Below are 109,769 nucleotides of genomic sequence, written 5' to 3' on the forward strand. Positions count from 1 at the left end.
CGCTTTTTGGCTGTTGTTTGCTCGTAATCAGCAAACCCGAGCTGCTTGCCGCCCATCACCCCAGTCCCGGCCTTGGTATGCGCACCTATTCTCGCGTGGATGCCCTGCGTTTTCCAGAGTCTCCCTAGCAGTGGAATCGAAAAGTTATAAGATTGCTGAAATTAGTTTTTGATTGCCCTATATCAATGAATCATCCGTACCTTCCCAACCCCCTAGGCCGAGACGATAGCCGGCTAGTGGATCGGGAAGAGGGCCTAAACCTGCTGTTTGCCGCAGCCCAGGATGTGGCAAGGGAGGAGGGCAAGCTGGCTGATGGCATGTACGGCTCCCTGGAGCATTCACGCATCAGTTCGACCAGCTTCACGCTGATGAGTGCCAGCGGCCAGTTGATTGCGCGAGTTTCCCTGGCTAAGGCAAGGGAGGTGATCGGTATGCGGCGTCAGATTGCGCGGGATATGACCCGTAAGGCAAAGCTTGAGATCACGCCCTATGCCAACGACCAATCAAATGAACGTAATTTCCGCAATCTCCCCGAGGAAATCCGGGCGCTTGCCTGGGCGATCAGCAGTGGCCGTAGGTTTCCGGCTAAGGGCTACCACAGGCGCGACATCTGGATCGGCCTGCTGCTTTTGATCCCAGGCATCATCCCAGGGGTGCTGTATCTGGGCTGGATCGCGCAGAAGCGCAGGCGCTATGAAAAAAGCCTAAAAGAGCTGGTAACTCGCTGGCGCACCAACGGACGGCAGGACCCTGCTGCAAACCTATTCGCCCATTTCCACCTGGACTAAGCCAGGCGAAGGCCTAGCCAGCCTAAGCTGTAGAACCATACAGGCTGGCCCAAATGAGCAGCGAAACCACCACAGCAGCCCCCGGCCAAGATCCCCACGCCCTGACGCTGGAAAACGTGGAGCGCACGCTCGACGAGCTGCGGCCCTACCTAATGGCCGACGGCGGCAACGTGGAAGTGGTGGAAATCGACGGCCCGATCGTGAAAGTACGCCTGCAGGGCGCCTGCGGCAGCTGCCCCAGCAGCACCATGACCCTGAAGATGGGCATCGAGCGCAAGCTGCGCGAGGCAATTCCAGAGGTGTCAGAGGTGGTGCAGGTGTTGTAAGAAGCACCGCTGTTCGACGATTATTCGTCAAACGATGAGACGGAAGACACAAAGCCGATTAGGCTAGAAACAAGGTTGAAGCGAAGTGATGCCAAGATTCTTACTACCCCCCCCCCCAAAAAAAATTAAGCATAAATACGCAATTAGCTTATTTTATAATCTCTGTTTCAGCCATCGAGCCAATAGCGAGGAAGGAGCCACTGTTGCAATTGCCCTTGTTGTGGCACTGGCAGTTATCGCAGGCACAGCAGTTGTTGCGCAACGTTCCTTTGATGGTCTCCTAGGCTCTGTTTTCCAAGGCCGCGCGAAAGATGCACGATTAACAGCCGAGGCCGGAACGGCATTCATAATTAGCGAATGGAATCGGCCAGTAAACAGACGCTTATACACAGGCTTGTCCATGGGAAGCTGGCCAACAGCAAGAAATCGCTGCACCGCTCCTTCACCGGACTTTGACATTGCCAGCGCATCATATCCCACGGAGGCTGCTACTAGTTTCGCCAATGGGAACGAAGTGACCCTCCCAGGAGGGGGATCCTTTTCAAGACGATTCGTACTCATTAGCGCAACTTTCACGCCAGGCTCGACTGCCGGCAGAGGAACTCCGTTTACCGTTACGGGCAATCCTGTGGCTTCAACCGGCACCTCCCCGGCCATTTCGGAGACAAATGCACGCGGATTTTTAGAATTAGTTGTTGAAGGAAGGGTTTATGGGGCTGGCCAAAGTCCAGTTGCCACAAGCAGGATCACCAGAGAATTCATTGTTGAGCCAAAGTGCTGCAATAGATCTTTTGGAGGAGTTATTATCAACACTCCCGATCTTGGCAATGATTTTCGTTCATGCCCAGGGCAAAGCGATCTTCCGATTGGGGATCTGCCTATCGTCACAGGCATAGGAGGCGGAAGAGGGCTACTTGGCGGAGGAACTGGTGCATTATTGATTACAGACCAGACCGGAACAAAGCTGAATTCAATTACCTGCGTTCGCCCATCAACAAGTACCAGTACAACGTGCGACGCACGCACTAATGATCTCCGTACGTCGCAGGGGGATATTGATTATGAGATTAAACCTATATCGCTCCCCAACCCTTCCTCCATTTCGGATGCACGGGCTAGCTTTTGCGGAGCCACCTCCCCTTGCACCATTCTAAACGGCGCTGGATTAAATATTACCTCCGCAACAACGATTAATAGCAATGCTGCGAATACCACCAATTGTCATCGCGGATCGTACCCTCCAGGATCCGACGAGGCCTACCACTGCATCGTCACATCAATCGACCTCAATGGCAGCAGTCGCATTCTAACTATAGACACGACAGATAGCCCTGTATATCTTTATCTCCAACAGAACAATCAAAACATCACTCTACGCGGAAATGGAAATAATACAGGAAGTATAATTCACCTAAACAACGCATCAATAGCCCCCATCTCGCTCACGAATAGGCTCCAAATTAGGGGTATCCCAGTGCCCAGCAATAGTGCATGCACATCCTCCCAAGCATTTAGCCTCGGAGGCAACTCCGGCTCGGCCATGTTTGTCTGGGCGCCATGCGCAAACACAACCATGGGTGGCACGACAAACTTTAGCGGTATCCTATGGACCAATGAACTTACACTTGGCGGAAATAGCACACTCAAATTAGCCACACCTTCAAATCCTGGTACATGCGTGCCCGGATCATCCGCAGTTCCTTGTAGCGTCCTTGAAGATACAGGCAATTTAAATCCATCCTCCAAGCCAATAGACTGGGCTGCAAGGTCTATTAACTTTACTCGTTTCTTTTAGGGGCTTATGCTTTCTCTGCCCAATCATGCCTATTTTAAAGATTCTGAGTTCTCCAAGCCGGATCATCAGTCACTTGAATCACGGGGATTTTCTCTCGTCGAAGTCCTCGTCTCTATCGTCATCCTTGGAGTCTTGGGTGCCGGAGTTGCAACAATTCTGACTGGAGGGAATACGGCCCTGATTGGAACGAGAAGCACTAATCAGCTTGAAGAAGCAGTTGATCAAGACCTCGCAAGAATCAAAGACGTTGCGTTTAGGATGACATGCTGCTCTGGCTCTTGCACTACCGATTCCGGCAGAACATCACCATGCTCCACTGACCCCTCGACCAACACATATTATATTCCAGGAAAGCAAAACTATTATTTCCCAAGCTCTACTCTCGACACAGGCGAGACTGCTATCGCTGCATTTACAGCCAAATGCAAGAACGGGACACTGGTGACAGAGTTAGTTTCACTGATCGGGAATGCGAGCCTCCCCTCGGGAATCTCGCGTACATTTAATACCTCTCAAGCCGCAAGTCATCGCCTCACTGTTGCATACAGTGGAGCCACTGCCTCTCGTTCTTACACGCTTGTGCCAACCTTGGCTGCGTGGTGTCCATGATCATCAAGCGCAACTCATCCTGTTCTGGTTTCTCTCTGGCAGAGATCTTAATTACCGTAGCGATACTAGGAATCCTCTCTACTATTGCGGTGAATGTTTCAGTAAGCGAGGCGGATCGAGCAAAAGTCAATACAGCCCAAATTGCATTAGCCGGGTGGCTACAACTTGTACAGAGATCAGCGCTCCTTCAAAAATCTCTTCAAACAAACCAGGGTGGATGCACAGTAAACTTTACCAGTGCATTCGCCAATCAAGGCAATGGCACGCAGATTGCAAGTGTTTCTCCTGCCGCCTGTGCTCCCAACTCAAGTATTTTACTCGACATACCAAATCTTGGAAGCTCAAGTCTGTCGGCTTCCTTCACTGCTCAATCCATTATCTTTACGCCAAGGGGCACAATATCCTCCGACGCCGAGAGTCCGATCACCGAAATTAGATTCTTAATTAGTAGGTCTTCACTCCTCAGATGCATTCGCATCAGCGGATTGGTTGGTGTTATAGAAATTGGTAGCAGAGGTTCCGGCTCAACCTTGTCCGACGAGTGCACAGACTACACGCGCATCTAAGACCAATGAACCTAGCCCCTTCTCAACACCTCATTAAATTTGCCCTAGGACATTTCAAGAAAAATACAAATTCAGAGGGGCTTACCTTGGTTGAGTTGCTGGTTGCAGCATCTCTAATTCCGATTATAATTCTACTAGCCTCTCAAATATTTACTTCTCAGGTCAACAGCGAGCGGTCCCTTCTTGCTGCCCAATCAAGCGAAAACTTGCGCAGTAGACTCTCGTTTTTTATCGAGAGCGACATATCAGACGGCGAAGAAATTCTGGCGTCAAGCGACGTCAGATGCCCCGCGGTTACGGGCAAGATTTTTTCAATCAGATCCCCATTTCTGAGCTCAGGTCTTCTCCAGTATGCGTGCATTACTTATGCCCAGTCGGGCGGAAATCTCTTAAGAATTGGCCCCCCAATCCTCCGCAATGGATCTCTAAACTTTCAGGCCGCTTCGCTATCTCAACAAGTCGCCACTGGCGTAAATGTCACCGATGTGGCAATAAGTTCGTCCCGCGTCAGTATCAATTTTAACCTCACCATACCAGGCTTCCTGGGTAGGCCCTCTCGAACATTTGCACTCGCTTATGGCACGAAGAATTTTAGAGTTGGAACCTAAAAGCCGGATCATTGTTCAACCTTGATTATGGTGCCGACATTAAGATTTTCAATGGTTCTAACATCACCATCGAGCTACTCAAAATGGGGGCTCGCCAAGGCTTCATGTTTTTCTATATCTATGAGAAGGGTTCATCGCGCTCCGTCAGCGCCTCCTGCACTACAACACCGACCTAATCGGTGCCCGCGCCGGCCATCGACCTGGGACAGATCCGCTCAACGGTGGCACTGGTGACAGGGGCGAGGCTGGGCGGTGATCGACGACTTCTGCAAACACCTGGTGCCCCGCCACCCCGCCAGCTCAACTGCGTAGTGCTCTGAGGGCAGGATCCGGCGCCGCACCACCAGCTGCTGCAAGCTGCTGGCAGGCCTAATGGCTGAGCCGGATCAAAACGGCCTGATCCCGCCCCTTAGGCTGCCAGTCTTCCCTCTACCCGCCCCGTGCTCGACCAGCGCCTCCTGCGCGACAGCCCTGAGCTGATCACCACCCAGCTGGCCCGCCGGGGCATGGCGCTAGACCTCGCGCCGCTGCAGCAGATCGCTCGCCAGGAGAGGGATCTCGAGGAGCAGCGCAGCAACTTTCAAGCCGAGGGCAACCGCATCGGCAAGACCGTGGGGCAGTTGATTCAAGGCGGATCTGCCCCAAACAGCCCCGAAGTGCAGGCCCTGCGCGATCAGGGCAACGCCATCAAGCAGCAGGTGGCCGCCCTCGAGGAGCAGGAAAAAGCCCTCGAGCTGCAGCTGCGCGATGCCCTATCGGCCCTGCCCAACCTGCCCTCGCCCGAGGCGCCTGATGGTCGCAGCGAAGCCGACAACATCGAGATCAAGCGTTGGGGCAGCCCCCGGGTAGAAGACGGCCTGCAGGAGCACTGGCAGATCGGCGAGCGGCTCGGCCTGTTTGAAACCGAGCGCTCGGTGCGCATCGCCCAGAGCCGTTTCATCACCCTGATGGGCGCTGGCGCTCGCCTGGAGCGGTCCCTGATCAGCTTCATGCTCGATCTGCACACCGCCAAGGGCTACCAGGAGGTGATGCCGCCGATCCTGGTGAATTCCGCCAGCCTCACCGGCTCAGGCCAGCTGCCCAAATTCGCCGAGGAGAGCTTCCGCTGCGCCGACGACGACCTCTGGCTTACCCCCACCGCCGAGGTACCAATCACCTCCCTGCATCGCGACGAGGTGATTCCTGCCGAGCAGCTGCCGCTCAAATACGCCGCCTACACCCCCTGCTTCCGCCGCGAAGCCGGCAGCTACGGCCGCGACACCCGCGGCCTGATCCGCCTGCACCAGTTCAACAAGGTGGAGCTCTACTGGTTTTGCCATCCCGACCACTCCGCCGCCGCCCACCAACAAATCACCGCTGACGCGGAAGCCGTGCTGGAAGCCCTCGAGCTGCCCTACCGCAAGATCGAGCTCTGCACCGGTGACATGGGCTTCTCCGCCGCCCGCACCTACGACCTCGAAGTGTGGCTGCCAGGCGCCGGCTCCTACCGCGAGATCTCCAGCTGTTCGGTGTGCAACGACTTCCAGTCCCGCCGCTCCGCCATCCGCTTCAAAGATGGCAAAAACACCCGCCTGCTCCACACCCTCAACGGCAGCGGCCTCGCCATCGGCCGCACCATGGCCGCCCTGCTCGAAACCGGCCAGCAGGCCGATGGCTCCGTGCGCCTACCCGCAGCCCTAGTGCCCTACTTCGGGGGCGACACGATCGCAGCGGGGTGATGGATCAAGCCCAACACCTGAGCACCCAACTGGAAGGAATGGAGCGTCTGGTGGATGGCTACGGCCCAAGGGCACCGACCGGCACCACCACAACCCCATCGGTCCGGCGATAGCCGTACCCCTTGCCGCAGATCACGGCCAGAAACGCCGGTGCCCCCGAGCGTTGGCTGTCGATCTGCTCTGAGAAGCGCTTGAGGTTGGCGGCGGCCTGGTCAACCTGCCCCTCGCCGAGCTTGATCTCGATGGCGCCCCAGCGCCCATCGCGCAGCTGCACGATCGCATCCGCCTCCACCCCGTAGTCATCGCGGTAGTGCAATACCTCTCCTTCCAGGGGTTGGCTGAGCACGCGCAAATCGCGGATCACCAGTGATTCGAACAACTGCCCGAACCACTCAAAATCCTCGAGCAATCGCTCCGCAGCAGCCCCGCTGGCCGCCAGCGCCAGCGATGGGTCGACGAAATGACGCTTTGGGGCCTTGCGCAGCCGCGCCCTCGAACGCAGATGGGGAGCCCAGGCGGGCTGATCTTCGATCACCATCAGCTGCTCCAACGCCTGCAGGTAATCCGTCACGGTGCGCTCATCCAGGGCGCCATCGGCGCCACCGGCATCGGCGGCCAGTGTTGAAAGCCTGGCCTCAGTGGCGCAATGGCGTCCTAGAGCGCGCAACAGTGCCCCCACCCTGGCTGGATCGCGGCGGCGATCCACTCGGCTGATGTCAACCTGCCGCACCTGCTCGAGGTAGTCGCGGGCGGCCCGGCTCGCCGCTTTCAGGGGCCTGCCCTGCTGCGCCGGCCAGCCACCGCGGGCAATCAGCGCACCGAGATCCTGCACGCTCAGCCCTGGATCCGCCACGGCCTGCACCTCGCCAGCAAACAGCTGACGCAGCGACACGGCGCCGTTGGAAACTCCGGATTCGAACAAGCTCATTGGCCGCATGCGCAGGAACCCGAAACGGCCGGCGCCGGTGTGGCGGCTGGCATCTTCCGCCGGCACCGCTGAGCCGGTGAGCAGAAACTGGCCGGGCTGATCAGAGGCATCGACGGCCCTGCGCACCTGATTCCAGAGCTCGGGTGCCACCTGCCACTCATCCAGCAGTCGCGGCCTTGCTCCTTCCAGCACCAGCCTCGGCTCCACCGCCAGGGCCTGCCGCGCGGCCTGGTCGATGTCGAGCAGCACGCGGGAGGCGGATTGCTGCGAGGCCGTCATCGTCTTGCCGCAGGCCTTAGGCCCTTCGATCACCACAGCACCTGCGGATTCCAACAGCTCCCGCAGTTCACCATCCACGATCCGGGGGCTGTAGACAGGCACTCAGGCTCACTAATACGGTAAACACCGGCATCTTAATGCGTAAAATACGGAGCTTCGAATCCGGTTTTTGCAGGCATTGTGATGATGCTTTTGCCGACCAGCTGGCGTCAGTCGATGGAGCGCCCCTTGGGCAGGAGTGCCCGTGACCGGCACCTCATGCTCCAAACCCGCTTGCTGCAGCAGGGGTCGATCCCAGGGATGCGCGAATCGATCCTTGAAGGCATGGCCACCGCCCTAAGAAGCCCTTGTTGGTGATCTGAGCGGCGCCTACTCACGGCGCATCAACATTCAGCACCGGCTGATATACCAGGTACTCGATAACGAGCGCAGGGAATACTTATCGAGCCGACCAGGGCAGATAGGCATGCACGATTGACTGAAGATTCAGCTAATCGCACGTATCTAGGCCGCGTATCTAGGCACAGAGCCGGAGCCGCCTCACCTACTTCGGGAACAAAAACTGCACCTGGGCCCGGATCGTCACATCACCGAAAAGATCAGGCTTCACCACATTGGCGTAGGCCTGCAGCGACGCATTAATCGGTTGCTTGCCGATGCGAAACAAGCGGCCCACACCGCCTCCCACCGGCAGAATCCACTGGTCGCCACTGGTCGCACGCCAGTTGGCGGTGATGATCGGTGAGGTCACCAGATACCAGCCATGGGGCAGGTTGAAGTTAATGAAGGGCTGCAGCAGGAAAGCGCTCACCGAGCTGCGATCGCTATTGCCCGCAAACGACCAGATGTTGTTCACCAGCGCCCCAGCCACCCAGGGGCCCTTGCTGTACACCGCCACCGCCGCCGGCCCCGCAGACCACTTACCCCGGCCCAGGCTGCTATCGCTAGCCGTTGGTAATACAAGCGTGGGACCCAAACCAAAGGTCCAAGCGCCCCTGCCCTTGGGCACGAAGAAGAAGCTGGGGTTGAGATCGCCGATGCCATTTTGATTGCCCGTTGCCGTCGGCTGGCTCAGCACCGGCAGAATCGTGCGGGTCACCAAAGTGAGATCCGGGCTGAGCGAAAACGGCACCACTGGCTGAATATTCAGCAGGCTCTGGGTTTGGTCTTCATTGGGCCCAATTCCCGGGGTGAGGTTGTACTGAAACGGAACACTGACCAAATTCGAGATCGGGTTCTGGGCCTCAGTGGCCAGCGCCTCGGTTTGGGCTTCTTGCACTGCTTCTTGCACTGCTTCTTGGACTGCCTGCGGCTCTACTGCGGCGGACTCTGCTGCGGCGAGAAGTTGCAGCAAGGTGGCGCAGATCAGGGCACTCAAGAAGCGAGTCATATGGGTAAAAACAACTACTGCTGAGGCGGGATCTTAAGAATAGCGCTGCTGCTGCCACGGGCCGGATTCGGCGGGGAACACACGGCCGCAGCGACTGGACTTAGCCAAGACTTAGTTCAGCACCAAAGAGTGCATACCGCCCCCCTGGCCCCAAGCAAACCCAGCACAATGGACGCATAAATAGCGGGGCCTGGATGGGCGTTCTCACAGCACTAGCGATCCTGGCGGGGCTGATCGTGGTGCACGAGGCAGGGCATTTCTTTGCTGCGACCTTGCAGGGAATCCGCGTCAGTAGCTTTTCGATCGGCTTTGGGCCGGTGCTGATCGAGCGCCAGCGCCGCGGTGTGCAATTCGCCCTAAGGGCCATTCCCCTGGGCGGCTTCGTGGCCTTTCCCGATGACGATGAAGACAGCCCCATCCCCAAAAACGACCCCAACCTGCTGAGCAACCGGCCCCTAGCCCAGCGGGCCCTGGTGATCGCCGCCGGCGTGTTGGCCAACTTGGTGCTCGCCTATGCGGTGCTACTCGGCCAGGGCCTGGTGCTCGGCATACCCGCCGGTTTCAGCGCCAGCCCCGGCGTGCTGGTGAGTGGCGTGCAACCCGGCCTAGCCGCTGCAGCTGCCGGCCTCCAGCCGGGAGACCGCATATTGAGCCTCAATGGCAGCGATCTTGGCGGCGGCCAAAGCGCCGTTGCCGCCTTGGTGGAGCGCATCAAGGCCGCCCCCGAGCAAACCCTGCGCCTCGAAGCCGAGCGCAACGGCCAAACCCTGCCCCTAGATCTCACCCCCGCCGATCTCGGCGGCGTTGGCCGCATCGGCGCCCAGCTGCAACCCAATGGCACCGAGGCCTTCCGTCCCGCCCGCACGCCCCTGGAGCCCTTCCGCCAGGCCAACCACGACTTCGCCGCTCTCACCAGCCGCACCGTGGAAGGGTTCGTGACCCTCGCCACCCACTTCGGCGAGACCGCCGGCCAGGTGTCTGGCCCCGTAAAAATTGTGGAAATGGGGGCGTCGCTGGCCAAGCAGGGCGGCAGCAGCCTGTTCATCTTCACCGCCTTGATCTCGATCAACCTGGCGGTGCTCAATGCCCTGCCGCTACCCCTGCTCGATGGCGGTCAGTTCGTGTTTCTGCTGCTCGAGGGCCTGCGGGGTAAGCCCCTGCCCGAGCGCTTTCAGATGGCCTTCATGCAGTCGGGCTTTGTCTTCCTGGTGGGCTTGAGCGTGGTGCTGATCGTCAAGGACACCTCCCAGCTACCGGTCGTGCAGCAGCTGCTTGGGCGCTGAGCCTCACCGCCGCAAGGTAAGATCGAAAGCACTTATCCGATCGCAGTTCAGGCCGCATGGCGAAGAAGTCGATGATTGCGCGCGATGTCAAGCGCAAGAAGATGGTTGAGCGTTTTGCCGCCAAGCGCTCTGCCCTCAAGGCAGCCTTCGACGCCGCTGCAGGTCCCATGGAGCGTCTGGAAATCCACCGTAAAATCCAGCTGCTGCCCCGCAACAGCGCTCCCAACCGCGTGCGCAACCGCTGCTGGGCCACCGGCAAGCCCCGGGGCTACTACCGCGATTTCGGTCTGTGCCGCAACCAGCTGCGCGAGCGTGCCCACAAGGGTGAGCTGCCTGGAGTGGTCAAGTCTTCCTGGTAATCAGCCAAAGATTCCCAAGGCGCCTACGGGCGCTTTTTTTATGGCCAAGAAAGCCCATAAACACGATAAAAAGCGAAGGATGCCCCAGTAGTAACGGCCTAAATGCGAGAATGGTCCCTGACAACAACAGGACATAAGCGCACGTGCAAGGACAAACTCAGTCGATCTCCTTCGATGGTCGGGAGATCCGGCTGACCACCGGTCGTTTCGCCCCCCAGGCTGGGGGCTCGGTGATGGTTGAGTGTGGTGATACCTCGGTTTTGGTCACCGCCACCCGCTCCGGCGGTCGCCCAGGCATCGATTTTCTGCCCCTAACCTGCGATTACGAAGAGCGTCTCTACGCTGCTGGGCGCATCCCTGGCAGCTTTTTCCGTCGCGAAGGCCGTCCCTCTGAGCGGGCGATTCTCACCTGCCGCCTGATCGATCGGCCGATCCGGCCCCTATTCCCCAGCTGGATGCGCGACGACATCCAGATCGTGGCCACCTGCCTCTCCCTCGATGAGCGCGTGCCACCCGATGTGCTCGCCGTCACCGGCGCCTCGATGGCAACCCTGCTGGCCGGTATCCCCTTCTATGGCCCCATGGCCACCGTGCGGGTGGGTCTGCTCGGCGACGACTTCGTGCTCAACCCGAGCTTCCGTGAAATCGAGCGCAGCGAGCTTGATCTGGTGGTAGCTGGCACGCCCCAGGGCGTGGTGATGGTGGAAGCCGGTGCCAACCAGCTGCCCGAGCAAGACGTGATCGAAGCGATCGACTTCGGCTACGAAGCGGTGTGCGAACTGATCAAGGCCCAACAAAACCTGCTCAAGGAGCTCGGCATCGAGCAGGTGATCCCCGAACCCCAAGTCATCGACCCCACCCTGCCCAACTTCCTTGAAAAGGAATGTGGCGGTGGCATAGGTGAGGTGCTCAAGCAGTTCTCCCAAACCAAAACCGAACGCGACGAGAAGCTCGACGCCATCAAGGCCGAGGTGAGCGAGAAGATCGCCGCCCTAGCCGAAGACGACCCGATCCGCTCCGCTTCCAGCGGCAAGGCCCTGGGCAACAGCTACAAGGAGCTCACCAAAAAGCTTATGCGTGCCCAGATCCTCCAGGAGGGCAAGCGTGTCGATGGCCGCAACCTTGATGAAGTGCGGCCGATCAGCGCCGCCGCCGGCGTATTGCCCAAGCGGGTGCACGGCTCAGCATTGTTCCAGCGCGGGCTCACCCAGGTGCTCTCCTGCGCCACCCTCGGCACCCCGAGCGACTCCCAGGAAATGGACGACCTCAACCCGTCCACCGAGAAGCACTACCTCCACCACTACAACTTCCCCCCCTACTCCACCGGCGAAACCAAGCCGATGCGCTCCCCCGGCCGCCGCGAAATTGGCCACGGCGCCCTGGCTGAGCGGGCGATTGTGCCCGTGCTGCCCAACAAGGAGTCCTTCCCCTACGTGCTGCGCGTGGTGTCGGAGTGCCTCAGCTCCAACGGCTCCACCTCGATGGGTTCGGTGTGCGGCAGCACCCTCGCCCTGATGGATGCCGGCGTGCCCCTGAAGGCACCAGTGAGCGGCGCCGCCATGGGCCTGATCAAGGAGGGCGAGGAGGTGCGCATCCTCACCGACATCCAAGGCATCGAAGATTTCCTTGGCGACATGGACTTCAAGGTGGCCGGCACCGAAAAGGGCATCACCGCCCTGCAGATGGACATGAAGATCACGGGTCTAAATATGAAAACCGTGGCTGAAGCCGTTAACCAAGCCCGCCCTGCCAGGCTGCACATCCTCGAGAAGATGCTCGAGGCGATCGACAAGCCCCGCGACACCATGTCGCCCCACGCCCCACGGCTGCTCAGCTTCCGCATTGATCCGGAACTGATCGGCACCGTGATCGGCCCCGGCGGCCGCACGATCAAGGGCATCACCGAGCGCACCAACACCAAGATCGACATCGAAGATGGCGGCATCGTCACGATTGCCAGCCACGATGGCGCTGCCGCCGAAGAGGCCCAGCGCATCATCGAAGGCCTCACCCGTCGCATCAGCGAAGGTGAGGTATTCAGCGGTGCCGTGACCCGCGTCATCCCAATCGGTGCCTTCGTGGAGATCCTGCCTGGCAAGGAAGGGATGATTCACATCTCCCAACTCTCCGAAGCCCGAGTGGAGAAGGTGGAAGATGTGGTGAACGTGGGTGATCAGGTAACCGTGCGCGTACGCGAAATAGACAACCGCGGCCGCATCAACCTCACCCTGCGTGGCGTGCCCCAAAGCGAAGCTCCTGCACCGGAGTGATTGAAAGGGAGGGCTGCTAACTAGCCCTTTCTAAATTTGGTCTCGAGCACTTAGAGCCGGCCCTGCAAGGCCGGCTTTTTTGTTGGAAATCAACGCATGAATGAGCTCGCCTTAGCGCCAACTAAAAACTGAAGACCGGGGAGGGGCCAACTACATTTTTCGCAGCGGGCTAAGTCCTAGCTAAGTCCACCAGCAAAAAACGACCACTCCCTTCCAGCCATCACCCTCTGACCCTCAAACAGCAAAACCAGGATCAATCACAGCCATCGCCGCCGCCGCCTTTTCGCACAATTCGGCGTGGGCTCTGCCGTGGCTGGCGATCAGGCAACCGGCCTGGCGTACGTCACCGCTGTTGTAGGCCAGGGCGCGGCCGTCGGCATGGCTGAAGGCGCCACCGGCGGCGCGCAACACCGCCTCAGGCGCTGCCATATCCCAATCCTTCGGGGCGCTCTTGCCCGACAGGGAGATGTAGAGATCCGTCTCGCCGCGCAGGATCGTGGCAACCTTGCCGCCCACACTGCCGATCGCCTTGGTGTCGCCCAGGGCCAGGGCCGCCAGCAGCTGCTCGAGCCGCTGGTCGCGGTGGTTGCGGCTGGCTACCAGCACCAGCTCCCCCAGGGCGCGGCGGCCGCTGAAGCGCACGGGCGAGCGCACACCAGCGCGGCTTTCGCACCAGGCCTCTCCAGTTGCCCCGGTGAGGCTGGGCATCACGCCCAGCCACAGCTCCTCCAGCTCCGGCAGCAGCACCACCCCCAGCACCGGCTCGCCGCCGTGAACCAGGGCCAGATGCACCGCATATTCGCCCGTGCCCTGCAGGAAGTCTTTAGTGCCATCGAGGGGATCGAGGATCCACAGCCACTCCGCGGCCAGGGGCTCGCCTTCAGTGAGCTGCTCCTTGGCGGTTTCCTCGCTCAGCACGGTCCACGCGGCCGCGGGGAAGGCTGCGGCCAGGCCCTCCAGCAACCACTGGTTCACCGCAAGATCCGCCGCACTCACCGGGCCCTCGCCGCCCTCATCCACGCTCAACGCCGGCGGGAAGCCATAGGGGGGCTGCTCGCCCCGGCCATAGGCCAGCAAGATGTCTGCCGCGCCCCAGCTAAGCCGCCGCAGCTCCACAAGCAAGCCTTCGAGCGCAATGCCTGAGGGCAGGGGGAGGGCAGCCGGCATCATGGGTTGGCAGGGTTCAGCATTTTGCAGGAGCCCACCCCAAGCCGTGCAAGCCCCCGAACCCGCCCCCGGCGTGCTCTACCTGGTGGGCACCCCCATCGGCAACCTGGCCGACCTCTCACCCCGCGCCCGCCAGGTGCTCGCCGGCGTGCAGCGCATCGCCTGCGAAGACACCCGCCGCAGCGGCCTGCTGCTGCATCAGCTCGGGCTCCGCCATAAAGAGCAGGGGCCGCGGTTGGTGAGCTTCCACGCCCACAACCAAACCGCCCGCATCCCCGAACTGCTCGCGGCCCTCACCGCCGGCGAAGCCCTAGCCGTGATCAGTGACGCCGGGCTGCCGGGCATCTCCGATCCTGGCGAGGTGCTGGTGGCGGCCGCCCGCACAGCTGGGCACAACGTGATCTGCATTCCCGGCCCCAGCGCCGTCACCACCGCGCTGGTTAGCAGTGGCCTGCCGTGCGGCCGCTTCTGCTTTGAGGGCTTCCTGCCGCCCAAGACCAACCAGCGCCGTCAGCGACTGCAGGAATTGCAAGCTGAGCAGCGCACCATGGTGCTGTTTGAAGCCCCGCACCGGCTGCTCGATCTGCTCGACGATCTGCTGGCGGTGCTGGGTGATCGGCCCCTGCGCGTCGCCCGCGAACTCACCAAAAAGCACGAAGAGCAGGTGGGCCCCAGCGTGAGCGCAGCCATCGAACACTTCCGCCGCACGCCGCCCCAGGGGGAATGCACCCTGGTGTTGGCAGGCGCCCTGCCGCCAGAGCCCCTGGCCTGGGATAGCGCTGCCCTCAGCGCCGAGCTGCAGGAGCTGCAGCAGGCCGGCCACAGCAGCAACGCCGCCGCCAAGCTGCTGGCCGAGCGCACCGGCCACAGCAAGCGGGAGCTTTACGCCCTGCTGCACCAGGAGCCGCTGCAGCCCGAGTCCTGACCGGGCAGACTGCACCAAGAGCGTTCTCCTGTTGCCCTGATGGTCGTGCGCCTGCGCCTGCTTGCATCCAGCCTGCTGGGCGGTGGCTTGCTGCTAGCGATCCTCTGCCTGGGTGCTCAAAACCTCGACCAGCGCCCCAGCCTCAACCTGGGCTTTGCCCGCAGCACCCCTCTGCCAGCCGGTTTTCTGGTGGGCATTGCTCTAGTAATTGGCGTACTCAGTGGCGGCTGCAGCGCCGCCCTGCTCATCCCCCGCAACGAGCAACTGCCTGGGGATTAAGTGCCTGACGATTAACTGCCTGGCAAAGAGTAGAGGCTGCCCTCCATCACCACCCGGCTGATGCCTTGGGCGATCAGGTAGGGCGCCGTGCGCTCAAGAATACGAGTGTCTGGCACCTTGATCACCCGCTGGGTGCGGCCGCAGTGGCGCTTGGCCTGGCGGGGATTAGCAAACACCATCAGAGCCTGCCGCTCCTCTTCGCCATCGGCTAGCTGGCCAAGTTCGGGGAAGTCCTTGAGCGGCTTGGCTTGGAGCTCCACTGTTTTGTCAACCAGCATGTAAACGCTGGCTGGAAGGGGCGCATCTGCGAGCGGCTGGCATTGGGCCGGCTCGCCAACGTGATCCACCAGCAACAGCGGCACGGCCACAAACTGGTCGGCTAGGTCGTCGTCAGCGAAGTCGAGATCATTGGCGTCATCGCCAAAATCATCGGCATCATCGATCGCTAGCACCGCATGGTCTTCGTCGTCGCCGGCCGGCTCTGGCAGCTCAGGCTCTGGCTCTGGCAGCTCAAGCTCAGGGGGTTCAGGCTCTAGAGGTTCAGGCTCCAGGGGTTCAGGCTCTGATGGAGCTAGTTCTGGAGGTGCTTGTTCTGGAGCAGCTAGTTCTAAAGCAGGTTGTTCTTGTGAAACTTTGAGCTGCCGGATGCGTTGCTGCTTGAGCTGCTCGTATTCAGCTGGCTCCAGCCCAGCCTTGACCACGCGGCTCACCGTGTTGGTGCTGCAGCCATAGGCCTCTGCCAGCTCGGCGCTGACGTCACCAGCGCGGTAGCGAGCCACGATCTCGATCTTCTGGCTGTCAGTGAGCCGGGTGGCAGCCATGGGGCGAGAGTTGCGCAGCAGACCAGTGTAGGCCGAAAGAGCCAGCAGGTTTAGGGGGTTGGTGGCTTGACGTTCGGGCAGCTGGCACCGTTGAACCTCGAGGCGATGCGCGCTGAGCCCTCTTGATAGATCTTCTGGGCTTTTTGGGTATCACCCGCAGCCTGGGCGGCACTGAGCTTGCCGGCAAATATGCCGCAGGCATCATCCAAGCTCACAGCCTGGGCGCCCAAGGGAGCCGCAAGGGCCAGCAGGCCAGCAGCAGAAAACAGCAGGGCGAGCCGCATCTCAAAATTGATAACTATTGCCATTTTGGCGCCAAGGCCGCAGTTGTGTGGCCCCCACCTGCTGAGCGATCATGGCAACGGCTGCTCCCTTAGCTCAGCCGGATAGAGCAGCTGCCTTCTAAGCAGCCGGTCGATGGTTCGAATCCATCAGGGGGCGTTTCCAGAAACCACGTGGTGACAGGGGTTTAGGCCAGTCACCGCAGTGGTTTTCAGGACGGGGGCTGATCCGACTGGATCGGCGCAAACCCGCCTGAAACCGTCGAGGTCCGACTATTTTTTACCCAGTTTTTACCCAAGGCCCGTGGCTAGCCCGGCGTGGCTCAAGGACCTCTCCCGCAGCTTCAAGCGCAGCCGTGGTGGGCGGGGTGGCTGGTTTCTCCAGCTGCACCACGACCGCCTGCGGGTTCTGAGCGCCGAGTTGCCGCCCCGCCCTGATGAACCTGCTGCGTCGACTCCCAAGACCCGGGCCGTCACCCTGCAGACGAGTGCGGCTCCCGATAAGACCTCAGACGCGCTCACAGAAGCGATGGCCATCTACGAGGCGGTGCTCGCTGGCACCTGGCGCTGGCCAGACCCCGAGGACTGCCTCCCCGCAGGTGATGAGCGCCGGCTGCGCCCGGAGGAACTGAACAAGGCGATCCTGCGGCTTGAGAAAGGACTGCTTGGGGAAACGGTTGGGACCTCAACCTGGCAGCGCACCTACCTTCCTTATTACGGGAAGCTCCTCCAGCAGGCGGCCAACTGTCACTGGCTGATCGACCAGGAGCTGCTGGAAAGCACCCTGCGGCATTGGGCTCCCAACAGCCGCTCACGCCAGATGGCGTTCAACCGCTTTCGGCAGCTTTGGAAGGAAGCCGGCTGGCCCTGGCCGGAGGCCCTGGCGCCACTACGCGGCAATGGCAAGGCAGTAGCGCCCCCGGAAGGCGTGCGCGCCTTCAGTGACGAGGAGATCACCGATCTGCGCAACCGCATCCAGTCCAGTCGCCGCCTTGGGCCAGCCGACCTGGTGGCCTGGGACTGCCTGGTGGCCTTTGGGCTGCGCCCTGCAGAACTCAAAGGGCTGGTGCTGCTCAAGGGGCAAGGGCACCCCGTGGCCGTGGTCTCCCATGCCAAGCGCAACAGCAGGGGCAGCACGGGCCAACGCCGCGTGCCTGCTGTTCCCCCGGCTGGTTGGCCAGCCGATTGCCATCAGCTCGTCGAGCGCTTCCTGGCCCATGGCCTGCCGGACTGCGTGGTGCAGCACCGCTCGCCTGGCGAAGTGCTCAGCAAGCAGCTCAAGCGCCTACGGGAGCGGAAAGCCATTGCAAGCGAGCTGTCGCCGGAGCTGACCTCCTACGGGCTGCGCCATGCCTTTGCCCTGCGCCTCGGCCTCAACCTGGGGCTGCATGTGCGCGAGAGCGCCGCCTTGATGGGCCACTCACCCGCGGTGCACCTGCAGACCTATGGCCGCAGGCTGGAGATGCCGCGACTGGAAGCGCGGGTACGGGAACTGGTCAACCGACCCGCATCCTGATGCCGATCACTGATTCAAAAGATCTGGGGCACAGGTTCCCAAATGGGATACAAAAAACATCCTTGAGTTTGCAGGGCACCACTGCGGAACTTTCTGCGCATCACCTCAGAGCCTCTCTGACAGAAGCTCAGCGGGTTCCCGCATGGGACACCAGCAGAGCTAGCGCCAGCAGACAGGTTACCGAAAAGATCACCTCACAGGATTCGTTTAGGCAACCAAATCACAGGCTTAGCGATTAACCATTCATCCAACAGATAGGCCGTTCTGGCATCAATTGAGACCCGGAAGTTCGCCTACATTCCGACCCAGGCGAACCCAGTCGCTCCATGGCGTATTCACACTCCACCCGGGAAGCCTGCGAGGCCCTGCGCATCAGTGACAGAACCCTGTTGCGCCTGCGCAGAGAGGGGGTGCTGCGGGCGGGAGACCATTTCCGCGCAGCCGGCGCCGGAGTCAGCAGGCCTCCCTTGCTGTGGAACATTGAGGAAGTGGAGCGAACCCTCGCTCGCCGCAGTCGCCGGGTGCTCTGAGCCCTGAGCACCCAGGGTTCTCTCAGGACAGGCGCAGGATCTGGAGCGCGTCGTCCATGGAACGCACCACCCCGGCGCGGCCGCCGAGCTGTTGCACCAGCTGCAGGAACTTCTCCTGCTCCTCTCTCATTCGACCCTTGGTTGTTTTCACCTCGAGGGCGGTGAAGACCGCCAGCGTCTGGCCGAGGTGCTCAGGACCGATCACCACCTGGCTCAGGCCGATCAGATCGCTGCTGCCCTTGCACAGTCCGTAGGTGACCAGCCGGCCGCGTTCATCGCGGAGGGCACCGACGTTGTTGCGCCACAGCCGCACCGAGCCGCGGCCCAGCTCCAGGCGGATGCGCTGCTGCAGCTCCTGCTCACTCACGCCAGCAGCCCCCACTGGCCGCGGGTCTGACGGCTGGCGATCACATGCCGAGCCCAGCCCTTCGGGTTCTTCATGCCGCGCTGGGCGCCCAGGGCTTCCAGCTGCTCCGCCGTGCGGGCCTGGCTCTGCTCCCGCTTCCGCTGACGGCGCAGCTCCTGCTGGCTGAGCTCCGTCAGCTCGCCGGCCACCGTCACCAGCTGGCGCTTCTCCGGCCGGAACTGATGCCCGCATTCGGGGCAGAGGCTGATGGCACTGGCCATGGCGCAGAAGCACGCGGGGCAGGTCTTCACGGAGGGGGCTTTGCTCTGCTCGCGCCTGCGCACGCCGTCGAGGCTCCACTGCTGCTCATCGAGGTGGTGGCCCAGGCGCTCGATGTTGCCCACGTGATCGAGGATCACCGCCTCCTTGCCCGGCTGGGGCCGCAGGCAGCGGCCGATCATCTGCAGGTGCAGCGCCAGGCTCTGGGTGGGCCGCAGCAACAGGCAGCCCCCCACCGAGGGCGCATCAAAGCCCTCAGAAATCAGGCTGCAGCTGGTGAGCACCTGCAGCTCACCGCTGCCGAGCTGCTCCAGCAACCGCCGCCGCTGCAGGGAGTCCATCGAGCCATCGATCGAGGCCGCGGCCACGCCCCGTTCCGAGAAGGTTTCCGCCACGGCTTCCGCGTGGGCGATCGAGCAGCAGAAGGCGATGGCCGTGCGGCCGCTCAGGTGGCTGAGGTAGTGACTGACGGCATCGCCGAGGATGCGGCTGCCGCCCAGCTCGCCGGCGGCCTGCCGCAGATCGAAATCCCCCATCCGCTGGCGCAGGCCCTTTACCGAGAACCCCAGCGGTGGGGCAAACACCCGCGCCGGTGCCAGGTAGCCCTCGGCGCAGAGCCAGGCGGCACTGGGTCCGAGCACCAGGGCGGAATAGAACTCGCCGAGGCCGCGGCCATCGCCCCGCACCGGCGTGGCCGTGACGCCCAGCAGCAGTGCCCGGTCAAAGTGGCCGATCACCTTGGCCCAGGTGCCGGCATTGCTGTGGTGGGCCTCATCCACCACCAGCAGCTGGAACAGATCGGCCGGCAGCTGCGCCAGGCGCCGGGCCAGGGTCTGGACGCTGGCCACCTGCACCAGTGCGGCCAGGTTCATCGAGCGGCCGGCAGCGATCACCCCATGGCGCACCCCCATCGCCGCCAGGGAACGGCAGGCCTGATCGAGCAGTTCGGCTCGGTGCACCAGCACGGCGATGCGGTTGCCGCGGGCGGCCGCCTGCTCGGCGATGTGACTGAAGACCACCGTCTTGCCACCACCGGTGGGCAGTACAAAGACCACGGCGCGATGGCCAGCCATGAACGCTTGCCGCACCCGCTCGACGGCCTCCTGCTGGTAGGGGCGCAGGGTGAAAGACACGCCGGCACGGCAGCACCTTGCCAAAGTTTAGGGCTCCCGAAATAGCAGCTAGTCTTTCGGGCAAGCATTGTGCTGTCACCATGAAGCGCGTCCAGCTGCAGCTGCCGGAGGCCGTCGTCTCCTGGATTGATGACCACGCCGCGGGAATCGAGAGCCGTGCCTCCTTTGTGCGGCGCACCCTGGTGCAGCTGATGCGCCGAGAAGGCTGGCCGCTCCAATCGCCCCCATCGGCCCCAGCCGCGGCGAAGGACGAGCCCCGGCGCTGATGGCCACCGATGTGATGGCGGCCGCGGCGGGCCAGTGGCCGCGGCTGCTGATCGAGCTCGCCTCTCTGGCGCCGGAGCAGCTGGAGAACCGCCATCAGCCCTGCCCCGCCTGCGGCGGCACGGACCGCTACCGCTGGGACCGCGATGACGGCCCGGGCGGCTGGTTCTGCAACCAGTGCGGTGGCCGCGATCAGCGCGGTGGTGGCGGCAGCGGCATGGATCTGCTGCTGCGCCTCACCGGCTGGGACTTCGCCACCGCCGCCCGCCGCATCGAGGCCCACCTGGGCCTGCCGGCGGAGCCAGGCCAGCACCGGCCAGCCCCTTCCAGCCCCAGCCGGGTGGGCAATCCACGGCGGGGCCAACTGGAGAGCCCCAGTCATAGCCGCTCTGGCAGCAAGGCAGGCCGACCTGCCCGCATCCCAGGCACCCCACCGCCGGATGCCCCGCCGCCGGAGCTGGGTCGCGCCAGCGGCCAGTGGGGCTACACCGATGCGGCCGGAGCACAGCTGTTCTGGGTGCAGCGGCTGGATCTGCTGCAAGGCGGACGGCAGCGCAAGGTGTTCGTGCAGCGCACCTGGCTGGATGGGGGCTGGCACTTCCCCTCCCGCCGCGATCCATTTCGCTCTGACTGGCCGGCGCCCAGGCCGCTGTACCGGCTAGCGGAGCTGGAGCGCCACTTCTGGGCTCCGGTGCTGATCACCGAGGGGGAGAAGGCGGCCGATGCCGCCGTGGCGCTGTTTCCCGATCACGTGGTGGTGAGCTGGTGCGGTGGCAGCCAGGCCATCGCCAGCGTGGATTGGAGTCCCCTGGCTGGCCGTGCCGTCAGCCTCTGGCCCGATGCCGATGCCAGTGGCCGCGAGGCGATGGCGCGGCTCTCGGCCCTGCTGCTGGAGCTCGGCTGCCATGTGGCCGTGGTGCTGCCGCCCAGCTGCACGGAGGAGGACTGGGACCTGGTGGATGCGCCGGGTGCGTCGGGCTGGGATCTGGCCGATGCCACCTGGAGTGCTGCAGAAGCTCAGTCCTACCTGGAGGGCCACAGCCGCACGGTGCAACTGCCGGAGCAGGCGGCCGCCGCTGACTCGGACGGCGCCGACGCTCCAGCAGCGAACGGGCCAGAGGTAGATCGACCCCCTCCTGGCCTGCATGGTGCTGCTGACAGGCCTGGCGGCGCCGAGCCCTTCGTGTGCCTGGGCTACGACAGCGACGGCTACTTCTACCAACCGCGCTCCACCGGCCAGGTGGTGCGGCTGGGCTCTTCTGCCCATGGCGGCGTGAACCTCTGCCGCCTGGCGCCGCTGGCCTACTGGGAGACCCTCTACCCCAACAAGCGGGGGGTGAACTGGACGGCCGCGGCCTCCGACCTGTTCTGCCGCCAGGCCGCCATCGGCATGTTCGATCCCGACCTGCTGCGCGGCCGCGGCATCTGGTGGGACGAGGGCCGCTGCGTGCTGCACCTGGGCGACCGCCTGGTGGTGGACGGTGAGCCAAGGCCGCTCAGCGCCACCCTCAACAGCCGCTTCCACTACCAGCGCGGTGCCGCCCTGGTGGGCACCGCTGATGCCCAGCCGCTCAGCGACGAGGAGGCCCTGCTGGTGCTCACCCTGGCGGACCGCTTCCACTGGGAGGTGCCGGCCTCGGCGATGCTGCTGGCGGGCTGGGTGACGCTGGCCCCGATCTGCGGAGCCCTGCGCTGGCGGCCCCACCTGTGGCTGAGTGGCCCGGCCGGATCGGGCAAGTCGCACCTGTTTGAGCGCTTCTGCGGCGTGCTGCTGGCCGACATGGCCAGGGTTTTCGTCGGCAGCGTCACAGAAGCCGGCATCCGCCAGACCCTGCGCTCCGACGCCCTGCCGGTGCTGATCGATGAGGCGGAGAGCAACGAGCGGGAGGACCAGCAGCGCATCCAGGCGATCCTGGCGCTGGCGCGGGTGGCGAGCTCCGAATCGCGCGCGGCGATCGTCAAGGGCTCTCCTGCCGGCGAGGTGGCGCGCTACTCGGTGCGCTCGATGTTCCTGCTCTCCTCCATCGCCACCGGGCTCAAGCAGGGTGCGGACCGGCGCCGCTTTGCGCCGCTCAACCTGCGCAACCCCAGTGAGCTGCCCCAGCAGCAGCGGGAGGCGCATTGGCAGGCGCTGGACCGGGACCTCGAGCAGCTGATCACAGCCAACTTTGCGAACCGGTTGATCGCCCGCACCGTGGCGCTGATCCCGGTGATCCGCCGCACGATCACCGTCTGCTCCCAGGTGGCAGCCGCCCACTTCGATTCCCAGGCCCTGGGTGACCAGTACGGAACCCTGCTGGCCGGTGCCTGGTCGCTGCAGGCCTCGCGGGTGCCCAGCGCAGCGGAGGTGCAGAGCCTGATCGATGGCGCGGACTGGAGCAGCTACCGCGAGAGCACGGAGGTCCCGGATGAGCGCCGCTGCCTCAACCGGATCCTGCAGCACCAGCTGCGGGTGGAGAGCGAGGATCGCTCGGTGGTGACCCGCACCGTGCTGGAACTGGTGGAGTTGGTGTCCAGCGCCATGCCCTCACCGATGGAGCCGGTGCGGCCGGCCGATGCCGCCGACCTGCTCGCCCGCCATGGCCTGCGGGTGCGGGAGGGGGAGCTGCTGATCAGCAACAGCGCCGAGGCCATCGGCCGCATGCTGGCGGATACCGCCTGGGTGACCAATTGGGGTGCCATCCTCAGCCGCTTGCCTGGCGCCAGCCGCTCGCTGCTGGTGCACTTCCGCGGCCTGGGCAGCTCAAGGGCCGTGGCCCTGCCCCTGGCCATGCTCACCGGCCCCGGAGCGTTAGAAGGGGCCGTTTTCTAACGGGGCTGTTAGAGCGAAACCCCTTGCGGTGACTGGTTTCTAACGTTCTAACGCTCCTACAGGGGGTAGGGGCTCTCTCTCAATACCCCCCAGTGCACACCCCTGATCCAGGAGAGACCCCCTGTCTCCCCCTCTTTTCTTGTGTATCTATCTCTTTCTGTTAGAAGGTTAGAAAGAAGAGGAGAGCACCCCAGACCTGCTGCAGCGCAGCGGATCTGAGGTCTAACAGCAACTGTTAGAACGCTGTTAGAACCGCTCCGGCCTGTTAGACGGGCCAAGCCGGGCCAGCCGCAGCAGCTGACGGTCCTGGAGTGGGCAGGAAAGGCGGGATCACGCAGCGCGGCAGGCACGACGCATCGCCCGCGGGACCAACCCTTGCCAAGCTGTCTATGCTTTCGGGAATGCGAATGCTCTGCCTCTCATTCGCGTAAGTGCTGATCTTTCCTCTGCAGGTGTCGCTCGCGCGTGGTTGCCGGATGCCCTCCCACTGCTGATCCGGCCGCCCAGCCGCCTATGCAGGCTCCCCCGCCGGACCCCATCGACGCCCTGCGCTCGGCTGCCGCGGCCGAGGACGCCGATGGGCGGCCCCTGGGCGAGACGGTGGGTGTGGACCCCAGCCGGCCCGTGGGCAAGGGCAATCCACCGCGGCAGAAGCGACGGGCCATCCCGGCCCCCAGGCCCAGCCGGCTGGAGATCGAGCGACGCATCGCCGAGGCCCAGCTGTGGATCGCCCAGCGACTGCCGCTGGTGCAGATCCTCGAAAATGCTGGTGAGAAATGGGGGGTCCGCAACAGCCAGACGGTGAACCGCTACCTCAACCTCGCCCGCGAGCGGATGGTGGAGGAGCTGATCTCCGACCGCCGCCGCCACCAGGCCGAGCAGATCTTTGCGCTGAATGAATGCGCCCGCCGGGCCATGGATGCGGAGCAGTTTTCGGCTGCGGTGGGCGCCTTCCGGGTGATCGCTGAGATCGGCGGTTTGCTGCGCGCGCCGATCAAGCCGCCGGAGCCACGGTCATGACGGCGAGCACCACCGCCACTGCGATGCCAGCTCCGGTGCTCACGTCACCGGCCCCTGCTGAAGGCGGCCTGCTGCTGTGCGAGCTCGACCCCTGGGGTGACGCCGGCCTGCTGCACCTCCCGACGAGTACCGCAGCCGAGCCATCCGAACCCCAGAGCCTGCGCAGCTTCATCACTGAGGCCTACCCCCGCTACGGATACCACCGCTGGGCCGACGTGCTGATCGATCTGCTGCAGCAAGTGGCCGATGGCCAGCTGAGCCGGCTGATCGTCACCTGTCCTCCCCGCCTGGGGAAGAGCCTCCTGGTCTCCAAGCTGTTCCCGGCCTACTTCCTGCAGCGCTACCCGCAGCTCTTCGCGGCGATTGCGTCGTACTCGGCGGAGCTGGCCTATGCCCATTCTCGCGAGGCGCGCCACTTCTACCGGGTGACCGGACACCTGCTGGCCCGGGACTCGGCAGCTGTGGGCAACTGGCTCACCCGTCAGCGCGGTGGCTGCATCGCTGCTGGTGTGGATGGCCCCTTCACCGGCAAGGGCTACAGCCTGGGGATCATCGATGACCCCTACAAGGGTCCGGGGGATGCCGCATCCCCGGCGCTGCGGCAGAAGCTGATCGACTGGCTGCGCTCGGTCTGGCTCACCCGCGCCGAACCCGCTTCGGTGCTGGGTCCGGATGGGAGGGAGCAACCGAACCTCTCGGCCCAGGTGGTCGTGCTGACCCGCTGGGACCACCAGGATGTGATCGCATGGCTGCTGGAGCAGGAGCTGGGGGAGGCTCCGCAGCACTGGACCGTGCTGGATCTGCCGGCGATCGCTGAGGAGCCAGCCGAGCGGCCCCAGCTGCCGCCCACCTGCACCCTGATCCCCGACTGGCGCCAGCCGGGTGAGGCCCTGTGCCCAGAGCGGTTCCCCCTGCCGGAACTGCTCAAGATCCGTGCCCGCCTCGGTGCTTACTGGTGGGCGGCGCTCTATCAGCAGCGGCCCAGCCCGGCATCGGGCTCAATCTTCCTGAGGCAGTGGATTCGGCCGCCCTTCTCCCGTGAGGAAACGGGAGCGGCCACTGGCCGCCAGCGGCAGTACACGCTGCTGGCGCTTTCCTGTGACCTGAGCTTCAAGGGGGAGGCCGAGAGCGACTACTGCGGCTTCTGCCTGGCAGGCCTGCTGGCTCCACCGGCTCGCTCTGCCATCCCCCGATCGGGTGAACCTGACGGGCCGCCGCCACCGATTGCTCTGGAGATCGAAGTGCTCTGGGCCGCCCGGCACCGCTTTGGTCTGCCCGAGGTGATTCGCTTCCTGCTGGGCTGCCTGCAGGCCCTGGAGCAGCAGGGCCTCAGGCCCAACGCCGTGCTGATTGAGGACGCTGCCAATGGCCCGGCGGTGCTGCAGACGTTGCGGCGCCGCGTGCCGGGGATGCTGCCGATCACCGCCCGTGGCAGCAAGGAGACCCGGGCCCATGCTGTGGCTCCATTGGTGGAGGCGGGCCAGATCCGGTTCCACCACCGTGCTCAGCCGCTGGTGGAGGAAGCGATCCGCTTCCCCAAGGGCAGCAAGGACCTGGTAGATGCCTTCTGCCACGGAGCCCTGTGGCTGGAGGGCCGCTATTGGAAAGCCCATGGCATCCAGCCGTTGGTGACGCCGCTGTTGGTGAGCCGGTGAGCGAGCCGATGGTGACCGCGGTGCAGGACCATCCAGCTCCATCGGTGCTCGAGAGCCCAGCCGCAGAAGTGCTGGCACCAGTGGTGGTGCAGCTGGTGCTGCCGCTCACTGTGGTGATGGTGGGGACCGCCACTGGGGTGGAGCGGATGCTGCGGCAACGGCGTTACCGCCGGCCAGGGTGTTGCGCTCGGGCCCAGCAGTTGGAGATCAACTGGCAGGCACCTGCTCGTCATCCGCCTAGAGCGCAGATTCGCCAGCCCCCGAATTGCAGGCCCAGGCGTCAGCGACCCGTATGCCCCCACGCGGCTGCCGATGCTATGGCGCTGGAGCACATTGACCTGGCGGAGAAGATTGCCGGTAACTTCGCCAGGCGTACCGTTCATCCCAAAGAGGATCTGCTGCAGCTCGCAATGATCGGCCTGATCAAAGCGGCGCGGCGGTATGACCCATCACGTGGCCCTTTTCGGCCCTATGGGCGCACCTATGCCAATGGGGAGATCACTCACTTCCTGAGGGACAATGGCTTCATGCTCAAGGTTCCACCGACTTGGCGTGAGATCCATGTACGGGGGCAGCGGTTGCTCACTGCGGGGCTAGGCGTCGCGGAGATGCTGGCGCGGCTGGAGATCAGTCGTGAGCAGTGGAATCAGGTTGTTGAAGCTTGCTCAGTGAGGGTGGTTGCTTTTCCTATTGAGTGAACGCCCTAGATCAGAGGTGAGCAGAGATCTCGGAATTAGTAGGTAGTCAATTCTCCCGTCTTCTGCATCTGGATTCAGGGTTGCCTGACAAAGGAATCCAGGCAGTGAATCAAAAAAACTAGCTGTCTGGTGTGCTTTGTTGAAAGGGGACCAAAAATCTTTCCGCGATATGGACTGCCTTTAATGATGAACTCTCAAGCAGCCTTGCGCATTCACCAAGAAGATCATCTCCACTGACGTGAGTGCCGACTAGCGAAGAGAGCAGTGCGCGCGCCTCAGATATCATCAATGCAAGGCTCTCATAGGTTAGCGCGTGCGAGGCACCTGCCACTGCCGCACGAGTTGCAACTGAGTGAGGATGAATGCTAACCCTTACACATGAATAGCCTGGATACTCTTTGGCAAACCATTCGGCAGCAACTAGAAGCTGGCCATGTTGTTCTTTTGTGAATGCATTCTTTTCTTTCTTTCGACTCTTCGCCTCAATTACAAGCCCTGTATTGCTTGGTAGTAACCATAGAACATCTGGTCCAACCCCATTGTCGTCAAAGCGTTCAGATGGTATCCCGATGTATTTGGCTAGATCAGCAAGAGCTTGCTCGAACTGGTTGGAGGTGGCCTCAGGGGTTAAATATGACACTGTCTCTTCAAATGATTTTAAATGGCCAAGACGCATTTGGTAACCTTCAATCAGCTTACATATTGCCTGGTCCTGGCTAGAAGGTAGATTTAAGGGGCGATAAGGAGGCCTGGACAGAGGGCGCGTGAGATTAGGATTGGCTGCGTAGGCCTGCAGTTGATGTTTCTGTCCTAGTGCGCCATTGCCCCAATTAAAGGCTATCTTAGCAGATAGCTGTAACAGCCAGCCACGCGATTGACTATCTATTTCATAAGGACCTCCCAGGAATCGATCTAGTTTTGTCAAGGCTGTTTCATGCAATCCGCGTCTCAAGCATTCAAAAGCCTTGCGTTCTACAGCTGCTTGCCTCAGCCTAATCTCGTCAGGCTCCTCAGTCGTGACGGTGTCTGCAAGTTGCTCAGCATGATACTGAATCCAATCCCTATCTCTGTCTAGGCACTTGCCAGCTGTTTCAGTAAATTCATACTCATCTTGAACGTCATTGCTGATTGACAGTCCCATGTCAATCTGTGCTCGTGTTGCACTGGTCAAAAAGTCAAAATTAGATTTTCTTGCAATCCATGCTAGAAGATCTTTGCCAGTAAGTATAACTATACAGTGATCGCCTGAGCCTCTTGCGCCTCTACCAATACCCTGCTCAACCTTTTGAGCAAGCATTCGCGAGAATGTACTTCCCCCTTGAAAAGCGATCCGCCTGTAGGTCTCATACGCTGTTGAACCACCTGGTAGGCCATCCATGATTAGGAGCCTGCATGAATCTCCAGGAAGGTCAATCCCATCATACCGATTTGAAAATACAATAGGACCTGAGGAAGCACCCCGCTGTAGTTGGTCAATGTACTGCTCAGCTAGTTCCGAGCCTTCGGCAAACACGGCGCAGTCCGTCCATGTCTTTGCGCGATGATCAGATGATGTAAGAATAACGACGCCTACATTTTTTTTGGCAACATCTGCTGCCATACGCTTTGCTGCTCCAGGCAGATCAATTTTTGAGTTTTTAAGGTCAGGTATGAGTATCATCCTCTCGCTAATTCCAGCGAGTGATCGCGAAGCCAGTGGAGAGCTTACCGACGCCGGATCCGCATCAAATGTGCGAATAATTTCGCTATCATCTGAAATTGTCGCAGACATATAGATCCTTCTTGGTGCTTCCGAAAAAGTCGGAAACATGTTCACAAGCGGAAGGATTGGAGTGATGGTAAACGATCTACGGTTTATGAGTGCATGGCAAAGGTGTAGGTTGTCCCTCAAGAGAGGCCAGAGAAAATCGAAGTCGTTGGCATTACTTCTCAATAGCTGCCTTACAGCATCCTGTTTTTCTTGCCAATCCCATGATGGGACTTCTAGTAAGTCATTCTCTTTCCCGGATACCACATCATCAAATGTCCCTAGACGATCAATATTGGCGAAAGCGCCCCGAAAAACGCCGCACAAGCTCTGATAAAGGCTTTTGCTGCTTTCTGAGCTGATTTCTAGTGTGAATGACTCTCGAACTGTCGAAAACGCAACATGAGCATCATCTAAAATTATTGCCGCTGCTTTCTTAGCATCAGGCTGCCCATATAGGCCAAACTTGCTCTTTCCATTGAACAATGCTTTGTAACTAGCTATTAGTATTGTCTGTCCAGTGTCAAAAGTCTGATCTAATGAAATTGAGCGAGAATAGGCTGTAGCGTCAATTCCATACTCTCGGGCTTTGTTGATTGTCTGCTTGACAAGCTGCTTTGTTGGAACCAGATACAAAACAGGTTCGCCTGTCTCGTTTAATATTGACTGTCCGACAAGCAAGCCAACTAAAGTCTTGCCGCCGCCAGTATGCAGCTTAATGGCAATGTCTCGATCAGCTCTTCTTTTGTGCCACTCATTCAGCACCTCTGCCTGGCTAGTATAAAGATCGTTAATCTCAGGCGGCTTTGGCTGTCTGCGAAAGATTTCAAGCGGATCAATTGCCTTCGTCCTTGCAGCTTCGGCACGTAGTTTTTTGAAATCAACCATTGCTGAGATGTTTATTGTAAAATGTTATCTGCCCAGCGCTATGTGGGCATGTCCTCCCTTGGTGATAGTGAGGTCCTTCCAGTTCCTCATGAAAACCTGAAGTCATTCCGGGTTGCAGCCGAAACCCGCTGTGTGGCAATCAACTCTAGACAGGGAGCTGATCACGCTCGGTTCTTCTGCGGACCCACATAAGAACCCAGGCACCCGCAGCCTGTTCGACCTGCTTGCCCTTCAGCCCTGACCAAAACAATGCAGATCGTGCATGGATTGGCCAGTGACCCATTGATGCTCCTGGCAAGGGCGACAACGCAGCCAGCAGCCAATGCCCACCATCCGCCGCCGCAGGACAACGCCCCCTAGTAGTCCCTCCTCCCCGCCAGCCCGCCAGTCCCGCCTGCTTGACCAGCCCCCCTGGCTGGAACACCCCACCCTCTCCGGCCTGCGGGAACGCCTGCAGCTGGTCTACGACTGCTGGACCCTGCTGGAGCTGCCTGAAGGCACCAGCCGCCGGCCGGTGTATCTCCCCCGCGGCATTGAGGAGCCTGAGACCTGCTACTTCAAGCGGCTGGAAGCGGCCAGGCCCTCCGGCTTCTACCGCGATGCCCTGCGCACCTACGCCGGGATGCTGTCGCGGCTGGCCTGGCAGGAGCTCCCTGACTCGCTGACCCGGGTTGCCACCGATGTGGATGGTCAGGGCACCGACCTGGGGGTGTTCCTGTTCCTGGCCGACCTGCTCACCCTGCGGGATGGCGGCTGCCTGATCCTGCAGCTGCCCCCCCAGCACCGCTGGCCCTCAGAAGGTGACCGGCTGGAGGCCCTCGCCAAGGGCGATCGGCTCTCCCTGCCCCGCCTGCAACTGGTGCCCCGGGGCGACCTGCTCAACTGGCGCCTGCCTACCGATGCCGCCACAGGCGCTCCGGCATCGGGGCCTGTGGAGATCGTCTGGCGGGAGCCACGCCGCCAGGCCCTGCCGCCCCGGTTTGCCAGCGGCAACACCGCGGTGCCCACGGTGGTGCTCGATGCTCACGGCGGCCTGGTGCCCGATCCACAGGCCTGGTTCTACCGCAGCCTCTCGGTGATGGACGACGGCCTTGTGCTGCGCAGCTGGCAGGCCAACCCCAACCCCGGTGCTGTCGATGGCTACGACGTGGTGCCGGTGGGTGAGCCGGAACGGATGCCCCAGCGCTTTGACCTGCCGGCCCTCTGGTATTCGGTGGATGGCACCGCCTTCGGTGAGGGCGATCTGCCCCACCTGGGCCTGGCCCACCAGTACCTCAACCACTACCGCTGCCGCAGCGAGTACGAGGACCTCTTGTCGCGCACCGCCCTGCCAGTAGGCGTGCGCACGGGCCTTGTGGATGCCTACGGCTTCCGCCGCAGTGATGGTGCTCTGGGCGCTGGTGCTGCCAATGGTGGAACAGATGCCCAACGTCCCCAGCGCCTGGTGCTCTCCACCTCCTCCTTCATGGATCTGCCGGAAGGTGCCAAGTTTCAGTGGGTCGAAATAGAAGCCCGCTCGTTGGCGGAGCACCGGGCCTACCTGCAGCAGCTGGAGGAGGCCATGCGCCGCGACGCTCTGATTCCCGCTGGCGGCCACGGACCAGCCCGCACCGAGTTGGAGATTTCCCTGACTGCCGGCCAGAGCTTTGCGGTGCTGCAGTCGCTGGCAGGCCAGAAGAGCTCGATGCTCAGCACCTTGCTGCGCCAGTGGACGCGCCTCACCGGCGAGAAGCTGGCGGACACACCGGCCTGCAGCGTGGAGATCTGCCCGCTGGTGCCGCCGCAACCGCCGCGCAAACCCCAGCCTTCGGTGCAGGAGTGGCTGGTACTGCATGAGCGAGGGGTGATCGACGGCGTGGAGCTGCGCCAGCAGCTGGGTCTGGGCGAGCCCCATGGGGGCAGCGGCAGCTGAGCTGGCTGGCAACTGAGGGCATGACCCAGTCCTCCCCACCCACCTGCAGCTGGCGCCCCGGCGACGCAGAAGCCCTGCGCATTGCCCTCTCGATTCCTGTCAGCGCACCCTCTCTCTCGGCTCTGAACCGGGAGATGGCCCTGCTCCAGACCCACTACCCCACGGGGGTTTGCACCGCCCAGGGCCACCTCGATGCCATCGCCGTTCTGGATCAGCAACTGGCGGTGCTGACCCCAGCCGAGGTGAACAGCCCAGTGCGCAGCCGGCGCAAGGGTGTGGCCGGTGGCGTGCTGCCCAACCCGCTGCCCCTGAGCAAGTTGGCGGTGGTGGAGTACGCCACCGAGCTGTTGCTGGAGGAAACCGAGAGCGAGTGGAACCCTGCGGGCCCCTCGCCGGCGGTGGTGCTGAACCGGCACAGGAGCCAGCACATCGGCCAGCTGGCGCTGCTTTTGCCGCGGCTGCAGAACTGGCGCCAGTGCAACACCAATCCCTTCCAGGGATCGCTGGTGCGGGGTTGAGCGATGGAGCAGCCCCTTTCGCCGCTTAACCAGGGCCTCAATCCCCTGCGGGGCGCTCCGCAGTGGGGGCAGCTGGTGGGGGTGCCAGCGGCCTCACCAGCGATCGATAACCGTGTGGGCCAGCCCGTTGCTGCTCCCCCTGGGGCTCTGCCCCTATGGCTGGCGCTGCAGCCCTTCGCAAACGCCCGCCTCTGCCTGTTCGAGGTGGACCGGCCTGAGAGCCGCAGCCCCATCCCAATTCGCCGCCACGTGATCGACTGCTTCCTCGAGCAGAGCGGCATCGTCAGCGGCTACAACGACACCGCCCTCACCGACCCGGGCGACGCGCTGCTGCGCGGCTACCTCTGCCGGGCGGCGATCCTGCCGGTGAGCACCAGCAACACCTTCGACTGGCTGGCGGCCGAACAGGCCTGGGCCACCCCTGGATTCCGCGAGGAGGCGCCATTGCCGTGGGATCCGTCGCTGCTGGGCACGGTGCAGGCCCCTTGCCAGGGGGTGATGTGGCTCGGGGACCTGGCCCAGCTCTCGCCCGAGGGCGGCCTGCCCAATGGCGGCCGGGCCCAGTTCGCCGGCTGCCAGGTGATGCACTTCGGGGCGGATTACGGCCCCGGCGGTATCGGACTGCTGGTGCAGCCGCTGCTGGGGGAAGCGATCCAGCTGGTGCTCAGACCCCACAGCGTGCTGGTGCTGCGCGAGGGCGACACGCTGAACCTGATCGCTGATCGCTACGGCACCACCGTGGCCACCTTGAGGCGGATCAACCCCCAGCTGGAGAGCACCCAGACGATCACCGCAGTCGAGGGGGATTCGCTGGCGGTGCTGGCGGGTCGGCACGGCACCACGGAAACCAAGCTACGCAGCCTCAACCCAGTGCTGCAGCAGAGCGAGACCTACATCAGCGTCGAAGGCGACACGCTCAGCAGCGTGGCGGCCGACCAGAACCTCAGCCTCTCCCTGCTCCGCCAGTTCAACCCGGAGCTGAGCAGCTGGCCCAGCGAGGAACCCCTGCCGGCAGGCACCACCCTGCTGCTGCCCATCTACCGCTCCACCACGCCCATCCAGGCGGGGATGCAGTTGCTGGTGCCTGGCTACATGCCCTCGACGCCGCTGCCGGCGGGGGAGTGGATCTACCTGCCAGCCCGGCGCTCTGCTCCCGTGCTGGATGAGCTGCCTGAGCAGGGCTTTTGAGCAGCTGGCAACAGGGAGAGCGAGCGCAGCCCGGACGGGGCGCCCGCAGCACCACAGCCGTGATGGGTGATGCCCTCCTCCTTCTTCTCCTCTGATTCCAGCGTCGCCAACAGCGGCGCTGCTCCAGGTCCCATGGTCGCTGCTGGCCGATGGCAGACCTACCGCCAACAGCAGCAACAACCCAACCAGGTCCCTGCTGGCTCTGCTCCACCTGCCGCTGACTCCGACCTGCTCGACAGCGACGGCGCCGTTGACGTGGCTCTGGATGCTGCCGACGGCGACGACACCCTCGACCTCTCCCTGCCCCAGGACCCAGGTGCCAGCGGCAGCGGCGACAACGACGAACCTCCGGCGGCGGCTGCCAGAAGTGCTGATCCCCTGCGGGCCGAACGCCGCCGCAGCAACCAGCTCGAAAAAGAACTGCGCAAGGCCCGAGCCCAGCTGTCGCGCTTCTCGGAGATCAACCCGGACGAGTACGCCCGCCTGCAGGACGCCGAGCGCAAGCGCGAGGAGTTCGAACGCCAGGTGGGCGAGCGCGAACGCCAGCTCAACGAGGCCAACCTGCGCCGGGTGCGCAGCGTCGAAAAGGAACGGGACGAGGCCCGCTCCCAGGTGCAGAACCTGCGCAAGGAGCGCTTGATGGAGCGCCTGTTCTCCGAGGCCGAGGGCCGGGTGGGCGGTGATGAACGGGGGACGTTCTTTGACACCTTCGTGACGCTCTGCGGCGGTCACTTCCAGCTGGCGGAGGTGGATGGCCGCGAGCGACTGCTGCCGGTGGACGGCAAGGGCCAGCCCCTCACAGCCGACGGTGTCGCCCTCAGCGATGGCGACTACATGGAGGAGCTGCGCCGCCACCCGGTGTACAGCTTCCTCTTCCAGCAGCGCAGCGGCCTCTATTCCGCTGCTGTGCCGGAAACGGGCCATGAGCACGGCGGCGCGGTGAACCTGCAGACCCTGAGCACCGCCGAGCTCTACCTGGAGGCCGTGAAGGGCACCACCCCCAGGGCTGCTGCACCGCGGCGCTGATCCCCCCGCCGGGAGAACGAGATGGTCTGGTATCTGGTGTTCTGGCGCAACCGCTCCACTTCCACCGTGGTGGCGGCTGCCACCGCCAGCCAGGCCCGCTCCCGTGCCCGCGCCAAACAAAAGCGTGGTTACGGAGCGATCGTTGCGGCACGCCGCGCCAATGCCCAAGACGCTGGCTTGATCAGGAAAGGGACCTGGGTGCGGCGCCGCCGCGATGGCACAAGCCCCCAGTTCGGCAGTGCTCGCTCCAAAGCCAGGGCCCGCCGGCAGCGAAGCGCCTACCGCCATTGGCTGTAAGGCCCGGCCACCAACCGGCAGCCGGGCCTGAGCCCCCTGGCTCAGCAGACCGAGACGGTGCAGCCGGGAGTGCCCTGCAGCTTGCGGGCAAAGGCGAACGCCTTCTCGGCAGGGATCAGCCGCATCTTCTTGACGGGCTTGCCGCGGCGGCCCATGAACTCGACCTCACAGGGGGCAGTGCCGAGCTTCTGGACTCCTGGCTGATAGCGGTGAACCACAAGCAGGCGGACTTCGCAGACGGGGCCTTGGGGAGTGGCCATGGCTGGGATGGAGCGGAGAACACCGACCAGACGCCCCTGCGGCTCGCGCTGGCCAGGGGCGAGCCCAGCGAGCCTCGCGACAGCCCTGGCCAGCGCGAGCCGCAGGGGCATGCTGCGGAGGGGTTTCGCTCCGACCGGCCAGCCAGCCTCCAGTGGCAACGGTGCAAGTGCCGTGCTGATTTCTCACCGCGACAGGGGACCAGAGGTGCTGGCTCTCCTGGGATCGAGGTCCGTCCCAGCTGCTCCCGTCACGACTGATGCGGCCTACCGCGCAGCGGTACCTGGCTGTCCGCTCTGCAGCACCCCGGCCGCCGTTTGTCTGTGGCATGGGCACAGGTCCCGGCCTGGCTGGTGGCGGTCCCTTCTTGCGGCTGTACATCCCTTGGCCGGAGCCGCGGAGCCCGAGCAGGCGCGAGAGGCGGAACGGATAGGGCCGAAAGGGGCCCAAAGGCCCCCGCAGGATCAGACAGCCGGCATGGCCCCGCTGCTCTGCAGCACGCCGCGGCGTAGCAGCGCCTCAGCCGCCACCACCTGGCGATAGCTCAGCTGGGCTTCTGCTTCCAGGGCGCTATCGATCTCATCGACCCGCGCCAGGCACAGCTGAATCGCTGGCAGCACCTCTTCCTCCAGCCGGGAGATCTCCTCTTCTCCATAGGGCCGATCAATCCAGGTGCGCCGCAGCGGCCGGCCGGCATGGCCCCGCAGGATTGATTCGATGGCTTTGCCGCAGGACTCCAGCAGCAGGAACGGATCCTCCTCGGGCCTGCAGAACGTCGAGGCAGCGGCAGAAAGCATGGCCATGAACTCGGCGCCGAGAGCGGCGCAGCGACGGGACCGATCCCAGCGGAGGTCCGACGCCAGGAGGGCCTCAGACTGGAGAGGTCCGGAGCAAGCTCCCTTCCCGCCACTAGTCGTTACCGGTCCATCCGCGTGAGAGCTGCTCCACCCAGAAGCCCCAGCAACAGGTTGAGGGTGGAATCAAAGCCTCCTTGCAGCTGCTCCAGCGTGCCGGGGCAGATCTGACCGATCGGCCGGCCTTCCAGCGCCCGCTGACCGCAGACCCCAGCGGCCAGCGAATAGATCAGCAACTGGGTGCCGATCACCACCGCCAGCGTCTTGAACACAAACCGCTCGCGATCGAAGGGTGACCGTGGTGCTGGCTCTGGTGTCACGGTTTCTTTTTCTCCTGCAGGTTGATCAGCCCCCTCCGGGAGGCAGCACAAGCTCACCGCTCTGCAGCAGCTCCCAGATACGGAGGGCCTCCGCCTGGCGCAGCTCGGTGTGGGGGGTGCCGGGCCTGAAGTAGCCCTCAGCTACTGCAGCCGAACCGGTCCAGTAGGCCGCCGCCTCGGCTGGATCCATGCCGTGAGGCCGGTCCTCAAACACCCGGGTCCAGCCGATCAGCGAGCCCTCGGGCGGATCGTGCAGGCCGGCGTACTCCTCGGCGAAATACTGCTCCTGCCAGTCGTTGCTGTTGGGATCGATGCCCTCGCTGATGGCCTGGCTGCGGGCAGCGTCGTAGGCAGTGCGGCGCACGCCGGTGTACTGCATGGCCCCGCGGCCCGCGCCGCTGCCGGCCTCGATCACATCGAGGTCCTCCAGCTCCGGCTCACCGGTCTCCACCACCATGCAGCCGAGGAAACCGCAGGCCTCTTCTGCCGTGAGGGGCTGGATGACGCCCAGGCTGGCTTCGGTGACGGCGCTGCTGCAGAAGAACTCCAGCCAGTGCTGCAGGTTGGCGTGGGCCAGGGATGGCTCCCCAGAGATGCATCCCCCTGGGGCCTGGCCCGGCGTCACTTTTTTTCCTGGAACACCCCCACATAGACGGTGCCCTGGCGGTATAGGGGCAGCACGCGATCACGCAGATCGGCGTTGTGGATGCGGATGCACCCAAGCGTTGAATGGAGCGGCTGCTGCGGTGCCCAGGCCCCGGGCCAGCCACAGGCCGAGCCGCCGCCGTGGAGCATGATCCCGGCCCGCCCAACGGCCACCTCCTGGCCCTCCAGCTCCTCCATGTCGAAGGAGTACCAGCCGTAGCCCATGGCGGTGTCGGAGCAGGGCGGGTTGGGGTTCTGCTCGTAGTCGGCGTAGAGCTGGCCAAGCCTGTAGAGCCCCGGCGGGGTGTCGGTGCTGTTCTGGGTCCAGTCGGTGTCGCTCCCCTGGCCGCGGGCCAGGCAGGGGATCTTCCACAGGAAGGCCCCGGTGTGGTCGTAGGCCTCCATGTCCTGGTCGCGGTCATTCACCAGCAGGTAGGAATCCCCGGGCTGGACGGGAGCTGCCAGCTGCGGGCCGGCCATCCCGGCTTCCTCTGAGCCGCGCGGATCGAGCCCGCCACTGGGGACTGCTGGTGCCGAGGGCGCCGCGGGTTTCTGGCTGAAGGTGAGCGCCCAGGGGGCCTGCTCCTCGAGGACGACCTCGCTGCCGGGCAGTGACTGGATCGCGGCATGGAGGGTCCAGACGCCGGAGACCTGCTGGGGTTCACCGCGAAAGGCTTCAAAGCGGTCCTGGAACCGCTCGGGGGTCATGGGGCTGGCCATGGGCGTGGTGCTGCTGAGCCCTGTTGCCAGTGCTTGCTTTGGGGCGCCGGCTGCGGGCAAAACGAGGGTGCCCCAGCCGCAGCCGGGGCCGCCCCCTCAGAAGGGCAGCTCGCTCTCGGGGCACCAGACGGGCACCGAAGCTGGCGTGGCCACCTGGCGCTCAAAGAGCAGATCAGCGCAGAGCTGCTCCAGCCGCTCCAGAGGAGCAGGGCGGTGGGCCGAGGCCTCTTCCCAGAGCAGCTCCAGGGTGCGGGAGCTCAGGAGCCGGAAGGCGCGGGTGCGGGATGCGGAAGCCATAGCAGGCGTAGCGGAGACCCCGAAGCAGGCCGGGCGGGGTCAAGGGGCAGCCCCCTCTGCAATGCGGAGCGCAGCGCAGCCAACGCACCAGTCCGGCTGACTCGCGTCAGCCCTTGAGGCCGCCCGGACCATGAGGAGGGCTGCGCGTAGCCGATCCACCAGGAGCTGGGCCACCACCGTTCTGTCTCCTCGGTGGTTTGGGGCGTGGGTCACCTGGCAACAGCTGCTGTTGTCACTGGGGCCAGGCCCCTGGAGCGTGCCCTTGGGCCTGACCTTGATCGAGGCGCAGAAATATGCCCGCCGAGCTGAACAGCTGGCGGTGCTCAAGACCTTTGCCGAGGGGGAGCTGCTGCGCCGCCTGCCCTTTCGCAACCTCGTGGGCGGCTCGCTGAGCTTCCCGGCCGAGACGAAACTCCCCCGCGTCGGCTTCCGCGCCGTCAACGAGGGCTACCGCCAGAGCTATGGGGTGATCAACTCCGATTCGGAGTTCGTGCACCTGTTCGGCGGCGACCTGGATGTGGACCGCTCGATCGTGGACCTCCAGGGCCCCGAGGCCCGTGCTGCCCAGACCGAGATGAAGGTGCGCTCGATGCGCCTCACCCTGGAGGCCGCGATCATCAATGGCGATGACACCTTTGATCCGCGGGCCTTCAACGGGCTGAGCAAGCGCCTGGCACCTGGAGAGGACCAGACCATCGACAACGGCGGCAGCACCCTCAACCTGCTGGCGCTGGAGGCGCTCACCGACAGCGTGATCGGCTACGGCGGCGACAAGGTGCTGATCGCCAGCAAGGCCGCCCGCCGCCAGATCAGCACCGCCTCCCGTCAGGCCGGCGGCGACCTCTACGAGGTAATTGACGGCCGCCACTATTTCGAGGGGATCGAGATCCTGCTGGTGGAGGAGGACGCCGAGGGCAACGCGGTGCTCGGCTACGACGAACCGGGGGACACCACCTCGATCTACTGCTGCGTGCTCGGGGATGCCGCCGTCTGCGGTCTGCAGGGCCCGTTCGAGGGGCGCTACGGGATCTCGGTGCGGGACTTCGGGGAGGTGCACGACGCGCCGGTGTTCCGCACGCGGGTGGATTGGTACGTGGGTTTTGCGGTGTGCAACCGCAAGGCCGCCGCACGCCTGTTCAACGTGGCGCCGATGCCGCTGGTGCTGCCCTGAGCTCGTTTGATCAGCTCCGCAAGACCCTGGCGGAACAACAGATCTTTTCCCCCTGTTCTTTGTTCTGGAGACCCTTCCATGACCTCTCAAGCCACTCGGCTGCTCGACGCCCAGACGCTGCTCGTCGGCTGGATCAACCACTCCGCCACCGACTGCTACGAGCACACCCGCAGCAGCGGTGATGTCGTCAACCTTGGCACCGATCTCGATGCCACCAGCTCCTTTGTGCTGGTGGCTTCCCACCCCGGCCATAGCGGGGCGGTGACGGTGACCCTGGAGCTGGCGCCGCTGCTGGCCGATGGCAACGCCGGCAGCTGGATCACCGCCGCGGCCGTCGCCATCCCCGCCGCTGGCGGCAAGGTGGAGGCGATCATCAGCGGCGCCGCCCTGCTGATCAACCCGGCTGACAGCGCGCTGATCACGCCGCCCTGCCTACGGCTGGCGCGGGCGACGGTTTCGCCTGGCACGCCTGCCGGGATGACCGTGGCGCTCACCGCCAACCAGGGGCTGTGAGGTGAGCACCATGGGCAACCCACTCGACACCCTCAACGTGACGGCCGGAGCTGAGGCCCTGCCGCTGGAGCTGCTGCAGCCTCTCGACAGCAGCAACCCCGCCTCCACGCCTGTACGCCTCTCGGGCCCGGAGCAGCGGCTCAACGTCACACCGGATCCAGGTGTAGGCGATGCAGCGCTGCTGCCGCCCAGCCAGCTGCTGATCGGCAAGGACGGTGCGACCCGCTCGATCTGGCCGGTGCACCTGGCCGGCTGGCAGGCCCTGGGCTGGCAGTTGCTCAGCCCCGCCAGTGGCGGCGATGAGCCGGTCCCGGTGGACTCCGAGGACAACGCGCAGGAACCGGAGCTGGCGGATGCTCTGGACCTCGAGCCCGAGCAACCGGAAGCGCCGGATCCCGCCCCGACACCCGATGAGCCCACTCCTACCGACGACCCGCTGGAGACCACCACCGATGGTGGCAAGGCCCTTTTGGCTTCTGAGCCCACCGACTTCCAGGCCATGACCAAGGCCCAGATCGTGGAGTTCTGCTCCACCGTTTACGGCGTGGAGCTCGATGGCAGCCAGACCAAGGCCGAGCTGGTGGAGCAGGCGATGGCGCTGGAGGCCCAGGCCAGCGGCAGCAGCACGGCCACCAGCGACGGCACGGGTGTCGCCAGCAGCGATCCTGCCGATCTGGCGGCCCTGGAGCTGGGGGATGCCCTGCTCTGATCCCAGCAGCCAGCGTCGCCCCAGCCAGCAGATCCCTGGCTGGGGGCTGGCAACAGCTCAGCAGCACTGCCCTGGCGCCGATGGCCACTCCCGATCCGGCTGTGCTGGCCGAGCTGACGGCCCAGTGCCGCAGCAGCAGTCGGCCCCAGGGGGTGATCTTCCTGGGCCAGGCCCAGCTGCAGGACGGCGGCACCCCTGAACCGCCACCAGCCGGGGGCGTCAGTTCGGTGCAAGCTCTGGCGCCGCTGCTCAGTGCCATCGCAGGCGATGGGGTGGTGGTGATCGCGCTGGACCTGCGCCTGCTCAGCCCCTTGCCGCCCTGATCTCTCCCCTCCACCTCTCTCCCCATCTGCACTGATCGCCATGGCCACCACCATTGAGAGCCGCACCGCCGGCCGCTCCCTGCCCCAGGCATCCGACCTGCTGCTGGTGCAGCGCGGCAGCACGCCCTACCGGGCCACTGCTGATGAGGTCAAGGCGTTCATGCTCACGCCGGCCACGGCGGCAGCGATCGGGGCGATCAAGCCCGGAACCAATCTCTCGGTGGATGCGGATGGCACCCTCCATGCCGCCATCCCTGGCGCTCTGCACTACCGGGGTGCGATCGACCCAACCACCGCGGAGGCCCCGGCCGATGCCGCTGTTGGAGACGTGTATTTGGCCAGTGCCGGCGGTCCTGCCCTGGCGAGCTGGAGCGGCATCGCCGGAGCGGAGATCGCCCAGGGGGACCTGCTGCTGTTTGACGGCAGCAGCTGGAGCGCCAACGCTGCCCTCGGCCCCGATGGCGCCGGCGTGATCCGCATCCAGGTAGCCGCACCGCTGAGCGTCGATGAAAGCGACCCGGCTCAACCGCTGCTGAGGGTCGAGCCTGCAACCACCGCCGCTGCCGGCGTGGTGCAGCTGGCCGACCCGTTGGCGCTGGCGGACGGCACACCCGGGCGGGTGGTGGACGCGGCCCAGCTGCAGGCGGCGATGGCCACGGCCCAGCCGGCCGGCGACTACATGCCCCTGGACCTGAGCACCCTGCCGGCCCTGCCCTGAGTGCCGCACTGATGACCCTCCAACCAGGCGACCTACTGGCCATCACCCGCCCCACCGGCCCCGCTGCCGGCACCTACCAGCTGCCTGCAGCAGGACTGGCGGAAATGCTGAACACGCCGCCAGTGCTGGCTATCAGCGGTGTGGTTTGGTCAACCGTGCGCTCGGCGGCAGACAACAGCTGGCAGGCGATCTGCTGGTCGCCGGAGCTGCAGATCTACGCCTGCGTAGCGGGCAGCGGCACGGGCAACCGGGTGATGACCTCAATCGATGGCATCCGCTGGAGCCCCCAACCATCAGCGGCGGATCAGAACTGGGTGGCGCTCTGCTGGGCCACCGAGCTGGGGCTGTTCGTGGCCGTCAGCGACAGCGGCACTGGGAATCGGGTGATGACCTCAACGGATGGCCGCAGCTGGACCCTGCGCCAGACGCCGGCCAACAACAACTGGACCGGGGTCTGCTGGGCACCAGAGCTGGGGCTTCTGGTGGCCGTGGCTAGCAGTGGCACAGGCAACCGGGTGATGACTAGCAGTGATGGCCTCACCTGGACAGCCCGCCCGGCTGCCGCTGATCAGGAGTGGCGCTCCCTCTGCTGGGCGCCTCAACTGGGGCTGCTGGTGGCGGTGAGCAGCAACGGCGGCACCCAGCGGGTGATGACCTCGCCGGATGGCCGCAACTGGACGCTGCGGACAGCTGCCGCAGCCAACAACTGGGCGGCAATCTGCTGGGCAGCAGAGCTGGGTTTGCTGGTGGCGCTGAGCAGCAGCGGCCGGGGCAACCGGGTGATGACCTCCCCCGATGGGATCAGCTGGAGCAGCCGCAGTTCAGCAGCCGACAACGCCTGGACCTCCCTCTGCTGGGCACCGGAGCGGGAGCTGCTGGTGGCGGTGAGCAGCAGCGGCACCGGCAACCGGATCATGACCAGCGGCGATGGCCTCAGTTGGACGGTGCGGAGCTCCCCGGCCGATCTGGGCTGGCGCTCGCTTTGTTGGTCGCCCCAGCGGCGCCAGTTCGTGGCTGTGAGCAACAGCGGCGCTGGCAACCGGGTGATGGTGAGCCCCTGAACCATGACTGACACGACGACACCCCTGCCAGCGCCTGGCTCGCGCTGCTGGCGGGATTTGATCAGCTCAGAGAGCGGCGCCACGGTGCTCAGCCTTGCAGCCGAGACGCCCGAGGACGATCCGATGGTGGAGCTGGCCTACGACGAGGGCGGCAGCGGCTGGTGGCCGCTCTCCACGCTGGTGTTTCAGCAAAGCTGAGATACGGGGCCTCACCCCCCACCCCCCAGCTGCTGGCGCAGGGTGGCGAGGGCCTTCTTCTGGGCCCGCTGCACCGCCATCGGGCTGATCTGCAGCTGCGCTGCGGCGGCTCGCAGGGAAAGACCCTCGAGGACGGTGAGCCGCAGGGCCGTGGCCTGGGCTGCCGGCAGCTGCTCCACCAGCTGCTCCAGCGCCAGGCCATTCACTGCCTCGCTAATGGCCGGCTCGGCCTCTGGTGCTGCCAGCTCATCGAGCAGGCAAGGCTCGCCATTGGCTGTGGCATCGAGGCTGATGTGGCCGAGCGGGTAGGTGCCCTTTTCGTGCTCGCGGCGGGAGATGCGCACCAGCCGCACCCGATCGCGCAGGTGGTGCTGCAGGGCCCCGGTGATGCAGCGGCGCAGATAGGGGCCAGCGGGCTCGCCTGCCCTGCAACGGGGAGCGGAGCGGACCAGTGCCTCGCGGGCCACCTGAATCAGATCCTCCCGCTCCACCAGCGGGAACAGGCGCCGGGCAGTGGCTAAGGCGATGGCATCAGCCAGGGGCAGGTGATCCAGCACGAGGGCATCACGGGCCTTGAGGCCAGAACGGCTGAGAGCTGGGGGCTGCTGCTTGCGGCGGCAGAGCGAGGAAGCAGTGGAAGCCATCGGCAGGACGGCGGAGAACCCCACCCCCACCGGCCGGCCGCAGCGCTGCGACAAGGACGCCCGACATCGGAGGGCGCCAGGCCCGATCCTTGACGCGGCGGGAGGACTGGCCTAGGGATGCGGTGGGTGTGCGCTGTCCAGATGGCAATTACTCCAGTGCCCCAGCAGATGCCCCGAGCCGCTTGGTGATCGGGTGCGCTGATACCTATCTCAGTGCACTCTCTTATTGATATGCCTGGGCTTCGAAGAGGCAAAGGACTGTGTTTTTAACGAGCTTTGCCACTAGGAGAGAAGGTATGTGGCGCTCAACAAGCAAGCCTCTTGGTTGAGCGGAGCAAAGAATCCTTGCACTATAAGACATAATGACTAATCAGCAAATCGGCGCGATGTGCTCATGCAAGTGCGCCGCAAGCTCCATCTCGCTATCAAATTTGCCTATGAGATTAGATGCTTGGCAAAGAACTTTCGCGCCTCTATCTCCTTCCCAATGACATCGGGATCCGGGCTAAGACTTAAAAGCCTGAGCGCATCATCCGTGCAAGTGAAGTGATTTGCCGAGAAAAAGAGATAGTTTATAATGCGCTTAATGTAAGACTGAGCTTGATAGCACAACATCCTTGCGTTATTCGATACAACCCCATCGTGCGCGTACTCATTACGACGCTCGCGAAGGTGAGTAAGCATGCTCCTGTGAAACATGCGATCGTCCTTGAAGAGAACCGAGCAGCGCTCTATAATTTTATTATGGCCTTCGTTTTGATCTGTTAGGCACAATCTCTCTAGCGCTGTCCACGCACCCATGAAAGCGGTGCTTGGATTGGGCTCATCAAATGCCCTTACAAATAAGAGTAGAGAAGATGCGATTCTCTGGCGAAAGTCAAAAGACAGCTTCGGCGAGTTAAGTCGCGCCAAGATGCGCGAGATGCTCTTCTTGAAAGACGCGCCTGAATTTGGTGGATTCGGAGCAAAGATCTTAGAGGCGATGAAGCCCGGTTCTTGCCATGGATCATCAAGGGCAAGACTCCCGTCGGCCTCATGAATGGTGTGAAATGCGCCAAGTCGTATGGTGTTTATTGGCCCCCATTCATGGCCGCCAATGGTTATTGATGGATTGGCATAAATGCACCAGCAGGCTCGCAGAAGATCTAGGGACTCAATACCTGCAGACATGGCCCCAAGTGGCGACTTTGCTGTGACGCTGAGTATCAAGTGATGATAGGCGCTATGATCCTTGATGCCCAATGCTCTAACGTGCGGTTGGCCCAGGGCGTCGAGCCTAGATCTGTATTTTTTAGGATAAAGCTTATCCGTGCATCCAGAGATCCGAATCCCATTAATTACGTATCCTCTGCTGGCTGCATCTGGACTTATTGATGCGGAGGCAAGGATTTTATAGTCTTTCTCTGGCCGAGAAAATGCTTTTCTGATCTCAGCATTGACGCACTCTAAGAAAGCCTCCGCGGAGAGGTCGTCTTTGTTGCATGCTTCGCCAACCGCCCTGACAACCGTTTCCCTCGTATCGATTGCACCTGGGGAGCCAGGGAAGTCAATCATCGACTCCAAGGCATGAAGCTTCTGATGTATTTCCAGTGACTGCGATGAAAAGCCGCTGGACCCGTTAGGCGTTATTGATGCATACAGAGAATTGAGAACATGCGGACCGGATTTCGCCTCTTTTGCCTTCCATCTTGCTGGCATCTCTAGTTCAGATCTAGCCCCTTGAACGTCGCTGTCTTCACATCGTTGTAGAAGATCGGATCGATCTTGTCGATCTCATCGGTGTTGATCTCGAGGAAGCTGCGCTTGTTCTCACCCGGGATCAGGGCGCAGCGGGCGCCGTTATCCATGGCGACCTGGAGGGGCTCCACAAGGGAGCGGGCGGCCTTGATGTTGCCCTGAATGCTCATGTCGCCCATGACCAGCATGCCGGCCCTGGCGGGGGCACGGCGGATGGCGGAAAAAGCGGCCAGGAAGAATGCCACGCCAACCTCAGCTTCAACCTTGTTGCCCAGGAGGTCGATGGCTTCGACGTTATAGTCGTAGCTGTCGGCCTCGTGGCTAATCGAGAAGGCGCTCTTGTTGGCCTGTAGATAGGCGAAAGCGCGCTGGATGGATTCCTTCATCTGGCCGCTGATGCCACCTGCCGGCTTGAGCTTGCCGTTGCCTGCTGCGATGGAGACCTCCAAGCGGTAGAGGCCAACCGTGCCATCCCCAGTTACGGACGCGGTGTAGACCGAACCCGGCGCCATCGGCTCCGCGGCGATTAGATCCTGACCGCCCTGCTCGGGCACGCCAACGAAATGCTCCTCGCCCGTGTCGTTGTCTGAGTAGCTGAAGGAGGTCTGGCTGTACTCGAAGGAGCCCATCTTCTTGAGCTGCTCCTTGACGCGCCTGCGGCACTCGATGGCGAGCTTGACGATGTCTTCGAGGTCTTCCTTTGACGGCTCCCCATGGGGATGGATGATCTTGACCAGCCCGGAGACGGTGCGGCGCACGGCCTTGCGGTCACGGGTGTTGAGGTGGCTGCCTAGGCCGAAGTGGCTGTCGCAGAGCTCGGTGTAGTTGAGCTTGCGCAGGTCGCGCAGGGCCTCGGCCAGGTAGTCGATCACGAAGCCGTAGTGGTCCGTGAAGAACTCGTTGCGCATGTTGGGAACTTCCCAGCCCGGCAGGTAGCAGTGCAGCCGGTCGATGAAGGCGCGGTCGTCGCGAATCACATCGGGCATCGGAGCAAACAGATGCCCCGTCTGCACCATCACGTCGATCGGCTGCTGGGTGTTGCCGAACATGGCGATGCTGGCGTCGCCGGCAAAGCTTTCTGCACCACGCTGGAACTGCCCCGACTCGCAGTAGGTCTTCATTGTGGTGATGACCTCCTTGGGCATCTTCTGGAGATCCGCTACCTCGTCGAAGCCGACGACGTCCCAGATCGACACCATCCCTTTGACCTTGCCGCTCATGTGGCCAAACAGGTTGGCCACGGTGGTGGGGCCGGTGAGCAGGGCGGCGTAGGGGGAGAGCTCCTGCACCGCAAAGCTCTTGCCGGTGCCGCGAGGACCGAGCTCCACCAGGTTGTAGTTGCGCTCGCAGAGCGGGATAAGCCGCAGCAGGAATAGGAGCTTGAGCCGCTGGCTGAACTGGGAGGGCTCGTAGCCCATCGAACGGATCAGCAGGTCGATCCATTCCTCGGTGCTGAACTGCGTCCGCAGCTTGCGGTATTCATCGAGGTTGAAGCTGGCCAGCTGGATCGGCGTGAGCTGGCTGATCGAGAAGGGTGCCCGGCTGTCGCTTTCATCCCACTCCACCTCCACTTGGGCCCAGACACCGCCGGTGAGCAACCGCTCAAAGGCATGCACGTCGTCATCAGCGATGCGCAGGCTGTTGCTGCCGAAGTTGACGCACTCGGCCACATAGGTGTTGCCGACTAGGCGCACCTTGACCTTGTCGATAAAGGTGTAGCGCCCCTTCTGCTTGACCTTGCTCTGGGCCTTGGTGGCTTCGTCGGGTCGGATGTAGTTGTTGGCCAGGGTGTCGCGCACCACCGAGAGCCCTAGCTCGATCGCTGCCGAGTCAGAGGAGGCGCAGTACTTGCCGAGCAGATACTCGAGCACGAACACCGGCACGTTGGCGCCGACCTTTACGGCCCGCACCAGGTCCTTGCGGACGCACTTGCCCGCGAAAACCTGATTGACCTTGTCGTCGAGGGCGTCGCGGGCGGGGGTGCTCATGGCTTGGTCAGAGGACGATGGCGGGAATGCGGTGCTCGGCAGGACAGGGCGGTTTGTGGGGCACGGGTGAACGACAAACGGGCTTGTGGATCACGAAAACCGCTCCGTGATCCACAAGAGGGGTCATGGTGGCCCCTCCAGCAGACCCTCGTGGCGGGCCAGGCTGGCATTGACAGGACCCAGCAGCGGGAACAGCTGCTGCCAATCGAGCTGTGGTGGGGGGAAGCCGCCCAGGTGGCAATGAACAGGAGTCATCACGCGACTGGATCGACTGGCAGCTGCGTGTTCGCCGCAAAAACAGATTTCCCTAAACGGGTCAGTCGATATTTTTGCTGCGGACTGCGTGGTGCTTCGGGCATGGTCATCTCCACCATTTCAGCGTTAAGAAGAGGGTCGAGGAGCTTGGCGCTGAAACTGGCTGGGCGCTTTATCTCCATGAAATCCATCAACGCACGCTTACTGTGCTCGTTGTATGCCATAAATTTCAGCAATGCAAGTTGCTCCTTCGTCAGGCTTGCATGCGAGGAGCTGCCATCTTGCATTTTATCTGTGCTTTCACCTTGATCACTTACTTCAACACCATCTTGTACGCTCACTTGAACGCCGTCTTGTACGCTCACTTCAACACCATCTTGTACGGTAGCTTGATCAGCTGAGTCCAAGGGGTCTGAACTGTTATGGGGAGCTCTTGGCTTCTGAGATGCTTTCCATTGCGGGTGAACCGGAAGAACGACAAGAAAAAAGGTGCGATCCTCATCGGTTTCAAACACAGGAGGAGGGGAACCATTCGATAGCATCTCTTTAATCATTATTGGTATCCCCGTGGCACGACCTTCGCAGAGGTCGAGCTCCTTAAGGAATTCGCCGATCCTCCGGTTTCTATACCGCCGAGCAACCGCTTTGCCCTCCTGCAGACGCTCGAGCGATATTGAACGATCAGGACCAGGAAAACTCAGAATAGAAATCTCATCCGGTGTGATACGAATCTCCACGGGCTCTCTCAGCTCGTAGCTGCGGTGATAGACGGCATTTACTACGGCTTCCTCAAGTGCCGTGAATGGATAGTTGTAATGACGGGTGGCCTCAGGTCGATCAGCATGCTTAACGACAGACTGAATCAGGTAGTTTCTCTTGATGTAATCGAGTGACTCGATAAGGATCTGCGAGAGAGGGCCAGCAAAGGTTTTCTCTGTAAACGTTGAGCCGCTCGGACCTTCCGGCATCCAAACAACATCAATCTGGGTTTGTGGAAAGTAACGGGCCGGATCTTCGTTAAAGAAGAGAAGACCAACATTCAATGGCCAAAGGTGCTCTTTCGGTCCACGAGCGATCTGCATTTGCCTCGCCAAAGCATCCAGAGGCTGATCGGCCACCTCAGAGGCGAGATCACTATTGATTGCGTAGAGGAATTCTGCAATCAGCTTCGGAGAGAGATCAGTGAGCTTGGCTTGCTGATTAATGCGATCGTCATATGGGACAGAAGCGGCCAGGCCCAGCAACTCCTGCTCCTCTAAAGACCTTGCTTTTACAGTTGTCGAATTTCTGCGAATGTAGTATCCATAATCTTTGCAGTTCTTGATTGGAAATAGCTTAGCCTTGTAGGGTCTGCTCTCACCGCCTGGGCACCAGATCACCAGGATGTGACGGTCTTCGACTATGCAGGGAAAGGCAATGGGGTGATAAACAGGCAAAATTGCCGCATGGCCAAGCTGAATCAATTCCTTCTGGATTGCATCAAGCGAATTCACTGGCAGGCCAGTAGGTGGCAAAACTGCGACTCCGTCTGCCTCTTTGACTCCAACAATGATGTAGCCACCGCCGAGGTTGTGAAAATCGTTAGCGAAAGCACAAATAGTATGGAGAATTGGCTCTGGATTCCATCCTTCCTTGAATTCCAACCGTTCAGACTCAACATGCTTACCCCTGAGCAGGGCCTGCACGTTGAGGGGTGGAGGTAGCGGCTGCGCTGGCATCATCACCCGATCAGATCCACGGGCAGATCCGGGCTCTTGTGCAGCACCAGGTCGGTGGCGGCGTCACGCAGCTCCAGGTAGAGCTTCTTGCCGCTCCAGTCGCCTGGAATCAGCAGGCCGATGGTGGCGGGCTGGCCGGGGGTGAGGGTGAGGCGGTTTGTGCCTGTGTCGAGGTCAGCGTCGATGGCCTGGATGGGCGTAGCTACCAGGTCTTCTGTTTTGCAGTCGTAGGCAGCGAGCACTGTCTGGCGGTTTTTGCCCTGGTTGAGCAGGTCGACGGGTAGCTCGATCGGCACCATCAAGATGCGATTGGTGACCCTCTCAACCAGCGTTCCTGGCCAGGGCTTCTGCTTTTTGGCCTTGCCTGCGCCCTCCGGGGCAGTGCCAGGCGCTGCGCAGCGGAAGCTGAGCAGGGGGATCAGCAGCTCCTGGATGCTGCTGCCGCCGTGGTGAAAGCAGAGGCTGCCACCAGCCTTGAGCACCCCGGAAGAACGGGGCAGCACCACCGAGAGACCGTCCTGTCCGTAGCCAAGGGCAGCGGGCTGGATTTCCACGCAGGAGGGATTGACGGCGGAGGGGTGGCCAAGCCAGCAGCGCCGCTCCAGCTTGAACAGCTTTCCGTCGGGAGGGTCGATGCGCATGGCGGGCTCTCGGCCCAGGGGCAGATGCAGGAAGCCGTGATCCGCGGTGATCACGAAGCGCTCCAGCGGCTGCTCCAGCGGCAGGGCTGCCAGGCGGCGCACGGCGTCTTCGATGGTGTCGAGCTCGCGCTGCATGTCGGTGCGCACGTTGGCGAGGTTGTCGTCGGTGTCGCGCTCACCGGCGTGGTCGATGCCGGTGCTGGTGACCACCACTGGACCAGTACCGGCAAGCTTCTCGAGCAGCACGGCCTCCTTGCTGCGAATCAGCTCCACCAGCGAGATCACTACGGCGGTGGGCACCCGCTGCTGCAGGTGGGCGAGGCGCTTGGGCTTGTCATTGCTCCAGCCAACCGGCACCCCATCGACCACGGAGCAGGGGCTGCCAGCGACATCGGCCACCGCAAAGCTGCGCTCCGCGCCGGGCAGCAGGGCGGCCATGCCAACGGGCGTGATTGAGGGCAGGGCGGCCTGGGCGATCTCCAGCTTGAGGTCGCTGAGCTGGTCGCGGCTCCAGCCACTGAAGCGCTCGTGCAAGGTGGCGCCCATCTCGTAGCGCAGGGCATCCACCCAGAACACCACGGCCCTGCCGGCGCCGGGCTGCACCCGCTCGCTCCAGGTGCGCGTCTGCGGGAAGGCACCAGGGATAAGCCAGCCTGCCTGCTGCAAGGCAGCGGTGAAACGTTGGGCCTGCTGCTCCAGCAGGGCCTCATAGCGGCCCCGCAGCTGCTCCAGAGCATCGCTGATTTCCACCTCGCTGGCGGTGAGCTCAGCCACCTGCTGCTCCAGGCGCCGCTGCAGGCCATCGACCTGCTGGGCGGCCTCTGCCTGATACGGAAGCCAGGCCTCAACGGCAGCGGCGGCCTTAGGCAGCTGGGCTTGCGCCTGCTCGAGGGCCACCCCGAGGGCGGCGGCGGTGCGAGCCAGCTCCCACTGCAGCCGGCGCCTGGCTTGCTGGGCATCGGTGGGCTGACCCACCAGCCAGAAGCTGTTGTGACGGGCGGCCACCAGCTCCTGCGCCTTCGCGTACTCGCCATTGGCAAGGAAGACATCGACGCTGCGCAACAGGAACTGTTCTTCGCAAGGGAAGGTATCGATCGAGCCGAGCACACCGGGCCGCTCGCCGCTGATCAGTGAGCGCAGCTCAAGCTCAGCTTCGATGCGATTAGCGATGGCGATGTAGGCGGGCGCGTGGCTGCGGCGCAGGCCCTGCACATCGGCGAGGGCGTTTTCTTCTGCGGCCTTACCCACCGGCAGCGACTGCCTGGCAAAGGCGCTGAGCTCATCGCCATGCCAGTCGTGCAGGAACTCATGCAGCAGCAGGGCCCGCTGGGCCCGCTGACGCCAGGCGGCCAGGGTTGTCTCTACTGGGAAGCCCAGGCCCCAGCGGCTGTGGAGCAGTTCCTGCAGTTCGTTCTCCAGCCCTTTGGCGCTGATGGCGTCATCGAGCCCATCTGCTGCCAGCCAGAGGCGGGCCAGCTCGGCGTTCTCGGGAGAGCTGTTGCGGCCCAGCTGCTGCTGAAACAGCGCCTTGAGCTGACTGAAGCCACCGCTACCTGCTTGCTCCAGGGCCAGGGCGATGTCGCGGTAGGTGAGATCGGGCCGCTTGAGCAGCTGCTCCACATTTTCGGGCTCGAGCACCTCACGCAGGTAGCCGCGGGCACGGCTGACCAGCTTGATCTCGAAGGTGCCGCCAGCGCGGAGCAGCTCCAGCAGCACGGCGCGGCCTTCGCTCTCGTGGTGATCCGGTAGGTAGACGAGCAGCGGATCGGGCAGATCTGCTGCAACGTGCGGTTCAAGCTGACTGCGCAGCTCGTAGAGGCTGCTGCCGGCCACCGCCCAGTCAGCCTGCTGCTCCCCGAAGCTGAGGCTGCCCAGCTCCTTGCCGCTGGGCGGGGCCGTAGCGACATCATCGAGAAAGGGCCGCAGCTGCTGGCCCGGATCAAAGACCAGCAGAACCCTGTGCTCACTGAGCTGCTTGGCCAGCTCCTGGCAGAGGCGGCGGTGGAGTTTATTGGGGGCTTCCGCTGCCATCATTCGCCCTCTCCAGCCTGGCTCTCAACAGCCGCCCGCCCTTGCTCCGTGAGCCGGTACTTGGCCCCACGGGCCGCCCCAAGCTGCACGATCTGACCGCCTTCCTTGAGCTGCTTGATCACAGCTGTGAGCGAAGCGGCCTCCACATCCAGCAGATCGGCGATGGCGTTTCTGCCGAGGCCTTCTGCTGGAGCAGCGGTGAGTACGAGCAGGGTCTGGCGCGAGGTTTTTGCGTCTACCTCGGGGGCAGATCCGCGGGGCCGGCGTGTTGTGCCGGTGGAGGACGACTTCGTGGCCCGCGGTGCGCGGGTACGAGCGGCTGCCACAGGTGGAGGTGCAGCGAGGAAGCGCTCCAGAGCGTTCTGCACCGCAGGCTTGCTGTACACGGCAAGCAGGGCCTGCAGCTCAGCTTCTGACACCTGACGCTGCAGCCAGTTGCCGTTATTGGTCTCCTGCCATAGGCGCTCTTCTAAGCCGTGGGCGATAGCCAGGCTGCGATCGGTGACGCACTTCCTAATCACCCGTTCGGGCCAGAGATGGAAGGCGAGATGGGCCCAGTCGTAATCACCTTTAACCAGCTTGTCCCAGCACTCCTTGCACTTCTTCTGCCAGGGGGTGTAGGGCGTGATGCGCCAAAGAATGGCATGGTTGATGATCACACCATCATTGAGATTTGGATTCCAGAGGGGAGCGACTAGCTCTAGTTCACTCTTAAAAAGTCGGAGATCCTGAAGAAGGGCCTGCACCTCATGAAGGAGGCCGGCCCCATCACCCGATAGGCCTCCCTGGGATTCAAATCCGAACTGTTCCCGCTCGGCCTCTTGAATGCGTATCTCGACGAAATCACCCAGCAATCGGTAGAGCGTGTCTTGCGTGAAGCGGTGGTAGTAGAGCCAGGCTGAATAGTTCCCATTGCCAGCAGAGAGTTGCCAGTAGATGGGAGCCTGGCGGCGGCTTTTGGAGTAACGCTTGAAATGGTCGGCGAAGAAGCCAGCGGGCTTGCGGAAATAATCACGAATTGTCTTTACGCCGAGGATGTCGCAGGCTTCGTGCTCGATGGCTTCGGCTGTAGCGCCGGCATCTTTTGCATTCCAGATGATTTCGATGACCTCGCGGATGCGGTGCTCGAGGTCCAGCGGATGATTTGGGTCATCCACGAGGATGCCGCCCCACGGGATGCGGACGGGATACACGGCGGGCACATCTCCAGGGCAGGCGGGCAAGCCTTGATCATTCTGCAACTGGCCAGGTGGACAGGCCGGCAATGGTGCAAACGGATCGGGCAGCTCTGGCGCGGCTTGCTCGCCGGTTGCATACCGGACATCCCACCGGCCAACTGCACAACCAACGGCGTATGAAAGCATGTCAAACACCTTGCCTTTAGCAGATGTGTCGCACGCGGATTCATCTTCGGCCTTATCATCTGAATCTCTCTCAGTATCTGAGCCTGGGCTTCGTCGAGCCTCAATAGCCTCCTTTAGATCAAATTCCAATCCACTGAGTTCGTCTTTCGTAAGCCCAAGTGACTTGGCTAGCCGCAACTCTAGGTCTTCGCCCAGCAACGAAGATGGATTCCAGTTCGACGTGTCATCGCCTGCCCATTGCCGAATATAAGCTGGAGCAACAAAATCAGAGAAGGGCTCAAAGCCTCGAAAGAAATTCCTGCGGCCTTCAATTTCTAAGGCAATTTTCTTGGCAAGGTCTTTGTCAAGTTCATCCGGTAATTCGCTAAATGGTATTCGCTTTACTGTGTCAACAAGATGCTTCGGGCGCGCAAACATCTCTCCATAAAACCTGCTGAAGCACGATGCGATATTCGATGCAACTACTCCTAGCACGGTAAACTCGGCCCCTGGGCGAGGAAAACCCATATAGCGACTTGCTGATGGAATGCATCCTGCTGGAATAACGTAAGGTATTAGCCTGAAAGCTCGCAGTGTCCAGCTAAATCCGGGCCGGAAATAGAGGTCTTCGCTGGGTATATATCTAGATGGCGATTCCCCCTTGGAGCGCCAATGCTCCTTGAGCCTGAGCCCTTGATTCTCCCAGTCGATTAAGACAGTTAATGGTGAATACCAAGGTTGTGACGAGCCCGAGCGAACATGGAATGCCCACCGCTTACCTTTCGAGAACTGTTCGCGAAAGTTTGGCGTGGAATCAGTGGTGGTCGCGATTAGATCAGCGGGAACCTCCCAGAGCGCCCGGATAAAACGACCGTTGTCACCTGTTCCGAGGCCCTGTCGAATTACGGCAGCTGCCGGCTCAAGCTCGATATGAGCTGCCAGTTTCCCTCTTACCTCTTGAGACACCCAATAAATCCAGGGGCCTAATGGCAGGCATTTGCACTCCCCAATATTGAAGTCAAATATCCGGTTACCCGAATAAGAGGTGACTGCTCTGAGAAGCGTGCTGGCCTTATCATCATCGACCAAGAGGCGGAATACCCTAGTCAAACCCTTCTTGGCGGGCGGTGCTTTTTCTACAATGTAAGAAGCAGCTTCTACGGTGGCATCGTCAAGGACTCCAAATCCAAGGTCTGCTATGGAAATGACTGAATGGCTTGCCATGATGGTCTTCCTCCATTCATCAAACGACTTAATGAAAAAACCAACTCGACTAGAAATTTCTCCAAGGAGCCCCTTGCTGACAAGAAGGGCTAGCATCCGGTCGGTGAATGCCGCAAAAAGGTCCTGGTTCGTTAAAGGATAATTAGAGCCAAGAAGGGCCTGAGTCTGCTTAGAGGGCTCTCCGAAAGGAGGATTCATTACAGCAACATCGTATCTTTTACGGCAGATGTCAATAAAGGCAAAGCCCTGAGCCGCGTCCTCGGCAAAGAGCCTGCGCTGGAAACTGCCACCGCTTTCAGCCTGCTCGGAGTAGTCACTCAGCGCAACGTAGATACGCTCCTCAATAGTGACCCAGAAATCCTTGGTAAGGTTCTGAAGATCAGCGTTCAGTGAAGAACCAACCACGCCGAGTTCAGCCATCTCGGCTCCACTGAAAAGATCCCGCTGCTGAATAGCAAGCTTTTGCCATTCCCTTTGCGCCTGCTCAATGGCATCACGGATCTCCTCTTCAATCTTGAGCAGCGAACCGGCCTCACCCGCCAGCTGCATCTTGTCAAAGATCGTCTCCAACAACTGCTGAACAAGTCCCCTTTCTGCTTCAGGGAATTGCTGATCAACAAAATCAGCCAGTAACTCCCGCTCACCTGGCATCGGTTCAGCGCACACCACATTGGAGCGAGTGATTGCTGGGCGAGCTGCAACCTCTACTCTCTGCTCCTGCCAGGCTCGCTGTGCCCTTAGCCAGAGAGTCAGCCTGGCGATCTGGGTAGCCCGGGGATCAATGTCTACGCCGTGGATGTTGTGCTGCAGGATCAGCCTGGGCACCTCTCGCAAGAAATCTGCCTTGCTGGCGAAGTCCGCTGCATAGGCAACAAAGGGTGCAAAGGCTTCTTCTTGCTTTGCCTGCTCATCTGAACCTTGGGCAATCTCCCAGGCCTCCTCGTAGATTGCTAGATAGAGGTCAAAGGCATAAAGCCCAAAGTGCATTGAGCCGCAGGCCGGATCCAGCATCCGGATCTCTCGCGGATCCTTCAGTGGTCGATTGTTGATGTGAACCGGCTGCCTGAGCAGCTCCTCCTGGCTGAGGGCCTCATCAGCAACTACCTCCGCTGGTGCCTCTTCTCCTGGCTGCAGCCAGATCTCATTAGGTCGCCGCACCAGATAGCGGCAACGCTCTTTTAGGCCGGTATCACCTTGCCGCATCTCATACCAGATGCGGCCCAGGGTGTTATCGGTGAGGAACTCCACCACATAGCGCGGTGTAAAGAACTGGTTGCGTACTGCCAGTTCGCGGCTGTTGCGCGGCGCAGAAGACTCCTCGCGCATCTTCTTGCGCTCGGCATCACCGTTGAAGTACTGATAGATCCAGCCCAGGGTTTCATCTTCTCCCCAGAGCTCAGCCAGCTCTGGTCGGTTGAGGATGTCCAGCAGCTCCAAGAGTGCTGTGCGCTTTGGCCACAGCAAGCTGGCTGGATCGCGGGGATCAAACAGGGCCCGCAGCTCGCGGCTCACATCCTCAAAGATCGTCTCCAGGTACAGCCGGTAGCTGCTCTCTTGCTCCACCAGCAGCCCTTGGGCTACAGCAGTGAACTCCTGGAAACCCTCGCTCTCTAACCCACCACTGACGCAGGGCCGCACCAGCTCTCGGGCCTCCATGAGTTTCAAGGCCACAAAGTGGTTCAGCGCCGTGAAGGCCATCTCCCGCAGGGCCAGCAGCAAGGCCTCCTTCTCATCGTTGATCTGCGCAGACCTGTGCTCGATCCAGGCCAGGAGCTTCTCGCGGAGCAGTCGCTGCTCGGCCTGCAGGTGAGCGCCGGGTTCCTCGTTCCAGCGACCGGCGGCCACATTGATGTCGTAGGTCTCCAGCAGCTGCCTGCTGAACTCCTCTTCCAGTAGGCGGCGGGCTTCCTGGGTGGCCTTCTGCAGCTTGCTGCGTTGCTCCTTTTCCATGGCTTAGGCCCTCCTCATTGCAGTAAGACCTTGCGGTCGTTGCCTAGCTCTGCTTCGCAGCGCTGGCGGATGCGGTTGAGCACGTCGTCGAGACCAGCCGCATCGAAGGGTTCGCGGCACAGCTCTCGCACACTCACCGTGCTCACCTCCTGCTCGGGGAAGGCCCACTTCTGGGCAATCTGCTCCTGCTGGCGCAGCAGGCCTTCGAGCATTGCCGGCTGATCGCGCAGTCGCACCAGATCCAGGGCCTCAGCGTCGCAGGCCTTCTGCTGCAGCGGTGCCTTCAGCTGCTGCTGCCGCTCCGGCTCCAGCGCCGTAAAGCCAGGGGTCTGCTCCAGCTGCTGCACGCGCTGCTGCACCTGGGCAGCAAGGGCCTGCTGGGCTGCCTGGCGCCGCTGCGAGTAAGCCTCCTCCAGCTTCCTTGTGAGCTGGTCGATCTCAGGCAGCTTCTCGTAGAAGCTGGGTGCCTGCAGCCGATCATCAAGTGCGGCCTGGTCCGAATGCAGTTCCGCCGGCAGATCAGCCTCCTGCAGCAGCTGGCCCCAGATCTCAGCGCTCAGGGCTTTTCGAGCACGCTGCAGGTCGGCGCTGCGGCTAGCGAGCGTCTCCTGGATTCCCTTGGCCTTCTGCCAGGCCTCCTTGACAGCTTCTGCGCTGCTCTTGAACGCCAGCACTACCTCCTCATCGTTGTTGTCCTGCCAGGTGGACACCTGCTCGCTGGCCTGCTCAAGCGCCTCAATTCCTGGCAGCTGCAGCGGTGCCAGCGCCCGGCTGGCGCTGTTGAGCTCGGCATTGACGCCCACCGCCACTACGCGGATCTCACGGGCTAGGGGGCCTGGCTGCACGCCAGCAACGGTTTTGCCCGCAAACTTCTGGAACAGCTGGCTTGCTTGCAGCACATCTTCTGGCTTCAGCTTTCCGGCGTGGGCGACAAAAAGCGTGGCGCGGAAGGTGCTGTTGTTTGTAAATAGGGGCCGCACCTGGGGGTTGGCGGTGCCCACGAAGCTCTGGGCGTTGTGGGTGGCCTTGAACTTGCCGGCCACCTGCAGGGCCGCCACCAGAAACCTCACTGCATCGAGCGTCCAGCCGTAAGGAGCAGCACCAAAGTGATCGGCCAGCTCCTTGCCGCTCCAGCCGGCACTCTTCACCTGGCTGCGGTTGAGCACCGCCTGCAGAGCTGGGCGGTTGGTGTCGATCACCCACTGGCCGCCCTCCTCCTTGCAGAGCCGCAGCTTTTCGATTGAACCGCTGAGGCCCTTGAGGTTGTCGGCGCTGAGCAGCTTGGTGAGCTCCTCGCTGCTGGGGCTCACCTCCGCCTCGCCAAAGCGGGCGTAGATCTTGGCCAACCCCTCCTTGAGCGCCTCGCGCATCGCATCAACGGCGCTGGCGGGATTGGCTGGAAGCTCACAGATGCCGCCATTGAGCAGGATCTTGCCGTGGATCAGGGTTTGCTCCAGCAAGCGGCAGGCCTCCTTCTGGAAGCCAGCCAGCTTGCGGCGCTCCTCGCTGACCAGCTGCACCTGCCCCTTGTCGGTGGCGCCCTTGCCCTTCAAGTCGATCACCCTCTGAGAGCGGAACCACTCGCCCAAGGCCCGATCCAGCTCCTGGCTGGCGCCCAGCGCCCAGAAGAAGGTATTGGTCTCCTGCTGGCTGGTCTGGCGCAGCTGCTCCACCCGCTCTTCTTGGACCTCGCTGCTAGCAACCCGCTCCACCTTCACTGGCACATCACCCTTCACCAGCTCGCTGCCGCGGAAGTTGAGGGCAGCCTTAAAGCTCTTGACACCACTACCTAGAGCGGCGCTTGGGACCGGCTCCCAGATCAGCTTGAGGGCCTCAGCCAGCAACCCATTGCGCTCTGGCACCGAGGGGGCCTGCTGGTTGCGGGTTTGCTCCCAGTCTTCCTCTTGTGCGGTGGGGATCTTGTAGGTGCCGTCGGCTGCCTTGCGGATCAGGTTGCGTTCAGTTAGGTGCCGGCAGGCCTCCTGCACCTGGGATTCGAGCGAATCGGCATCGATAGCTGGGTGCAGCACCACGGCCACATTGCGCTCAGTGGCCGGCACCTGATCGACGAACTGCAGCAGGCAGATCGCCTTGGCCACCGGCACCGCGAGCGGATGATCGGCCTTGCTGGCGATATCGACGATCTTGCCGCGGTACTGCGAATCGATGTTGTTGCTCTGTAGATCAAACACCCGATCCAGGGTCACCAGCGCGCCCACCTGCTTGTCAGCCAGCCCGCTCTGGGGATTGGTGAGCAGCTCCTGGGCCAGCTTGATGATGGCGCGGTTGGCACCGCCGAACTGCTTGCTGGCGCCACCGGAGAGGCGCAGACCCGACACCACCTGAATGATCAGCTCGATCTGATACGGCAGCAGGGGGTAGAGGGCCGCGAAGCCTTTGGCGCCCAGCTCGGGCAAGCGAATCTTGGTGTCGAGCTTGGTGTGGGTGGCCAGGCGGCCCTGGTGCTGCTGGAACAACTCGGTGAGGGTCACCTCTCCCTGGGCGCTCTTACCCAGCACCCGCCGGCTGGTCACCTCAGCGATGTCGGAGGGCTCCAGCACAGGCTTGTAGGGGAAGCGATCCTGCAGACGCGCCAGCTCGGTGCGGTTGTCGTCGAGGTAACCCACCACATCGGAGAGCTTCTCCTGGGAGGTGACCATCACCCACACCCTGCCGCGGCCCTTAATGCCCAGCTGCTGCACGATCGCCTGTAGATCGAGCATCTTCTGGATGTCGCGGGCCACGTACTGGCCCACCTCATCCACCACAAACATCAGCTGCTTACCGGGATGCTTGCGAGCGAGTAGCTCGATGGTGCGCTCCGCCAGGCTGGCTGGTGTGATCGGCACGTTTTGATCGCGGGCGTTTTTAAGCCAGCTGTCTTTCTCGGCGTAGGTCTGCGGTTCTATGGCCTGCATCACGGCACTGGCCCTAGGCATCGCCTGTAGCAGGCGCGTCTTGGCGATGGCCCAGTCTTCTCCTGGGTAGAGCTCAGCAAAGGCAGCAAGGAAGGCCTGCAGCTGGCCCTGCTCTTCCAGCTCGATTTCTAGTTCGGCCACCTCCAGGCTGCTGGAGTAGCCGAGGTGATCGAGCAGCTTGCGATAGAAGATCTTGGTGAGATCTTCGCTGGCGTTGACGTTGCGATCCGCCGATACATCAAAGATGATCGCTTCAGTGGGGATCTGCTCCTTGATCGCCCCCAGCAACGCCTTGATCGCCTGATTATTAGCTCGCTGCGCCAGTAGGTCGCCTGCACTGACGCCGCCCAGGTCCCGGTTGCTGATCGCTAGGCCCACATATTTGGCGAAGCTCGACTTACCTGCCCCGAAGAAGCCCGCCACCCAGATCGCAATCGCTTCGCTGGGTTGATTCACCGACTGGCGGTAACCCTCCAGCACCTTGAGCATGCTGCTCTCAATCGATTCGGTGAGGATGTATTCATCGATCTCCTGGCGCACGATCGCCACATCGTCTTGATCGACCTTGATCACTTCTTCGATCTTGCGATCGATCTGGCCGGAGAAGAGTTCGCGAATGGTTTGGGAAGTCATGGTCAGGCGAACAGCTTGGGGCGGTAGTTGTGGTCGGCATCTGCTTCATCCATAAAGCGCAGCCCTGCTGGACCATCCCGCTGGCCGGGGTAGAAGAGCACCACCGGATGCAGCACCCGGTTGCGCAGGTTCTCAAGCAGGGCCGACGGGCGGTGCAGGTCAAAGAGCGACCCCACCCGCTCCAGAAACACGAGGTGGCTGCTGGTCGGCTTGGAGGTATCCACCGCTTGCGCCACCAGCTCATCCAAGGGCACCGCACCGGCAGCCTTGCCGCTGAGCACATCCCGCAGGGTGTCGCGCACCAGCTCTGGCCCCAGCGAGGCTTCCGCCTCAGCGATCTCTTCCAGCGACAGGCCGGCTGCTTTGATCGCCTGCTCTAGCAGCGCAGCCAGCGAAAGCCGCTGCACTGTCTTGCCCGCGTTCTCCAGCCGGATGGTGAGATCGCGCAGCTCTGCTCTGAGCTCCCATTCGTCCTCCGGTGGATACAGGAAGATCCCGAAGGGCATGTCGGTGTAGGTGCTCAGCCCTGCCCCGGAGTCAGCGGCAGTAAGTACGGGCTCAAGTTGCTGCTGCAGGCAGCGCTGCCACTCCTTCATGCCTGCACCGCGAGTTCCCAGCGTCTGGCTCACGACCACACCTCCTGCACCAGGGCCTCGGCGCTGCTGGCCGGCAGCTTGAGATCCACCACTGAGCCAGCGCGGTAGTAGCTGATCACCTTCGCCTGGTGCAGCAGCAGCAAGCGGTGCTCCAGCTCCGCCTCCGGCAGCCGGAACCACAGCCAGCGCGGATCGGCCAGGGCCGCTGCGGTGGTGCGGTTGCTGGCCAGGGCCTGCAGAAGCACATAGAGCAGGGGCTCATCAGCCAGGTAGTAGGCCGTGAAGCGGCGCTTAATGCGGCCCTGGAGCAGGCCGAGGTCCACCCCCGCCTTGAGCAGCCCGCCGGCGACGCGCTTACGGGTGGCCTCGCTCCACTCCGCGACTTCGGGATGACCTTGGGCGCCCGTGCTCTCCAGCCAGGTGAGCACCTGAGCTGTTTGCAGTAGGTCAGCACCGTCGCGATGCACCTGGGCGCTCCAGTGCAGCCCGTCGCCGAGCAGCTGCTCGCTGTTGGCCAGGTGCCAGAGCAGCAGCGATTTCCAGTGGCGTTGGCCGGTTTCCGTCTGCGCCGCCAGCACCAGGGCCCGATCACGCCCCGCTGGCTCGAAGCGTGAACTGAGGGCACTGCAGACCTTCTTAAGCCAGGCCTGGGTGGGGGCGCCGATGCTGTTGGTCTGGCGCAGCTGCTCGAGGTTGGCGCGCTTGCTGGCCTCCAGCTCCCAGCCCTGCAGCGCCTGCAGGGTGTCGCTAACTAAGGGACCGCGAATTAGGCCATCGCTCCGGTAAGGGGGGATAGCGGCTGTTTTGGCTTTTGACTTGGCCGTGCGCTTGGGCGTGGTCTTGGCTGCTGGTGCCGCTGGCTTGGGCTGGGGTTCGGCCTTCGCCTTGACAGATGTTTTCTCGCTTGCTTTGCGTGCCGGCTTGGGGGCCGCCGGCTTTGCCGGAGCAGCCGCCGTCTTCTCGGTGGTGGGAGCAGCCGCTACCGCCGGCTTGCGCCTGGTCTTGGTTGCCGCTGCCATCAGCCCGGCACCTGCAGGTAGGGCACCACCAGCTGGCCGGGCTGGCCGCAGACGAACGCTGCTGCCAGCCGCTCTATGTGCCCCTGGTTGATCTCGAAGGGAGCGTCCAACCGCAAGGCCTTGGCGGTCTGTGGGGTCTGGTTTCGGGCCCAGTCGAGCGCCTCCGAATCCAGCTCGGCCAGCTCGACCAGCGCCTGGGGCCATTGCTCCGTACTCAGGGCCCAGGCCGCCTGGAAGCAGTCCGCCCACTCCTGGGGTGCATCCAGCCAGCGGTTGCGCTCGTTCTCGTACGCGTCTTCCAGCTGGGGCGTCAGCCGAAACAGGTGGCAGGTGATCGGCCCGCCTGGAGTGGGCTGGATCGCCAGGGCCTCATCGCAGGCCAGCTGGGCCACCCGGAACCCGGCCCGGGTCTGCGCGAACGGCGAGGAGCGGGGGAAGCCCTGTTGGAACAGGAACTCCCCAGTGCCGGTCAGCACGCCACTGTTCCACCAGCCCAGCCGCTGGGTCTCGCCCAGGGCAGCCACCGCGAGGCGAAGCTTGAAGAGCTGGCGGAAGTCCAACGGCTGACGCGGGGTGCTGCTATCCAGACCCCAGGATGATGCCTCGATGGCGCAGCTGGCTATCGATTGGCGAAACCCTGCGGCACAAGGGGTTTGCTCGGCAGCCGTGGCTGCTACGGGATTATGCGTTGGGCGCATACTTTTGAGGGCGTCGGATAAGAAACCCCCTCACGCCACGGCCTCTTCTTCTGCTTCCTGCCCAGCTCCGACCATCTCCAACGCCTCCAGCAGAGCCCAATCCCCCCGGGCCACTGCCCGGAAGGCCCGGCGCTGGATCACCCGGAGCGTTGCTTTCCCTGCCGCAGGGGCCTGCAGCTCCTCCGGCAGCAGCAGCCACACCTGCTCTTGCATGCTCAGCTGTGGGGCCACCGGCACCAGGCCCTGCTCCTGCCACCAGTTCCTGGGGGCCAAGGCAGGGCAGATTGGCACCGCCACAGGCCGCAGGTGCAATTGCTCCAGCCAGGCCTGCGGGTCCTGCCAGACCCGCGAAGCGCGCTCCAGGTTGTCGATGCAGGGTTCCAGCTGCCCATGCAGCAGCGGCATGACCTGGGCAGCGGGAAGCAACACCTGCTCCTCCCATACGTCGGCCCAGCGCTGATGGGCCACCAGCTGCAGCGGCAAGGTCCCCAGCGGCAGCACCTTCACCCCCGGCCAGTGCGGCAGTTCTCCGCCTGCCAGTTCCTGTTCATGGCAGAGGGAGGAAACGATTGCTCCATCGATCACCCCCTGGGCCACCAGCGTTGCCCAGTCGCCGGCGGGGTGGAAGCACGGCGGCACCTGCAGAACCCCGGGCAGCCCATCGAGCAGCACCTGATGCAGCGCATCGGTAGCCAGCCGCAGGCGTCCATCCTCCAGGCGATGGGCCCTGCTGGCCAGACGCAGGAAACGCAGGCTGCTGCTCACCCCCCAGCGGCACACCTTGCGGGGCCCTCGCACGGGTTGGAGGCGGAACTGCTCGGCCAACTCCCAGTAGCTGCGGCTCACCGTGGTCTGGTGCATCGACAGGGAGCTGGCGGCGCGCATTTGGCTGCCGCTCACCTCCATCAGATCCAGCACGTGCAGGTTCAGCAGCATCTCGGGCGGCCTATAGGCCTTGCGTCGCCGCCGCGGGGGCGGCACAACGGCAGCAGAGAGCTGGATTGGCACAGCAGAGCGGCAGCAGAACGGGGCAATCAGCCTTGCTCCTTTCCATGCCCCGTCCACCCTTCCTCCAGCGAAGAACCCAGCCCGCTGAAACCCCCTGCCAGCACTGAGCCGGCTACTCCGGTTGGTTGGCGGCTGTTGCCGCGGGCCACCAGGGCCAGCAACCTGCAGCAATGGAGCCCCTGCGATGTCACCTACTGATCGGCCCGCCCGCCAGTGGCAAGAGCACCACTGCGGCGGCTCTCGCCCCTTTGCTTGCAGGGCCTGAGGGGCAACCGGCGGTGGTGCTCTCCACCGATGCGATCCGCGCTGAGGTGTTCGGCGATCCGGCGGTACAGGGCCCCTGGCCGTCGATCCAACAGCGCCTGCATGAGCGGCTGATCGGCGCGGTGGCGGCCGGCATGCCGGTGATCGTGGATGCGACCCACGCCGAGCGGCCCTGGCGGCTGGCGATCACCCAGCACCTGGCCTTGCCGCGGCCGGTGGAGTGGATCGGCTGGTGGCTGTTCACACCGCTGAGCACGTGCCTGCGCTGGAACGCCAAGCGGGAGCGGCCCGTGCCCACGCCGGTGATCCGGCGCATGGCCGCCAGCCTGGCGGATGAGGCCTTCGGGCCGGGACGGGCGGAGGGCTTTGCCTCGGTGGTGGCGGTGCAGCCCACCCATCAAGGCGATCTCACCGGCTTCCTCCGCAGTGAGCTCTCGCGCCTCAACCGCCGCATCAGCGCCGCCTGCAACCGCCAGCAGCAGCTGCAGCTGCACGGCCATTCCCGCCTGCTGGATCTCGAGCGGCTGGTCTACTTGCTCAAGCTGCTGGCCGATCATCCCGATCTGGCGACGACCGACCAGGGCAGCCGCGAGGCCCTGGAAACACTCGTCTCACCGTTGCCCGGGGGTGATCTGGCCGAGCGGGCGGCAGCGCTACTGCGCACACTCCATGGGGTCTGCTATGGCGATGCCGACGCCGTGCGCCGCGATCTGACCTGGCTGGAGGGCCAGGGGTTCTTCTCCGCCACCCCCGTGACAACGGGGATTCAGCCCCTGCCGCTGCTGGAGGCCCCTGGTGGCGATCAGGCTCCCCGCAGCGGCGGCGTCCATGGCGGCCATCCGCCGATGGCTGACGCGGCGGTGTTCGTGCGGGTGATGACGCTGCTGCGCCATCTGCTGCAGACGCCCTTTGACCGGCCGGCGGAGGGTCCGGGGGCGATGGCGATGCAGCGGCACCTGCTGGAGCGGCTTGCTGAGATCCCCGGCGGCCATGGCCCCGGTGAGCTGGCGACGCTGCGCAAGGACATCGAGAAGACGCTCACTCCCTATGGCTTTCGGCCGCACCACGACAACCCGCGCCACGGCTACTGCCTCGGCACTGCCCTGCTGTCTGCGCCGCGGCTGGTGGAGATCCACGGGGTGGTGCAGCACGTGGCCCAGCGGCTGGGAGATCCGACTGCTCTCGATCTACTGAGTGAGCTGGAGGAACGCCTGGCCTGGGGCGGCATCGCGGTGACGGCCGCGCCGCCGCTGCGCACCGTTCTTGATGGCGCCCATCCCGGTGTGGAGAGCCTGCAGCGGGGCACGCTGGCGGAACCGGGCCAGGCGGAGCAGATCGAGACAGCGATCCTTGAGCACCGCCGCGTGCTGCTGCTGCGCCAGGGCGCATCCCCCGATCAGGGGAAAGGGGAAGAGATCCGCGTGTGGCCGCTGCAGCTGGTGTTCGCCGGTGGGCTGTGGCATCTGGGCTGGGAGGCCGATGCGATCGGCCGGCTCCATGGGCTGCTGCAGAGCGAGCGGCTGGAGCGGCTGGTGTTCCTCCAGGCCGAGGCCCGCGGCCGCCGCAACGCCAGCGAGCACCAACTGGCGATCAGCCGCCTGCAGCGGCTGCTGCATCACTGCGGCGGCATCGAGCTGGGCGATGACCTCCAGGCCCAGGACGGGCTCTGCCAGCCCAGCGCTGAGCAGCGGCGCCGCCAGCTGCAGACCCTGCGCTGCTCCTGCAAGAGCGAGGCCTACGCCGCCATTCGCCAGGGGCAGCTTCCCTTCCCCCTCGATCAGATCCGGCTTGAACGGCCGGCCAAGCAAGCGGAGCTCACGGCTGCAGCCAAGGGCACCACAGCGGACTGGGTGCATCCGGCCCTGGCGCGGGTGCTGACGCCCAACCCGATCGGCGACAGCCATCCCCATCCGCTGGAGATCGACCTGCCGCCCTGGATCCTGGCCCGCGGCCTCGCCCTGCGCCGCTGGCTTTTCTCCCACGGCAGCGCCTTGCGCATCGAGGCACCGGAGGCGCTGCGGCAGGAACAACAGGGCCAGGCACTGGAGATGCTGGCGTTGGGTCAGCGACGCCCCGGCAGCTGATGGACTGCTGGCTTCACTCCTCGTCGTCGGGGCTGCCCAGGGGGATGAGCTTGATCTGCTTGCGGCCGAGCTTGATCTCGAACTCATCGCCTGGCTGCAAACCCAGCTGGGCGGTGTAGGCCTTGCCGACCATCAGGTTGCCGTTGAACTGGATCTTGGTCACGTAGCTGAGGCTGCGGCCACCCTTGCCGCGGCCTTTGCCGCCCTCACCAAAGCTGAGGCCCTTGGCCTCCAGCAGGGCTTCATAGAAGGCGGTGAAGTTGAGGCGTTCGGTGCCGTCCTTCTTGGTGCTCAGATAGCCACAGCTGCGCACCAGATCGGACTTGGATACATCTCCGAGTTCCTTGAGCTTGGCCAGCAGGTCTGATCCAGTGAGCATGGATTGATCGCTGATTTCGGCTTCAGGGTAAGGAGTGTGCCGCTTCTGGGAAGAGCCTCCAAGCTCCACTCTGTGGGGGAACTTCCCGACTTGCCTCTGCTCACCTGAAGCGGTACCCGTGAATCGCGGGCTACGTGAGCAGTTCATCACCGCAGCGATTCGCAGGCCTCCCCGTCTCTGTTGCTGTCGAGGTAGGTGTGCCCCTGGCGCAGCAACTCCTGGGCGCGGGCATAGGAGCCGATCTCGCTGCAGCGGTAACGGCGGCCACCGGGAGTGGTGCCATCGGAGATGCTGCGGCCCCGTGGGCTGCGGCGGAAATCCCAGGGGCGGGTGATGCCACCTTCAACCTGCCACACCCCATAGCGATGCCGGCTGGCCCGGAACTCAGCATCCAGATACTCCTTGGCATCGCAGCCGCCCAGGTATTGCCGGTAAGCAAAGGCCTGGCCGTCTTCCACCATCACCAGGTTGAGGTTGATGTCACTGATCACCTCGGCCACCGTGCGGCCGTAGCGGTCGGTGGTCTTGACCTCGAGGGTCACCTCACGGCCGATCGGCAGCCGTTGCTGTAGGTAGCGCCGGGCCTGCTGCCCCCAGGGGCTCTGCGCCGTCTCGGGGGCATCAATGCAGGCGAGCCGCACGGTCAGAGCCCGGCCGGCTTGGCGCACACGAATCGTGTCGCCGTCGCCGATGGAAAGCACGGTGGCTCTGACGCTCTGGCCCTGGACCTCAGCCGGCCCGGCCACGGACGCCCAGAGCGCGACACCCAGCAGAATCCACCTGACCATCGCCGGAGTTTGCACCGGCGCCGTTTCCATGCAGCTCCTGCATCATCTGGATGGGCAGGAGTGTTTCACGCCAATCTGGAGCTCTGCTTCTGCCTGCGATGGGCCGCACTCCCCTGCTGATCGCCCTTGCTGTCTCGGCTCTTGCAGCCGGCAGCGGTCTGGCCCAGCAGCCGGTGAGACCCCTCCCGAAAGTGGGAGGGTGTCCCTTGGGCTACTACAGCTCTGGCGGTTACTGCGTGCCCAGCTCCAGCGGCAACACCAGGGGCGCCATCGAGAAAAGCGACAACAGCTGCCCGCTGGGCTTCTATTCCTCGGGCAACTACTGCCTCAGCAGCCCCAGCAACGAGCGCGAGGCGATCCAAAAGACCGGCAACGCCTGCCCGCTGGGCTGGTTCAGCTCCGGCAGCTACTGCGTCAAGAGCCGCTGATCGCCATGGGCTTCCGCTTCCGCCGCTCCGCACGCCTGGGGCCTCTGCGCTTCAACTTCGCCAAGGGGGGCCTGAGCTCGATCTCCTTTGGCGGGCGCGGAGCCTCCTTCAACATCCCGGTGAGCCGCAGCGGCGGTGCCCGCACCACCGTGGGGCTGCCGGGCACCGGCCTGAGCTGGAGCGTGGAGCACACGCCCGATCGCGCCGCCGCACCCCCAGCTGGCCCAGCAGAGGGCCTGCCCAACAGCCGCCGTCTGCGGCCGGGCCAGCTCGATGCCCTCAAGCAGTCGCTGCTTGAGGTTCTGCACAGAGAGCTGTTCGCTCCCGGTTCCACCGGGGAGCAGCTCTGGCAGCACGCCCTGGTGAGCCGACTGCTTGCTGATGGCTCCATCTCGGCGCGAACTGCTGGCCTGCTGACCCTGGTCGAGACGCCTGAGGCGATGGAGGCCTACCTGCTACGAGCCCAGGGGCAGGACGATGCCAAACGCCGGGCCCAGCGCTGCATCGATGCGGTGCAGCAAGCCTCAAGCCTGGCCGCTGGGCGTGGCTGGCTCCCCTGACCTGGCAAGGGCAGGTCCAACGCTCCAGGCTTTGTTGTGGTCAGCCCTCTTCTTGGAGTACGTGCTGCATCACCTCCAGCAGTCCATCGGCCAGGGGGCGATGGGCGGCGAGCTTGGTGCTCCAGATCGATCCCGACAGGAGTTCCTCCGGGCTCACCAGGCCCAGGTCCTGGCCCTCCAGCAGCTGCAGCTGCTCCAGCGGCACAGACAGCTCACCTTGATACACATGGGCCGTGCGCCGGTGGATGTGATGCACCATCACCAGCTCCACAGCGAGGGGCTGCCAGCTGATCTCCTCCAGGAGCTCCCGCCGCAGCGCCTGCTCCGGCGTTTCGCCTGGATCGAGGTGCCCGCCAAAGAGTCCCCAGCAACCGGGGGCGACGATGTTGGGGATCTCGTCGCGCAGCTGCATCAGCCAGCGACCATCCCGCTGCAGCATGGCCAGGGCGACTTCAACGGCCATGGCTCGGGCTCAGGCTGCGGCCGGCCGGCGCCGCTGCCTGGCATAGACCGCTGCTCCACCAGCCGCCAGCACCAAGCCACCGCTGATGGCCAGGAACACCAGGGTCTGCAGCAACAGCAGGAAGATCCCCAAGGCCGAGCCGGCCGCGATCTGCACCCTGGACTTGATCAGCAGGGTGAGCAGCAGCAGCACGGTGGCCTTGAGGGCGAGCACCTTTGCCGTGCTGAACGGACAGAACGGGTTCAGAAGCACGGGGTGATCACGGGTATCCCCATGCTGGCGGGCCGATCCGGGTGCGGTGGTTTCACTCAAGCCCTGGGCGGCTGCGGTGGGATCCACTGAGGTGGACAGGCCCGCCAACCCGCCCGGCGCTTCTGGGCCCAAAGCTTCATCGCCTGCTCCCGCGTCAGCTCCTTGCGGCGTTTCAGCAGGGGTGTCGCCTCCCCGGGAATCAACTCCCCGAGCGTCACCTCCAGTGACTGGCTCCAGCGGTCGTAGCGGCGCGGCTGGAAATGCAGGACCTGACGGCCATCACTGATCCAGCCCTCCTGCGGGGAGAGCGGCGGCCGGCCGGTCCTGTCCGTGACATTCATCGGCCGCTCACACCACCTCCGGCGCCCAGCCGCGGCTGAGCGTCATGTCGTCAGTCCAGCCCTGGCAGCGGCTGGTGAGGTGCTCGCCGTGGGCGATCAGCCCTTGGTGCAGCTGGCATGTGAGCACGGGGATGCAGTTCACCCCGGCGTGGTGGCGAAACCAGTGGCAGGTCATGCAGACCTTGCGGCTGCGGGTCTTGAGCAGCACGGCCTCATCGAGGTAATGCCACTCCTCGATAGGGATTTCAAGCCGGGCGGCCAGGGCCGCAGGCCGAGGCAAGGGGATACCCATGACCCACTCCAGATGCGTACATCTGCACTAGCACGCGCACTTGGAGTGGCGGTCACGGCCCATCGACCTAGATACGGTTCAGGCAAAGGAGGCGTGTCGATGCTCCGCGAACTCGTGCTGGCTATTGGCATCCCTCTGCTGGTGCTGCTGCTGGCGGTGCTGGCCCTGGAGCAGTGGCGTGATCAGCTGCCGGCCTGGCTGCAACGGTTGGCCGAGCGCCCGTCCTGGCTTTGGAACTCCGGCATCGGGCTGATCATCGGCCTGTCGCTGCTGCGCTGGCTGCTGCAGCGCTGATGCTCAGGCCGCCAGCGCCTGGCGTTGGCCCGCAGGGTGCACCGATCGGTGTGTGCGACACCAGAAACGCTTCGATCCAGTCGTGGTGCCGCCTTTGGCAGATCCGATCGGCGATCGAGGGGGCATCTGGCGGTACCTGGAAGCGCTTGCGAAAGGCCTTGCTGAAGCCCTCAAGCACCGGCACGGGCAGGGCCCGGATGGTGGCGTGCAGCTGGCGGATCGTGGCTGGATCGAGAGGGGTCAGGCTGGGATCGAGGCCTGATGACGGTGCTGGCGCAGTTGAGGGTGGCTCGGTTTTCGATGTCGCCTCCCTCTGGCCCTCCTGCGCGGACGGGGCTCGGTGCAGAGCTGGAACCGACGCAGTGGGCACCACCCGCAACGCCGTAGGCCGGGCCGCTGGCTGGTTGGAGGGACGAGCGCCGCCGGCCGCAGCAGCGCCGGTCACCTCCCGCTGCTGCTTGTCGTAGAGCGCGAGGCCGAACGGATTGCCAAAGGTCATCAGCGCCCGCTTCATGGCATCGGTTTCGGCCTCCTTGAGGGCTGATTCATGGGCCTGTCCCAGGTCGACGTCGATGCCGTGGCCGGCGCCGCAGCCCTCGCGGATCAACTGGGCACCGGTGCCCTCGCCGACGGTGATGCGTACGCGGGCGGTGTAGGTGACTCCCCAGCCGGGGCGCTGCTCCCGGCCGATGGTGCGTTCGCTCTGGTTGACGCAGCGGAGGGCGACGGTTTCGCGCTGCCAGCCGTCAAAGCCAAAGATCCGGTTGGCTTCCGCGATTACCTGCCAGCCCTCCAGATAGCTGACGGAGCTGCGACCCTGCTCCCGCTGGCGCACCTTGGCGCGATCCAGCGGGGCGGCGAGGGCAGTGATTTGCTCGGTGGAGAAGGTGCAGGTCATGGCGGCGATGGGCTGAGGTGGGAATCTGGTGAGGTGTGTGGTGATTGCAGATGAGGCGATCAGCTGGTCGCACCGTGAGGTGCGCTTGGCAGCGCAGCGACTTCTGGCTCGAGGGGCTCGATCAGCACCCAGCAGGGCGGCTCGCTGCAGTGGATGTGATCGGGTGAAGGTCGGCGGCCCGGCTTGCGGGTGATCGGCACCACCCAGCTGGCGAGCCGCGTGGACCAGATGTGGCCCCTGGGCCTCGGTGTCGTGGGTGTCGTAGAGGCCGTGGCGCTGGTGTAGGTGGAGAGATCCATGGCTCTGGCGATGGGGTGATCGGTGGCTGTGTGGGCTCTGGGAGGAGCGACGTGGGCCCGCTCCTGCAACAGACCCGCGTGAAAGGGGGCCTTGCCCCCTCAGTGGATGCGCCAGGAGCGGCGGGAGAGGAGCTGGGCACCTTCGATATGGCGGCCCGCTTTGAGGGCCTCTTTGATGGCGGACTTGTCCGGCTTGCTGGTGGTGGTGACGGCGAGCCACTCGGGATCGAGGGCCTCCTCGTCGTCGATCACGACGGCGGAGGACTTGCGGCTGCTGAGCTCGTGATTCGGGAACGAGAACCGTGTGGCTGCCGGCTGCAGCTGGGTGAGGACAAAGATCAGCGATTCCTCCAGCGCATCAGCCCGGCCGGCATCAGAGCGGGCCAGATCTGCGAGCCGCTTGGCCTGCTGCTGGCGGTAGGTGGCCTGACCGCGCAGGTGCTCGATCACCCAGCAGGTGGCATCGGCCTTGGCTGCGAGGGCAGCTTTATTGCCCTCTTCTGCCAGTAGGGCTGCCTCCAGCTCGGCAAGGGCCAGGGCGCGCTGCTCGGGTTCTTCGGTTTCCAACTGCTCGGCGAGCTGGGAGATGGCGGTAGTGAGCTCCTGGGCCTCGCTGCCCAGCTGCCAAAGGGAACCAGAGCGCTGAAGGGAGCAGGCTGGGCCTGATGCCGAGGGGGCAGCCGCTGGGGCAGGGGCAGCGACTGGAGCAGGGATGGGGGTGAGAACAGCCATGACGGTGAGAAGGCGATGGGGATGGAATGGACGAAATGGAACGGAGCGCCAGGGGCGCGAAAGGCTTGTGGTGCTGTGGGATTAGGAGCAGCCGACACCGACCGGCACGGCCCAGAGCCCTGCAGCTGCACTGACCTCGGCCACCGAGATCGGCACCGGGGAGCGGGGCGCCATGCGGCGGGCCTGCTGCACCAGCGAGGCGGTGCCTGGGCCGCCGGGGAAAGCCACCACCAACACCGAGGCGAGCGAGCCCGGGGAGGTGTGGGCTTCTGCGCGGGCGATGGCCTGCTGGAGCAGCTCCCGGTTGCGGATCGGCCCTGCGGCGCGGCCGTGCTGCTGCCACTGGGCCGGCATCGCCAGGGAGCACCAGCCCAGCTGACCAGCGGCCCGGCCAATGGCGGCATCGGCCCCGCGAGCCCCGCCATGGAGAACCAGATGCACCAGCCGGCCGCCGCTGCGGGCGAGCAGCTCAGCGGCAATGCGCTGATGGGGCCAGGCCAGATCCCGGCCACCACCGGCCGCGATCACCAGAGAGCGAGCCGGAACAATCTCCGGCCGCGATGGACTACATAAGGCCATGGATTCAGTTGCCGAATTGCTAGGCGCACCGATCGGTGCGACAAGTGACAACTGATCGGGGCATCACAACCGCTCAGAACTACGCAGCGGTGATGGCGAGACCAGGGGATGAGGTTGCCGCAGGCGATGGGCTCGGGGCCTTTGGCGGAACCCTTATTCTATCAGTACAGATGCACTTATGGGCAGGCAGACCGCCTGTGCCGCAATGGCTCTGGGAGAATCAGGGCCATCCATGCCCGCCTCGCATCAATCAACATCAAGCGCGGCAACTTGATCACGCACGATCTTCTTGGATTACCGGCCGCGCAGCCGCGCGAGGCTCGCGATCGGATTCAATTACCCCAACTCAGTGCCCCAACCCATCACCCTGGCCCTGGGATTGTGTGGGCACCGCAGCCGCGGGAGCAGCGCCGGGCCTGCGTGACCTGAGCCACCCATCCCGGAGGCGGCGAGGAGGCAAGAGATCACGCGAGCGCAAGGGTCGGTGACCGCGCAGCGGCCTCACCGACTCGCGAAGCCCTTGCGCCGCGTGACACCATCACGCCCCGCTGCCGGGGTGGGATCAGGTGCCCAGGGGCAGATAGAGGCTCTGAGGCGTGTCCTGAAACGAGCGGAAGCCATGGCGCTCGTAGAACGCCTCGGCGGCTGCGTCCTTGGCGTCCACGATCAGCGCGTAGCCGCCAACAGAGCGCTTGGCATCGAGGCAGCGCTGCACGGCCAGGCCCAGCAGAAGGGGGCCGATCCCCTGCCCCTGCCAGCGTTGATCCCTAGCCAGGCGCCCCATCCGGAAGCAGGGGACCGGATAGGGAGGCAGCGGTCTTGCATCCGCCGGTTGGAGATCCGCCAGCCGGACCTCCGCCGGAGCCAGGGTGTAGAAGCCGGCGATCTCTGCCGGTGCATTGGCCGGCACCAGCACAAAGGTCTGGCTCACCCCGCGGCGCATGTTCTGGTGCGCCTGCTGCTGCAGAAAGCGATCCAGTGCCGGGGCACCACAGGAGAAGGCCTTGCGGTTGTGCAGGGCAGGGTCGAGCTGCTGCTCGTCAAACACGGCTCACGCGGGTGCGGGCCTGCTCCAGCGCCTCCTGCAGTGCCGGATTGGGGGCAAATGGCTGGCTGATGGCGGACTGAAAGGCCGTGAAGTCGCGCTGCGACAGGGCGAGCTGCTGCTCCCGCTGGACGGCCTCCGCGGCGCGCTGCCTGGCGGCAAGCCGCACGAAAGCCGCCATGCTCAGCCCCTCAATGGCAGCACCCTGGGCCAGCAGTTGCTTGTCAGCAGCGCTGAGCTTGAGATCGAGGCGCTCACAGGCAGCCACGGCACCCCTCAAGGACTGATCCAAAGATACGGCAGAAAACCGTACCCTGCCTGCCTCAGCTCCAGCGCACATCCAGGAACTCCACCAGCAGGACTCCTCGGTGGCTGCCGTGGATGCTGACCAGGCCGCGGCTGGCGGCCTGCTCCATTCCGGCACGCTCCTTGCACACCTGCTCAGCACTGGCCAGCACGCGCACCCACCCCCCGGTCATGAAGTCTTCTGAGCCTGTCTCGAAGGCCTGCAGGCGCCGGTGCCGGCTGCTGTTGCGCTCGTAGTAGAGGCCACCACCTGTGGGATCGGTGCCCTCGGCCCACACTTGATCGACCATCAGTTTGCCGATCGCCACAGGGGCGCTGGCTGCCGCGTCAATGGCTTCTCCATCGAGAACGAGTGGGTTGCCGGGGTCGTCGCGGTTGTCGGAGACGATCAGACGCGGCGTCATCGCCTGGCACCTGCGATTGGTCTGCTGCGATTCTCATCGCCCCTTGTGCTGCCGGCGAGAGGGAACCGAGGTCGCCTGCCCACATGCACTCTTATTTAACGCAAGCCGCACTTGCTTGAATAAGCTTGACCTGTATTCAAGGTTCGCCCCAGGGAGGTTCCGTGCAGCGCGAGAGCACCGGGCGTTACGAGCTCACCAGTACCGCCGGTGAAACCGTGCGGGCTTTTGTGCCCGACCCGCTGCCGCCAGAACCCCCGGTGTTGCTTGTGGGTCCACTGCAGGGATTGCACGAGCGGGCGCTGCTGGCCTGCGGCCGCCTCGATGGCGTCTCCACCCTGCTGCCTGATCCCGAGCTGTTCCTCTACGCCTACGTGCGCCGCGAGGCCCTGCTTTCCTCCCAGATCGAGGGCACCCAGTCCTCCCTCTCCGACCTGCTGCTCTTTGAGCTGGAGGAGGCACCCAGCGTTCCGTTTGACGACGTGGTGGAGGTTTCCAGCTATGTGGCCGGGCTGGAGCATGGCCTGGCCAGGCTGAGCGAGGGCTTCCCCCTGTCCTGCCGCTTGCTGCGCGAGATCCATGGCCGGCTGCTGGCCCGTGGTCGCGGCGCCGATCGCCTGCCGGGGGAGTTCCGGCGCAGCCAGAACTGGATCGGCGGCACCCGCCCAGGCAATGCCCGCTTCGTGCCGCCGCCGCCGGGGCACCTTGAGGAGTGCATGGGCCAGCTGGAGCTGTTCATCCACGGCGGCCCCGAGGGGCAGCACAGCCTGCCGGTGCTCGTGCGTGCCGCCCTGGCTCACCTGCAGTTCGAGACGATCCACCCCTTTCTCGATGGCAACGGCCGTCTGGGCCGCCTTCTGATCGTGCTGATGCTGATCGATGCCGGTGTGCTCGAGCAGCCGCTGCTTTACCTCAGCCTGTTTTTCAAGCAGCACCGCAACCGCTACTACGAGCTGCTCGATGGTGTACGCCAGCAGGGCGATTGGGAGGCCTGGATCGAGTTCTTTCTGGAGGGTGTCGAGAGCACGGCCTCGGCCGCCGTGGCCACTGCCCAGCGGTTGCTTGCCCTGTTCCGTGCTGATGAGGAACGACTGGCGGGCCTCGGTCGATCCGGGGCGAGCGTGCGCCAGGGCTATGCGGCTTTGCGCCGGCGGCCGCTCACCAGCACCAAGCAGCTCAAGGCGCTGAGCGGCCTGAGCTTCCCCACCGCCGGCAAGGTCCTCGAGACGCTGGTGGAACTCGGCATCGCCCGGGAGATCACCGGCGGCCAGCGCAATCGTCTCTTCGCCTACGACGCTTACCTGGCGATCCTGGGTGAAGGTGCTGAACCGCTCTGAGCGTCCACACCACCACTCAATCGGTGTCGTGGCGGTGGCTCGACCTGGTCAGCCACTCGCAGCAGCAGGGCAAGGCTGCAGAGCTGGAGCAGGAGCACCAGCAGCTGCAGCCGCCCCATGCGGCGCAGGCGGCTCAGTATCAGCTGCCCCGGATGGCGAGGGCGGCTGCGGCTGCGGGGAAACGCCGGCAGGTCCAGGCGTCGGGTTGGGCGCTCCATCAGAACGGCACCTCTTCATCGCTGAGGGGAGTGGCCCCGGCGGGAGGCGAGGTCCAGTCGTTGCCCCAGCCGCCGGAGCTGGGGGCTGCTGGCCGGGAAGTCGCTGCGCCATGAGCTGCACTGTGCGCCCCGCCTACCGGCGCCGGCCTGCCCTGGTGCTCACCACTGCTCGGCTCTGCTTCACCGCTGAAGCCGCCGTCGCCGCCGCCGCGGCTCCCGCAAAGCTCCAGGCGGTCGACCACCACAAGGGTCTTACTTCGGACTTCGCCGCTGCTGCGGTCGGTCCACTGCTCGATCTCCAGCCGGCCGACCACCGCCACCTTGCTGCCCTTACGGACGTAGTCCCCGGCCACCTGGGCGGTCTTGCCCCAGGCCTTGCAGTTCACCCACAGGGGTGCCTGCTCTTGGCCATCGCGCGGCGGCCGGTTGATGGCCAGGCTGAACTCACAGACGCAGCTGCCGCTCTCAAAGAAGCGCAGCTCCGGATCCCGGCCGGCGTTGCCGACCAGCACGACCACGTTGATGCTCATGCCTGCACCTCCTGAGCCGCGCTCTTGATGGCGTCGACGCGCTCCTGGGCTGCCAGTAGCGAGGACAGGCCGATCAGGGGATGGGTGCGCACCAGCTCATGCAGTGCTCCACTCCACGTGATGTTGTGGCGACGCGCGAAGGCATTCACCCGCTCGTAGGTGTCGTTGTTCATGGTGATCGTCTTCTTGTGGTTACCGATCCGCTGGCGCAGGGGCCGCGGTCGTGTTGGCAGTGCGCTCATGGCCAGAGCCTCTGAAAACGGGTGGTGTTGCTGGGGTGGCGGTAGATCGGCTCCTGGTCGCTGCTGCTCAGCGGGATCAGCCGCACGCAACTGGGGATGAGCGGGCAGGGCTCGACTCGATAGAGACCATCTGGGCTCCGCCAGTGCTCACCTGGCCGGAACCGCGTCGGTGCCGGGGGCTGCTCCTGGGCGCCGAGCAGGCTGCGGACCTGCTGCCAAAGGCCCTGGACTAGAGCGACCCGCTCCACCAGCCGCTGCAGCTGCTTGAGGCTGCGCTCCCCACGGGCCATCTCAAACACGCCGCGGTCGCGCTCCTGGCGGGCCTGATCCAGCGCCAGCTCCAGCAGGTGCTGGGCCTGGATCAGATAGAGGGTGGTGCTCATGGCGCCACCTCACTGGCGTCCGCCATGGGATCCGCGCACGGGGCCGCGGCCTCCAGCTGACTGCGGCGCCTTGCGATCGCGCTCCACAGCCGCTCAGCGTTGTCGTCGCTGATGCGGCCCGAGCCGAGCAGCTGGTTCACCCGCCCGTAGGCGGCATCGAGCTCAAGCAGGGTGGCGATGCGCGGGATCTGCTGCAGCCCGGCTGCCACCGGATCGGGGTCCTGGGATACAGGTGTCGGCGCCGTCTCCGCCAATTCCTGGGCAGTCGCCTGCGTCAGCTCCCCTGCAGCCCCCGTGGCTGCTGCTGTGCTGGCTGCCGCTTTCACCTGGCTGCGGGAGCGGCGCGGTGCTGCGGGAGCGGCAGCGGCAGGTTCTCTGCCAGCGCTATCGATCACTTCGGCCTCCACCGCCTGGACTGGCGCCGCTGGCTCTGCCGTTGGCACAGCTGCTGGCTCCGGAGCCGGATCTGCTGCGGAGCCGCCGCCGATAAGCGGCGGGTCGAGCGCATCATTCAGGGAGTCCGATTGAGATGCGCGGTCTTCGCGAGGGCGTAAAAGAGCAGGCACAGCGAAGCTTTGCTTGCCATCGCCCTGACCGGGTGAAGCCGGGCCCAGGGCCGTTGCCGACTGAATGGCCTCACTCGCCTCGCGCACCGTGACCGGCTCGATGTCCAGTGCCTCCTCCTGGGTCATCAAGCCCAGGGCGATCTCCGGGCAGTAAACGTTCGCCCACCAGGCGGCAGCGCGGTAGCGCAACATCTGGCCGGTCATCGTCTGCCACTTGCTGGTCTCGTTGCCCTGGCGGTCCTTGCGGCTCCACCAGCCTTCCTTGCGGGCCAGCTCAAGGGTGATCGTCTCCCCCTCCAGCACCTCGCCGGTGGCCTTGTCGGTCGCCACCGCGTGGCAGCGTGCGGGCTTCTCCTTGTCGTCAAACACGAAGCGCAGAGGCGAGAAGCGGCCGCTGGCATTCACCGTGGCGATCAGGAACTTGCTGCTCCAGGTGGGCCGCCCATGGATCGGCGTCATGTTCTGCATCACCACCAGCGGCGAGAGGCGCATGCGGCTGGCGATCTCCAAGGCGATCAGGCTGTTGGCCAGGCCCTGCTGCCCCTGGTACTCCTTGGGCACCAGGGTGGAGGAGCACAGGGCTTTGGCCATGCGCTGGGCGGCGTCAAAGGCGGCGATGCCGCTGAACACCTGCAGGGTTTCGCTGCTGGCCGCCAGGGCCGAGCCGGAGGGCGAAGAAGAGGAGGGCGCAGGAGCGCCGGCCGTGAGGGTGGAGTTGCTCATCAGAAGAGATCAATGGAATCCGGATCAAAGTCTTCGCGTTCGGGAATACTGAAACCGCTGGACACGGGACGGAAGGTGTGGCGCCCGTGGCTCGGCCAGCTGCCACTGGACTGGCAGGCGGCGATTCGCTGGAAGGCCTCCTCCCGCCGCTGCAGCCCCGTCTGCAGGTCTTGCCCATCGAAGATCAGCAGGCTGCAGTCGATCGCCGCGGCCGGATCGCTCGGCCACTCGAAGGCGATCACCCCGGCTTCGACCGGTTCGCTGCCGCAACGGTGCTGGTGGCCCAGGGCCAGATGGGCGATCTGCAGGTCGTAGGCCAGGTCCTTTGCCTGCCAATAGAAGCGGCGCGGCATGGCGCTGCGCGTTTTCTTGAGATCGAACAGGCGGCCGTCGCTGGTGACCACATCCGGCAGGCAGCGGCAGGGCCGGCCGGCCTCGTCATCCCAGAAGTGGGGCTGCTGGCTGGCTGCTGGGTCCAGGACCGCCAGCACCTCCCCCACCACCGGATCTTCGTGGAGGGCATCGCGGATGCGCAGCGCCTGCTCCACCATCTCGTGGCTGACCGGCGTCAGACCGGCCGCCTCGGCCTCGGCGCAGTTGGCGGCACCGGCCTTGGTGTTGCGGGCGATCGTTTTGAACGCCGCAAAGCGCTCCTCGATGCGGAAGGGCGGGGTGAGCAGGGCATCGACCAGATCCCCTTTGACCATGTCCGGCGAGGGAACGAACGGCGCCGCCCCCGGCCCGAAGCGATGCCACCAGGCCCGCATCGTGCCGGTCACCGCCGCCTTCAAGGCGGTGGGAGACCAGGCGGGATGGCGGTGGTAGTCCGCTAGGGAGATGCTGCTCATGGCGTGTCCTCTTGGCCGTGGCCGAGGACCAGCCGCCTTGCCTCCAGCAGCGACGGGCACAGGCCCGAATCGATGCCGCCGCCGCCGGAGTGCAGCAGGGTGGCCACGTAGCCGCCACAGACGCTCTGGCGGAAGCTGATGGCGATGCCGTGGCTGGCCAGTGCCGCCAGAGATTCAGTCGTGATGGCCGGCCAGCGCTGCTGCCATCCGGCAAGGGCAGCAGAGAAGGAGGCTTGGATCAGGGTGTAGTGCTCCAGATCGGAGCGAGGGGGATCCTGGGTCTTCAGGCCATCAGTGGGCCTGGAATCGGCATCAGGGGTCCCGCGGTCGGCGCGATCCACAAGGTCTTACAGGTCGACGCCAAAGCTACCCCTATTGCTTTCCTTTCGGGAACGCTAAAGGCATGTATTCCGGCTACGCATAATTGCTGTCGCTGTAGCGGTCGTCACGGCCTCAACCGCCGACCCCGTGCTGCCGCCTAGCTCAGGAGGCGCCGGTCTCCGCCTCGGAGGTGATCAGCTCCGGCGCTGCCTCCCGCACCCAGGCATCAAGAGCCTGGCGGGCGATGGGGACGATGGCCGGTGCCAGCCGCTCGCCGGCAAAGAGGGCGTTCTCGATCGCCTCCACCTGCTCCATCGGCAGATCACCGGCACCGCGCAACACCTGCATTGCTGCGGACACCGGGCGTAAGCCGACATGCTCCACAGCCCGCTCAAACAGGTTGCGCAGCAGCTTGGTCTCGATCTCCGCGTCGATCTCCTCCTGGCGGGGCCAAAGCCCAGCCGGACCCTCCAGCTTGCCGATGTAGCAGGCGAACCAGTCCTCTGCGCCCCAGAGGCGACCGTCGGGGTGCCGGACAGGTTGAGCCCGTTGCACCCGATCGCGCAGGGTCCGGTCCTTGATCGGGCCCCGGTCCTCCAGGGCCAGGCATTCGTTGAGCACCCCCAGCTGAATGAAGGTGCTGGGCTGGGGCTGGTGGACTTTGCCGTTCTCCAGGTTCCCCCACTGCCCGCCGGCCACCCGCAAGGACCAGGGGATCAGAGCAGGGCAGGCCTTGGCCCAGTCCTGGGCGGTGGTCACCGACCAGTCGTTACTGCGTCGCCAATTGCGCAGGAACTTGCCGAACTGCACCCGGGCGGCATCGAGCTTGTGCTGAAGGCTCTGCAACGGGTTGCCGTTCGGGAACCCTAACTGTATGGCCCACAGGTTTGCGAGCACCTTTTTTTTAATGGAGTTTTGCGTGACGTTTTGCATCCTGGCCCCAGGTGCGCCCTGGCCCCGCCACCGGCTAGGTCCAGCCACCGGTCCGAGTGCTTGATCCTGGCGGGATGCGGTCCTGATCTGGTCCGCCCTCGCGAACCGGGAGCGCACCTGATCGTCATTACGGAGCAGGGCGCCCCTATGGGGACCAATGCGCCAATGCGGCCTTGGGCACAACAGACCGGCTGCTTTCAAGACATGCGGTCGATTGCCCTGACCTCTATCGCCCCGAAACGAGGCGGGATGCCAGCCGAGAACACCAGAGGCGCCCCCGGCGGAAACCCCAGTCCCCATCAGGCCTACAGCCCCATGACGTCACGTATATTTTTTACCCCGTTTTTACCAATCAACCCCTGACAATCGCTCAAAGTGTTGCTGCGACTGAGTTCTTGCAGGCGGATGTGCTGCCTTCTAAGCAGCCGGTCGTTGGTTCGAATCCAACAGGGGGCGTTCAATTCGATTCTGTTCCCTCACCCTCCAGGTTGCAGGGACGCGGCTGGCCGATGCGATGGAGCAGAAAGCTCAGAGCGGCTCAGTTCCCTCGCTGAGGATCGCCAGGTAGGCGTCATAGGCGAACAGACGATTGCGCTGGCCGCCGGTGATTTCCCGGGCGATGCCGAGTTCCACCAGGATCTCGAGGGCCTTGCCGGCGGTGGGGAAACTCAGTCCGCTCAGCTCCTTGAGCTGCTTGGTGCTGGTGAGCGGCCGCCGGCGCAAAGCGGCATAGCCCAAGCGCACGCTGGGGCCTGATCGGCCCAGTTCTTCCAGCCGCGCTTCATCCGTATGAAACAGGGCGAGCAGCCGCTGAGCAGTAGCCACCGCGGCTGAGGCCGTGCTCTCCACACCCTCCAGAAAGAACCCGAGCCAGGCCTCCCAATCGCCCTGCTGGCGCACGCCATCGAGCAGCTCGTAGTAGCGGCGGCGGTGCTGCTTGAAGAACAAGCTCAGGTAGAGCAGCGGCTGCTGGAGCACGCCAGCATCGATCAGCATCATCACAATCAGCAGCCGGCCCAGGCGGCCGTTGCCATCGAGAAACGGGTGGATCGTCTCGAACTGCACGTGGGCCAGGGCGGCACGTACCAGCACTGGCAGAGAGTGCTCACCGTGGTGGCCGCCATGGATGAACTGCTCCAGCAGCCCCATGCAGTCCTCTACTAGCCACGGCGGAGGCGGCACGAAGCGGGCATTGCCTGGGCGGGTGCCACCGATCCAGTTCTGGCTGCGGCGGAACACCCCCGGCAGGCGATCGGCGCCGCGTCCACGGCTCAGCAGCCGGCCGTGGATCTCGCGCAGCAGGCGACAGGAGAGCGGGAACCCCTCCGCCAGCCTGGTCAGGCCATGCTCCAGCCCGGCCACATAGCTGGAGACCTCCACCACATCGTCAAAGGGAACGCCGGGTGCTTCCTGCAGCTCGAATAGCAGCAGATCAGATAGCGACGACTGGGTGCCCTCGATCTGGGAGGAGAGCAGGGCCTCACGGCGCACGTAGGCGTAGAGGAACAGCTCGGGGTTGGGCAGCAGGGTGGAGACGCCATCAAGGCGGCCGCAGGCCAGCAGCGCCCGCTCATGCAGCGCCTGCAGTGGACCAACCAGCAACACCGGGGGTTCTGGCGGCAGCGGGTCGGGCACAAAAGCCCGCATCGTTTCCCCGGCGGTGGCGCTGTCCTCGTAGTGGCCGGTGGCCTCGCGCCGCATTACACCCCAGCAACCTTGAATACGCAGCCAGCTTATTCAAAGAAGCGACTTTTCCCGTGAATTAGGGACCACCTTGCCAGAGCCTCAGCGCTCCACCAGAGACCAGAAGCTCCAGCGGCCGCCAAAGGCTTCCCGAATGCGACCCATGAAGCTCTCGTGGCGCTCCACGCCCTGCCAGTCGTCGATGCGGGCGGCCAGCAGCTCACAGCTGCCCAGGTGCTCGGCGGCGTGCCGGTAGCGCTTGGCGCGGCCCGTCGACAGGGCAAAAAGCAACATCGCCCGCAGCAGCACCGTGGCGGCCAGCGGCTGCTCAGCGCTGAGCCGCTCAGCCGCTGGGGCAAGGATTTCGAAGGACTCACCATCCCAGTCGGGCCCATGGGTGAGCACTAGGCGCCCAGCCCGCGCTACCGCGGGCCAGCGCACGAGGAAGTCGAGGGCCAGCAGCCGCATGGGATGGTCCTCTGCCACCGCAAAGGCCCGCTCCTCCACCTCTACGTCCTCGAAGGCAGCAAGCCGTTTGAGGTGGTCGCGCAAATGGCAAGCCGAGAGGGTTTTGGTAAAACAAGCCCAACGCAACTGCTGGGCCTCGTCGTTGCGGCCCAGGGCCTCAAACACGGCGATGCGGGTGTCGTGCCACTCGGGGGAATGCCAGGTAGCAGCAGCACTGGCGGCGCCATCCAGCACGGCCAGGGCCTGCTGGCTGCGGCCCGCCTGCAGCAAATGGCCTGCCACATCCGCGGCGGTAGGGGGCCAGGCCAATTGCTTGGCATCAAACTGGGCCACATAGCCATCCACATCACCCAGGCATTCAGCGATCTGCAGCAGGGCTGGGTGACCAGCGCAGGCACCCCGGTCGCGGCAGCCTTGCTCGAGAAGTCGCAGGCCCGGATCGCCAAGGGCATCGGCCACCGCCGGGATCAAGTCGTCAAATTGGCCGTAGCCGTTTTCAAACACCAGCTCCAGCAGCTGCTCAGCCAGCGCTTCGGCGGGCATGGCGGCCGCGCTGGCCAGCGGCCCGAGGTCAAGCACGGCCCGCTGGAACAGGCCAATCACGATGCCCGTGCTGTCGGAGCAGCGATCGAGCACACCATCTGCCAGCTCGAGAAAACGCAGCAGCAACTCCAGAGCCAGCGGCGGATCCACTGCCGCCACCGGTCCAGCGATGGCCTGGCGCTGGGCCTCCAGATCAACCACCAAGGCTTTGCGCTTGCGCGAATCGACATAGGTAGTGGCACGGGCCAGGGCTGCCAAGCGCTTGCGCACCTCCTGGGCCGCTCCCCCGGCACCCTCACCCGCAGCTAGCGCCAGCCGCAAACGGCGCTGCATCACCGCACTACCAGCGCTCACCTCAATCAGCAATTCGGCGAGGACGGCCGCGCCTAGGCCTTCGAGGTTTTTGGCATTGAGGGTGCGCTTGGCAGCCATTGCTCCTTAAAGGGCTGGTCGCTTGGGGCAGCACTTGGGTGCTCGAACCCGTCTAACACCACCAAGCCTGGAGCGGCGCCGGCGAGGCTCTCCAAACGCAAACGAAGTTGCGCCAGCAACTGCAGCGTTTGGGGCGCACGCTCGTATTGCCTTGGCACCAGGAGGGCATCGCCAACCTCTAAAGGCAGCTCTAGGGGCAGCACCCTGCAGGAATCGTCACTAAGAAGCAAGGAGAGGGGAGTGGCGAAACCAACAATGAGATCTTCAGAATTAACCTGCCGAGATTGCGAAGAATTCCGAATCGGTTTAGGGGCGGTGCCGCCATTCCACAAGCCGCAGGCTTCCAGAACAGCCTGAAATTTAGGAAAGGCGCCATCAGCCATGGGCATACAGGGATAGGCAGCCACATCAGCAAACGTCACCTGTTCACCAAGCTCCAGCAACGGGTGAGATTGATCGACCACCAGCCAAATCGGCATTCGGCTCAAGCCAATGCAGGCAATGGTGGAGTCAGTGGCAGCTGGCACATCGGGATAGGAAGCGATCCAGGCGTCGATCACACCTTCCCTCAGCAGCTGCAGCGGCTTTTCGTATTCATGAAAGTGAAAACATCCAGCAATCCAACCTGCTGGAGCCGGCTCACAGAGCAAGGGGCCCGACCAATGCTGCGCCTCCAGACGCAAAGGACCTCCATTGGTCCACCGCACCGCCTGATGAACACGGCGCTCAAGATTTAACAGTGTCGTATCACCATCGAGGTGCCACTCGGAGCCTCGCCTGGCCAGGGAAAGGCCGAAAACATCGGCGCACCTGCGACTCAAGCGACTCACGCTGGACTGACCGATCCGAAGCCTGGCCTCAACCTGATGGCCAGTGCGCAACCAAATCAGACCATCTAGTGCAGCTAGCCAATCAAGCTCAACCACCACCCCCCAGCAAACCGGAATAATTTTAACGCAAAAAAGCAAAAACACCAGGTGGAGGATAGCAAATTACGCAGAGTTCTTCAGTTTTTGCACAATTAATCATTTGCGGTCTCACTGTGCAGCCGGCAACAACGCAGCACGTCAGCAATTGCACCAGCCACGAAAACAGAAAAACTAGTAATTGTTGAGCAGCTGAATACCGCCGTGTCGCTCAACTATGCCAGCGAGACGGGAAAGCAACAAAGCCTGCAAGGAAAGCAAACGAGGATGATCAATAAAATCCCGGCGACATACAAGCACCTCCCCAGAGGCAAATGGCAACTCCAGGGGCAGCTTGACTAAATCACCCCCAGAAACTTCCATACTGAGCGAAGTGGCATAGCCGATAGTGAGCTCCGCCTCCGTTTTGCCCTCCCAATTTTCGCGCTTATAGCGAAACATTCGCACATGATCGTTCCAGAAGCCGAGCTTCTTTAAGCAAGCCTCAACCCTGGGATAGGAGCCTGGCGGCAGACCAAGGGTTGGATATTGGGCAATATCATCAAAAGACAGCTGGGCTTGATTAATCAAAGGATGACCCGGCCTAACAACAAAAAACACCGGCATCTTCGACAGGGTAATCGAGGTCAGCTCGGGGTCATCGGCAGGGGGGTAATCAGGCAAGCCGGTGAGGCAGACATCAACAATCCTCTCCCTAACTAGCTGAAAATTACGCGGCACTCCAACAATATTGGCAAGGCCAAGAATCCAATTGTCTGGCACAGGAGTGCACAACAAGGGGCCTGACCAATAAGTCGCCTCCAGGCGCAGGGGCCTAAGCCCCTGCCACCTCGCCACTTGATGAACGCAGCGCTCCAGCGCCAAGATCGTCGCATCGCCAACGGTGTTCCACTCGCCCTGGATGCGCTGGAGGTCAAGACCAAAAAGATCCAGACATTTTCGCGATTGCCTGCTGACGGTGGTCTGACTTAGGCCGAAGCGCTTAGAGACCTCTTCACACGTACGCAGCCACTGCAGGGCATCGAGCGCCGTAAGCGCATCAAGATCAACCAATTCCGCGAAAACTGACAATTGAATTTAAGCCAGATCTGAGCCATGAAAGGCTTTACCGACTCTGATGCCCAGTAGCAAAATGCCTACTAGCGAAATTCCCAGTGGCGAACAGGCGCTGGCCCTTGAGCGGCTCAGCCGTCGCCAGGGCTCCGCGATTACGGCAGAGCAGCTGTTTGGCCGCTGGCGGCTCCAGCTGCTCTGGAGCAAGGGCAGGGCCCAACCCAACCCCGCCACGGCAGCCCTGCTGCGGGGCCTGCAGGCAAGTCTGAGCATCGCCACAGGAGACGTCACTCCAGACGCCCCTTCGCTGGAAAGGGGTGATGTCAAGGTGGTGAACAGCGTTCAGCTCGGGGCGTTGCAGCTGCGCTTCAGCGGCAGCGGCAATCTGCGGGGCCGCAGACCGTTATTGGAGTTTTGGTTTGACCAACTGGAATTGCGGCTCGGCCGCCAAAGCCTCTGGCGCCAAGCGATCAGCCGGCAGCCGGAGCCACGCCGGCGCCCATTTTTCGCCCTGATCGCTCGCTCCGGCGCCGCCGATAACGGCTGGCTGCTCGCCAGGGGGCGGGGCGGCGGATTAGCCCTGTGGGTTCTCGATCCCCAGCTGGAAAAAGCAAGCGACGCCTAGAGAGCGGCGCTCAACTCCCGCTGCAGCAAGGCGAATAAATAATCGGGCTCGCGGTATTGAGTCGGCAGGCAATTGTGCAGGATCTCCAGCCGCTGCCAGCAAACGGTGCGGCGCACCTTGGCGATCGTCTTGCCCTCGCGAATCAACAGGCGCATGGCCTTGCAATAAAGCGGATAGTTCGCTTCCAACTCACCAATGGTGAGACCTGGCGCGGGTAGAGAGATTGTCATGGCACTCCGGCTGGGCGGCCGCAAAGAACCCGATGGGGCCTGGGTTGAGTGTGCGCTTCTGGGCAGGTTTACCGAGCCCCCCATACGGGGACAATCTGTAAGGCGTCAGACCTGCACCATGCCGCAACGCATGCCCTTGAGCACGGCCTGCAACCTGTTATTGACGTCGAGGGTCTTAAGCAGTCGCTTGGTGTAGGTCTTGGCGGTTTCCTCGCTCACCACCAGTCTCTCGGCAATCTCCCGATCGGTGAGGCCGCTGGCCAGCAGATCCAGCACTTCGTATTCGCGCTTCGTGAGCCGCGGGCAGCTCAGGTAGGGCAGGGTGCCGGAACGCAGCGAAGGGCTGCGGTAGGAGTGCCGCCCCATCACCGCCAGCACAGCTGCCTGCAGGGGCCGCTGATCGCCGATGAAATCGGCTTCCGCCACTACGGCCTCCAGCCAGGAAGCCTCAACGTATTGGGCCGGAATCACATCCCCCAGGGCCAGCACTACCACCCGCAAGCCCTGATGGGCACTGCGCGCCTTGCGGGCTAGCTCGAAGCCATTGCCATCCTCCAGGTAGTCGGTGCAGATCAACAGCTCGTAGGGCTCCCGCGCCAGATAGGCCAGGCAGGTGGCCTCATCGGTGACGGCACAGCCGATGCGGGTGCGATCTTGAAAGCTCTCGCACACTGATCGCAACAGAAAGCGACCCTTCATGGCGATCGCCACCTTGCCGCTGACCGCCACCTTGCCGCTGATCGCAATCGACAACAGCACCTGGTCGAGGGTGGTGCCCTCCAGGCTGCTCAGAAAAGGGGTGAGATCCATCGACCCACAACTCTTGGCAGGGGCGTTAGATAACCCTAAGACAGCTGGCGGGTTCAGCAAATGCGGGGCAGCAGCTCGCCGCTGAGGGGCAGCAGCAGGCGCTCGGTGCCAAAAGAGGTGGTGAGCAGCACCCGCGCTCCCTTGCTGGCCGGCCGCACGCTGCCAATCCAGGCTCCGCCACTGGCCGCCAGCAGGGTCTGGGCCTGATCGCGGGCCTGGGGCGGCACCACCACCACAAAGCGACCCTCATTGGCCAGGTGCAAGGGCTCAAAGCCAAGCAGCTCACAGGTGCGCGCCACGGGCTCCAGCACCGGCAGGCGGGCCTCCTCAATCGCCAGCTCCACCGCGGCCCGCCTCCGCTAGCTCATGCAGGGCACTGGCCAGGCCGCCGCGGGTGAGGTCGCGCAGGCAGTGAATCCGAACCCCGGCCTCCAGCAGGGCCCGCACTTGGGGCCAGAGCGGCGCGCAGTCGCTGAGCACGGGCGGCACCAGGGCCAAGCCATGGCGGGCGGCCAGGATTGCCACGCCATGGCGGCCCAGGTCGCCGCTCACCAGCAGCTGATCGCCCGGGCAAATCGCCGTGGGGTGGATCGGCGTCGGCGCCTGCACCGCCCCGATGCCACTGGTGGTGATGAATATGCCGTCGGCCTTGCCCCGTTCCACCACCTTGGTGTCGCCGGTAACGATCGTGAGCTCGCAGGCCCGGGCAGCCGCCGCCATCGAGGCCACCAGGCGCCGCAGCAGCGCCAGCGGCAAGCCCTCCTCCAGCAGCAGCGCCACACTCAAATGCAGGGGCCGGGCGCCCGCCATCGCTAAATCATTGGCGGTGCCGATCACCGCCAGGCTGCCGATATCACCACCGGGAAATTCCAGTGGCTGCACCACTTAGCCGTCGGTGCTGAAGGCAAGCGGGCCCGCGGGCAACTCCAGCCGGGCCGCATCGTGCAGCACCTGGGCCGGATCGGTGTGGAGGGCCCGCAGCTCCTGGTTGATCAGCTGCTGCATCAGGGTGCCGCCGCCGCCATGGGCCAGCTGGATGCAGTCGCTCATGGGGCCGGGCGCCGGTAGCGGTGATAGGCGGCACAGGCCCCTTCGCTCGACACCATCGGTGCCCCCAGCGGCCGCTCCGGGGTGCAGGCCGCCCCGCCGTCAGCCGCACCCCAGTCCCCTGCCCCCTGCCACTGCAACTGGGGCCCACAGGTGGGGCAGCCGATCGTTTCGGCGTGGAAGCGGCGATCTGTGGGGTCGTCAAACTCCCGCTGGCACTGAGCACACAGCGGAAAGCCCGCCAGGCTGGTGTGGGCGCGGGCGTAGGGCTCGGCGCTGGCGATCGAATAGCGCGGCCCGCACTGGCTGCAGCTGATGAACGGGTAGCGGTAGCGGCGGTTGGCGGGGTCCTGGAGCTCCGCCAGACAGGTGGGACAGGGGGCCAGATCGGCGACGAGAGACGGGGCAAGCAGGCCAGGCGGCGCCGGAACGAGGGGCGGGAGCCACTTGGGCGCCAGTGGCTCAAGAGCGCCGGGGGGCTGCAACGCCTGGGGCAACCGCCGCACCAGCAGCTCCAGCAACCGGCGCTCCCCCTGCAACTCGAGCCTTACGGCGCCAGCGACGTTCTCCACCACGCCCACCAGCTCCAGCTCACTGGAGAGGCGATGCACCAACGGCCGGAAGCCCACGCCCTGCACCACGCCGCGGCACCAGAGGCGCAGCCGCGCCGCGCTCATCGCGCCAGGGCGTTGATCAGGGCGTCGAGGCCGGCGCCGCTGCGGGCCGAGGTTTCCAGCACGCGGGCGTGGGGGGCCACCCGGGCGATGGCGGCGTGGGCGGCGGCGCGATCGAAGCCCACCGCTTCGGCCAGGTCGCTCTTGGTGATCAGCACCAGATCGGCGCCGTGGAAGATCGGCGCGTATTTGAGCGGCTTGTCTTCTCCCTCGGTGGTGGAGAGCAGCACCACCCGCAGGCTCTCGCCGAGGTCGTAGGCGCCGGGGCACACCAGGTTGCCCACGTTCTCGATCACCAGCAGTTCAAGCTGCTCAAGGCTGATGCCTTGGTGCTGGAGGCGATGCAGACCCTCAGCCACCATTGGCGCCTCCAGGTGGCAGGCCTGGCCGGTGGTGATCTGCACCGCCGTAAGCCCGGCAGCCTGGAGGCGGCGGGCGTCGTTGTCGGTGGCCAGATCGCCCACGATCACTGCCAAGCCGGTGGGATCGAGGCGCTGGGCCAGGGCTTCGAGCAGAGCGGTTTTGCCCGAGCCGGGGGAGGAGAGCAGATTCACCACCGTGACGCCTGCGGCTTCGAAGCGCTGGCGCAGGCCGGCCGCCTGGGCATCGTTGCGCTGCAGCAGGGCCGTGCGCAGGGGTAGCTGGCGGGTTGGTTCTGGGAGCGGCTCAGGCGCCGGCTGTCCGCAGGAGCAGTCGCGGCACATGTCGGCAATCGGCAGAGGCCAGTTCCAGGCTAGGCACCACGCGGAACCCTTCCGGAATGAGGGTCATGGTGCTCCGCCCCTGCAAGGTTCAGAGCACCACTAGTGCAGACGGTGATCAGGTCATCTGAATGCGAATCAGGCTGTCCCACAGTCGCGTTGGCAGGATCCGGCTGGCGATCACTGAGGCCGACTGGTGACCGCAGAGGTAACGAGCTGATGGGCTGGGGTCGGTGAGGGCACGCTCGATTGTTAGCGCCACCTCTAGCGGCTGGGAGGCACCCCGGTAGACGGCATCCCAGCTCTTGCGAACGGCACGCATCATGTTGCCGTAGGTGCGGCAAGACAAAGCTCCCTCGATCGAGGGGGCAGCCACATTGGCAAAGTCGGTAGCGATCACGCCCGGCTCAACCACCACCACGTTGACACCAAAGGCCTTGAGCTCGAGTCGCAAGGCATCACTCAGGGCCTCCAGCGCAAACTTGCTGGCCCCATACCACCCCGATCCGGGTGAGACCCAGCGACCGGCAATCGAGGAGATATTGACGATGCGACCACGACCTCGCTCGCGCATGGCAGGTAACAACTGCTGGGTGAGCCCCATCAGCCCAAAAACGTTGACTTCGAAAATCGCCCGGGCTCGATCCAGGGGCAATGTCTCCAGCGGACCCACTTCACCGAAGCCGGCATTGTTGACCAGTGCATCGAGCGCACCCACCTTGGCGGTGAGCTGCTCAGCGAGCTCGCGGCGTGAGTGGTCATCGCTCAGATCCAACGCCATCACCTCGGCACCCAAGGCTGCCAAGGGCTCCATTGCTTCCAGCCGCCGAGCAGCTGCAAACACACGCCAGCCGCGCTCCAGCAATAGGCGAGCTGTCGCCGCGCCAATTCCGCTGGAGGCGCCGGTTACAAGAACGGTTGGGGCTGACATTAGAAGCTCTGAATTGAAATCACAAAACGAAGATCCCGATGGAAAAAACCTTTCCTAAACTAATCGCACTTCAAATTGGGATTCTTACTAGACCCTGTCGTCCCGCTTAAAGCATGTTGTCGACACGCTTAAAGCTGTTGCCATTCTACTCGACGACGCAGCAGCTCGTTATTTGATGCCCAGCTTGATGCATCCGCAGGTTCCCAAGGGCGCACCTATGTCGGACCATGCCAACGCCGCCTTCAGCTGAGCTCCAGCGAGGACAGCTCCAGCTCGCGGCCTTGCAGAAGCCGGCGGCTGAAGCTACCGCAGCGGAAACAAAGGCAATCGCCCTGTTCGCTATCGAAGCCCTGCTGACAGGACTCACAAAAAAAGCTGGCGATCACAACCTCAATGCGCAGCTCGGCGCCAGAGGCGATCGTGCCGGCCATCACCACCGTGTGCGCGAAGCGCAACGCCTCCGGTTCCACCCCGGCCAGGCTGCCGATGCGCAGGCTGATCGCGCACAGCCTCCATCAGACTGAGTTCATGCATGGCGCAGCAGGGTCAGGGCCTGCGTGGGGGCGGGGGCGCGGGCGCACGGGGGCACGGGGGCACGGGGGCGCAGCTTGACTACCAAAACTCCAGCGTGAAAGTCTGCCTCAATTCATCAACCATACGTGTCCGCGCTTATATCTTGAGGCCCAGCTCCCTGGCAATACTGGGGCGGCGATCCACCAACTCCTTAGCCGCTTCAGGGATGATCAAGATCATCTCAAGGTCTTGAGTGGCATGGATAGCCACAGGATTGGGCCGATGACCTGAACCATCGAGAGCCGAGGCATCAGCATTAGCCGCGATAATGGAATAAAGAACCATTAGCCTTGTAGCAGGCAAAATCTACAATTTTTACAAGCCCCTTTGCTTTTGCATTAATAGCCGCATTGGCGATATCTACGATGCTTAATATCACAACAGGGCCCAGTCACCAGACCCATGCCAAAGCCAACCTCCTTCTCAATCGAGCAAATAATTACACCGCTTTCGGGGGCCTACCAGGAATAAGTGATTGCAGCCCAATAGATCATAATGTTTTTGACAGGCGAGGAGGGAGCTGATCTTTGCAATAGCTATTAATGGAATTCAACCAGACCCCTGGAATTAACTAGGCAGCAAGCTCACAACTCCAGTGCCAATATCACAATAGGAACTATGTATAGCCAGCTTCCCTTCTGCTTCTGCGAATTTCAGCACATCGCTGCGTCTGGTGAGCTCGGTGGCTGAATGGCGAGCGTTGGCCTGAACAGCTTTGCTCAGATCATCACCACTTTGAAGACTTGCCTTGATCGGTGCCACTAGCTGCTCGAGCAAGGGCGTCAGCGGTGCCGTGTCCATGGCCGCCTTAACCGCGCCACAGCCACTGTGACCCATAACCAGTATCAATGGAGTACCGAGAACGGACACTGCATATTCCAAGGAAGCAATGGCCTCATCAAAAGCTGTGTTTCCTGCAGATCGCACTTCGAAGAGCTCACCGGAACCACAGGCAAACAACCAGCTGGGATCTACCCGGGAATCCGCACAAGACAATGTGGCCGCAAACGGCTTCTGCCCCTGGGCAAGCGCCGCAGGATCAATCTGACATTCGTTTTGCCAGATCCTGTTGAGCACCTGCATGCGCTCGACCGGTGTGGCGATGTCACTGGCCGCTGCCCAAGCCTTGGCGAAGCGCCCATTGCCGCTCATCAGGCGATCCAAAGCATCCTTTGGGGTGCACACCTGAAGGCTGGCCAGCAACTGGTCATCGATCGGATCGGAGGCCCAGGCACGCTGGGCCCCGATCATGGACCAGGCTGCCGTTGCCACACTGAACGCCGTGCCCACCAGGAGATCGCGCCGGTTCATCCCCATAAGACCTGGCCAGCTGCTGGCACGTTAATCAACACCCCTCAGACAACACTAAAAGCGCAAATAAAGCAGGAAAAAATTTAGGAAGCTGAGCCCACCAGGCCATCTTTCCGTATTGAAGAAAACAAATTAAGGAGCCACTTCCACTCCAAAGAGCGCAGGTATGAGGCTCAGCTCATGCATGGCGCCTCAGCCAGCCCTGCATGAGCGCCTGGGCACGAGGCAGGGCTGCCTGGATCTCAACCGACAGAGTGTTGCCGTGCTCAAAAGCATGGGCCTGGAGGATGAGCAGGCAGGCTGCAGGAGGTGCTGCTCCATGGCAAACCAAAAAGGGGGGAGGCGAGCTCCTAATTGTTGGCGGCGATGACCTGATCCGCAGCAAGGCGTTGCTTAGCCAGGACCTAGTTAATCCTGCGAGCAGCTTCCGCAGCCCCTCCAGCAGCGACCATTTGCGCCGCCAGCGCCTGGGCTGCGGCCCGATAGGACGGGTCGGTGAGCACCTCCTGCACCGCAGCACGAATAGCGGTGGGCTGGGGGTGAGCCGTGCCGAGATCCAAGGAATCTCCGGTGCGTCGGAGACGAGCACATACCTCCGGCTTGTCCTCGCCGGCACCGGCCGTCACTAAGGGGCACCCCGAAGCTCAAGGCGGCCTGCACGCCCCGATAGCCGCCGTTGGCGATCATCAGGGCCACCTTGATTAGCAGGAACCCGTAAGGGATATAACCAGCCGCTCGCACGTTCGCAGGCAACGCGCCAAGCGCCTCAATGGATCCATCTGGCCGGCCGGTGGAGACCACCAGCTCAATACGCAGCGGCGTCTGGCCCGCCGCGTGGGTGGAGCAGGAGAGGCAGGGGTCAAAGCAGCGGATTCGGCCTGCAGCCGGTTGAGTAGGGACTCAGGAATTTCGGCGCCCTCGGCCAGCGGTGCCTCGCTCCACCCCGTGCTGGGCCACCAAGCTTTGCCGCAGGCCCGCCTCCAGTCGCTCCGCCCCCCGCACAAAGCAGGCGGTGCCACGACACACCACACAGCGGTGCAATGGCGGAGGAACAAGCCGAAACAGGTGATAAAAACTGGCCACCCCCATCACATCGCTAAGGGGTCGCTGCATGGCAACCGCCAGCTGCTGCAGCTCAGCTCGCGGCAGGTAGCCATGCCGCTGCTGCACAGCATGCAGGCGTTCGATCAGCGATGCATCCAGGGCATGGCAGCCGGGGCGATCAGGTGTCGTTGCCACCAAGGTCGTCCTCAAAGCCCTGATCGGGATCAAACTCGCTCCAGCCGGGGCTGGCGTCGTTAAAGAGTCCATAGCGGGCCGCCTCGTCATCCATCTGGGTATTGCCGGTGGGACGGGTGTCGCAGCTGATGCCGCCATCGGCGGTGGGCTGGCAGTTGTCAAACTCCACCCCAGCCCGGCCTGGCTGCCCCACGAGCAAACCAGTGCTGATGACCCCCACTGCAAGGGCTGATCGAAATATCAGAGCCATGGGAAATATCCGTGCCATGGGGATCGTCAACCAGAACGGCTTACTGGGATGATGGCTCCGGTTTGGCCTCTGAGCGATGTACACGGACTGGACTGCCGTGATTTTGCTGCTGTTAACTGCGGCGCCCCTAGCCGTGGTGGTGGCTACCGCAGCCTTCTTCATTTGGCGGAAGAAGAAGCAGAAAGGCTGACCTGAAGCCCAGCCCGTCCTTTGAGAATGGCGGCGACGGTGGTAGCACCAATTGCCTGCAGCACCTTGCCCTGCCCTAAGCAATCAAGGCAGGTGCGGTAGCGCTGATCGTCCAGCCGCAGCATGCCGCTGCCTCCGCATTGCTGACAGCGGCAGGAATTTTCGTGGCTTGCCCGCTGCAGGGGCCCATCGGAGTAGGTCATCGAAATGTCCCCATTCGAGGACTTAGAGCTATCCACCAGTGTGATCTGCTTTTCCCCACTTGATCCCGAAACCTTCCTTAAGCCTGGGCGCCCCGGAGCACTTGGTCCAGCCGCTCTGAGCTGAGTTGCTGCAGTAATTCAGCGGCTGAAAGGCGGCTGCCAGCTGGCACCAAAGCCGCACTGGCAGCTAGCTGGCCCACCACTGCCGCTGCGTCCATGCCGAGCTGGTGGTAGCCCGCTAGCCCCTCGGCGCCCTCTCGCTTGCTGAGCCTCCGCCCGCTGCCATCGCACCAGAGCGGCACATGGCCGTAGCGGGGCGGGGGCGCGCCCAGGGCCGCCATCACTGCCACCTGGGCCCCCGTGGCTCCCCAGAGATCGTCACCGCGCACCACATCGCTAATTCCCAAAACCAGCTCATCCACCGCTGTGGCCAGGTGGTACGCGAGGTAACCATCAGCCCGGCGCAACACCACATCACCAACAGCCGCTGGCCCATCGAGCTCCCCGGGAGCGCCATAGCTCTCCAGCCAATGCAGGCTCCCGGGCTCCAGCCGCAGGCGCCAGCTGGGCAGTCGCCCCTGCACCGGCCCCCAGCCGCCACTGGCTGCCCGGCAGGTGCCCGGATACACAGCAGCAGCACCGTGGGGCGCAGAGATATCGGCGAGCAGGCGGCGACTGCAGCGGCAGGGATAGAGCAAGCCATGGCGCCGCAGGGCTGACAGGGCCGTGGCGTAGAGCCCGCGCCGCTCGCTCTGACGCAGCACCGGGCCGTCCCAATTGAGGCCCAGCCAGTCCAGATCGGTCAGGATCGAAGTCTCAGCACCGGCCCGATTGCGGGGCGTGTCGAGGTCGTCGAGGCGCAGCAACCAGGCGCCCCCCCGCAGCCGGGCGTGCAACCAACTCAGCAGGGCCGTGCGCAGGTTGCCGCGGTGCAGAGCGCCGGTGGGGGATGGGGCGAAACGGCCGCGATATCCCAGCTGGCGCTTGGCCAGACCGGCCTCAACCAGGGCCTGCAGGTGGGATGGCAGCGGCGCAGCAGCCAGCAGGGGGGAGGCATCTCTCAAGGGGCCACTCTGCCGTGGGCACAAAAAAAGCGGCCCCTAGGGGCCGCCGTGGCAGGAATTACCTGAAACCAGATCAGCCCTGGACGCGGTCTTTGAACATCTTGCCGGCGGTGAAGGCAGGCACCCGCTTGGCGGGGATCTTGATCTTCTCGCCGGTCTTGGGGTTCAGACCCTGGCGGGCAGAGCGCTCACGGGGCTCGAAGGAGCCGAAGCCCAGGATTGACACCTTCTTGCCTTCTACGACCGAGTCGATGATGGTTTCGATGGCGGCGTCGACGACTTGGGAGACGTCGGTCTTGGTGAGCTCGGTGCGGGCGGCAACGAGGTTGACGAGATCAGCTTTGTTCATGGGAATAGGAAGCCTCGGGGGTGGCGGTCGTGTTGCGACGAAAGGTGGCGAGTCGGAAAACCCCGATCGGCCCTGAGATGAGCGCGCCAATGGTATGGGGCTCTGGCCGCTGCTGCAACACAGAAGTGCTCCGGCGCAACGGTTTTCGTGACAATTTCCCCACATGGGGGGTCCAGGGAGGCTCCAAATGGCTCAAAAGACGAGCCCAGCCAGCAGCTCCGCACCCCCATTGACGAGTTTGTCGCCGCGCAGGGCACCAAGCCCACCACCACTGGCGATCCAGTCGGGAGAGCCGGCCGGCAACCAGCTGCGCAGCCGCTCCAAACTGGCCAGCTGGCGGGGCCAATGGAAGGTGCGCGCCGTGCGCAAGGGCGCCAGAGCAGCTGGTCCGGTCGGCAACAGCAAGCGCCCACAAAACAGGCCATCGACTGCTCCAGCACGCACCAGCAGCACGCAGGAGCCCGGCGTGGGCCCTGGGGTCCAGAGCAATTGGACCCCGGGCGCCAGGGTCAGCTGCTCGCCAAAGCTGGTGCACCCCTGCACACCCGGCAGCAGGTAGGCCTCCTGCTCCTGCACCAGCACAGACCAGCCCAGGGCCTCCTGCCAGCGCCGGCAGCGGCCGTGGCCCTCGCGGCTAGTGAGCACAAGCCTGCCAGGCCCCACCAGCTCAGTGCGCTGGCGCAACATGGCCAAATTTGCCTCAGTGAATCCCGGACAATCCACCAGCAGATCTCCGCCACCTCCATAAGCAGCGGCCTCCAGCAGCCAGCTGCTTCCCCCCTGGCTATCGCGGCTGGGGGCGAACAGCCACAGATCAGGGCGCACCTGCTGGGGCGGCCGGCCGGATTCGGGGGGTTGGGTCAACTGGGTCAACTTGTTTATGCAGCGGGAGCGGGCAAAAACAGGGCAAGGAGTGGAGCGCGATCCGTCCGGAGACGGGCACCTCAGGCGACTGCCTGCTGCCCCGGCCAAGATTCGCGCTTAGCGTCACCGCAGCAAGCTCGGCCCCTTGACGGTCCAATTCAACAGTCCTGAGCTAGCTCCACCCCCGAATCACCACCAAGGGATTCACATCGGCCATCCCTGGCCGCTGGGGGCAAGCCTCACCAGCCGGGGTGTCAACTTTTCGGTGGTGGCCCCTCTGGCCACCCGGATCGAGCTGCTGCTGTTCGCCGACGGTGAGGCGAGCGAGCCAGCGCGGGTGGTGGAACTGGACCAGCGGCACCGCTCTGCTGATCACTGGCATGTGGAGGTGGAGGGTCTGGGCCTGGGCAGCTGTTACGGCTACCGGGCATTTGGGCCGCTGCAGCCGGGCGGCCATGGCTTTAATCCTTCCAAGGTGCTGCTCGACCCTTGCGCCCGAGCGATCGCCGGCTGGCAGAGCTATGAGCGTGGCGGCGCCGTTGGGGCGGCACCCAACACTGGCCACTGCCTCAAGGGAGTGGTAACTGAGCGCGACCGCTTTGATTTCAGCCACGCCCCCCGGCCGCGCCACAGCTGGCAGAAGAGCGTCATCTATGAACTGCACGTGGGTGGCTTCACCCAGGGACCGGGTTGTCCTGTGCCAGCGCAGCTGCACGGCAGCTTGCTTGGGCTGATTCCCACCATTCCCTACCTGAAGGATCTGGGCATCACCACCATCGAGCTGCTGCCGGTGATGGCCTTCGATCCCAACGACGCCCCGGCCGGACGCCACAACTATTGGGGCTACAGCCCCTTGAGCTGGATGGCGCCCCATCCCGACTATCTGGTGGGCGATGACCCGCTCAGCGGCCGCGACCAGGTGCGTCAACTGGTGACCGCCTGCCACCGGGCCGGCATCGAAGTACTGCTGGATGTGGTCTACAACCACACCACTGAGGGCAATCAGGATGGGCCCACCCTCAGCTGGCGCGGCTTCAGCGACCGCCTCTACTACCAGCAGAGCGCCAAAGGCGATTACCAAGATGTGAGCGGCTGCGGCAACACCATTGCGGCCAATCGGCCGCTGGTGCGGCGGCTGATCCTGGAATCGCTGCGCTGCTGGGCCACGGAGCTGGGAATTGATGGCTTCCGCTTCGACCTGGGCATCGCCCTCAGCCGCGGCGACAACCTGGCCCCCCTAGACGCGCCGCCCCTATTTGAGGAGATGGAAGCCGATCCAGATCTCGGCGACCTGAAACTGATCAGCGAACCCTGGGATTGCGGTGGCCTCTATCGCCTCGCCGACTTCCCAGCCCGCCGGGTGGCCACCTGGAATGGCCGCTTCCGCGACGACCTGCGTCGCTTTTGGAAGGGTGATGAAAAAACCTGCTGGACCATGGCCCAGCGCCTGAGCGGCAGCCCAGACCTTTTCGCCAACACACCGGTGCATCCGGGTCAATGCATCACCTTCTTGACCGCCCACGACGGCTTCACCATGGCCGATCTGGTGAGCTTCAACGGCAAGCACAACCTGGCCAACGGTGAGGACAACCGAGACGGCGATAATCACAACAACACCTGGAACCACGGTGTAGAGGGTCCCAGCTCCGATCCAGCCATCACGGCCCTGCGCGAGCGCCAGCTGCGCAATCTGCTCACAAGCCTGCTGCTCGCACCGGGAGTGCCGATGCTGTTGATGGGTGATGAGGTGCGCCGCAGCCAGGGCGGCAACAACAACACCTGGTGCCAGGACAACCCCCTCGGCTGGATGCACTGGCAACCCGATACGGGCGACCTGGCCCTGCGCCTGTTTCTGCAACGCCTGCTGCAATTACGGGCCCATCTGGCCGGGCTGTTCAACCCCGAGCTGCCCTTTGATGACAAACCCCAGCGGCGCAGCGGCGATCGGGGCCACCTCTGGCGCCAGTGGCACGGTGTCGAATTAGCCAGCCCGGACTGGGCGAGCTGGTCCCACACCCTGGCCTGGAGCCTCAATGACAGTCACCAGGGGCCCTTGGTTTGGTGCGGCATGAACGCTTACAGCAAAGCGATGCACTTTGAGCTGCCCAGCTGCCGCCAGGGCTGGCTGCGGGTGATTGACACGGCCCTACCCCCCGGCGAAGACCTACCTTCCGAGCCTGAGGCCTGGCTGCCCGCGGGGGCACCCCTGCAAAGCCGCAGCCTGATGCTGCTGGTGGCGGCCCCGCTGCTGGAAGGCCGAAAGCTTTAAAGAGCGGGCGGCGGGAATCGAACCCGCATCATCAGCTTGGAAGGCTGAGGTTTTACCACTAAACTACGCCCGCGGCAGTACATGCGTACGAGTCACATGCCTGTTGCTGTTACCGAAGTAACCCAGCTCAAACATTATGGCCTGCCCACCCCAAGCCCAAAGCGGCCCCGATGATTACAGCTGAAGAACCAAGCTTGGGGAAAGCAGCCCGGCGTCGCCTGCTGTGGAGCTATGGGCTCGGCGACATCGGCACCGGCATGGCTGCCACCCAGCTGGGCTTCTACCTATTTGTTTTTTACACCGGTGTGGCCGGGCTGCCGGCCTGGATGGCGGGCCTGGTGCTGATGGTGCTGAAGGTGTGGGATGGCATCAACGACCCCCTAGTGGGCTGGCTCAGCGACCACACCAAGCACCCCTGGGGCCCGCGTCTGCCCTGGATGGCTGGCAGCGCCATTCCCCTAGGCCTGGCGCTGGTAGCGATGTGGTGGGTGCCTCCGGGGGGGGACTGGCAGAAGTTCGCAATTTTGGTGGTGATCCAGCTGGTGGCTATGGCGCTGTACACCTGCGTCAACCTGCCCTACTCGGCCCTAGCCGCCGAGCTCACCAGCTCCACCCAGCTGCGCACCCAGCTGAATGCCAGCCGCTTCACCGGATCGATCCTGGCTGGATTGGCCGGCTTGGTGCTGGGGGCCCTGCTGGTGGGCCAGGGCGCGGAGGGCTACCTACGAATGGGCTGGGTGTCCGGACTAACCCTCACGGTGTTCACCCTGCTGTGCTGCTGGGGACTAGCCCCCTTCGCCCGCAACTGCCAGCGCCCTACGGGCCACCCGGAACCGATCCGGCGCCAACTACAGCGCATCTCAGCCAACCCTCGCTTTCTCAAAGTGCTGGGGCTTTACCTGCTGCTCTGGTGTGCCCTGCAGCTGATGCAGCCGGTGTCGCTGATTTTCCTGGCCGTGGTGATGCAACTGCCGGAGAGCTGGAGCACCTGGATCCTGATTCCCTTCCAGCTCAGTGCCCTGGCGGGGCTGCAGCTATGGAGCCGGGTGGCAGGGCGCCACGGCCGTGTCTGCGCCCTGCGCTGGGGCACCGGGCTGTGGATTGCCGGCTGCCTGGGGGCAAGCCTGCTGGTGCCCCTCGATGGCAGCACTGCTCCCCTGGGCAGCTTCAGCAATGGCATCTCCCTGGGCCTACTGGTGCTCACGATCATGGTTACGGGTCTGGGAGCCTCCACCGCCTACCTGATCCCCTGGGCCCTGTTGCCCGACGCGATCGATGCCGACCCCGACAAACCAGCCGGGCTATACACGGCCTGGATGGTGGTGACTCAGAAACTGGGCATCGGTGTGGCCGTGTTTGCCCTTGGTAATGGGCTGAGCCTCAGCGGCTACCAGGCCTCCCTGGAACTGGCCCAGCCAACTACTGCCCTCACCACCATCCGCCTATGCATGGGCCTGATTCCGGCCGTGCTGATCGCTGCTGGCCTGCTGGTGATGCGACGCTGGCCGGAGAAAGGCCTGCACCGCCAGCCATGAAGCGCCCCGCCTGGCTGACAACACCGCGCTGGCTGCGACGCCTAGGAGCCAGCCTGCTGGTTGGCGGCCAGGCGGTGAGCGCCATCGCCAAGGGGCGCATCGGCTTCAACGATCTGATGCAAGAGCTGATGGAAGCCGGCCCCGGCAGCTTCCTGATCGTGCTGATCACGGCCTTGGCTGCGGGCACCGTGTTCAACATCCAGGTGGCAGCGGAACTCTCCAAACAGGGCGCCAGCGCCACGGTGGGCGGTCTATTGGCCCTGGGGCTGTCACGGGAGATCGCGCCCCTGCTCACCGCCACCCTGCTCACCGGCAAGGTGGCCACGGCCTATGCAGCCCAGATCGGCACCATGAAGGTGACTGAGCAGATCGACGCGATCACGATGCTGCGCACCGATCCCGTGGAGTACTTGGTGGTGCCCCGGGTAATAGCCATGGTGATCATGGCGCCGGTGCAATGCCTACTTTTCTTCTGGGTTGGGATCTGGTCGGGCCAGGTGAGCAGCACGCTGCTTTACAACATCCCGCCGGCGGTGTTCTGGAACTCGGTGCGCACCTGGATGGAGCCCGACGACCTGCCCTCGATGCTGCTCAAAGCTCTGGTATTCGGGCTGCAGATCGCCGTGATCGCCTGCGGCTGGGGACTCACCACCCGGGGTGGTCCCAAGGAGGTGGGCACCAGCACCACCGGCGCCGTGGTCATGATTCTGGTCACAGTCGCCCTGATGGACGCCCTGCTCACCTCGCTGCTGTTCACCTGATGACCTCCCCTGCTCCCGGCACTAGCGGCGTGGTGCTCGACCCCGCCTACGGCGTATCCCTTGGCGTGATTGGCCTGGGACTGGCAGCCCTGGCCCTAACGCCGCTGTGGGCTGGGGCCATCTGGCTCAGCCTGGTCGTAGCGGTGTTCGGTTTGTTTCTGCTGCTGCAAACCCGCCTGCTGCGGCTGGAATTTGGCGGCGATGCCCTGCTGGTGTGGCGTCAGCAGACCCTGCTGCGCCGCTTCCCATACCAGGAGTGGCTGAGCTGGACAATCTTTTGGCCAGGGCTGCCGGTGCTGTTTTATTTCCGTGAACAGGGCAGCATCCACTTCCTGCCAGTGCTCTTTGATGCAACCAGCCTGCGCCAGCAGCTGGAGCACCACCTGAGCCAGCTCCCCCCCGCAGCACCTCCCGATTCCCCAAGCGATGTCTGACGACCCCAGCCAGGCTTCCCCCACCCCTGACAGCCCGGAGATCCCTTCACCAGCCCCCTGGCAGGAGCTGGCCCTTACGGAGCTGCAGCAGCAGCGCACAGCCATACTTGAGGAGATCCGCCAGCTGGAAGCTCGCCGCGGCCAGATCCAAAAGGAGATCGAAGCGAGCTTTGCGGGCCAAGCAGATGGGGTAGCCAGGCGGCTCAAGGGCTTCCAGGACTACCTGGTGGGAGCCCTGCAGGATCTCGCCGTGGCCGCCGAGCAGGTGGAGCTGGTGCCCCAGCAGGTGCTGGTGCAGCCCTCCCCCCTCGACCAGATCAGCACCACAGCAGAAGCAAGCCAACCCCTAGCCGCTGTAGCGGCCGCGGGGCTGTTCGGCCCTGATGAAGTCCTGATTCGCGAGCGTCTGGCCGGCTTTGGCGGCCAGCCAGACTTCTACGCCGATCCCTGGCAGCTGCGCCGCACCCTGGATGCCAGCGGAGCCGCCCTGCTCGACGACTGGTTCTTGGGCCAGGGCGGCCGGGGTGCCCAGCCCAGCTGCGGTAGCCGCAGCCGCAATGCCCTGGTGGCCGCCGCCGCCATCGCCATCCTCGGCGAGCTCTATGGCGAGCGCTTCCAAACCCTGGTGCTGGCCAGCCAACCGGAGCGCCTGGGGGAGTGGCGCCGCGGCCTGCAGGACTGCCTGGGCCTTTCCCGCGAGGATTTCGGACCCAGCAGCGGCATCGTGCTGTTTGAGCGGGCCGATGCACTGGTGGAGCGGGCCGACCGCCTCGAAGAGCGGGGCGAGCTGCCCTTCATCGTGGTGGATGCGGGCGAACCGGTGATCGAGATCCCGATCCTGCAGTTTCCGCTCTGGCTGGTTTTCGCGGCCGGCCCCGGCGAACTTATGGCCGACGAAACCTATTAACCCCAACCACCGTGACCCTGCCTGCAGCCGTAACCCTGCCAACAGCCGTAACCCTGCCAACAGCCGTGACCCTGCTCACCCTTGCCATGCTGATCACCGGCTACCTGCTCGGCTCAATCCCCAGCGGTTACCTGGCAGGGCGCTGGCTGGCTGGCCTCGACATCCGCCGTGAAGGTTCCGGCTCCACCGGTGCCACCAACGTGCTGCGGGTGGTCGGCAAGGGGCCGGCCCTAGCGGTGTTCCTGGTGGATGTGCTCAAAGGAGCCGCTGCCGTGCTGCTGGCCAAGACCCTGCTCGACCCCTTTGGCGTTGGCGTAGTGCTGGCTGGCCTGGCGGCGCTGGCCGGCCACATTTGGCCGGTGTGGCTGGGCTGGAAGGGTGGCAAGGCGGTGGCCACCGGCCTGGGCATGTTGCTGGGACTCACCTGGCCGGTGGGACTGGCCTGCTTCGGCATCTTCCTGGCCGTGCTCAGCCTCAGCCGCATCGTGTCCCTATCCAGCGTCGTGGCGGCGCTCGCCCTGCCGCTGCTGATGCTGGGCTGGTTTGCTGACCAGGGGCTGGGGCTGCGCTGGCCATACCTGGGCCTGGCCCTACTCACCACCATGCTGGTGCTATGGCGCCACCGCAGCAACATCAAACGGCTGCTAGCCGGCACCGAACCCCGCCTGGGGGCCCCCAAGGACTGATTGAGACAAGGTCTGATCAGACCCCAAACTCACGTTCAGGCCAGCTCGCGGCTGCGCTGGGCAGCAGCCAGCACGGCCTCGATCAAGGCCGAGCGCAGGCCAGCTTTTTCCAGCTGACGCAGGCCGGCGATGGTGGTACCCGCCGGGGAGCTCACCATGTCCTTGAGCTGGCCGGGATGGAGATCGCGCTCCTCCAGCAGGGCGGCGCTGCCAGCCAGGGTGCGGTGAGCCAGGCGCTGGGCTAGGAGCCGCGGCAAACCGGCAGCCACAGCGCCATCGGCCAAGGCTTCAGCTACCACCGCCACAAAGGCGGGCCCAGATGAGGTGAGCGCCAGAAAGGCATCGAGCTGGGCTTCAGGCAGCTCATGCACCTCGCCCACCTGGGCGAAGAGCTGCTGCACCCAGCGGCGTTGGTCTGGGGGCACGTCGACGCCAAAGGCCAGGCCCGTGAGCCCCGCCCGCACCAGGGCCGGGGTATTGGGCACGGCGCGCACGCACTGCCAGCCAGGAAACAAACGCTGCAGCCGCGCCAGGGTGACACCGGCGAGCACGGAGATCAGCAGCCCGCCCGAACCAGCCGCCGCCGCCGGTGCCACGGCCTCGAGCTGCTGGGGCTTAACCGCCAGCAAAACCACCGGCGCAGACCAGGCTGCAGCTGCATCAGTTGCCACAGCCAAGCCGTGGGTTTGGGCCAGGCAGGTGGCGGAGGCTTCGCTAGCAACAACGGCCCGCACACCCTCGCGCTGCACCAGGCCTGCTTCCAGCAGGGGAAACAGCAAAGCCTGGGCCATACGGCCCAGGCCCACTACGCCGAAGGTTGGCGTCACAGCCGGCCTAAATGGCGGCGTCCTGGCGGCCCCAGGCCGGGCTGGGGGCCGCGTCCTGCTGGGGCTCGCTGATCTCCCGGCTCACGATCGTGGGCGAAGAGGCCTCGTCGCTAGCGGCGGTGGTCACAGTGACGCAGCTAGGCGCAAACAGGAAAATGCTTTCACCCACCCGCTCCTGGTGGCCGTCGATTGCGAAGGTGCCGCCTGCCACAAAATCCACGGCGCGCTGGGCCTGATCCGGCTCCATCATCGTGAGGTTGAGGATCACGGTCTTGCGCTCGCGCAGGGCCTGGATGGCGCGGGGCATTTCATCGAAGCTGCGTGGCTCCATCAGGGTCACTTCGGCAACGGCCGTGGATAGGCCAGGCATGCCGATCACGTTGGTGCCGGCAAAAGGATCGTCACCGCCGAAATCGGAGCCCAGGGCTAGGGCGCTGGAGCGACTGGTGTAGCTCGGCTCAGGCTGCTCGCCGCCGTCGTAATCGAGCTCATCGTCGTAGTCGCCATCGAGATAGTCGTCTCCTGAGACAACGGCACGCAGGCGGGAAAACAACGACACGAACCGAACCTCGCAAGTTTCTTTCCACCTGAATAGCGTCCCACACCAATCGCGGCAAGGCTTTCAAGCGGAGATTGGCACCTTCTGGGGAAATTATTGAATTTGGCGCGGCCCAAACAGGCCGCTACCAATGCGCACCCAGGTGCTGCCAGCCTCAGCAGCCTCGGGCCAATCGCCACTCATGCCCATCGAACGCTCCGGCAGGCCCAGCTTCGTCGCCAGGGCGTCGCACTCGCCAAAAAGGACCCGACGCTCGGCCTCGTCCAGGCCCAGGGGGGCCAGGGTCATCAGGCCCAAGGGCCGCAGGGGCGCCAGGCCACCCAACTCAGGCCAGTGTTGGCAGAGCTCAGCGGGGTCAAAGCCGGTCTTGGCGGGATCGGGGCGAAATTTCACCTGAAAAAACACCGCTGGCTGGCGCTGCTCCTCGGCGGCGATGCGGGCCAGACGTCTAGCCAGCTCAAGGCTGTCGAGGGAGTGGATCGTGCCGAAGTGGCGCACCACACCCCGGGCCTTATTGGCCTGCAGCCGGCCGATGAAATGCCAGTCGAGGGGCGCCAGATCGGCCAGCTCGGCCTGCTTGAGCACCGCCTCCTGCAGGCGACTTTCACCAAAGCTGCTCTGGCCGGCGGCCACCGCTTCGCGAATCCGATCAGCGGGCTGACCCTTGCTCACCGCCAGCAGGCGACAGCCTGGCGGCAGCTCGGCCTGGAGGGCGGCCAGTCGCCGGGCCAAGGATTCAGATGAAGGTCTGGTCAAACAACTGACGCCAGTGGGCGTGGGCCTCGGGACCGTCGCGGCGGGAGCGCACCAGATTTTGCTCAGCAAAGTGGCGAGCATCCATCAGCGGCACCACCTCAAAGGTGGCGCCACGGGGCTGCAGGGTGACGACGAAAAAAATGCGCTGGGCGTAGAGGGTGGCGAACAGATCCCGGCCTTCGGACACCGCCGCCACCCGATAGAGCATCCCGAAGGTGGGATGGTTTAGATAGCGCTCCTGACTCACAAATGCGCTGCTCGTCAATGCGCTGCTCACCGATGCGGTTGAACTTGGCCATTAAAGGTCACCGACTTTCCAACGCAGCAGGAGCATCAGCAGCAACAATCCCGCCGCCGTGGCGTTGAGCAGGCCCAGGCCCAGGCCCCGCCCCGCAACCGCTGGTCGCAGCAGCTGGTCGGGCGGCAGCCAGACCCCGCCGCGGGCCAGCAGCGCCTCAGCACCCTGCTCGGCGCGCAGCAACACGTTGGCCAGCAGCCGCTCTCCCAGGGCCAGCACCAAGGCCAAGCCCCCCTTCCAGCCCAGCCGCTTGAAATTCACCGCCCGGGTTGCAATAGATCGCAACAGGTTTTGCAGCTCCTCCTGCACTAGGGGCAGGAAGCGCAGGGAAAGCAGCAGGGTGAAGCCAAGCCGCTCCACCGGCAGGCCCAGCCGGGCCAAGGGCGCCAGCAGCCAGCTGATCGCCCACACCAACTGTTCGGGGGAGGTGCTGAGCAGCAACAGGTTGGCGCTGTGCACCAGGGTGAATAGCAGCGTGGCGCCGTTGAGGCCCAGCTCAGCTGAACGGCGGGTCACCACCAGGGGGCCAGCGCGCAGCAGCACCCAGGGGGTGCCCGAGCGCTCTGGCGGCGGGCTGCCGGGGGGGCCGGGCTGGAGCCGCAACTCCGCCGGCGGCCGCTGCAGGGCTGCGGATGCCGCCGTGCCCGCCGGCAGCAGGGCCGCCAGGGCACCCACCAATAGGGCAAGGGCCAGTAGCAGCGGCACGCTGCGGCGCCATAGCCGCCAGCTGAGCCCGCTAGCGGCGGTGATCAGCAGCAATAAGCCCACCAGGCTGAGACGCCAGAGCGGTCCTGCCAGGATCGGCGTTACTAGAAAAATCAGGCTCCAGGCCAGCTTCAGGCGCGGATCAAGCCGGCGCAACCAGCTGCCGCCCGTGGCCGCCTCCGCCGGATCTGGGGCGGCAAATTGGCCGATGGGGATCTGGCGTAAGAAATCCACCTAAGCGCAGGCCCTAGCGCCCACGAGTCTGGCTGCGGGCCAGCTCCTTCTCAGCATCTCGCTGCTGCTTACCGCGCCAGAACAGCTTGATCGGCGTGCCCTCAAAGCCCAGGCCCTCGCGGATCTGACGCTCCACATAGCGGCGATAGGTTTCACCGAAAAGCCTCGGCTCATTGACAAACAACGTGAAGCTGGGGGGCCGCACCGCCACCTGGGTGCCGTAGTAGAGGCGGCCCTGGCGGCCACCACGGCTGGTGGGCGGCGTGCGCCAGCTGAGCGCCTCGGTGAGCACCTCGTTCACCACCGAAGTGGTGACGCGGCGGCGGTGCTGCTCCACCGCCAGCAGGGCCAGGGGGAAGATCGCCTGCACCCGCTGGCCGCTGAGGGCAGAGGTGAACAGCATCGGCGCCCAGTCGAGGAAATAGAGCTTGGCGCGGAGCTCCTTCTCCATCGCCGGCATGGTGTGGCTGTCTTTTTCAATGGCATCCCACTTATTCACCACCACCACGCAGGCGCGGCCGTCCTCTTCGATGCGGCCAGCCAGGCGCTGGTCTTGCTCGGTGACGCCATCGAGGGCGTCAATCACCAATACGCACACATCGGAGCGCTCGATCGCCTTGAAGCTGCGACTGATGCCGAAGTATTCGGGGCCGTAGCTCACCGAACGGCGGCGGCGGATGCCGGCCGTATCGAGCAGCTTCCAGGTTTTGCCCTCCCGCTCAATCGTGGTGTCGATCGTGTCGCGGGTGGTGCCACGAATCGGGCTGACGATCGCCCGGTTTTCACCGCACACCGCATTGAGCAGGCTGGATTTACCCACGTTGGGCCGGCCGATGATCGCCAGCTGAATCGGCTCTTCGCCCTCGTCTTCTTCGGTGGGGGGCAGATAGCTCACCACCTTGTCGAGCAGGTCGCCGGTGCCGGCACCGTGAATCGCCGAAATCGGGAAGGGCTCGCCCAGGCCCAGGCCCCAAAACTCGGCCGCCATGGCCAGGCCCGCATCCGGCGACTCGCATTTATTCACCGCGAGCATGGTGGGAACCCCCTGGCCCCGCAGCCACTCGGCAATCGACTGGTCGGCGGCGGTGCAACCCTGCTGACCATCAACAACAACCAGGGCTACGGCCGCCTCGGCCAGGGCCAGGTTTGCCTGCTCGCGAATCTCCGGCAGAAACTCGCTGTCGTCGTCAAACACCAGGCCGCCGGTGTCGACCACTCGGAAGGTGCGATCAGCCCAGTAACCCTCTTGGTAGGTGCGATCCCGCGTCACGCCGGGCGTGTCGTGCACGATCGCTTCGCGGCTGCGGCAGAGCCGGTTCACCAGGGTGGATTTGCCCACGTTGGGGCGTCCGATAATTGCAACGACCGGTAAGGCCAAGGGAGGTATTCCTACATCTGTCCTTTATTGACCCTACAGAGAGCCCCTAACCCCAGCAATTAGCTGATGGGCAAGTCACCCGGATGCCCCAGCACCGGATCAGCCGGCGCCACCAACAGCAGCGGCAGTGGCCCGCTCTCCGGCAGGGCTTCATCTCGCTCGGCCAGATAGGCCAGCAACCAGTTCACGGCGGTGGCGCGGCGGGTGCGGCGCGGGTAGAGCTCGCCGATCGTGTAGCCCGCAAAACCCAGCTGCTGCTTGAGCAGCTGCTTGTGCGCCTTGGCGATCGAGCGGGTGAGGGCCACCGCGGCGGGCCGCTCGGCGATGAACTGGGGTTCGATCGGGAAGGACTCCCGCCAGGCAGCGCTGGTGGCCGGGCCGGCGCTCCAGGTGCCGGATCCATTCATCTCGTATCCCAGGCGCGGCCAGATCAGCTCACACACGAAGCGATCGCTGGTGCGGTCGGCCAGCACCGCCTCCAGCAACTCTTGGCTCAAGGGGTAGGGCACGGCAGCGGGGGCGGCCTGAGCGGAAGCCATCGGCCTGAAGCATCACAATCGGATCACCATGATCACTGGTTCACCGATCAACGCTCTGCCCCTGCAGCTCTCTGGCAACGGCACTCCCCGTGCCCTGCGCTGCCGGGTGCTGCAGTCGCCCCTGGCGGGGGTGAGCGATCGCATTTTCCGCGCTCTGGTGCGGCGCTGGGCGCCCGATGCCCTGCTGTTCACCGAGATGGTGAACGCCACCAGCCTGGAGCTGGGCTTCGGGCTGCAGAAGGTGGAGGAGCTGGGCGGCGAGGCCGGCCCGATCGGTGTGCAGCTGTTTGATTACCGGCCCGCCGCCATGGCCGAGGCGGCCAAGCGCGCCGAGGCCGCCGGCGCCTTTCTGATCGACATCAATATGGGCTGCCCGGTGAAGAAGATCGCCAAGAAAGGCGGCGGTAGCGGCCTGATCCGCGATCCCGAGCTGGCGGCCCGCCTGGTGGCAAGCGTGGCCGCGGCCGTGGCGCTCCCGGTGACGGTGAAAACGCGGCTGGGCTGGTGCGATGGCAGCGATGCGGTGAGCTGGTGCCAGCGGCTCGAAAATGCCGGCGCCCAGCTGCTCACCCTGCACGGCCGCAGCCGCGAACAGGGCTTCAAGGGTCAGGCCGACTGGGCCGCCATCGCTGCGGTGAAGGCGGCGCTGACGATCCCGGTGATCGCCAACGGTGATGTGGATAGTCCGGCCGCTGCCAGGCGCTGCCTGGAGCAGACGGGCGCCGATGGGGTGATGGTGGGCCGGGGCAGCATGGGCTCCCCCTGGCTGGTGGGCCAGATCGATGCGGAGCTCAGCGGCCGGCCCATCCCAGCCACCCCCGGCGCCCTCGAGCGCCTCGCCCTAGCGGCGGAGCAGCTGCAGGCCCTGGTGGCGGCCAAGGGCGACCATGGCCTGCTGATCGCCCGCAAGCACATGGGCTGGACCTGCCAGGGCTTCGTCGGCGCCCCCCAGCTACGCCACGCCCTGATGCGGGCGCCCACCCCCGGCGCAGCCCTGGAGCTGCTGCAACGAGCGGAGGCCGCTGTTCAAGGCAGCACCTCTGGCCAGCTCTGACGAATAAGCAGTAGCGAAAAGTAGGGCTGTTCATCGGCGGGCACCTCGGCCGCCGGCGCCAGTAGCTGGTCGGGCCAGCCCACCCGCTGGGCAAACAAGGCCCCTGCCAACAGGTTGCGCTGCTCCAGCAGGGGCCGCACCCAGGCCCAGCGGTGGCCGAGCTTGAGCAGGGCCAGCACCGTGGCCGATGCCGCCGCCTCAGCCAGCAGCGCCTCGAGCTGGGCGGGATCGTCGGGCGTGGGGCGAATCAGCAGGGCGTCCTGCTGCAGGGCCAGCGGCCAGGGCAACCCCTGGGAGGAGGCAGCGGCGGCGGCGGCGGCCACCGCCGTGATGCCGGGGATCACCGCCACCGGACAGCTGGGATGGCGCTCCGCTAGGGCCAATAGGGCGTAGGAGGCGCTGGCATAGAGGGAGGCGTCCCCCTCGCACAGCAACACCACGGCCTGGCCAGCAGCCACTTCTGCGGCCAGGGCAGCGGCGGCGGCATGCCAGGCCTGGCGGCGCGGCTCCGCCTCGCTCACCATCGGAAACAGCAGCGGTAGGCGCCGTTGCTCGGGGCCCATCCAGGGGGCGGCGATCTGGGCCGCCATTCCCTCCGCCTCGAGCCGGGCCACCGGGTAGGCGACCACCGCCGCGGCCCCAATTGCCCGCACCGCCGCCACGGTAAGCAGCTGGGGATCACCGGGGCCAACGCCTACCACGGTGAGCCCTGCCACCGGCGCCAGGGCTCCCGGAAATTCTGCCGAAAACACAACGGGCCTGCTGCTGCAGCCTTTCTAAGCTGGGAAAAGACCGTGATCTGGCCCGATGACTCTTCTGCAGGTATTTGGCACCGGCCCAGCCGCATCAGCCTCACCAAATCTCAGCAGTAGTGATCCGGCCGCAATCGCCGCCACCCTGGCGCCATTAGGCATTGGCTTTGAGCGCTGGCAAGTCCGGGGCTGCTTGGCCCCGGATGCCGATCCGACCGCGATCCTGGCCGTCTACGCCACCGAAATCGCTCGAGTGCAGGCCGGCGGTTCTTACCCCACGGTGGATGCGATTCGCCTCACTCCGAACCATCCCGACCGCCAGGCCCTGCGCCAGAAGTTTCTGGCCGAGCACACCCACAGCGAAGACGAGGTGCGCTTTTTCGTAGAGGGCCGCGGCCTTTTCTGCCTGCACATCGGCGATACGGTGCTGCAGCTGCTCTGTGAAGCGGGCGACTGGATTTCCGTGCCGGCAGGCACGAAGCACTGGTTTGACATGGGTCCCGAACCCCATTTCTGCGCCCTGCGCTTCTTCGACAACCCCGCAGGCTGGGTGGCCGAATTTACCGGCGACCAAATCGCCGACCACTACCCCCGCCTCGACGAATTAGGCGCTTAGGACTTGCATTGAAGCTGAGAAGAAAAAGATAGGTTTTTCTCTCGAAATGACATTTCCGGCCAGCCATCTCGCCCCACTGAGCCCGAGAGGAACAAGGAAGCTGCCAGCCTGATCCGTCAAGTTGGCGATGACCTCAATTTCAGGCTGCGCCAGCTGCACGAGCAATTGCTGGAGCAGGTTCCTGATGTAGATCGCATCGCCTGCGCTCTCTACGAACCAAGCGATGACATGCTCAAAACCTTTGTGCATAGCACTCGCCAGGGCGTAGCCATAAAGGGATATGAGTTTCGCCTTTCCGAAAGCGCCTCCCTTAGCGGCTAACCGTAGCGTTCGGATTTTGGATGAAATCGCCGATGTCGTACATCCTGGGCGATTGC

General features: G+C 64.1%; 120 protein-coding genes, 2 tRNA genes and 3 pseudogenes. 47 read left to right on the plus strand and 78 right to left on the minus strand.

Annotated features, from left to right (window positions below; genetic code table 11):
• Positions 1 to 317 precede the first annotated feature (317 nt).
• The 5 genes from KBZ22_RS09495 (at position 318) to serS (ending at position 6,410) form a co-directional block, all read left to right on the plus strand.
• Entirely contained in the window at positions 318 to 788 is a 471-nt protein-coding gene (locus tag KBZ22_RS09495) for a hypothetical protein (protein WP_255021774.1), read from the plus strand.
• A gap of 53 nt (positions 789 to 841) precedes the next feature.
• Positions 842 to 1,114, plus strand: a complete 273-nt coding sequence (locus tag KBZ22_RS09500; protein WP_106502191.1) for a NifU family protein — start codon at positions 842 to 844, stop codon at positions 1,112 to 1,114.
• Between the two features lie 1,801 nt (positions 1,115 to 2,915).
• Complete coding sequence (locus KBZ22_RS14415; protein WP_396111910.1) at positions 2,916 to 3,518, plus strand: type II secretion system protein; 603 nt, start codon at positions 2,916 to 2,918, stop codon at positions 3,516 to 3,518.
• Positions 3,515 to 4,084, plus strand: coding sequence for a type IV pilin protein (locus KBZ22_RS09505; RefSeq protein WP_255021775.1), 570 nt, complete (start codon positions 3,515 to 3,517; stop codon positions 4,082 to 4,084). The genes KBZ22_RS14415 and KBZ22_RS09505 overlap by 4 nt, the downstream gene beginning before the upstream one ends.
• Before the next feature lie 1,048 nt (positions 4,085 to 5,132).
• On the plus strand, positions 5,133 to 6,410 hold the full coding sequence (serS, locus tag KBZ22_RS09510) for a serine--tRNA ligase (protein WP_255021776.1): 1,278 nt from the start codon (positions 5,133 to 5,135) through the stop codon (positions 6,408 to 6,410).
• Between the two features lie 58 nt (positions 6,411 to 6,468).
• On the opposite strand, the gene KBZ22_RS09515 is transcribed toward serS, so the two are convergent.
• The gene (locus tag KBZ22_RS09515) at positions 6,469 to 7,719 is read right to left on the minus strand and encodes an ATP-binding protein (RefSeq protein WP_255021777.1); all 1,251 of its coding nucleotides are present in this window, start codon (positions 7,717 to 7,719) and stop codon (positions 6,469 to 6,471) included.
• A gap of 250 nt (positions 7,720 to 7,969) precedes the next feature.
• On the opposite strand from KBZ22_RS09515, the pseudogene KBZ22_RS09520 reads away from it, so the two are divergent.
• A pseudogene (locus tag KBZ22_RS09520) lies at positions 7,970 to 8,095 on the plus strand (hypothetical protein); the annotation flags it as partial.
• Positions 8,096 to 8,161: 66 nt separating this feature from the next.
• On the opposite strand, the gene KBZ22_RS09525 reads toward KBZ22_RS09520, so the two are convergent.
• Entirely contained in the window at positions 8,162 to 9,007 is an 846-nt protein-coding gene (locus tag KBZ22_RS09525; RefSeq protein ID WP_255021778.1) for a neuromedin U, read from the minus strand.
• A gap of 194 nt (positions 9,008 to 9,201) precedes the next feature.
• On the opposite strand from KBZ22_RS09525, the gene rseP reads away from it, so the two are divergent.
• From rseP to KBZ22_RS09540, 3 genes are all read left to right on the plus strand, one after another.
• Positions 9,202 to 10,290 (plus strand): RIP metalloprotease RseP, encoded by a 1,089-nt coding sequence (gene rseP / locus KBZ22_RS09530; RefSeq protein ID WP_254931163.1) that lies wholly within the window; start codon positions 9,202 to 9,204, stop codon positions 10,288 to 10,290.
• 56 nt (positions 10,291 to 10,346) lie between these two features.
• Positions 10,347 to 10,649, plus strand: coding sequence for a 30S ribosomal protein S14 (rpsN, locus tag KBZ22_RS09535; RefSeq protein WP_254931164.1), 303 nt, complete (start codon positions 10,347 to 10,349; stop codon positions 10,647 to 10,649).
• 143 nt (positions 10,650 to 10,792) lie between these two features.
• Positions 10,793 to 12,919 (plus strand): polyribonucleotide nucleotidyltransferase, encoded by a 2,127-nt coding sequence (locus tag KBZ22_RS09540; protein ID WP_255021779.1) that lies wholly within the window; start codon positions 10,793 to 10,795, stop codon positions 12,917 to 12,919.
• A gap of 234 nt (positions 12,920 to 13,153) precedes the next feature.
• On the opposite strand, the gene KBZ22_RS09545 is transcribed toward KBZ22_RS09540, so the two are convergent.
• The gene (locus tag KBZ22_RS09545) at positions 13,154 to 14,089 is read right to left on the minus strand and encodes a 3'(2'),5'-bisphosphate nucleotidase CysQ (protein ID WP_255021780.1); all 936 of its coding nucleotides are present in this window, start codon (positions 14,087 to 14,089) and stop codon (positions 13,154 to 13,156) included.
• Here KBZ22_RS09545 and rsmI point away from each other — a divergent pair.
• Together rsmI and KBZ22_RS09555 are read left to right on the plus strand one after the other, a co-directional pair.
• Positions 14,088 to 15,011 (plus strand): 16S rRNA (cytidine(1402)-2'-O)-methyltransferase, encoded by a 924-nt coding sequence (rsmI, locus tag KBZ22_RS09550; protein WP_255021781.1) that lies wholly within the window; start codon positions 14,088 to 14,090, stop codon positions 15,009 to 15,011. The genes KBZ22_RS09545 and rsmI overlap by 2 nt on opposite strands.
• A gap of 39 nt (positions 15,012 to 15,050) precedes the next feature.
• Entirely contained in the window at positions 15,051 to 15,290 is a 240-nt protein-coding gene (locus KBZ22_RS09555) for a hypothetical protein (protein ID WP_255021782.1), read from the plus strand.
• 11 nt (positions 15,291 to 15,301) lie between these two features.
• Here the strand turns inward: KBZ22_RS09555 and KBZ22_RS09560 are convergent, their stop codons facing one another.
• Positions 15,302 to 16,111 carry a hypothetical protein gene (locus KBZ22_RS09560; protein WP_254942278.1) on the minus strand — a complete coding sequence of 270 codons (810 nt, stop codon included), beginning with the start codon at positions 16,109 to 16,111 and terminating at the stop codon, positions 15,302 to 15,304.
• A 50-nt stretch (positions 16,112 to 16,161) separates the two neighbouring features.
• Entirely contained in the window at positions 16,162 to 16,419 is a 258-nt protein-coding gene (locus KBZ22_RS09565) for a hypothetical protein (RefSeq protein ID WP_255021783.1), read from the minus strand.
• A gap of 59 nt (positions 16,420 to 16,478) precedes the next feature.
• On the opposite strand from KBZ22_RS09565, the gene KBZ22_RS09570 reads away from it, so the two are divergent.
• The 3 genes from KBZ22_RS09570 to KBZ22_RS09580 all read left to right on the plus strand — a co-directional run bounded on the left by KBZ22_RS09570 (position 16,479) and on the right by KBZ22_RS09580 (position 18,438).
• Positions 16,479 to 16,552 (plus strand) — tRNA-Arg (locus KBZ22_RS09570).
• A gap of 144 nt (positions 16,553 to 16,696) precedes the next feature.
• Complete coding sequence (locus tag KBZ22_RS09575) at positions 16,697 to 17,908, plus strand: hypothetical protein (RefSeq protein WP_255021784.1); 1,212 nt, start codon at positions 16,697 to 16,699, stop codon at positions 17,906 to 17,908.
• A gap of 326 nt (positions 17,909 to 18,234) precedes the next feature.
• Positions 18,235 to 18,438: a helix-turn-helix domain-containing protein gene (locus KBZ22_RS09580; RefSeq protein WP_255021785.1), complete on the plus strand. Its 204-nt coding sequence runs from the start codon at positions 18,235 to 18,237 to the stop codon at positions 18,436 to 18,438.
• A gap of 22 nt (positions 18,439 to 18,460) precedes the next feature.
• Here KBZ22_RS09580 and KBZ22_RS09585 read toward each other — a convergent pair whose 3' ends face one another.
• Positions 18,461 to 18,805: a VRR-NUC domain-containing protein gene (locus KBZ22_RS09585; RefSeq protein ID WP_255021786.1), complete on the minus strand. Its 345-nt coding sequence runs from the start codon at positions 18,803 to 18,805 to the stop codon at positions 18,461 to 18,463.
• Positions 18,802 to 20,196 (minus strand): DEAD/DEAH box helicase, encoded by a 1,395-nt coding sequence (locus tag KBZ22_RS09590; RefSeq protein WP_255021787.1) that lies wholly within the window; start codon positions 20,194 to 20,196, stop codon positions 18,802 to 18,804. The genes KBZ22_RS09585 and KBZ22_RS09590 overlap by 4 nt, the downstream gene beginning before the upstream one ends.
• 80 nt (positions 20,197 to 20,276) lie before the next feature.
• Here KBZ22_RS09590 and KBZ22_RS09595 point away from each other — a divergent pair, with 80 nt between their 5' ends.
• The 5 genes from KBZ22_RS09595 to KBZ22_RS09615 all read left to right on the plus strand — a co-directional run bounded on the left by KBZ22_RS09595 (position 20,277) and on the right by KBZ22_RS09615 (position 26,645).
• Positions 20,277 to 20,462, plus strand: a complete 186-nt coding sequence (locus KBZ22_RS09595; RefSeq protein WP_255021788.1) for a hypothetical protein — start codon at positions 20,277 to 20,279, stop codon at positions 20,460 to 20,462.
• Complete coding sequence (locus KBZ22_RS09600) at positions 20,462 to 23,272, plus strand: primase-helicase zinc-binding domain-containing protein (protein WP_255021789.1); 2,811 nt, start codon at positions 20,462 to 20,464, stop codon at positions 23,270 to 23,272. Before KBZ22_RS09595 ends, KBZ22_RS09600 begins: the two co-directional genes overlap by 1 nt.
• A 513-nt stretch (positions 23,273 to 23,785) precedes the next feature.
• Positions 23,786 to 24,292, plus strand: a complete 507-nt coding sequence (locus tag KBZ22_RS09605; protein WP_255021790.1) for a hypothetical protein — start codon at positions 23,786 to 23,788, stop codon at positions 24,290 to 24,292.
• Positions 24,289 to 25,947: a terminase gene (locus KBZ22_RS09610; RefSeq protein WP_255021791.1), complete on the plus strand. Its 1,659-nt coding sequence runs from the start codon at positions 24,289 to 24,291 to the stop codon at positions 25,945 to 25,947. Before KBZ22_RS09605 ends, KBZ22_RS09610 begins: the two co-directional genes overlap by 4 nt.
• Positions 25,893 to 26,645, plus strand: coding sequence for a sigma-70 family RNA polymerase sigma factor (locus KBZ22_RS09615; protein WP_255021792.1), 753 nt, complete (start codon positions 25,893 to 25,895; stop codon positions 26,643 to 26,645). Before KBZ22_RS09610 ends, KBZ22_RS09615 begins: the two co-directional genes overlap by 55 nt.
• Positions 26,646 to 26,763: 118 nt before the next feature.
• Here the strand turns inward: KBZ22_RS09615 and KBZ22_RS09620 are convergent, their stop codons facing one another.
• Positions 26,764 to 29,280 carry a DEAD/DEAH box helicase family protein gene (locus tag KBZ22_RS09620; RefSeq protein ID WP_255021793.1) on the minus strand — a complete coding sequence of 839 codons (2,517 nt, stop codon included), beginning with the start codon at positions 29,278 to 29,280 and terminating at the stop codon, positions 26,764 to 26,766.
• 322 nt (positions 29,281 to 29,602) lie between these two features.
• On the opposite strand from KBZ22_RS09620, the gene KBZ22_RS09625 reads away from it, so the two are divergent.
• The 5 genes from KBZ22_RS09625 (at position 29,603) to KBZ22_RS09645 (ending at position 34,221) form a co-directional block, all read left to right on the plus strand.
• The gene (locus KBZ22_RS09625) at positions 29,603 to 31,192 is read left to right on the plus strand and encodes a DUF4055 domain-containing protein (protein ID WP_255021794.1); all 1,590 of its coding nucleotides are present in this window, start codon (positions 29,603 to 29,605) and stop codon (positions 31,190 to 31,192) included.
• 20 nt (positions 31,193 to 31,212) lie between these two features.
• Positions 31,213 to 31,710: a hypothetical protein gene (locus tag KBZ22_RS09630; RefSeq protein ID WP_255021795.1), complete on the plus strand. Its 498-nt coding sequence runs from the start codon at positions 31,213 to 31,215 to the stop codon at positions 31,708 to 31,710.
• A gap of 3 nt (positions 31,711 to 31,713) precedes the next feature.
• Positions 31,714 to 32,898, plus strand: a complete 1,185-nt coding sequence (locus tag KBZ22_RS09635; RefSeq protein ID WP_255021796.1) for a LysM peptidoglycan-binding domain-containing protein — start codon at positions 31,714 to 31,716, stop codon at positions 32,896 to 32,898.
• Positions 32,899 to 32,967: 69 nt separating this feature from the next.
• Positions 32,968 to 33,924: a hypothetical protein gene (locus KBZ22_RS09640; protein ID WP_255021797.1), complete on the plus strand. Its 957-nt coding sequence runs from the start codon at positions 32,968 to 32,970 to the stop codon at positions 33,922 to 33,924.
• A 21-nt stretch (positions 33,925 to 33,945) separates the two neighbouring features.
• Complete coding sequence (locus tag KBZ22_RS09645; RefSeq protein ID WP_255021798.1) at positions 33,946 to 34,221, plus strand: hypothetical protein; 276 nt, start codon at positions 33,946 to 33,948, stop codon at positions 34,219 to 34,221.
• A gap of 41 nt (positions 34,222 to 34,262) precedes the next feature.
• Here the strand turns inward: KBZ22_RS09645 and KBZ22_RS09650 are convergent, their stop codons facing one another.
• From KBZ22_RS09650 to KBZ22_RS09675, 6 genes are all read right to left on the minus strand, one after another.
• Positions 34,263 to 34,481, minus strand: coding sequence for a hypothetical protein (locus KBZ22_RS09650; protein WP_255021799.1), 219 nt, complete (start codon positions 34,479 to 34,481; stop codon positions 34,263 to 34,265).
• 462 nt (positions 34,482 to 34,943) lie between these two features.
• Positions 34,944 to 35,276, minus strand: a complete 333-nt coding sequence (locus KBZ22_RS09655; protein WP_255021800.1) for a hypothetical protein — start codon at positions 35,274 to 35,276, stop codon at positions 34,944 to 34,946.
• A gap of 119 nt (positions 35,277 to 35,395) precedes the next feature.
• The gene (locus KBZ22_RS09660) at positions 35,396 to 35,653 is read right to left on the minus strand and encodes a hypothetical protein (protein WP_255021801.1); all 258 of its coding nucleotides are present in this window, start codon (positions 35,651 to 35,653) and stop codon (positions 35,396 to 35,398) included.
• A 25-nt stretch (positions 35,654 to 35,678) separates the two neighbouring features.
• Positions 35,679 to 36,278 (minus strand): phage tail tip lysozyme, encoded by a 600-nt coding sequence (locus KBZ22_RS09665; RefSeq protein WP_255021802.1) that lies wholly within the window; start codon positions 36,276 to 36,278, stop codon positions 35,679 to 35,681.
• On the minus strand, positions 36,275 to 37,018 hold the full coding sequence (locus KBZ22_RS09670; protein WP_255021803.1) for a L,D-transpeptidase: 744 nt from the start codon (positions 37,016 to 37,018) through the stop codon (positions 36,275 to 36,277). Before KBZ22_RS09670 ends, KBZ22_RS09665 begins: the two co-directional genes overlap by 4 nt.
• A 96-nt stretch (positions 37,019 to 37,114) precedes the next feature.
• Positions 37,115 to 37,315, minus strand: a complete 201-nt coding sequence (locus tag KBZ22_RS09675; protein WP_094592161.1) for a hypothetical protein — start codon at positions 37,313 to 37,315, stop codon at positions 37,115 to 37,117.
• 256 nt (positions 37,316 to 37,571) lie between these two features.
• On the opposite strand from KBZ22_RS09675, the gene KBZ22_RS09680 reads away from it, so the two are divergent.
• From KBZ22_RS09680 to KBZ22_RS09710, 7 genes are all read left to right on the plus strand, one after another.
• Positions 37,572 to 38,486, plus strand: a complete 915-nt coding sequence (locus KBZ22_RS09680) for a major capsid protein (RefSeq protein ID WP_255019211.1) — start codon at positions 37,572 to 37,574, stop codon at positions 38,484 to 38,486.
• Between the two features lie 78 nt (positions 38,487 to 38,564).
• Positions 38,565 to 38,999 carry a hypothetical protein gene (locus KBZ22_RS09685; protein ID WP_255021804.1) on the plus strand — a complete coding sequence of 145 codons (435 nt, stop codon included), beginning with the start codon at positions 38,565 to 38,567 and terminating at the stop codon, positions 38,997 to 38,999.
• Between the two features lie 10 nt (positions 39,000 to 39,009).
• Positions 39,010 to 39,708 carry a hypothetical protein gene (locus KBZ22_RS09690; RefSeq protein WP_255021805.1) on the plus strand — a complete coding sequence of 233 codons (699 nt, stop codon included), beginning with the start codon at positions 39,010 to 39,012 and terminating at the stop codon, positions 39,706 to 39,708.
• Between the two features lie 80 nt (positions 39,709 to 39,788).
• Positions 39,789 to 40,031 (plus strand): hypothetical protein, encoded by a 243-nt coding sequence (locus KBZ22_RS09695; protein ID WP_255021806.1) that lies wholly within the window; start codon positions 39,789 to 39,791, stop codon positions 40,029 to 40,031.
• A gap of 40 nt (positions 40,032 to 40,071) precedes the next feature.
• Entirely contained in the window at positions 40,072 to 40,749 is a 678-nt protein-coding gene (locus tag KBZ22_RS09700; RefSeq protein WP_255021807.1) for a hypothetical protein, read from the plus strand.
• 11 nt (positions 40,750 to 40,760) lie between these two features.
• On the plus strand, positions 40,761 to 41,810 hold the full coding sequence (locus tag KBZ22_RS09705; RefSeq protein ID WP_255021808.1) for a hypothetical protein: 1,050 nt from the start codon (positions 40,761 to 40,763) through the stop codon (positions 41,808 to 41,810).
• 3 nt (positions 41,811 to 41,813) lie between these two features.
• Positions 41,814 to 42,008 (plus strand): hypothetical protein, encoded by a 195-nt coding sequence (locus tag KBZ22_RS09710; protein WP_255021809.1) that lies wholly within the window; start codon positions 41,814 to 41,816, stop codon positions 42,006 to 42,008.
• Between the two features lie 11 nt (positions 42,009 to 42,019).
• Here the strand turns inward: KBZ22_RS09710 and KBZ22_RS09715 are convergent, their stop codons facing one another.
• The 12 genes from KBZ22_RS09715 to KBZ22_RS09770 all read right to left on the minus strand — a co-directional run bounded on the left by KBZ22_RS09715 (position 42,020) and on the right by KBZ22_RS09770 (position 62,411).
• The gene (locus KBZ22_RS09715) at positions 42,020 to 42,652 is read right to left on the minus strand and encodes a sigma-70 family RNA polymerase sigma factor (RefSeq protein WP_255021810.1); all 633 of its coding nucleotides are present in this window, start codon (positions 42,650 to 42,652) and stop codon (positions 42,020 to 42,022) included.
• Between the two features lie 435 nt (positions 42,653 to 43,087).
• The gene (locus KBZ22_RS09720) at positions 43,088 to 44,215 is read right to left on the minus strand and encodes a hypothetical protein (protein ID WP_396111922.1); all 1,128 of its coding nucleotides are present in this window, start codon (positions 44,213 to 44,215) and stop codon (positions 43,088 to 43,090) included.
• Between the two features lie 137 nt (positions 44,216 to 44,352).
• Positions 44,353 to 46,377 carry a protease Lon-related BREX system protein BrxL gene (gene brxL, locus KBZ22_RS09725; RefSeq protein ID WP_255021811.1) on the minus strand — a complete coding sequence of 675 codons (2,025 nt, stop codon included), beginning with the start codon at positions 46,375 to 46,377 and terminating at the stop codon, positions 44,353 to 44,355.
• A gap of 123 nt (positions 46,378 to 46,500) precedes the next feature.
• Positions 46,501 to 46,632 (minus strand): hypothetical protein, encoded by a 132-nt coding sequence (locus KBZ22_RS09730; protein WP_255021812.1) that lies wholly within the window; start codon positions 46,630 to 46,632, stop codon positions 46,501 to 46,503.
• Positions 46,632 to 48,317 (minus strand): Fic family protein, encoded by a 1,686-nt coding sequence (locus tag KBZ22_RS09735; protein WP_255021813.1) that lies wholly within the window; start codon positions 48,315 to 48,317, stop codon positions 46,632 to 46,634. The genes KBZ22_RS09730 and KBZ22_RS09735 overlap by 1 nt, the downstream gene beginning before the upstream one ends.
• 35 nt (positions 48,318 to 48,352) lie before the next feature.
• Positions 48,353 to 51,022 (minus strand): PglZ domain-containing protein, encoded by a 2,670-nt coding sequence (locus tag KBZ22_RS09740; protein ID WP_255021814.1) that lies wholly within the window; start codon positions 51,020 to 51,022, stop codon positions 48,353 to 48,355.
• Entirely contained in the window at positions 51,022 to 55,539 is a 4,518-nt protein-coding gene (gene pglX / locus KBZ22_RS09745; protein ID WP_255021815.1) for a BREX-1 system adenine-specific DNA-methyltransferase PglX, read from the minus strand. The genes KBZ22_RS09740 and pglX overlap by 1 nt, the downstream gene beginning before the upstream one ends.
• A gap of 14 nt (positions 55,540 to 55,553) precedes the next feature.
• Positions 55,554 to 59,090, minus strand: coding sequence for a BREX system P-loop protein BrxC (brxC, locus tag KBZ22_RS09750; protein ID WP_255021816.1), 3,537 nt, complete (start codon positions 59,088 to 59,090; stop codon positions 55,554 to 55,556).
• 2 nt (positions 59,091 to 59,092) lie between these two features.
• Entirely contained in the window at positions 59,093 to 59,719 is a 627-nt protein-coding gene (locus KBZ22_RS09755) for a BREX protein BrxB domain-containing protein (RefSeq protein ID WP_254937145.1), read from the minus strand.
• Positions 59,716 to 60,705 carry a BrxA family protein gene (locus tag KBZ22_RS09760; protein WP_255021817.1) on the minus strand — a complete coding sequence of 330 codons (990 nt, stop codon included), beginning with the start codon at positions 60,703 to 60,705 and terminating at the stop codon, positions 59,716 to 59,718. The genes KBZ22_RS09755 and KBZ22_RS09760 overlap by 4 nt, the downstream gene beginning before the upstream one ends.
• On the minus strand, positions 60,705 to 61,403 hold the full coding sequence (locus tag KBZ22_RS09765) for a BrxE family protein (protein WP_255021818.1): 699 nt from the start codon (positions 61,401 to 61,403) through the stop codon (positions 60,705 to 60,707). Before KBZ22_RS09765 ends, KBZ22_RS09760 begins: the two co-directional genes overlap by 1 nt.
• 30 nt (positions 61,404 to 61,433) lie before the next feature.
• A complete protein-coding gene (locus tag KBZ22_RS09770) occupies positions 61,434 to 62,411 on the minus strand; it encodes a hypothetical protein (RefSeq protein ID WP_255021819.1) in 978 nt (325 codons plus the stop codon).
• Positions 62,412 to 62,581: 170 nt separating this feature from the next.
• Here KBZ22_RS09770 and KBZ22_RS09775 point away from each other — a divergent pair, with 170 nt between their 5' ends.
• Positions 62,582 to 64,759 carry an ATP-binding protein gene (locus tag KBZ22_RS09775; RefSeq protein WP_255021820.1) on the plus strand — a complete coding sequence of 726 codons (2,178 nt, stop codon included), beginning with the start codon at positions 62,582 to 62,584 and terminating at the stop codon, positions 64,757 to 64,759.
• Between the two features lie 13 nt (positions 64,760 to 64,772).
• On the opposite strand, the gene KBZ22_RS09780 is transcribed toward KBZ22_RS09775, so the two are convergent.
• Entirely contained in the window at positions 64,773 to 65,138 is a 366-nt protein-coding gene (locus tag KBZ22_RS09780; RefSeq protein WP_255021821.1) for an AbrB family transcriptional regulator, read from the minus strand.
• 146 nt (positions 65,139 to 65,284) lie between these two features.
• Positions 65,285 to 65,926, minus strand: a complete 642-nt coding sequence (locus tag KBZ22_RS09785; protein WP_255021822.1) for a thermonuclease family protein — start codon at positions 65,924 to 65,926, stop codon at positions 65,285 to 65,287.
• Between the two features lie 98 nt (positions 65,927 to 66,024).
• On the opposite strand from KBZ22_RS09785, the gene KBZ22_RS09790 reads away from it, so the two are divergent.
• The gene (locus tag KBZ22_RS09790) at positions 66,025 to 66,354 is read left to right on the plus strand and encodes a hypothetical protein (protein ID WP_255021823.1); all 330 of its coding nucleotides are present in this window, start codon (positions 66,025 to 66,027) and stop codon (positions 66,352 to 66,354) included.
• Positions 66,355 to 66,359: 5 nt separating this feature from the next.
• Positions 66,360 to 66,914, plus strand: a complete 555-nt coding sequence (locus tag KBZ22_RS09795) for a DUF4236 domain-containing protein (protein ID WP_255021824.1) — start codon at positions 66,360 to 66,362, stop codon at positions 66,912 to 66,914.
• Between the two features lie 40 nt (positions 66,915 to 66,954).
• On the opposite strand, the gene KBZ22_RS09800 is transcribed toward KBZ22_RS09795, so the two are convergent.
• The 4 genes from KBZ22_RS09800 to KBZ22_RS09815 are packed head-to-tail and all read right to left on the minus strand — an operon-like array spanning position 66,955 to position 68,262.
• A complete protein-coding gene (locus KBZ22_RS09800; protein ID WP_255021825.1) occupies positions 66,955 to 67,377 on the minus strand; it encodes an NUDIX hydrolase in 423 nt (140 codons plus the stop codon).
• Positions 67,378 to 67,386: 9 nt separating this feature from the next.
• Complete coding sequence (locus tag KBZ22_RS09805) at positions 67,387 to 67,689, minus strand: hypothetical protein (RefSeq protein ID WP_315858606.1); 303 nt, start codon at positions 67,687 to 67,689, stop codon at positions 67,387 to 67,389.
• Positions 67,686 to 67,970: a DUF1651 domain-containing protein gene (locus KBZ22_RS09810; protein WP_255021826.1), complete on the minus strand. Its 285-nt coding sequence runs from the start codon at positions 67,968 to 67,970 to the stop codon at positions 67,686 to 67,688. The genes KBZ22_RS09805 and KBZ22_RS09810 overlap by 4 nt, the downstream gene beginning before the upstream one ends.
• Positions 67,971 to 67,977: 7 nt before the next feature.
• Positions 67,978 to 68,262 (minus strand): galactose oxidase, encoded by a 285-nt coding sequence (locus KBZ22_RS09815; RefSeq protein WP_255021827.1) that lies wholly within the window; start codon positions 68,260 to 68,262, stop codon positions 67,978 to 67,980.
• Positions 68,263 to 68,361: 99 nt separating this feature from the next.
• Between KBZ22_RS09815 and KBZ22_RS09820 the strand changes: the two genes are divergently transcribed.
• Positions 68,362 to 68,556, plus strand: a complete 195-nt coding sequence (locus KBZ22_RS09820; protein WP_255021879.1) for a hypothetical protein — start codon at positions 68,362 to 68,364, stop codon at positions 68,554 to 68,556.
• On the opposite strand, the gene KBZ22_RS09825 is transcribed toward KBZ22_RS09820, so the two are convergent.
• From KBZ22_RS09825 to KBZ22_RS09855, 7 genes are all read right to left on the minus strand, one after another.
• Entirely contained in the window at positions 68,516 to 69,454 is a 939-nt protein-coding gene (locus tag KBZ22_RS09825; protein ID WP_255021828.1) for an RAD52 family DNA repair protein, read from the minus strand. The two genes, KBZ22_RS09820 and KBZ22_RS09825, sit on opposite strands and share 41 nt — an antisense overlap.
• A 59-nt stretch (positions 69,455 to 69,513) precedes the next feature.
• The gene (locus KBZ22_RS09830; RefSeq protein WP_255021829.1) at positions 69,514 to 69,753 is read right to left on the minus strand and encodes a hypothetical protein; all 240 of its coding nucleotides are present in this window, start codon (positions 69,751 to 69,753) and stop codon (positions 69,514 to 69,516) included.
• A 99-nt stretch (positions 69,754 to 69,852) separates the two neighbouring features.
• Positions 69,853 to 70,485 carry a siphovirus Gp157 family protein gene (locus tag KBZ22_RS09835; RefSeq protein WP_255021830.1) on the minus strand — a complete coding sequence of 211 codons (633 nt, stop codon included), beginning with the start codon at positions 70,483 to 70,485 and terminating at the stop codon, positions 69,853 to 69,855.
• An 81-nt stretch (positions 70,486 to 70,566) separates the two neighbouring features.
• Positions 70,567 to 71,064, minus strand: coding sequence for a DUF2493 domain-containing protein (locus tag KBZ22_RS09840; protein WP_255021831.1), 498 nt, complete (start codon positions 71,062 to 71,064; stop codon positions 70,567 to 70,569).
• Positions 71,065 to 71,626: 562 nt separating this feature from the next.
• Positions 71,627 to 72,112: a GNAT family N-acetyltransferase gene (locus tag KBZ22_RS09845; protein WP_255021832.1), complete on the minus strand. Its 486-nt coding sequence runs from the start codon at positions 72,110 to 72,112 to the stop codon at positions 71,627 to 71,629.
• Positions 72,105 to 72,401 (minus strand): DUF1778 domain-containing protein, encoded by a 297-nt coding sequence (locus KBZ22_RS09850; protein ID WP_255021833.1) that lies wholly within the window; start codon positions 72,399 to 72,401, stop codon positions 72,105 to 72,107. Before KBZ22_RS09850 ends, KBZ22_RS09845 begins: the two co-directional genes overlap by 8 nt.
• Before the next feature lie 31 nt (positions 72,402 to 72,432).
• A complete protein-coding gene (locus KBZ22_RS09855; RefSeq protein ID WP_255021834.1) occupies positions 72,433 to 72,819 on the minus strand; it encodes a hypothetical protein in 387 nt (128 codons plus the stop codon).
• Between the two features lie 125 nt (positions 72,820 to 72,944).
• On the opposite strand from KBZ22_RS09855, the gene KBZ22_RS09860 reads away from it, so the two are divergent.
• Positions 72,945 to 74,153, plus strand: a complete 1,209-nt coding sequence (locus KBZ22_RS09860) for a Fic family protein (protein WP_255021835.1) — start codon at positions 72,945 to 72,947, stop codon at positions 74,151 to 74,153.
• Here KBZ22_RS09860 and KBZ22_RS09865 read toward each other — a convergent pair.
• The 12 genes from KBZ22_RS09865 to KBZ22_RS09920 all read right to left on the minus strand — a co-directional run bounded on the left by KBZ22_RS09865 (position 74,114) and on the right by KBZ22_RS09920 (position 84,040).
• Positions 74,114 to 74,371: a hypothetical protein gene (locus tag KBZ22_RS09865; protein ID WP_255021836.1), complete on the minus strand. Its 258-nt coding sequence runs from the start codon at positions 74,369 to 74,371 to the stop codon at positions 74,114 to 74,116. The genes KBZ22_RS09860 and KBZ22_RS09865 overlap by 40 nt on opposite strands.
• On the minus strand, positions 74,371 to 74,901 hold the full coding sequence (gene ssb / locus KBZ22_RS09870) for a single-stranded DNA-binding protein (RefSeq protein ID WP_255021837.1): 531 nt from the start codon (positions 74,899 to 74,901) through the stop codon (positions 74,371 to 74,373). The genes KBZ22_RS09865 and ssb overlap by 1 nt, the downstream gene beginning before the upstream one ends.
• On the minus strand, positions 74,898 to 75,143 hold the full coding sequence (locus KBZ22_RS09875) for a hypothetical protein (RefSeq protein ID WP_255021838.1): 246 nt from the start codon (positions 75,141 to 75,143) through the stop codon (positions 74,898 to 74,900). Before KBZ22_RS09875 ends, ssb begins: the two co-directional genes overlap by 4 nt.
• Complete coding sequence (locus KBZ22_RS09880) at positions 75,140 to 75,526, minus strand: hypothetical protein (protein ID WP_255021839.1); 387 nt, start codon at positions 75,524 to 75,526, stop codon at positions 75,140 to 75,142. The genes KBZ22_RS09875 and KBZ22_RS09880 overlap by 4 nt, the downstream gene beginning before the upstream one ends.
• A complete protein-coding gene (locus KBZ22_RS09885) occupies positions 75,523 to 76,815 on the minus strand; it encodes a recombinase RecT (protein WP_255021840.1) in 1,293 nt (430 codons plus the stop codon). The genes KBZ22_RS09880 and KBZ22_RS09885 overlap by 4 nt, the downstream gene beginning before the upstream one ends.
• A complete protein-coding gene (locus KBZ22_RS09890; RefSeq protein ID WP_255021841.1) occupies positions 76,815 to 77,663 on the minus strand; it encodes a PD-(D/E)XK nuclease-like domain-containing protein in 849 nt (282 codons plus the stop codon). Before KBZ22_RS09890 ends, KBZ22_RS09885 begins: the two co-directional genes overlap by 1 nt.
• On the minus strand, positions 77,660 to 78,004 hold the full coding sequence (locus KBZ22_RS09895; RefSeq protein ID WP_255021842.1) for a hypothetical protein: 345 nt from the start codon (positions 78,002 to 78,004) through the stop codon (positions 77,660 to 77,662). Before KBZ22_RS09895 ends, KBZ22_RS09890 begins: the two co-directional genes overlap by 4 nt.
• Before the next feature lie 142 nt (positions 78,005 to 78,146).
• The gene (locus KBZ22_RS09900; protein ID WP_255021843.1) at positions 78,147 to 78,830 is read right to left on the minus strand and encodes a hypothetical protein; all 684 of its coding nucleotides are present in this window, start codon (positions 78,828 to 78,830) and stop codon (positions 78,147 to 78,149) included.
• Positions 78,831 to 79,445: 615 nt separating this feature from the next.
• Positions 79,446 to 80,618 carry a Fic family protein gene (locus KBZ22_RS09905; RefSeq protein ID WP_254942118.1) on the minus strand — a complete coding sequence of 391 codons (1,173 nt, stop codon included), beginning with the start codon at positions 80,616 to 80,618 and terminating at the stop codon, positions 79,446 to 79,448.
• Between the two features lie 84 nt (positions 80,619 to 80,702).
• A complete protein-coding gene (locus KBZ22_RS09910; protein ID WP_255021844.1) occupies positions 80,703 to 82,043 on the minus strand; it encodes a DUF6880 family protein in 1,341 nt (446 codons plus the stop codon).
• Positions 81,998 to 82,969: a hypothetical protein gene (locus KBZ22_RS09915; protein WP_255021845.1), complete on the minus strand. Its 972-nt coding sequence runs from the start codon at positions 82,967 to 82,969 to the stop codon at positions 81,998 to 82,000. The genes KBZ22_RS09910 and KBZ22_RS09915 overlap by 46 nt, the downstream gene beginning before the upstream one ends.
• A 174-nt stretch (positions 82,970 to 83,143) precedes the next feature.
• Positions 83,144 to 84,040: a LysR family transcriptional regulator substrate-binding protein gene (locus tag KBZ22_RS09920; RefSeq protein WP_255021846.1), complete on the minus strand. Its 897-nt coding sequence runs from the start codon at positions 84,038 to 84,040 to the stop codon at positions 83,144 to 83,146.
• A 61-nt stretch (positions 84,041 to 84,101) separates the two neighbouring features.
• Between KBZ22_RS09920 and KBZ22_RS09925 the strand changes: the two genes are divergently transcribed.
• The gene (locus tag KBZ22_RS09925; RefSeq protein ID WP_255021847.1) at positions 84,102 to 84,647 is read left to right on the plus strand and encodes a hypothetical protein; all 546 of its coding nucleotides are present in this window, start codon (positions 84,102 to 84,104) and stop codon (positions 84,645 to 84,647) included.
• Here KBZ22_RS09925 and KBZ22_RS09930 read toward each other — a convergent pair.
• From KBZ22_RS09930 to KBZ22_RS09975, 12 genes and pseudogenes are all read right to left on the minus strand, one after another.
• Positions 84,644 to 84,877 (minus strand): DUF3136 domain-containing protein, encoded by a 234-nt coding sequence (locus KBZ22_RS09930; RefSeq protein ID WP_255021848.1) that lies wholly within the window; start codon positions 84,875 to 84,877, stop codon positions 84,644 to 84,646. The two genes, KBZ22_RS09925 and KBZ22_RS09930, sit on opposite strands and share 4 nt — an antisense overlap.
• 105 nt (positions 84,878 to 84,982) lie before the next feature.
• On the minus strand, positions 84,983 to 85,687 hold the full coding sequence (locus KBZ22_RS09935; RefSeq protein ID WP_255021849.1) for a response regulator transcription factor: 705 nt from the start codon (positions 85,685 to 85,687) through the stop codon (positions 84,983 to 84,985).
• 53 nt (positions 85,688 to 85,740) lie between these two features.
• Positions 85,741 to 86,031, minus strand: a complete 291-nt coding sequence (locus KBZ22_RS14340; RefSeq protein ID WP_315858607.1) for an AIR synthase-related protein — start codon at positions 86,029 to 86,031, stop codon at positions 85,741 to 85,743.
• Complete coding sequence (locus KBZ22_RS14345) at positions 86,015 to 86,572, minus strand: AIR synthase related protein (protein ID WP_315858608.1); 558 nt, start codon at positions 86,570 to 86,572, stop codon at positions 86,015 to 86,017. The genes KBZ22_RS14340 and KBZ22_RS14345 overlap by 17 nt, the downstream gene beginning before the upstream one ends.
• Complete coding sequence (locus KBZ22_RS14350; protein ID WP_315858609.1) at positions 86,573 to 86,737, minus strand: hypothetical protein; 165 nt, start codon at positions 86,735 to 86,737, stop codon at positions 86,573 to 86,575.
• Positions 86,734 to 86,832, minus strand: a pseudogene (locus KBZ22_RS09945) (hypothetical protein); the annotation flags it as partial. The pseudogene KBZ22_RS09945 and the gene KBZ22_RS14350, both read right to left, overlap by 4 nt.
• A gap of 45 nt (positions 86,833 to 86,877) precedes the next feature.
• Positions 86,878 to 87,411 (minus strand): annotated as a pseudogene (locus KBZ22_RS09950) (acylphosphatase); the annotation flags it as partial.
• Positions 87,408 to 88,112: a hydrogenase nickel incorporation protein HypB gene (gene hypB / locus KBZ22_RS09955; protein WP_255021850.1), complete on the minus strand. Its 705-nt coding sequence runs from the start codon at positions 88,110 to 88,112 to the stop codon at positions 87,408 to 87,410. The gene hypB and the pseudogene KBZ22_RS09950, both read right to left, overlap by 4 nt.
• 115 nt (positions 88,113 to 88,227) lie before the next feature.
• Positions 88,228 to 89,040: an SDR family NAD(P)-dependent oxidoreductase gene (locus tag KBZ22_RS09960; RefSeq protein WP_255021851.1), complete on the minus strand. Its 813-nt coding sequence runs from the start codon at positions 89,038 to 89,040 to the stop codon at positions 88,228 to 88,230.
• Between the two features lie 242 nt (positions 89,041 to 89,282).
• Entirely contained in the window at positions 89,283 to 89,510 is a 228-nt protein-coding gene (locus KBZ22_RS09965; RefSeq protein WP_255021852.1) for a hydrogenase maturation nickel metallochaperone HypA, read from the minus strand.
• Between the two features lie 199 nt (positions 89,511 to 89,709).
• Complete coding sequence (locus KBZ22_RS09970) at positions 89,710 to 89,898, minus strand: hypothetical protein (RefSeq protein ID WP_254929943.1); 189 nt, start codon at positions 89,896 to 89,898, stop codon at positions 89,710 to 89,712.
• Between the two features lie 282 nt (positions 89,899 to 90,180).
• The gene (locus KBZ22_RS09975; protein WP_255021853.1) at positions 90,181 to 90,864 is read right to left on the minus strand and encodes a carbonic anhydrase; all 684 of its coding nucleotides are present in this window, start codon (positions 90,862 to 90,864) and stop codon (positions 90,181 to 90,183) included.
• A gap of 347 nt (positions 90,865 to 91,211) precedes the next feature.
• Here KBZ22_RS09975 and KBZ22_RS09980 point away from each other — a divergent pair, with 347 nt between their 5' ends.
• Positions 91,212 to 91,553, plus strand: coding sequence for a hypothetical protein (locus KBZ22_RS09980; RefSeq protein ID WP_255021854.1), 342 nt, complete (start codon positions 91,212 to 91,214; stop codon positions 91,551 to 91,553).
• Positions 91,554 to 91,824: 271 nt separating this feature from the next.
• On the opposite strand, the gene KBZ22_RS09985 is transcribed toward KBZ22_RS09980, so the two are convergent.
• The 6 genes from KBZ22_RS09985 to KBZ22_RS10010 all read right to left on the minus strand — a co-directional run bounded on the left by KBZ22_RS09985 (position 91,825) and on the right by KBZ22_RS10010 (position 95,091).
• A complete protein-coding gene (locus tag KBZ22_RS09985; protein ID WP_255021855.1) occupies positions 91,825 to 92,163 on the minus strand; it encodes an NAD(P)H-dependent oxidoreductase subunit E in 339 nt (112 codons plus the stop codon).
• Positions 92,147 to 92,383 (minus strand): hypothetical protein, encoded by a 237-nt coding sequence (locus KBZ22_RS09990; protein ID WP_255021856.1) that lies wholly within the window; start codon positions 92,381 to 92,383, stop codon positions 92,147 to 92,149. Before KBZ22_RS09990 ends, KBZ22_RS09985 begins: the two co-directional genes overlap by 17 nt.
• A 188-nt stretch (positions 92,384 to 92,571) precedes the next feature.
• Positions 92,572 to 92,805: a hypothetical protein gene (locus KBZ22_RS09995; protein WP_255021857.1), complete on the minus strand. Its 234-nt coding sequence runs from the start codon at positions 92,803 to 92,805 to the stop codon at positions 92,572 to 92,574.
• Between the two features lie 77 nt (positions 92,806 to 92,882).
• Positions 92,883 to 93,851 carry a tRNA glutamyl-Q(34) synthetase GluQRS gene (gene gluQRS / locus KBZ22_RS10000; protein WP_396111944.1) on the minus strand — a complete coding sequence of 323 codons (969 nt, stop codon included), beginning with the start codon at positions 93,849 to 93,851 and terminating at the stop codon, positions 92,883 to 92,885.
• 91 nt (positions 93,852 to 93,942) lie between these two features.
• On the minus strand, positions 93,943 to 94,218 hold the full coding sequence (locus KBZ22_RS10005; protein ID WP_006911342.1) for an HU family DNA-binding protein: 276 nt from the start codon (positions 94,216 to 94,218) through the stop codon (positions 93,943 to 93,945).
• A gap of 192 nt (positions 94,219 to 94,410) precedes the next feature.
• Positions 94,411 to 95,091, minus strand: coding sequence for an MBL fold metallo-hydrolase (locus tag KBZ22_RS10010; RefSeq protein ID WP_255021858.1), 681 nt, complete (start codon positions 95,089 to 95,091; stop codon positions 94,411 to 94,413).
• 193 nt (positions 95,092 to 95,284) lie between these two features.
• On the opposite strand from KBZ22_RS10010, the gene KBZ22_RS10015 reads away from it, so the two are divergent.
• Positions 95,285 to 97,351 (plus strand): glycogen-debranching protein, encoded by a 2,067-nt coding sequence (locus KBZ22_RS10015; protein ID WP_255021881.1) that lies wholly within the window; start codon positions 95,285 to 95,287, stop codon positions 97,349 to 97,351.
• Positions 97,352 to 97,353: 2 nt separating this feature from the next.
• Here KBZ22_RS10015 and KBZ22_RS10020 read toward each other — a convergent pair.
• Positions 97,354 to 97,424 (minus strand) — tRNA-Gly (locus KBZ22_RS10020).
• Positions 97,425 to 97,521: 97 nt separating this feature from the next.
• Between KBZ22_RS10020 and KBZ22_RS10025 the strand changes: the two genes are divergently transcribed.
• From KBZ22_RS10025 to plsY, 5 genes are all read left to right on the plus strand, one after another.
• Positions 97,522 to 98,886 carry an MFS transporter gene (locus KBZ22_RS10025; protein WP_255021859.1) on the plus strand — a complete coding sequence of 455 codons (1,365 nt, stop codon included), beginning with the start codon at positions 97,522 to 97,524 and terminating at the stop codon, positions 98,884 to 98,886.
• Between the two features lie 14 nt (positions 98,887 to 98,900).
• Positions 98,901 to 99,647, plus strand: a complete 747-nt coding sequence (locus KBZ22_RS10030; protein ID WP_254929972.1) for an ABC transporter permease — start codon at positions 98,901 to 98,903, stop codon at positions 99,645 to 99,647.
• Positions 99,647 to 100,081: a DUF3119 family protein gene (locus KBZ22_RS10035; protein ID WP_255021860.1), complete on the plus strand. Its 435-nt coding sequence runs from the start codon at positions 99,647 to 99,649 to the stop codon at positions 100,079 to 100,081. The genes KBZ22_RS10030 and KBZ22_RS10035 overlap by 1 nt, the downstream gene beginning before the upstream one ends.
• Positions 100,074 to 100,988, plus strand: a complete 915-nt coding sequence (locus KBZ22_RS10040; protein ID WP_255021861.1) for a DUF3086 domain-containing protein — start codon at positions 100,074 to 100,076, stop codon at positions 100,986 to 100,988. The genes KBZ22_RS10035 and KBZ22_RS10040 overlap by 8 nt, the downstream gene beginning before the upstream one ends.
• Positions 100,989 to 101,074: 86 nt before the next feature.
• Positions 101,075 to 101,674, plus strand: a complete 600-nt coding sequence (gene plsY / locus KBZ22_RS10045) for a glycerol-3-phosphate 1-O-acyltransferase PlsY (RefSeq protein ID WP_396111947.1) — start codon at positions 101,075 to 101,077, stop codon at positions 101,672 to 101,674.
• A 35-nt stretch (positions 101,675 to 101,709) separates the two neighbouring features.
• Here plsY and proC read toward each other — a convergent pair whose 3' ends face one another.
• The 7 genes from proC to KBZ22_RS10080 all read right to left on the minus strand — a co-directional run bounded on the left by proC (position 101,710) and on the right by KBZ22_RS10080 (position 106,970).
• Positions 101,710 to 102,501, minus strand: coding sequence for a pyrroline-5-carboxylate reductase (gene proC, locus KBZ22_RS10050; RefSeq protein WP_255021862.1), 792 nt, complete (start codon positions 102,499 to 102,501; stop codon positions 101,710 to 101,712).
• A gap of 7 nt (positions 102,502 to 102,508) precedes the next feature.
• Positions 102,509 to 103,060 (minus strand): cell division protein SepF, encoded by a 552-nt coding sequence (locus KBZ22_RS10055; protein WP_255021863.1) that lies wholly within the window; start codon positions 103,058 to 103,060, stop codon positions 102,509 to 102,511.
• A gap of 93 nt (positions 103,061 to 103,153) precedes the next feature.
• Positions 103,154 to 103,792 (minus strand): YggS family pyridoxal phosphate-dependent enzyme, encoded by a 639-nt coding sequence (locus KBZ22_RS10060; RefSeq protein WP_255021864.1) that lies wholly within the window; start codon positions 103,790 to 103,792, stop codon positions 103,154 to 103,156.
• Positions 103,793 to 103,796: 4 nt separating this feature from the next.
• The gene (locus KBZ22_RS10065) at positions 103,797 to 104,063 is read right to left on the minus strand and encodes a PipX family protein (protein WP_255021883.1); all 267 of its coding nucleotides are present in this window, start codon (positions 104,061 to 104,063) and stop codon (positions 103,797 to 103,799) included.
• Between the two features lie 51 nt (positions 104,064 to 104,114).
• Positions 104,115 to 105,053, minus strand: a complete 939-nt coding sequence (locus KBZ22_RS10070) for a CbiQ family ECF transporter T component (RefSeq protein ID WP_255019705.1) — start codon at positions 105,051 to 105,053, stop codon at positions 104,115 to 104,117.
• Between the two features lie 13 nt (positions 105,054 to 105,066).
• Positions 105,067 to 106,431: a ribosome biogenesis GTPase Der gene (gene der / locus KBZ22_RS10075; RefSeq protein WP_106502008.1), complete on the minus strand. Its 1,365-nt coding sequence runs from the start codon at positions 106,429 to 106,431 to the stop codon at positions 105,067 to 105,069.
• A gap of 59 nt (positions 106,432 to 106,490) precedes the next feature.
• Entirely contained in the window at positions 106,491 to 106,970 is a 480-nt protein-coding gene (locus KBZ22_RS10080) for a DUF1823 family protein (protein WP_255021865.1), read from the minus strand.
• A gap of 28 nt (positions 106,971 to 106,998) precedes the next feature.
• Here KBZ22_RS10080 and dusB point away from each other — a divergent pair, with 28 nt between their 5' ends.
• Complete coding sequence (gene dusB, locus KBZ22_RS10085; RefSeq protein WP_255021866.1) at positions 106,999 to 108,024, plus strand: tRNA dihydrouridine synthase DusB; 1,026 nt, start codon at positions 106,999 to 107,001, stop codon at positions 108,022 to 108,024.
• Here dusB and cobI read toward each other — a convergent pair.
• A complete protein-coding gene (gene cobI / locus KBZ22_RS10090) occupies positions 107,997 to 108,776 on the minus strand; it encodes a precorrin-2 C(20)-methyltransferase (RefSeq protein ID WP_255021867.1) in 780 nt (259 codons plus the stop codon). The genes dusB and cobI overlap by 28 nt on opposite strands.
• A gap of 55 nt (positions 108,777 to 108,831) precedes the next feature.
• Here cobI and KBZ22_RS10095 point away from each other — a divergent pair, with 55 nt between their 5' ends.
• Entirely contained in the window at positions 108,832 to 109,392 is a 561-nt protein-coding gene (locus KBZ22_RS10095) for an acireductone dioxygenase (RefSeq protein WP_255021868.1), read from the plus strand.
• Positions 109,393 to 109,557: 165 nt separating this feature from the next.
• Entirely contained in the window at positions 109,558 to 109,713 is a 156-nt protein-coding gene (locus KBZ22_RS10100; RefSeq protein ID WP_255021869.1) for a hypothetical protein, read from the plus strand.
• The last annotated feature ends 56 nt before the right edge of the window (positions 109,714 to 109,769 follow it).

The organism is Cyanobium sp. L1E-Cus, from assembly GCF_024345755.1.
GTDB classification, from domain to species: domain Bacteria; phylum Cyanobacteriota; class Cyanobacteriia; order PCC-6307; family Cyanobiaceae; genus Cyanobium_A; species Cyanobium_A usitatum.

Coding starts and splice junctions, on each gene's coding strand:
- KBZ22_RS09710 (WP_255021809.1), top strand. CDS start 41,814: ATGACTGACACGACGACACCCCTGCCAGCGCCTGGCTCGCGCTGCTGG.
- KBZ22_RS09595 (WP_255021788.1), top strand. CDS start 20,277: ATGAAGCGCGTCCAGCTGCAGCTGCCGGAGGCCGTCGTCTCCTGGATT.
- KBZ22_RS09580 (WP_255021785.1), top strand. CDS start 18,235: ATGGCGTATTCACACTCCACCCGGGAAGCCTGCGAGGCCCTGCGCATC.
- KBZ22_RS09760 (WP_255021817.1), bottom strand. CDS start 60,705: ATGGCAGCGGCAACCAAGACCAGGCGCAAGCCGGCGGTAGCGGCTGCT.
- KBZ22_RS14350 (WP_315858609.1), bottom strand. CDS start 86,737: ATGAGCGACTGCATCCAGCTGGCCCATGGCGGCGGCGGCACCCTGATG.
- KBZ22_RS09545 (WP_255021780.1), bottom strand. CDS start 14,089: ATGATGCCGGCTGCCCTCCCCCTGCCCTCAGGCATTGCGCTCGAAGGC.
- KBZ22_RS09910 (WP_255021844.1), bottom strand. CDS start 82,043: ATGGCTGCCAAGCGCACCCTCAATGCCAAAAACCTCGAAGGCCTAGGC.
- KBZ22_RS09875 (WP_255021838.1), bottom strand. CDS start 75,143: ATGAGCGCACTGCCAACACGACCGCGGCCCCTGCGCCAGCGGATCGGT.
- KBZ22_RS10035 (WP_255021860.1), top strand. CDS start 99,647: ATGACCTCCCCTGCTCCCGGCACTAGCGGCGTGGTGCTCGACCCCGCC.
- plsY (WP_396111947.1), top strand. CDS start 101,075: ATGCTGATCACCGGCTACCTGCTCGGCTCAATCCCCAGCGGTTACCTG.
- KBZ22_RS10005 (WP_006911342.1), bottom strand. CDS start 94,218: ATGAACAAAGCTGATCTCGTCAACCTCGTTGCCGCCCGCACCGAGCTC.
- KBZ22_RS09825 (WP_255021828.1), bottom strand. CDS start 69,454: ATGACCTGCACCTTCTCCACCGAGCAAATCACTGCCCTCGCCGCCCCG.
- KBZ22_RS10095 (WP_255021868.1), top strand. CDS start 108,832: ATGACTCTTCTGCAGGTATTTGGCACCGGCCCAGCCGCATCAGCCTCA.
- KBZ22_RS09840 (WP_255021831.1), bottom strand. CDS start 71,064: ATGGCCTTATGTAGTCCATCGCGGCCGGAGATTGTTCCGGCTCGCTCT.
- KBZ22_RS09810 (WP_255021826.1), bottom strand. CDS start 67,970: ATGAATGTCACGGACAGGACCGGCCGGCCGCCGCTCTCCCCGCAGGAG.
- KBZ22_RS09505 (WP_255021775.1), top strand. CDS start 3,515: ATGATCATCAAGCGCAACTCATCCTGTTCTGGTTTCTCTCTGGCAGAG.
- KBZ22_RS14415 (WP_396111910.1), top strand. CDS start 2,916: ATGCTTTCTCTGCCCAATCATGCCTATTTTAAAGATTCTGAGTTCTCC.
- KBZ22_RS09565 (WP_255021783.1), bottom strand. CDS start 16,419: ATGGCAATAGTTATCAATTTTGAGATGCGGCTCGCCCTGCTGTTTTCT.
- KBZ22_RS09830 (WP_255021829.1), bottom strand. CDS start 69,753: ATGGATCTCTCCACCTACACCAGCGCCACGGCCTCTACGACACCCACG.
- KBZ22_RS09640 (WP_255021797.1), top strand. CDS start 32,968: ATGCCCTCCTCCTTCTTCTCCTCTGATTCCAGCGTCGCCAACAGCGGC.
- ssb (WP_255021837.1), bottom strand. CDS start 74,901: ATGAGCATCAACGTGGTCGTGCTGGTCGGCAACGCCGGCCGGGATCCG.
- KBZ22_RS09555 (WP_255021782.1), top strand. CDS start 15,051: ATGGTCGTGCGCCTGCGCCTGCTTGCATCCAGCCTGCTGGGCGGTGGC.
- KBZ22_RS09730 (WP_255021812.1), bottom strand. CDS start 46,632: ATGACTCCTGTTCATTGCCACCTGGGCGGCTTCCCCCCACCACAGCTC.
- KBZ22_RS09795 (WP_255021824.1), top strand. CDS start 66,360: ATGGGCTTCCGCTTCCGCCGCTCCGCACGCCTGGGGCCTCTGCGCTTC.
- KBZ22_RS09675 (WP_094592161.1), bottom strand. CDS start 37,315: ATGGCTTCCGCATCCCGCACCCGCGCCTTCCGGCTCCTGAGCTCCCGC.
- KBZ22_RS09525 (WP_255021778.1), bottom strand. CDS start 9,007: ATGACTCGCTTCTTGAGTGCCCTGATCTGCGCCACCTTGCTGCAACTT.
- KBZ22_RS09655 (WP_255021800.1), bottom strand. CDS start 35,276: ATGCTTTCTGCCGCTGCCTCGACGTTCTGCAGGCCCGAGGAGGATCCG.
- pglX (WP_255021815.1), bottom strand. CDS start 55,539: ATGGAAAAGGAGCAACGCAGCAAGCTGCAGAAGGCCACCCAGGAAGCC.
- KBZ22_RS09815 (WP_255021827.1), bottom strand. CDS start 68,262: ATGGGTATCCCCTTGCCTCGGCCTGCGGCCCTGGCCGCCCGGCTTGAA.
- KBZ22_RS09705 (WP_255021808.1), top strand. CDS start 40,761: ATGACCCTCCAACCAGGCGACCTACTGGCCATCACCCGCCCCACCGGC.
- KBZ22_RS09975 (WP_255021853.1), bottom strand. CDS start 90,864: ATGATCGGGGCCCAGCGTGCCTGGGCCTCCGATCCGATCGATGACCAG.
- KBZ22_RS09690 (WP_255021805.1), top strand. CDS start 39,010: ATGGGCAACCCACTCGACACCCTCAACGTGACGGCCGGAGCTGAGGCC.
- KBZ22_RS09995 (WP_255021857.1), bottom strand. CDS start 92,805: ATGACCTACTCCGATGGGCCCCTGCAGCGGGCAAGCCACGAAAATTCC.
- rpsN (WP_254931164.1), top strand. CDS start 10,347: ATGGCGAAGAAGTCGATGATTGCGCGCGATGTCAAGCGCAAGAAGATG.
- KBZ22_RS09670 (WP_255021803.1), bottom strand. CDS start 37,018: ATGGCCAGCCCCATGACCCCCGAGCGGTTCCAGGACCGCTTTGAAGCC.
- KBZ22_RS09610 (WP_255021791.1), top strand. CDS start 24,289: ATGACGGCGAGCACCACCGCCACTGCGATGCCAGCTCCGGTGCTCACG.
- KBZ22_RS09620 (WP_255021793.1), bottom strand. CDS start 29,280: ATGGTTGATTTCAAAAAACTACGTGCCGAAGCTGCAAGGACGAAGGCA.
- KBZ22_RS09600 (WP_255021789.1), top strand. CDS start 20,462: ATGGCCACCGATGTGATGGCGGCCGCGGCGGGCCAGTGGCCGCGGCTG.
- hypB (WP_255021850.1), bottom strand. CDS start 88,112: ATGTGCCGCGACTGCTCCTGCGGACAGCCGGCGCCTGAGCCGCTCCCA.
- KBZ22_RS09645 (WP_255021798.1), top strand. CDS start 33,946: ATGGTCTGGTATCTGGTGTTCTGGCGCAACCGCTCCACTTCCACCGTG.
- KBZ22_RS10025 (WP_255021859.1), top strand. CDS start 97,522: ATGATTACAGCTGAAGAACCAAGCTTGGGGAAAGCAGCCCGGCGTCGC.
- KBZ22_RS09930 (WP_255021848.1), bottom strand. CDS start 84,877: ATGACAATCTCTCTACCCGCGCCAGGTCTCACCATTGGTGAGTTGGAA.
- KBZ22_RS09790 (WP_255021823.1), top strand. CDS start 66,025: ATGGGCCGCACTCCCCTGCTGATCGCCCTTGCTGTCTCGGCTCTTGCA.
- KBZ22_RS09740 (WP_255021814.1), bottom strand. CDS start 51,022: ATGGCAGCGGAAGCCCCCAATAAACTCCACCGCCGCCTCTGCCAGGAG.
- KBZ22_RS09785 (WP_255021822.1), bottom strand. CDS start 65,926: ATGGTCAGGTGGATTCTGCTGGGTGTCGCGCTCTGGGCGTCCGTGGCC.
- KBZ22_RS09765 (WP_255021818.1), bottom strand. CDS start 61,403: ATGCGCCCAACGCATAATCCCGTAGCAGCCACGGCTGCCGAGCAAACC.
- KBZ22_RS09880 (WP_255021839.1), bottom strand. CDS start 75,526: ATGAGCACCACCCTCTATCTGATCCAGGCCCAGCACCTGCTGGAGCTG.
- KBZ22_RS09635 (WP_255021796.1), top strand. CDS start 31,714: ATGGAGCAGCCCCTTTCGCCGCTTAACCAGGGCCTCAATCCCCTGCGG.
- KBZ22_RS09775 (WP_255021820.1), top strand. CDS start 62,582: ATGGAGCCCCTGCGATGTCACCTACTGATCGGCCCGCCCGCCAGTGGC.
- KBZ22_RS09925 (WP_255021847.1), top strand. CDS start 84,102: ATGCCTACTAGCGAAATTCCCAGTGGCGAACAGGCGCTGGCCCTTGAG.
- KBZ22_RS09695 (WP_255021806.1), top strand. CDS start 39,789: ATGGCCACTCCCGATCCGGCTGTGCTGGCCGAGCTGACGGCCCAGTGC.
- KBZ22_RS09495 (WP_255021774.1), top strand. CDS start 318: ATGTACGGCTCCCTGGAGCATTCACGCATCAGTTCGACCAGCTTCACG.
- KBZ22_RS09685 (WP_255021804.1), top strand. CDS start 38,565: ATGACCTCTCAAGCCACTCGGCTGCTCGACGCCCAGACGCTGCTCGTC.
- KBZ22_RS09905 (WP_254942118.1), bottom strand. CDS start 80,618: ATGCGGCGCGAGGCCACCGGCCACTACGAGGACAGCGCCACCGCCGGG.
- KBZ22_RS09970 (WP_254929943.1), bottom strand. CDS start 89,898: ATGGTTCTTTATTCCATTATCGCGGCTAATGCTGATGCCTCGGCTCTC.
- KBZ22_RS09625 (WP_255021794.1), top strand. CDS start 29,603: ATGCCCACCATCCGCCGCCGCAGGACAACGCCCCCTAGTAGTCCCTCC.
- KBZ22_RS09700 (WP_255021807.1), top strand. CDS start 40,072: ATGGCCACCACCATTGAGAGCCGCACCGCCGGCCGCTCCCTGCCCCAG.
- KBZ22_RS09835 (WP_255021830.1), bottom strand. CDS start 70,485: ATGGCTGTTCTCACCCCCATCCCTGCTCCAGTCGCTGCCCCTGCCCCA.
- brxC (WP_255021816.1), bottom strand. CDS start 59,090: ATGACTTCCCAAACCATTCGCGAACTCTTCTCCGGCCAGATCGATCGC.
- KBZ22_RS09605 (WP_255021790.1), top strand. CDS start 23,786: ATGCAGGCTCCCCCGCCGGACCCCATCGACGCCCTGCGCTCGGCTGCC.
- KBZ22_RS09560 (WP_254942278.1), bottom strand. CDS start 16,111: ATGGCTGCCACCCGGCTCACTGACAGCCAGAAGATCGAGATCGTGGCT.
- KBZ22_RS09890 (WP_255021841.1), bottom strand. CDS start 77,663: ATGAGCAGCATCTCCCTAGCGGACTACCACCGCCATCCCGCCTGGTCT.
- KBZ22_RS09715 (WP_255021810.1), bottom strand. CDS start 42,652: ATGGCTTCCACTGCTTCCTCGCTCTGCCGCCGCAAGCAGCAGCCCCCA.
- KBZ22_RS09630 (WP_255021795.1), top strand. CDS start 31,213: ATGACCCAGTCCTCCCCACCCACCTGCAGCTGGCGCCCCGGCGACGCA.
- KBZ22_RS09960 (WP_255021851.1), bottom strand. CDS start 89,040: ATGTCAGCCCCAACCGTTCTTGTAACCGGCGCCTCCAGCGGAATTGGC.
- brxL (WP_255021811.1), bottom strand. CDS start 46,377: ATGAGCACCCCCGCCCGCGACGCCCTCGACGACAAGGTCAATCAGGTT.
- KBZ22_RS09855 (WP_255021834.1), bottom strand. CDS start 72,819: ATGACGCCGCGTCTGATCGTCTCCGACAACCGCGACGACCCCGGCAAC.
- KBZ22_RS09885 (WP_255021840.1), bottom strand. CDS start 76,815: ATGAGCAACTCCACCCTCACGGCCGGCGCTCCTGCGCCCTCCTCTTCT.
- KBZ22_RS10040 (WP_255021861.1), top strand. CDS start 100,074: ATGTCTGACGACCCCAGCCAGGCTTCCCCCACCCCTGACAGCCCGGAG.
- KBZ22_RS10080 (WP_255021865.1), bottom strand. CDS start 106,970: ATGGCTTCCGCTCAGGCCGCCCCCGCTGCCGTGCCCTACCCCTTGAGC.
- KBZ22_RS09500 (WP_106502191.1), top strand. CDS start 842: ATGAGCAGCGAAACCACCACAGCAGCCCCCGGCCAAGATCCCCACGCC.
- KBZ22_RS09935 (WP_255021849.1), bottom strand. CDS start 85,687: ATGGATCTCACCCCTTTTCTGAGCAGCCTGGAGGGCACCACCCTCGAC.
- dusB (WP_255021866.1), top strand. CDS start 106,999: ATGATCACTGGTTCACCGATCAACGCTCTGCCCCTGCAGCTCTCTGGC.
- KBZ22_RS09780 (WP_255021821.1), bottom strand. CDS start 65,138: ATGCTCACTGGATCAGACCTGCTGGCCAAGCTCAAGGAACTCGGAGAT.
- KBZ22_RS09980 (WP_255021854.1), top strand. CDS start 91,212: ATGAGCAGGCAGGCTGCAGGAGGTGCTGCTCCATGGCAAACCAAAAAG.
- rseP (WP_254931163.1), top strand. CDS start 9,202: ATGGGCGTTCTCACAGCACTAGCGATCCTGGCGGGGCTGATCGTGGTG.
- KBZ22_RS09865 (WP_255021836.1), bottom strand. CDS start 74,371: ATGGAGCGCCCAACCCGACGCCTGGACCTGCCGGCGTTTCCCCGCAGC.
- KBZ22_RS09650 (WP_255021799.1), bottom strand. CDS start 34,481: ATGGCCACTCCCCAAGGCCCCGTCTGCGAAGTCCGCCTGCTTGTGGTT.
- KBZ22_RS09800 (WP_255021825.1), bottom strand. CDS start 67,377: ATGGCCGTTGAAGTCGCCCTGGCCATGCTGCAGCGGGATGGTCGCTGG.
- rsmI (WP_255021781.1), top strand. CDS start 14,088: ATGGGTTGGCAGGGTTCAGCATTTTGCAGGAGCCCACCCCAAGCCGTG.
- KBZ22_RS09820 (WP_255021879.1), top strand. CDS start 68,362: ATGCTCCGCGAACTCGTGCTGGCTATTGGCATCCCTCTGCTGGTGCTG.